Raw genomic sequence first — 112,716 nt, forward strand, 5'->3', positions numbered from 1 at the left:
ATGATGATCTTGCGGCCGGTCAGGCCGGCGTCGCCCATCGGGCCGCCGATCTCGAAGCGGCCGGTCGGGTTCACCAGCAGCCGGTAGCCCTCGGTGTCGAGCTTGATGCCGTCCTCGATGAGCTGGTTCAGGACGTGCTCGACGACGAACTCGCGGATGTCGGGAGCGAGCAGCGAGTCCAGGTCGATGTCCGAGGCGTGCTGCGAGGACACGACGACCGTGTCGAGGCGCACCGCCTTGTCACCGTCGTACTCGATGGTGACCTGGGTCTTGCCGTCGGGACGCAGGTACGGGATGGTCCCGTTCTTGCGGACCTCGGAGAGCCGCTTGGAGAGCCGGTGCGCGAGGTGGATCGGGAGCGGCATGAGCTCGGGGGTCTCGTCGCAGGCGTAGCCGAACATCAGGCCCTGGTCGCCGGCGCCCTGCTTGTCCAGCTCGTCCTCGTCGCCCTCGACCCGCTTCTCGTAGGCGGTGTCGACGCCCTGCGCGATGTCCGGGGACTGCGCGCCGATGGACACCGACACGCCGCAGGAGGCGCCGTCGAAGCCCTTCTTCGAGGAGTCGTAGCCGATCTCCAGGATCTTGTCGCGTACGAGCTGCGCGATCGGCGCGTACGCCTTCGTCGTCACCTCGCCCGCGATGTGCACGAGACCCGTGGTGATGAGGGTCTCCACGGCCACGCGCGACGTCGGGTCCTCGGTGAGGAGCGCGTCGAGGATCGTGTCGCTGATCTGGTCAGCGATCTTGTCGGGGTGGCCCTCGGTCACAGACTCCGAGGTGAACAGACGACGGGACACAACGCTCCCTGGGGTTGCAGCGGCTGCTGGCTGATCATTTGGCGGAACCACACCGGGGGCTGCGCCCGATCACGTTCCGAATGCAGTTTATCGGTCGCCACCGATTAACGGACCACCCGTCTCGCCTTATGGGAGCCGTGTGACCTGCGGCACTCCATTCTGGCGCACGGATGTGACCAGGAGAAGGGATCTTCTCAGGCGCGTCGCGCCGGAAGCCGGACCGCCACCTGGTCCCACACCAGCTCCGCCAGATCCTCCTTCGGACCATAGGGAACCTGGGTTTCTGATCCGTCTGAGGCCAGGATCACAGCCTCGTTCTCCTCCGAACCGAAGGTCTTGGCTTCCCCGACCTCGTTGACGACGAGGAGATCGCACCCCTTGCGCCGGAGCTTGGCGCGCCCGTTGGCGAGGACGTCGTCGGTCTCGGCGGCGAATCCCACGACGACCTGGCCGTCCCGGGCCCGGTCGGCCGAGATTTCGGCGAGCACGTCGGGGTTGCGCACGAGGGCGACCGGCGCCGGCTCCTGCCCGTCCTTCTTCTTGATCTTCCCGCCCGCGTACTCGGCGGGCCTGAAGTCGGCCACGGCCGCGGCCATCACCACGGCGTCGGCGTCGGCCGCGGCCTTGAGGACCGCCTCGCGCAGCTGCACGGCCGTCCCCACGCGGACGACGTCCGCCCCCGCCGGGTCGGCCAGCGCGGTGTTGGCCGCGACCAGGGTGACCCGGGCCCCGCGGGCGACGGCGGTACGGGCGAGCGCGTAGCCCTGCTTGCCCGAGGAGCGGTTGCCGAGGAAGCGGACCGGGTCCAGCGGTTCCCGCGTACCGCCCGCGCTGATCACCACGTGCCGCCCGGCGAGGTCCGGCTCGGCCACGCCGCGCGCGAGGACCCGCCGGCACACCTCGAAGACCTCCTCGGGGTCGGGCAGCCGGCCCTTGCCGGTGTCCTTGCCGGTGAGCCGGCCCACGGCGGGCTCGATGACGAGCGCTCCGCGCCGACGCAGCGTGGCCACGTTCTCCTGGGTGGCGGGGTGCTCCCACATCTCGGTGTGCATGGCGGGGGCGAAGACCACCGGACAGCGGGCGGTGAGCAGGGTGTTCGTGAGCAGGTCGTCGGCGAGGCCGTGGGCGGCCTTGGCCAGCATGTCGGCGGTGGCCGGGGCGACCACGACGAGGTCGGCGGACTGCCCGATGCGTACGTGCGGGACCTCGTGGACGGTCTCCCACACCTCGGTGGAGGCGGGATTCCCGGACAGGGCGGCCCAGGTGGCCTCACCGACGAAGTTCAGGGAAGCCGCCGTGGGCACCACCCGCACCTCGTGCCCGGACTCGGTCAGCAGGCGCAGCAGCTCGCACGCCTTGTAGGCGGCGATCCCGCCGCTGACCCCCAGCACCACCTTCGGCTTGACCACCAGGCACTCCTCTTCAGGATCCGTCTCACTGTGACACCTATGGGCCTATGACACACCACAGGCCCGGCAGATGTTCTGCCGGGCCTGCGGTGAAAGGAATTTTCGGTGCCTTACTGAGCCGGGGCCTCAATGGCCTCGGAGGTCAGCAGACCCGCGTTGATCTCGCGCAGCGCGATCGAAAGCGGCTTCTCGTGGACGTGCGTGTCCACCAGCGGGCCGACGTACTCGAGCAGGCCCTCACCGAGCTGCGAGTAGTACGCGTTGATCTGACGCGCGCGCTTGGCCGCGTAGATCACGAGGCTGTACTTCGAGTCCGTGGCCTCGAGCAGCTCGTCGATCGGCGGGTTGATGATGCCCTCGGGCGCAGTGATGGAAGAGGACACGCTCTACCTTCCGAAGAATGGGTGAAAGATCAAGCATTGACCGACATGAACATCGATCAACGATCAGACAACTTCCATCAAGGCTAGCAGCTCACGAGCCACGTCCTCGACGGAGGTGTTGACCAGGGTGGTGTCGAACTCGGACTCGGCAGCCAGTTCGATCTTGGCGGTCGCGAGCCGACGATCGATGACCTCGGCCGATTCGGTGCCGCGGCCGGTGAGCCGGCGGACCAGCTCGTCCCAGCTCGGCGGGGCCAGGAAGACCAGTTGGGCTTCGGGCATCGACTCGCGGACGAGCCGGGCGCCCTGGAGGTCGATCTCCAGCAGGACCGGTTCGCCGTTCTCCAGGCGTTCCAGTACTGCGCCGCGCGGTGTGCCGTAGCGGTTGCCCGCGAACTCGGCCCACTCCAGCAGCTCGCCGTTGGCGATCAGCTTGTCGAACTCGTCGTCGTTGACGAAGAAGTAGTGGACTCCGTGTCGCTCACCGGGCCGCGGCTTGCGGGTGGTGGCCGACACCGAGAGCCATACCTCCGGGTGGACCTTGCGCATATGCGCGACGACCGTGCTCTTGCCGACCCCCGAAGGGCCGGAGAGCACGGTCAGCCGCGGACGAACCTCTGCTGCCATAGAGCGATTATCCAGGTTCCAGAGACTGCCTGGGAACGCGGGAAGAGCTCCGGGCAACGCGTCAGCCGGCAGGGGTGCCGAACTCACGCTCCAGAGAAGCGATCTGGTTGGAACCGAGACCTCGGACACGCCGGGACTCGGAGATGCCGAGGCGCTCCATGATCTGCTTGGCGCGCACCTTGCCCACGCCAGGCAGGGACTCCAGCAGGGCGGAGACCTTCATCTTGCCGATGACGTCGTTCTCCTGGCCCGTCTTGATGACCTCTTGGAGCGAGGCGCCGGAGTGCTTGAGTCGATTCTTCACCTCGGCCCGCTCCCGGCGAGCCGCGGCGGCCTTTTCGAGCGCGGCTGCGCGCTGTTCAGGGGTAAGGGGCGGAAGAGCCACGCCTACGTCACCTCGGATGTCGAACTGTCGGATACGGACCGGTGGAGGACCCGCAGGCACCCCACCAGGCGAGCTCCCGAACAGCGGTGGAACTCGTTCGCTGCGCGTTCACTCTGCTCGGAGACTAGCGGCCATCACCGCTCCAGTCAGCGAGAACGGACGAAAAGTCCTGGTCAGCCTCCACTGAACCGTACATCACGGACAAAATACCCCTGTTTTGTCCGGGGAAAGACGTTCGAATTTCGTCAGGCAGTGCGGTGTCGCCGTCCGGCAGCCGCCGCGAACGCACCGGATCCGTGTGCGGCGAGAGCCGCACACGGACGGATCGGGCTGACGATCAGGCGGAGACGGCCTCTCGGATCTCGTCCGCGAACTGCCGCGCCGAGGCGCGCAGGGCCGCCGTGTCCGGACCGTGCTTCAGCACGCCCCGCGACACGTTGGGGACGACATTGCGCACGGCCTTGCCGAACACCGCCGGCAGGTCCGCCGCCGTCGCGCCCTGCGCGCCGATGCCGGGGGCCAGCAGCGGCCCGTTGATGTCCAGGTCGAAGGAGGACAGGTCGCCCAGCGTGGCGCCGACCACGGCCCCGAAGGAGCCCATGGGTGCCGCGCCCTCGTTCTCGGCCGCGAGGTGCGCCAGCATCGTCGCGCCGATCGTCCGGCCGTCCTCCCGGACCGCCCGCTGGACCTCCGCGCCCTCCGGGTTCGAGGTGAGCGCGAGGACGAAGAGACCGGCGCCCGACTCGCGCGCCAGGTCCACCGCCGGGCGCAGGGATCCGTAGCCGAGGTAGGGGGAGACGGTGAGCGCGTCCGAGAAGAGCGGCGAGGACGGCGAGAGGAAGGTCTCCGCGTACGCCGCCATCGTCGAGCCGATGTCGCCGCGCTTGGCGTCCATCACCACGAGGGTGCCCGCCGCCCGCGCGTCGGCCACGCTCCGCTCCAGCACCGCGATGCCGCGCGAGCCGAACCGCTCGAAGAAGGCCGCCTGCGGCTTGAAGACCGCCACTTGGTCGGCGAGCGCCTCCACCACGGTGCGCGAGAACCGCTCCAGGCCCGCGATGTCGTCGTTCAGGCCCCAGGAGGCCAGCAGGGCCGCGTGCGGGTCGATGCCCACGCACAGCGGGCCGCGGGAGTCCATCGCCTCGCGGAGACGGGTGCCGAACGGGGTCACGGGGGTTTCGGTCACTGCGCGGCCTTTCGGGTCTCGGCGCCCACCGCTTCGGCGAGCGACGCGTACGGGCTGTTGGCCAGGCGCGCGGCCAGGCCCTTGTGGATGGCGCGGGAGTAGAACGGGCCCTCGTAGATGAAGGCGCTGTAACCCTGGATCAGCGTGGCGCCGGCCAGGATCCGCTGCCAGGCGTCCTCGGCGTTCTCGATGCCCCCGACGCCGACGAGGACCAGCCGGTCCCCCACACGGGCGTACAGGCGCCTCAGGACCTCCAGCGAGCGCTCCTTGACCGGTGCGCCCGACAGCCCGCCGGTCTCCTTCACCAGGGACGCGGCGGACTTCAGGCCGAGCCCGTCGCGCGCGATGGTCGTGTTGGTCGCGATGATGCCGTCGAGGCCCAGTTCCAGGGCCAGGTCCGCGACCGCGTCCACGTCCTCGTCGGCCAGGTCCGGGGCGATCTTGACCAGCAGCGGGACCCGGCGGTCGGGGACCACCCGGTCCGCGGCCTCCCGTACGGCCGACAGCAGCGGACGCAGCGACTCCGTCGCCTGGAGGTTGCGCAGGCCCGGCGTGTTCGGCGAGGAGACGTTGACGACGAGGTAGTCGGCGTGGCGGGCGAGGCGCTCGGTCGAGGCCACGTAGTCCCCCACCGCCTCCTCCTCGGGCACGACCTTGGTCTTGCCGATGTTGACGCCGACGACCGTCCGGAAGACCGGGTTACGGGCCGCCAGGCGCGCTGCGACGGCGGCCGAGCCCTCGTTGTTGAAGCCCATGCGGTTGATCAGCGCGCGGTCCGGCACCAGCCTGAACAGCCGCTTCTTCGGGTTGCCGGGCTGCGCCTCGGCCGTCACCGTGCCGATCTCGATGTGGTCGAAGCCGAGCATCGACATGCCGTCGATGGCCACGGCGTTCTTGTCGAAGCCGGCCGCGAGGCCGAAGGGGCCGTGCATGCGCAGGCCCAGCGCCTCGGTGCGCAGCGAGGCGTGGCGCGGGGCGAGCCAGGCCGCGATGAAGGTGCGAAGCACCGGGATGCGGGCCGCGAGGCGGATCCAGCGGAAGGCCGTGTAGTGGGCCCGCTCGGGGTCCATCCGCTTGAAGACCAGGTTGAAGAAGAGTTTGTACATCGTGGAGAGGATCCCTCTGCGCTCATGGAAAGGGGGACACCCGTCGTGAAACCGGTGTCCCCCTCCCCGTGTCCGGGCTGTACGGGCTGTCAGGGCCGGCCCGGCCTGTCGGGCCGGGCTCGCGGGGGCCCTAGTCGCGGGCCGCGGTCAGCTGCTCCGCGTGCTCCTGGAGGGAGCGGACGCCCACGTCGCCGTGATTGAGCGCGTCGATGCCCTGGACGGCCGCGGCGAGCGCCTGGACCGTGGTCAGGCACGGGACGCTGCGCGCCACGGCCGCCGTGCGGATCTCGTAGCCGTCGAGGCGGCCGCCGGTGCCGTACGGGGTGTTGACGATCAGGTCGACCTGGCCGTCGTGGATCAGCTGGACGATGGTCTTCTCGCCGTTCGGGCCCTCGCCCTCGCTGAGCTTGCGCACCACGGTGGCGTTGATGCCGTTGCGGCGCAGCACCTCGGCGGTGCCGGAGGTGGCGAGGAGTTCGAAGCCGTGGGCGACGAGCTCGCGCGCCGGGAAGATCATCGAGCGCTTGTCGCGGTTGGCGACGGAGATGAAGGCGCGGCCCTTGGTGGGGAGCGGGCCGTAGGCGCCGGCCTGCGACTTGGCGTAGGCGGTGCCGAAGACGGCGTCGATGCCCATGACCTCGCCGGTGGAGCGCATCTCCGGGCCGAGGACGGTGTCCACGCCGCGGCCGTGGATGTCGCGGAAGCGCGACCACGGCATGACGGCCTCCTTGACGGAGATCGGCGCGTCGATCGGCAGGGTGCCGCCGTCGCCGGTCTTCGGCAGCAGGCCTTCGGCGCGCAGCTCGGCGATGGTGGTGCCGAGCGAGATGCGGGCGGCGGCCTTCGCGAGCGGGACGGCGGTCGCCTTCGAGGTGAAGGGGACGGTCCGGGAGGCGCGCGGGTTGGCCTCCAGGACGTAGAGGATGTCACCCGCCATCGCGAACTGGATGTTGATCAGGCCGCGGACGCCGACGCCCTTGGCGATGGCCTCGGTGGAGGCGCGCAGGCGCTTGATGTCGTAGCCGCCGAGGGTGATCGGGGGCAGGGCGCAGGCCGAGTCGCCGGAGTGGATGCCGGCTTCCTCGATGTGCTCCATGACGCCGCCGAGGTAGAGCTCGGTGCCGTCGTAGAGGGCGTCGACGTCGATCTCGATCGCGTCGTCGAGGAACCGGTCGACCAGCACGGGGCGGGTCGGGGAGATCTCGGTGGACTCGGCGATGTACGACTCCAGCCGGGCCTCGTCATAGACGATCTCCATGCCGCGGCCGCCGAGCACGTAGGACGGGCGGACGAGGACCGGGTAGCCGATCTCGTCGGCGATGCCCTTCGCACCCGTGAAGGTGGTGGCGGTGCCGTGCTTGGGGGCCGGCAGGCCGGCGTCGGCGAGGACCTGGCCGAAGGCGCCGCGGTCCTCGGCGGCGTGGATGGCCTCGGGCGAGGTGCCGACGACGGGTACGCCGTTGTCCTTGAGCGCCTGGGCGAGGCCGAGGGGGGTCTGGCCGCCGAGCTGGACGATGACGCCCGCGATGGGGCCGGCCAGCGACTCGGCGTGGACGATCTCCAGCACGTCTTCGAGCGTCAGCGGCTCGAAGTACAGGCGGTCGGAGGTGTCGTAGTCGGTGGAGACGGTCTCCGGGTTGCAGTTGACCATCACGGTCTCGTAGCCGGCGTCGCTGAGGGCGAAGGAGGCGTGGACGCAGGAGTAGTCGAACTCGATGCCCTGGCCGATGCGGTTCGGGCCGGAGCCCAGGATGATGACCGCGGGCTTCTCGCGCGGGGCGACCTCGCTCTCCTCGTCGTACGAGGAGTAGAAGTACGGGGTCTTCGCGGCGAACTCGGCGGCGCAGGTGTCGACCGTCTTGTAGACCGGGCGGACGCCCAGCGCGTGCCGGACCTCGCGGACGACGTCCTCGCGCAGGCCGCGGATCTCGGCGATCTGGGCGTCGGAGAAGCCGTGGCGCTTGGCTTCCGCGAGCAGCTCGGGGTGGAGCTTGTCGGCGGCGGCCAGGTCGTCCGCGATCTCCTTGATGAGGAAGAGCTGGTCGACGAACCAGGGGTCGATCTTCGTGGACTCGAAGACCTCTTCCTGGGTGGCGCCGGCGCGGATGGCCTGCATGACGGTGTTGATGCGGCCGTCGGTCGGGCGAACCGCGGTGGCCAGCAGCTCGTCCTTGTCGCCGGGTTCGCCGACGAAGGTGAACTGCGAGCCCTTCTTCTCCAGGGAGCGCAGGGCCTTCTGGAGGGCCTCGGTGAAGTTGCGGCCGATGGCCATGGCCTCGCCCACCGACTTCATGGTGGTGGTGAGGGTGGCGTCGGCGAGCGGGAACTTCTCGAAGGCGAAGCGCGGGGCCTTGACGACGACGTAGTCGAGGGTCGGCTCGAAGGAGGCCGGGGTCTTCTCGGTGATGTCGTTGGGGACCTCGTCGAGCGTGTAGCCGATGGCCAGCTTGGCGGCGATCTTGGCGATCGGGAAGCCGGTGGCCTTCGACGCGAGCGCCGAGGAGCGCGAGACGCGCGGGTTCATCTCGATGACGATGACGCGGCCGTCGACCGGGTCGATCGCGAACTGGATGTTGCAGCCGCCGGTGTCGACGCCGACCTCGCGGATGATCGCGATGCCGATGTCGCGCAGCCGCTGGTACTCGCGGTCGGTCAGCGTCATCGCCGGGGCGACGGTGATCGAGTCACCGGTGTGGACGCCCATCGGGTCGAAGTTCTCGATGGAGCAGACGACGACGACGTTGTCCTTGGTGTCGCGCATCAGCTCCAGCTCGTACTCCTTCCAGCCGAGGATGGACTCCTCCAGGAGCACCTCGGTGGTCGGGGAGAGCGTCAGGCCCTGGCCGGCGATGCGGCGGAGCTCCTCCTCGTCGTGGGCGAAGCCGGAGCCGGCGCCGCCCATGGTGAAGGAGGGGCGGACGACGACGGGGTAGCCGCCGAGGGTCTCGACGCCCGCCAGGACGTCGTCCATCGAGTGGCAGATGACCGAGCGGGCGGACTCGCCGTAGCCGATCTTGGCCTTGACGGCCTCGACGACGCCCTTGAAGAGGTCGCGGTCCTCGCCCTTGTTGATGGCCTCGACGTTGGCGCCGATGAGCTCGACGCCGTACTTCTCCAGCACACCCTGCTCGTGCATGGAGATGGCGGTGTTCAGCGCGGTCTGGCCGCCGAGGGTGGGGAGCAGCGCGTCGGGGCGCTCCTTGGCGATGATCTTCTCGACGAACTCGGGGGTGATCGGCTCGACGTACGTGGCGTCGGCGATCTCCGGGTCGGTCATGATCGTCGCGGGGTTGGAGTTCACCAGGATGACCCGCAGGCCCTCGGCCTTGAGGACGCGGCAGGCCTGGGTGCCGGAGTAGTCGAACTCGGCGGCCTGGCCGATGACGATCGGGCCGGAGCCGATGACCAGGACGGACTGGATATCGGAGCGCTTAGGCACGATCGGCCTCCATCAGGGAAACGAAGCGGTCGAAGAGGTACGCGGCGTCATGCGGGCCGGCAGCCGCCTCGGGGTGGTACTGGACGCTGAAGGCCGGCTGGTCGAGCAGCTGGAGGCCTTCGACGACCTGGTCGTTCAGGCAGACGTGGGAGACCTCGGCGCGGCCGAAGGGGGTCTCGGAGACCTTGTCGAGGGGCGCGTCGACGGCGAAGCCGTGGTTGTGCGCGGTGACCTCGACCTTGCCGGTGGTGCGGTCCTGGACCGGCTGGTTGATGCCGCGGTGGCCGTACTTCAGCTTGTACGTGCCGAAGCCGAGCGCGCGGCCGAGGATCTGGTTGCCGAAGCAGATGCCGAAGAGCGGGGTCCTGCGCTCCAGGACGGCCTGCATGACGGCGACGGGGCCGTCGGCGGTGGCCGGGTCGCCCGGGCCGTTGGAGAAGAACACGCCGTCCGGCTGGACCGCGTAGACGTCCTCGGCGGTGGCGGTGGCGGGCAGTACGTGCACCTCGATGCCGCGCTCGGCCATCCGGTGGGGGGTCATGCCCTTGATGCCGAGGTCCACGGCGGCGACGGTGAACTTCTTCTCACCGATGGCGGGGACGACGTACGTCTCCTTGGTGGCGACCTCGGCGGACAGGTCGGCACCGGTCATCTCGGGGGCCTGGCGCACCTTGGCGAGGAGCATGCCGTCGTCGGCGATCGCGTTGCCGGAGAAGATGCCGACGCGCATGGCGCCGCGCTCGCGCAGGTGGCGGGTGAGGGCGCGGGTGTCGATGCCGGAGATCCCGACGACGCCCTGCTCGACCAGCTCCTCGTCCAGCGAGCGCTGGGAGCGCCAGTTGGAGGGGACGCGGGCGGGGTCGCGTACGACGTAGCCGGCCACCCAGATGCGGGAGGACTCGGGGTCCTCGTCGTTGACGCCGGTGTTGCCCACGTGCGGGGCGGTCATCACGACGACCTGGCGGTGGTACGACGGGTCGGTGAGGGTCTCCTGGTAGCCGGTCATGCCGGTGGAGAACACGGCCTCACCGAAGGTCTCCCCGTGGGCGCCGTAGGCGCGGCCCCGGAAGATCCGACCGTCCTCCAGGACGAGTACGGCGGGAGTTTTGTCTGCTCCCCTGGTGGAGGTCGTCATCGTTCGGCGCCTTCCGTCGTGATGGATGAGTTCATGAGATTGACGGCTTCGACCCAGGCGGCGTGTTCGGCCGCGCGGTCGGAGCGGAATCCGGAGTCGATCAGCTTGTCGCCGTGCGCCCAGGTGACGACGAGCAGACCGCCCTCGGTGAGTACCTTGCCCGCGATTCCCTTGTCGAGGCGGGCGCCGCGCAGCTGCGCGGCCGGTACGAAGAAATCGGTGGCCCCCGGACGGACCACGTCGAGGCCCGCGTCGGTGAGCGTGAGCTCGACCCGGCTGCGGACGCCCAGACCGTGGGCGACGATCCGGTCGAGCCACTGCCCGGCGGTGGTGGACCCGTGGTAGCGGCCGGTCAGGGCGAGCCGGTGCTCGGGGAGGCCGTCGGGGGCGGCGGGCAGCTCCGGCAGGTCGTTCTGCAGGGCGCCCCGCCATTTCCAGCCCTGGCGCATCAGCCAGTACACGAACGCGATGAAGACGACCAGGCCGATCACCCATGCCATGCGGGCACCGAAGCTGGTCACCTCCGCCGACTGTCGTTCGACGGCCTCGGCGGCCAGTTGGATTACTGCAGGTGTCACGCCAGTTTCCCGTCCACGACCGTTGCCCGGCCCCGCAGGAAGGTGTGAGTGACGCGACCCGGCAGCTCACGGCCCTCGTAAGGCGTGTTGCGGCTGCGGGAGGCGAAGTGTGCGGGGTCCACGACACCACGGTACGAGGTATCGACCAAGGTCAGGTTCGCGGGTTCACCTGCCGAGACGGGGCGGCCGTGGTTCTCCAGGCTGCCGATCCGCGCGGGGGCGAAGGACATCCGCTCCGCGACGCCCGCCCAGTCGAGCAGTCCGGTCTCCACCATCGTCTGCTGGACGACGGAGAGCGCGGTCTCCAGGCCCACCATGCCCATGGCGGCGGCGGCCCACTCGCAGTCCTTGTCCTCGTGCGGGTGCGGGGCGTGGTCGGTGGCGACGATGTCGATCGTGCCGTCGGCGAGCGCCTCGCGCAGGGCCATGACGTCGCGCTCGGTGCGCAGCGGCGGGTTGACCTTGTAGACCGCGTTGTACGAGCGGACGAGTTCCTCGGTGAGGAGGAGGTGGTGCGGGGTGACCTCGGCGGTGACGTCGATGCCTCGGGCCTTGGCCCAGCGGACGATCTCGACGGAGCCGGCGGTGGAGAGGTGGCAGATGTGCACGCGGGAGCCGACGTGCTCGGCGAGGAGGACGTCGCGGGCGATGATCGACTCCTCGGCGACGGCCGGCCAGCCGCCCAGACCGAGCTCCGCGGAGACGACGCCCTCGTTCATCTGGGCGCCCTCGGTGAGGCGGGGCTCCTGGGCGTGCTGGGCGACGACGCCGCCGAAGGCCTTCACGTACTCCAGGGCGCGGCGCATGATCACGGCGTCGTCCACGCACTTGCCGTCGTCGGAGAAGACGGTGACGCGGGCGGCGGAGTCGTGCATGGCGCCCAGCTCGGAGAGCTGCTTGCCCTCCAGGCCGACGGTGACGGCGCCGATGGGCTGCACGTCGCAGTAGCCGGACTCCTTGCCCAGGCGCCAGACCTGCTCGACGACGCCGGCGGTGTCGGCGACGGGGAAGGTGTTCGCCATGGCGAAGACGGCGGTGTAGCCGCCGGAGGCGGCGGCGCGGGTGCCGGTGAGGACGGTCTCGGAGTCCTCGCGGCCGGGCTCGCGCAGGTGGGTGTGCAGGTCGACGAGGCCCGGGAGGAGGATCTGGCCCCCGGCCTCGATGACGGTCGCGCCTTCGGCCGACAGTCCGGTACCGACCTCGGCGATGGTCTCGCCGTCGATCAGGACGTCCTGCGCCTCGCCGCCGAGTACCTTCGCGCCACGGATAAGGATCTTGCTCATGGTTACTTGCTCTCCTCGGTACGGGCGGCGGTGGTGGTGACGGCGGGCTCGGATCCGCCCAGCAGGAGGTACAGGACGGCCATCCGGGTGGACACGCCGTTGGCGACCTGCTCTACGGCCGTGCAGCGGTCGGAGTCGGCGACCTCGGCGGTGATCTCCATGCCGCGGTTCATCGGGCCGGGGTGCATCACGATGGCGTGCTCGGGCATCTTCGCCATGCGGTCGCCGTCGAGCCCGTAGCGGCGGGAGTACTCGCGCTCGGTCGGGAAGAAGGCGGCGTTCATGCGTTCGCGCTGCACACGCAGCATCATCACCGCATCGGACTTCGGCAGCACCTCGTCCAGGTTGTACGAGACCTCGCACGGCCAGCTCTCGACGCCGATCGGCACCAGCGTGGGCGGGGCCACCACGGTGACCTCGGCGCCCAGGGTGTGGAGCAGCTGGACGTTGGAGCGGGCGACGCGGCTGTGCAGGACGTCGCCGACGATGGTGATCCGTCGGCCGTTCAGGTCCTTGCCGAGGCCGGCGTCGCGGCCGACCAGGCGGCGGCGCATGGTGAAGGCGTCCAGCAGGGCCTGGGTGGGGTGCTCGTGGGTGCCGTCGCCGGCGTTGACCACTGCGGAGTCGATCCACCCGGAGGTGGCCAGCCGGTAGGGGGCGCCGGAGGCGTGGTGGCGGATGACGACGGCGTCGGCGCCCATGGCCTCCAGGGTCAGCGCGGTGTCCTTCAGGGATTCGCCCTTGGAAACCGAGGAGCCCTTGGCGGAGAAGTTGATGACGTCGGCGGAGAGCCGCTTGGCGGCCGCCTCGAAGGAGATCCGGGTGCGGGTCGAGTCCTCGAAGAAGAGGTTGACGACGGTGAGGCCGCGCAGGGTGGGCAGCTTCTTGATCGGCCGGTCCGCGACGCGGGCCATCTCCTCGGCGGTGTCGAGGATCAGGACGGCGTCGTCGCGGGTGAGATCGGCGGCCGAGATGAGGTGGCGCTTCATCTGGATGGCTCCGTAGGTCGGGAGGGCAGGCAGGCGTGCTGACTGGCGGGTGCGGGCTGGGCAGGGCAGGCTGCGGCACGGACCCGTGGGGGCCCGGTCAGTCGTACGGACTACTGCCCGGCTGCCTGGGCGGTCCGCTGGCCGAGCAGCACGGCGTCACGGCCGTCCTCCTCCTGGAGCTGGACCTTGACGGTCTCCCGCAGCGACGTGGGGAGGTTCTTGCCGACGTAGTCGGCGCGGATCGGCAGTTCGCGGTGGCCGCGGTCGACGAGGACGGCGAGCTGCACGGCGCGGGGGCGGCCGAGGTCGCCGAGGGCGTCGAGGGCGGCGCGGATGGTGCGGCCGGAGAAGAGCACGTCGTCGACGAGGACGACGAGGCGGCCGTCGATGTCGTCACCGGGGATCTCGGTGCGCCCGATCGCGCGGGCGGGCTTCATGCGCAGGTCGTCGCGGTACATGGTGATGTCGAGCGAGCCGACCGGGATCTTCGTACCGGTGATCTCTTCGAGCTTGGCGGCCAGCCGGCGGGCGAGGAAAACACCGCGGGTGGGGATGCCGAGGAGCACCACGTCGTCGGCGCCCTTGGCGCGTTCGACGATCTCGTGGGCGATGCGGGTCAGGACCCGCGCGATGTCCTGCGCTTCGAGTACGGGGCGCGTGGAATCGCTGATCTGCTGGGTGTCCATGAAAAGGACCTCCTTCTCCGCCTCACGGGACGGACCTTAAAGGACGTCTGATGTACGCCTCCCACGGTACCAGGAAGCGGGCGGCGCCCCGTCACCAGGCTGGGGCGCGGGGGCCCTCACGGGGCTCCTGGGGCTGTTGCCGAGGGAGAGGGCAAGACCATTCAGCTTGACGCATCCAAGTAACGCTGCGTAACCTCACAGTGAGTTACCAGCCGCGCGGCGGAGCCGCACGTGGTCATGTCGTCACAGCGTCCGGGAGCGTTATGTCCAGCGAATACGCCAAACAGCTCGGGGCCAAGCTCCGCGCCATCCGCACCCAGCAGGGCCTTTCCCTCCACGGTGTGGAGGAGAAGTCCCAGGGCCGTTGGAAGGCCGTAGTGGTCGGGTCATACGAGCGCGGGGACCGTGCCGTGACCGTCCAGCGCCTCGCCGAGCTGGCGGACTTCTACGGGGTTCCGGTGCAGGAGCTGCTGCCGGGGACGACTCCGGGCGGAGCGGCCGAGCCGCCGCCGAAGCTGCGCCTCGACCTGGAGCGCCTGGCGGGCGTACCCGCCGAGAAGGCCGGCCCGCTCCAGCGCTACGCGGCGACGATCCAGAGCCAGCGCGGCGACTACAACGGCAAGGTGCTGTCGATCCGCCAGGATGACCTGCGCACCCTGGCCGTCATTTATGACCAGTCCCCTTCGGTCCTGACCGAGCAGCTGATCAGCTGGGGCGTGCTGGACGCGGATGCCCGTCGCGCCGTGGCGCACGAGGAGATCTAGTTTCCGGTCCCAGGACCAGCAGAAACGTTACCGGTGGGTGCCGGGAGTCCGAGAGACTCCCGGCACCCACCGTTTTGCGTCTGGCCACCATGGCCCCGGGGCCCAGTGGCCGCAGCGGCCGGAGCGGCCGGAGGCCGGGCAAAAGCGGAGGGGCCGCAGCGCACGCGCTGCGGCCCCTCCGCTCAACCCGAACCCGGACGCTAGTCGCGGCGGAGGTTCGGCTTCAGCTCCTTGAAGCGGGCCAGCAGCCCGTTGACGAACGAGGGGGACTCGTCCGTCGAGAACTCCTTGGCCAGCTGGACGGCCTCGTCGATGGCCACGGCGTCCGGGGTGTCGTCCACCCAGATCAGCTCGTAGGCACCGAGCCGCAGGATGTTCCGGTCCACGACCGGCATGCGGTCGAGGTCCCAGTCCACGGCGTAGGTGACGATCAGGTCGTCGATGCGGTTCACCTTGTCGGCGTAACCCTCGACGAGATCCATCGTGAAGGCGCTGACCGGCGGCTGCCGGTCGTCCGACCGCGCGTGGCGGATCCAGTCCGCGAGGACCTCGCGCACGGGCACGCCGCGCTGGTCGGCCTCGAACAGGATCTGGAAGGCGCGCTTGCGCGCATTGCTCCGAGCAGCCACGGGTTAGTTGCTCTTCCGGCCGAGGTAGTCGCTGGTGCGGGTGTCGACCTTGACCGTCTCGCCGGTGGTGACGAAGAGCGGGACCTGGATCTCGTAGCCGGTCTCCAGCGTGGCGGGCTTGGTGCCGCCGGTGGAGCGGTCGCCCTGGACGCCCGGGTCGGTGTGCTCGATCTTCAGCTCGACCGCGGCGGGCAGCTCGACGTAGAGCACCTCGCCCTCGTGCTGGGCGACGGAGGCGGTGAAGCCCTCGATCAGGAAGTTCGCGGCGTCGCCGACGGCCTTCTTGTCGACCATCAGCTGGTCGAAGGTAGTCATGTCCATGAAGACGAAGTACTCGCCGTCCATGTACGAGAACTGCATGTCGCGCCGGTCGATCGTGGCCGTCTCGACCTTCGTGCCGGCGTTGAAGGTCTTGTCGACGACCTTTCCGGAGAGCACGTGCTTGAGCTTGGTGCGCACGAAGGCCGGGCCCTTGCCGGGCTTGACGTGCTGGAACTCGACGACGGACCAGAGCTGGTCACCGTCGAGCTTGAGCACCATGCCGTTCTTGAGGTCGTTCGTGGAAGCCACGGTTGCGGAATCTCCTGCACTGGAAGACCACGGGTGCGCGCACAGCCCGCACAGCGGGCTAGAGCGCGAGCAGCTCCTTGGTCGTAATGGTGAGTAGCTCGGGACCGCCGTCCGCCTCGGGGCGCACGACGAGCGTGTCATCGATCCGGACACCTCCCCGGCCCGGGAGGTGAACCCCCGGTTCGACGGTGACCGGCACGCAAGCGTCCAGTTTACCCATTGCCGTAGGTGCAAGCTGCGGGTCCTCGTCGATTTCGAGACCGACGCCGTGTCCGGTCGACGGAGCGAGGGCTTCCCCATGGCCCGCGGAGTCCAGTACGGACCGTGCCGCATGATCCACATCACGGTACGCGGCCCCCGGCAGCAGGGCCTCGCGCCCGGCCCGCTGGGCGGCGAAGACCAGGTCGTACAGCTCGATCTGCCAGTCCGCCGGGGTGGTGCCGATCACGAACGTACGGCCGATCTCGCACCGGTAGCCGCGGTAGTTGGCGCCGAGGCACACGGTGAGGAAGTCCCCCTCCTCCACCCGGCGGTCGGAGGGCCGGTGCCGGGAGCGGCCGGAGTGCGGGCCGGTGCCGACGGAGGTCGGGAACGCGGGCCCGTCCGCCCCGTGGTCGACGAGGCGACGCTCCAGCTCCAGGGCGAGGTGGCGTTCGGTCCGCCCGACGAGGATGGACTCCAGCAGCTCGCCGAGGGCCTGGTCGGCGATCTCGGCGGCGATCCGCAGACAGGCGATCTCCTCCTCGTCCTTGACGAGGCGCTGCTGCTCCACCGCGGTGCCCAGGTCGGCGAGCCTCAGCCGGGGCGCGACGGACTGCAGGGCCCGGTGCCGGGCCACCGTGAGGTGGTGCTCCTCCACCGCGAGCGAGTCGGCGCGTACGGCGGCGGCCATGTCGCCCGCCGCGACGGCCGGGTCCCCGCCGGTACCCGACAGCACGGAGACCCGGAGCTGTTCGTCCAGCCGGCCCTCGTCGGCCTCGCCGGTGGGCGTACGGCCGCAGAACATCACGTCCTCCGTGGGTCCGACGAGCAGTACGGCGCCCAGCGGGGAGGCCCCGGAGAGGTAGCGGACGTTCGCCGGACACGTGATCAGTGCGGCGGCGTTCCCCGCGGCGGCGCAGCGGTCGCGAAGCGTGCCCCGGCGGGCGGCGTACACGTCTGACATGTCTTCGAGCGTACGAGCGCCTCGCACATCCGGCCTGACGAGCGCGTCCGGACGTGCGGGCCAGTGCCACCGCGCGGGCTTCTCCCCCGCCCGGCTCCTTCCGGAAACCGGGCTCTGCCCGGACCCGCGCCTCGATCGCAGACGAGGCTGAACATCAGGCCAGCGCGCGGGCCAGGGTCTCGTCGAGGGCGCGGGCCGTGCCCTCGACGTCGAGGTGGGAGTTGTCGATGATCGGCAGGCCCGAGCCGTACCAGCCCGCCATCCGGCCGTGGATCCGCGCGACCTCCTCGTCCGAGAGCCGGCGGTTGCCGGAGCGGGCCGCGTTGCGCTCCAGGACGATCTCCAGGCCCGGCAGCAGCACCACGGGCAGCAGGGCGGGGCCCACGTGGCGCTTCCAGCCGCCCAGTCCGACCACCGGCCGGTCCGGGAACACGGCGTCGTCGAGGATGCAGGAGATCCCGTTCGCCAGGTAGTTGCGGGCGGCGAACCCGCACGTGCGGCGGGCCAGGCGGTACTGGGCCTCGGAGTGCTCGTTCCAGCCCGCCTGCGGGTCCGCGAAGCCCGAGCACACCCACTCCCGGACGTCGTCCAGGCTGACGTGCGCGGTCGGCACGGGCCGGGTGCTCGCCCAGTGCCGGGCCACGGTGGTCTTCCCGGCGCCGGCCGGGCCGATCAGCAGCACCGCGAGCGTGGCCCCGCCGGTACCCGCCACCGCGGGCGGCAGCGGGATGTGCCCGGTGGCCTCCGGGACGGGCGCCACCGCAGGCGCCGGTACCGAAGGCGGCGCCACCGGCTGATGGGAGTGGGCCGGGGGCGAACCCGGCCAGCCCTGCGCCGGGGGTATCGGCGGTTGCGGGGGCGCCGCCGGGTGCGGTCCCGGCTGCCCCCAGCCCGCGCCCCCGCCTCCCACTCCTTGCTGCATCCGCTGCCACTCCGTCTCGTTCCGCCGACTGATGCGAGAACGTTATATGACCCCGGGGGCCGAAGCGTCCACCAGCCCGCCCCGGGGCTGCCGGAGCGTCAGGCGGTGATCTCGTCAGCGAGTGCGCGCAGCGCCAGCCGGTACGACCCGATGCCGAAGCCCGCCACCGTCCCGGTCGCCACGGACGCGATGACCGAGGTGTGCCGGAACTCCTCGCGCGCGTACGGGTTCGAGATGTGCACCTCGATCAGCGGCGCGGTCCGCTGCGCGGCAGCGTCCCGCATGGCGTACGAGTAGTGCGTGAAGGCCCCCGGGTTGATGACCACGGGGATCTTCCCGTCGGCGGCCTCGTGCAGCCAGCGGACCAGCTGCCCCTCGTCGTTGGTCTCGCGGACCTCGACGTCGAACCCGAGCTCCTCCCCCAGCGAGCGGCAGCTCTCCACCAGCCCCGCGTACGAGGTGGCCCCGTACACGTCGGGCTCCCGCGAACCGAGCCGCCCCAGGTTCGGGCCGTTCAGCACGAGCACCCTGTTCGAGGTCCGGCTCACGCGGCGACCTCTCCGTACGCGGCCACCAGCACGGCCGGGTCGGGGCCTTCCAGGACGGTCGGCTTCGCCAGGCCGTCGAGGACGATGAAGCGCAGCAGGTCGCCGCGGGACTTCTTGTCGACCTTCATGGTCTCCAGCAGCTTGGGCCACTGGTCGCCGCGGTAGGTCAGCGGCAGGCCCACCGAGGCGAGGACCGTCTTGTGCCGGTCGGCCGTCGCGTCGTCGAGGCGGCCCGCGAGCCGGCCGAGCTCGGCGGCGAAGACCATGCCGACGGACACTGCGGCGCCGTGCCGCCACTTGTAGCGCTCGTTCTTCTCGATGGCGTGCGCGAGGGTGTGGCCGTAGTTGAGGATCTCGCGGAGTCCCGACTCCTTGAGGTCGCTGGAGACCACGTCCGCCTTGACCTGGATGGAACGCACGATGAGCTCGGCCGTGTGCGGGCCGGCGGGCGTACGGGCCGCCTGCGGGTCCTCCTCGATCAGGTCGAGGATCCTCGGGTCGGAGATGAAGCCGGCCTTGATGATCTCGGCGAGACCGCTGACGTAGTCGTTGACGGGCAGCGAGTCCAGGGCGGCCAGGTCGCACAGCACACCGGCCGGCGGGTGGAAGGCGCCGACGAGGTTCTTGCCCTCGGCGGTGTTGATGCCGGTCTTGCCGCCGACGGCCGCGTCGACCATCGCGAGGACCGTGGTCGGTACGGCGACCCAGCGCACCCCGCGCAGCCAGGAGGCCGCGACGAAGCCCGCGAGGTCGGTGGTGGCGCCGCCGCCGACACCGACGATGGCGTCGGTGCGGGTGAAGCCGGACTGGCCGAGGGCCTTCCAGCAGTACGCCGCCACCTCGACGGTCTTGGCCTCCTCGGCGTTCGGCACCTGGATGGCGACCGCCTCGTAGCCCTGCTCCGCCAGGTCGTCGCGCAGCGCCTCACCGGTCGAGGCCAGCGCCTCGGGGTGGATCACGGCGACCCGCTTGGCCTTCGTACCGATCAGGGTGCCCAGCTCGCCGAGCAGCTGCCGGCCGACGAGCACGTCGTACGCGTCGTGTCCGGCGCTCGCGCCGACGTGGATCCGCGTCACCTGGTCTGTCATACGTCCTTCAACTCCAGAGCGTCGAGGACCGCCTGGGCGACCTCTTCGGGGGTGCGGTCGTCGGTGGCCACCACGACGCGCGCGACTTCGGTGTACAGGGGGCGCCGGGCGTCCATCAGCTCGCGCCACTGGCGGCGCGGGTTGACGGCGAGCAGCGGGCGGGCGGCGCCGAGGCCCACGCGCCGTACGGCTTCCTCGACGTCCATCGACAGATAGGCGACGGGCAGGCCCGTCAGCAGCTCGCGGGTGCCCGCGTCGAGGACGGCACCGCCGCCGAGGGCGAGGACTCCGGTGTGCTCGGCGACGGCAGCGGCGACCGCATGCCGCTCCAGCTCACGGAAGTACGGTTCGCCCTCGTCGACGAACAGGTCGGAGATCGCGCGGCCCTGGGCCGCGACGATGTCCGCGTCGGTGTCCCGGTAGGGGACGCCGAGCCGCTCGGCGAGCAGCGCGCCCACCGTGGACTTGCCGGACCCCATGGGGCCGACGAGGACGACGACCGGTCCGGCCGTCACCGGATCTGCAGGTTGTCGAGGTACGACCGGACGTTGCGCCGGGTCTCGGGGACGGAGTCCCCGCCGAACTTCTCGACCACGGCGTCCGCCAGCACGAGGGCGACCATGGCCTCGGCCACGATGCCCGCGGCCGGCACGGCGCACACGTCGGAGCGCTGGTGGTGGGCCACCGTCGCCTCACCGGTCGCGACGTCCACGGTCGCCAGCGCGCGGGGCACGGTGGCGATGGGCTTCATGGCGGCCCGTACGCGCAGCAGCTCGCCGGTGGTCAGACCGCCCTCGGTGCCGCCGGAGCGGCCCGACGTGCGCTTGAGGCCCTCGGGGGTGGAGACGATCTCGTCGTGGGCCTTCGAGCCGGGCACGCGGGCGAGTTCGAAGCCGTCGCCGACCTCGACTCCCTTGATGGCCTGGATGCCCATCAGCGCGGCGGCGAGGCGGGCGTCGAGACGGCGGTCCCAGTGGACGTGCGAGCCGAGGCCGACGGGGACTCCGTAGGCGAGGACCTCGACCACACCGCCGAGGGTGTCGCCGTCCTTGTGGGCCTGGTCGATCTCGGCGACCATCGCCTTGCTCGCGTCGGCGTCGAGGCAGCGCACCGGGTCGGCGTCGAGCTTGTCGACGTCGGCGGGGGTCGGGTAGACGCCGTACGGGGCCTTGGCCGAGGCCAGTTCCACCACGTGCGAGACGATCTCGATGCCCGCGACCTCCTTGAGGAAGGAGCGGGCGATCGCGCCGAGGGCGACGCGGGCGGCGGTCTCACGGGCGCTGGCGCGCTCCAGGATCGGCCGGGCCTCGTCGAAGCCGTACTTCTGCATGCCCGCGAGGTCGGCGTGGCCGGGCCGCGGGCGGGTGAGCGGCGCGTTACGGCCGGTGTCCTTGAGCAGCGAGGGATCCACCGGGTCGGCCGACATGACCGTTTCCCACTTGGGCCATTCGCTGTTGCCGACCATGACGGCCACCGGCGAACCCAGCGACAGACCGTGCCGGACGCCGCCCAGGAAGGTGATCTCGTCCTGCTCGAACTTCATCCGGGCACCGCGGCCGTAGCCCAGCCGGCGCCTGGCGAGGTGGTCGGCCACCAGTTCGGTGGTGACCGGAACGCCGGCGGGAAGCCCCTCCAGCGTCGCTACCAGCGCCGGTCCGTGCGACTCCCCGGCGGTCAGCCAACGCAACCTGCTCAACGATGCTCCTCATGCTCGCGCCTGGTACAGCGACGGCGCGATCGGGTGCGCGGCCCGGACCCGCCGTACCTGATCCTCCCATGTCCGGACGGGTGTACCGGGCCCCGGTCCAGCTGTCGGACGCCCTGTCCGTCAGGCGGCCCCACGGCGGCGCTCGCGGAGCCAGGTGATCGACGTCCACGCGGCGACGGAACCGACGAGTCCGATGACGATCGCCTTGACCCACCAGGGCAGGCTGCCGAAAGCCACTCTGAGCATGCCGATGAATACGAAGGGGAGGTCCCACTTCGACGCGAGTATCTGTTCGGTCCCCGCCTGGTCCATGCCGCCCCCGTGATCGAATACTGACACGGGAAGGCTAACGGGCGGCCAGCGCCCGCTCTCCGGCGGCCCGCATGGCGGCGAGCGGGGCCGGGGTGCGGCCGGTCATCTGCTCGACCTGGAGCACGGCCTGGTGGACCAGGAGGTCCAGTCCGCCGACGACCTTGCCGCCGCGACGGTCCCATGCCGCCGCGAGGGCGGTCGGCCAGGGATCGTAGAGGACGTCGAAGAGGGTGCCCGCCGTGTCCGGTACGGACGCTGCCAGGGCGTCGGTCGTACCGGCCGGGGTCGTCGCGATCACCAGCGGGGCGGCCAGCGCCTCGGCCGCCTCGGACCAGTCGGCCGTGCGGACGGCGACGCCGAGCCGCTCGCCCCACTCCCGCATCTCGTCGGCGCGGGCGTGCGAGCGGACGTACGCCGTGACCTCGCCCGCGCAGATCCGCGACAGGGCGGCGAGCGCCGAGGAGGCGGTGGCGCCGGCGCCGAGGATGGCGGCGGACGGCACCTTCTCGATGCCGCGCTCGTGGAGCGCGGAGACGATGCCCGGGATGTCGGTGTTGTCACCGAGACGCCGGCCGTCCTCGGTGAAGACGACCGTGTTGACCGCCTCGACGGAGGCGGCCGTGTCGCTGATCCCGTCGAGCAGCGGGATGACCGCCCGTTTGAGCGGCATGGTCAGCGACAGCCCGCCCCACTCGGGGCCGAGGCCGGCGACGAACTCCGGGAGCGCGGCCTCGTCGATCTCGAAGCGGTCGTACGACCAGTCGTCGAGGCCGAGCTCCTGGTAGGCGGCACGGTGCAGCACCGGCGAGAGGGAGTGCTCGATGGGCGAACCCAGCACCGCGGCCCGTATCCGTGACATGTCCTGCTACCCGCCGTTCTTCTGCTTCTGCCGTGCCTGGAACTCGTCGACGAGCTTCAGGTGCTCCTCGTAGGTCTGGGTGAACGTCGTCTTGTCGCCGTCCACCGACACGAAGAACATCCAGCCGCCGTGGTCGGGGTTGAGGGTAGCGCTCAGGGCGTCCGCGCCGGGGTTCCCGATCGGGCCCGGAGGCAGTCCCTTGACGAAGTGCGTGTTGTAGGGGTGGTCGAGCGCCCGCGCCTCCTTGATGGAGAAGTTGATGTCGCTCTTGCCCTTGATGTAGTTGTACGTCGAGTCGAATTCGAGCTTCTGGTTGGTGACGTCGTTCGTCTTCTTCAGGCGGTTGTAGACGACCTCGGACATCTTCCGGAAGTCGTCGTGGTTCTTGCCCTCGGCGTTGACGAGGCTGGCGACCGTGACCACCTGGAGCGGGTTCTCCAGCCCCAGCTCCTTGGCCTTGCCCTCGATGCCCAGCTCCGAGTACCTGTCGGTCGCGTTCTTGACCATCTGCTTGAGCAGGGACTCGGGGGTGCTGTCCTTGCTGAGGTCGTAGCGCGCCGGGTACAGGAAGCCCTCGAGCGGGTCGATGAGCTTCGGGTTGTTGCCCGCCCAGGCCGGCAGTCCGAGGTTCTTGGCATCGCGCTGGGCGATGTCCCGGGTGGTGCCGTCCGGCTTGCCCAGCTTCTTGTCGATCGCCTCGTAGACCTTGGCGTTGCGCATGCCTTCGGTGATGGTGATGACGTTCAGCTTGCTGGAGTCGGTCATCAGCGCGACGGCGGCCGCACCCGACATCTTCTTCTTCATCGAGTAGACGCCCGGCTGGATGGACTTGCCCTTGGGGTTGACGTTGGCCGCGGTGGTGAAGGCCTCCACGCTCGCAACGACGCCGTGCTTCTTGAGGATGTTGCCCATCTGGGCCAGGGAGGAGCCCTTGGGGATCTCGACGTCGATCGTCTCGCCGCTGCCCTCGCCCACGTAGTCCTCGGCCGTGGCGAACCTGTCTTTGAGGTAGGTGTAGCCGTAGTAGCCGCCACCGCCGAGCACGCCCACGATCACCAGCGTGGCGATCAGACAGGCGGCGCCGCTGCGCTTCTTGGGCTTGCCGCCCTTCGAGCGGCCGCCGCGGCGGCCGCCGCCGGGCTCGTCGCCGTCGTCGTCGCCGTCACGGCCGCCGCCGGCGAGGAGGCCGCCCTCGGGCTCCTCCTCCTGCTCCGCCGGGTCCGGGGCCAGATGACGCCGGCCCGGGGGCTGCGGCGGAGGGAAGGCTTCCGGCGTGGCGTACACGTCGGGGGCCTCGCCGGGGTAGCCGGCCGCAGGCTGCTGGGCGTACGGGTCCACGCCCGCGTAGGCATCGACCTGCGCGGCGGCCAGGTACTGGCCCTGGCCGGTGTCCCAGCCCTGGGAGTCGTACACCGGCTGCTGGGGAGCCTGGGGAGCGTAGGCCTGCTGCTCCTGGTACTGCGGGTACTGCCCCTGCTGCGGGTACTGCTGCGGCTGCTGCACGTACTGCTGCTGGTTCTGGGCGTGCTGGGGGTACTGCTCGGGGTACGGCTGCTGGTACTGCGGCTCCTGCTGGTACTGCGAGTCCTGCTGGTACTGCTGCTGCGGATCGCCGCCGTACGGCGCCTGGCCCTCCTGGGTCTGGTGCCCGGTCCACCCCTGATCCCCGTACAGGGGATCCTCAGGGTGCCACGGTTCGGAGCCACGGCCCCGGCCATACTCAGTCATCGGTCCCCTAGAGCCGCGAGACGAAGGCGACGGCTGTTCGAATGCCGTCTCATCGCGCGGAACGTTACCGTATCGCGATCAGACAACCACTTCGACGCACTCACCGGGCGGATTACCTGATACCCGTTCGGTCTCAAGAGCGTTCTGAAGGATCACCACTGCGGCTGCCTGGTCGATGACCGACCGGCCCTTCTTCGCGTTCCTTCCCGAGGCCCGCAGGCCCTGCGCCGCGGTGACCGTCGTCATCCGCTCGTCCACCAGACGGACCGTCACCGGCTTGATGCCCTTGGCCAGTTCGTTCGCGAAGGCACGCACCTTGGCCGCGGCCGGCCCCTCCCGCCCGCTGAGCGAGCGGGGCAGGCCGACCACGACTTCGAGGGGCTCGTACTCCTCGACGAGCTGCCGCAGCCGCCGGTGGGCGAAGGGGACGTCCCGGCCCGGAACGGTTTCCACCGGTGTGGCCAGGACCCCGTCGGGGTCGCACGAGGCGACCCCGATCCGGGCATCCCCGACGTCGATCGCGAGGCGGCGGCCGCGGCGCAGAGTCATCGTCAGGCCGTCTCTACGACGAGACGCTCGACGGCGCTGATGGCCTCCGGAATGGCGGCCGGGTTCTGGCCACCGCCCTGGGCGACGTCCGGCTTGCCGCCACCGCCGCCGCCGAGGGTCTTGGCGGCCGTACGGACCAGGTCGCCGGCCTTGAGACCGCGCTGGCGGGCGGCCTCGTTGGTGGCGATGACGGTCAGCGGGCGGTCATTGGCCGTGGTGAACAGGGCCACGACGGCCGGCCGGTCGCCCTGGATGCGGCCGCGGACGTCGAGGACCAGCTTGCGCAGGTCGTCCGCGCCGGTGCCGTCCGGCACCGTGCCCACGACGAGGGCGACACCGCGGATGTCCTGGGCGTTCTCGGCGAGCCCGGCGGCGGCCTGGAGGACCTTCTCCGCGCGGAACTTCTCGATCTCCTTCTCGGCGTCCTTCAGCTTGCCGAGCATGGAGGCGATCTTCTCCGGCAGCTCCTCCGGACGGCCCTTGACCAGCTCCTGGAGCTGGGCGACGACCGTGTGCTCCTTGGCGAGGAAGTTGTACGCGTCCACGCCGACGAGGGCCTCGACGCGACGCACGCCGGAGCCGATGGAGGACTCGCCGAGCAGCTTCACCAGACCCAGCTGGGCGGTGTTGCCGACGTGGGTGCCGCCGCACAGCTCCTTGGAGAAGTCGCCGATGGTGACGACGCGCACGCGCTCGCCGTACTTCTCACCGAACTCGGCGATGGCGCCCTGCTTCTTCGCCTCGTCGATGCTCATGATCTCGGCGGTGACGTCGAGCTCACGCGAGAGCACGTCGTTGATCTTCTGCTCGACATCGGTGAGGACCGTGCCGGGGACGGCGTTCGGCGAGCCGAAGTCGAAGCGGAAGCGGCCGGGCGAGTTCTCGGAACCGGCCTGGGCGGCCGTCGGGCCGAGGGCGTCGCGCAGCGCCTGGTGGGTCAGGTGCGTGGCCGAGTGGGCGCGGGCGATGGCCCGGCGGCGGTGCACGTCGATGGCGGCGTACGCGGAGGCGCCCACCGTCACCTCGCCGACCTGGACGGAGCCCTTGTGCACGGAGACACCGGGGACCGGCTGCTGCACGTCGCGGACGACGATGACGGCGCCGGAGTCGAGCTTGATGCGGCCCTGGTCGGCGAGCTGGCCGCCGCCCTCGGCGTAGAAGGGGGTGCGGTCGAGGACGACCTCGACCTCGTCGCCCTCGGAGGCGGCCGGCGCGGAGACGCCGTTGACCAGGAGGCCGACGATGGTCGACTCGCCCTGGTTGGTGGCGTAGCCGGTGAACTCGGTGGCGCCGGCCCGGTCGGCGATCTCACGGTACGAGGAGACGTCGGCGTGGCCGGTCTTCTTGGCCTTGGCGTCGGCCTTGGCCCGGTCGCGCTGCTCCTGCATCAGGCGGCGGAAGCCCTGCTCGTCCACGGAGAGGCCCTGTTCGGCGGCCATCTCCAGGGTGAGGTCGATCGGGAAGCCCCAGGTGTCGTGGAGCAGGAACGCCTTGTCGCCGGAGAGGACCGTGCCGCCGGCGGCCTTGGTCTCGGTCACGGCGGTGTCGAGGATGTTCGTGCCGCCCTTGACGGCCTTGAGGAAGGCGGCCTCTTCGGCGAGCGCGACGGTCTCGATGCGCTTGCGGTCGGTGATCAGCTCCGGGTACTGCTGCCCCATCGTGTTGATCACGACGTCGACCAGGTCCTGGACCACCGCGCCGGTGGCGCCCATGAGACGCATGTTGCGGATGGCGCGGCGCATGATGCGGCGCAGCACGTAGCCGCGGCCCTCGTTGCCGGGGGTGACGCCGTCGCCGATGAGCATGACGGAGGTGCGGATGTGGTCGGCGACCACGCGCATGGACACGTCGGTGTCCTTCGCCGCGCCGTACTGGACACCGGTCAGCTCGGTGGCCTTGTCCATGACCACGCGCAGGGTGTCGGTCTCGTACATGTTCTGCACGCCCTGCAGGATCATCGCGAGGCGTTCGAGACCGAGACCGGTGTCGATGTTCTTCGACGGCAGGTCGCCGAGGATCGGGAAGTCTTCCTTCCCGTCGCCGGCGCCGCGCTCGTACTGCATGAAGACCAGGTTCCAGATCTCCACGTAGCGCTCGTCGTTGACGGCCGGGCCGCCCTCGACGCCGAACTCCGGACCGCGGTCGTAGTTGATCTCCGAGCAGGGGCCGCAGGGTCCGGGGACGCCCATGGACCAGAAGTTGTCCTTCTTGCCCAGGCGCTGGATGCGCTCGGCGGGGACGCCGATCTTCTCGCGCCAGATCTGCTCGGCCTCGTCGTCGTCGAGGTAGACGGTGATCCAGAGCTTCTCCGGCTCAAGGCCGTAGCCACCGTCCGCCACGGAGCTGGTCAGCAGCTCCCAGGCGTACTTGATGGCGCCTTCCTTGAAGTAGTCGCCGAAGGAGAAGTTGCCGCACATCTGGAAGAACGTGCCGTGGCGGGTGGTCTTGCCGACCTCTTCGATGTCCGGCGTACGGACGCACTTCTGCACGCTGGTGGCGCGGGGGGCCGGGGGCTTGGTCTCGCCGAGGAAGTACGGCTTGAAGGGGACCATGCCCGCGTTGACCAGCAGCAGAGTCGGGTCGTCCGCGATGAGCGACGCCGAAGGGACAACGGCGTGACCGCGCTCCTCGAAGAAGCTCAGCCAGCGGCGGCGGATTTCAGCCGACTCCATCAGTGGTCCTCATTCCGGTTGTACGAAAACTTCGGTCGGTGGGTGGTCTTGTCGTTGTCGATGGCCCGCAGCCGCCGCGGCCCCGGGAGGGCGGTGACGTTGTCGGGCCGATCGGGATCCTGGGTCAGCCCCAGTGCATCGTTCAGCTCGTCCTCGCGCTGCGTCATTCCCGCTTTGACGTCGAGGGCGAAGTCCTTGAGGCGGTGGCCCGCCTCCAGCGCCTTGTCGGCGGCCCGGGCGGCAAGGCTCTCCGGCGTCAGCTTCTTCAGCTGGCGGTTGACCTTGGTGGTGGTCCACACGCCGGCGGCGGCGCCTGCGGTGAACCAGAAGGCTCGGCGGAACATCGGCGGTCTCAGCCCTTCTGCTTCCGGCGCCGGGCCGCCGGCACCGTTCGGCCGACGATCACGGTACGCCGGGTGGTCTTCTGCGGTGCTTCGTCCGTCCTGCCGAGCGCCTTGCGGACGCCGTAGCCGAAGGCCGCGACCTTGACCAGCGGTCCTCCGAAGGTGGACGCCACGGTGGAGGACAGCGCGGAGGCGTTGGAGGTGACCTCCTGGACGTCGCTCGCGATCGCGTCGACCCGGTCCAGCTGGGTGCGCGCGGAGCGGACGGTGGTGGAGGCGTCGGCCAGCAGCGGGACGGCCTGGTCGGTCACGTCGGCCACCAGCTTGGTGGTCGCCTTGAGCACCTGCGCCAGCCTCACCAGCACCACGGCGAGGAAGGAGACCAGGATGGCCCAGAAGACGGCCACGAGGATCCCGGCCACCTCTCCACCGGACACGTCACACCGCTCTCTGTCTGTACTGGGAGTCTGCACTTGAACTGCTGAAGGATTCGCCTCCGACCCTATCGCGCCGGAGATCCCCGGCCGTACCGGAATTACGGGACCGGCGGATCCGCTTTGTACGCAGCGCTTTCGGAGCAGTACTCTCCGTGTCCCGTGCGACACAGGACGTGGGACAATCTTCCCTCGGAGCCCGGCGGGTTCGTCGGGCGGGGCGCCGAACTGGCCCGGCTGGGGCGGCTCATGGACTCCTCGCGGCTGGTCACGGTGACCGGCGTCGGCGGGGTGGGCAAGTCGCGCCTGGTGCTCGCGGCGGCCAGGGAGGCGGCGGAGCGGGCGCAGGAACGCTCCTGCGCCCGGGGGCACCTCCCAGCGGTAGCCGGGGGAGTGTGGCTGGCCGAACTGGCGAACGTACGGGATCCCGCGCTGCTGGAGCTGGCCCTCTCCGAGGCGCTCGGATGACCGACCACACCACCCGGCCGCCCCGGACGGTACTGGCCGAGCACCTGGCCGGGTGGCGGCTGCTGCTGGTCCTGGACGGGTTCGAGCAGCTGGTCGACGAGGCCGCCGAGCTGGTACGGGAACTGCTGCGCCGCTCCCCCGGCCTGCGGGTGCTCGCGGCCGGCCGGCGGCCGCTGGACCTGGAGGGGGAGCTGGTCTTCCCGCTGGCCCCGCCGGGCCCGGAGGAGGCCCTGACCCTGCTGGTGGCCAGGGCCTCCGCCGCCGATCCGGCCTTCGCGTGACCGGGGCGAACCGGGCGGCGCTGACCGAGCTGTGCGCCCGTCTCGACGGGAGCCCCCTCGCCCTGGAACTGGCGGCGGGGCGGCTGCGGGCGCTGTCCCCCGCCCAGGTGCTGGCCCGGCTGGACGACCGGTTCGCGCTGCTGACGGGCGGCACGCGCGGGGCGCTCCCCTCCAGTGAGCTGGCGATGGCGATGGCCTTCCAGGGGGAGGCGGCGGGCGCGCTCGGGCTCTGCGAGGAGGTCCGCGAGGAGCGCGGGGAGCGCTGGACGAAGGCGTACGCGCTGTACGTCCTCGCATACACGGCCCTGGACGCCGGGGATACGGAGGAGGCGCGCCGGCTGCTGACGGAATGCGTGACGGTCAACCACGGCGGAGGGCCATCCGGCCGAGGCGGCGGTGCTCCAGGGCGCGGCGGAGCCGATGTGGGACGGGGTGGGGCTGCAGCTGTTCTGCTCGGACCACTTCAACGCGCCACGGCTGATGTGCCAGGAGCGGGCGGGTGCGCTGCTGGGTCCCGAGCGGTACGAGGCGTACGCGGCCGAGGGGCGCGAGCTGAGCCGGGAGGCGGTGGTCGTGCGCGCGCAGCGTGGTCCCGATAAGCGGGGCGGGGGCGCTGGGGAACGCGGAAAACCCGCCGCCCCCCGAAGGGGACGACGGGCTTCCACCAGCCTGTGAGGGCTACGCCTGCATCAGCGGGCGTAGTACTCGACGACGAGCTGCTCGTCGCAGATGACCGGGATTTCCTTGCGGTTCGGGTCGCGGTCCAGGCGGAAGGCCAGGGCCTTCAGGTTGACCTGCAGGTAGCGCGGGGTCTCGCCCTCGCCTGCGTAGCCACCCTCACGGGCAACCTGGAACGGAACCTTCTCGCGGCTGCGCTCGCGCACCGTGATGACGTCGTCCGGACGGACACGGAACGACGGCTTGTCGACCTTGCCACCGTTGACCTCGATGTGGCCGTGGACGACCATCTGGCGGGCCTGGTAGATGGTGCGGGCGATGCCCGAACGCAGAACCAGGGCGTCGAGGCGACGCTCGAGCTCGACGACAAGCGCCTCGCCCGTCTTGCCTTCGGCCTTCTTGGCGCGGTCGTACGCGCGGGCCATCTGACGCTCAGAGATGTCGTACTGAGCGCGCAGACGCTGCTTCTCCAGCAGACGAACCTTGTAGTCCGAGTTCTGCTTGCGGCCACGGCCGTGCTCGCCCGGCGGGTAGGGGCGGGCCTCGAAGTACTTGACGGCCTTCGGGGTCAGCGCAATGCCGAGGGCACGCGACTTCTTGACCTTGGGTCGCTTCTGGTTCACGTGGAACCTACCTCCATGTAAGTTAGGTGAGGCTTACCTTAGCGAGGAGGACGTAATGTCTCGACCACATGGGATCCCCCTGCCCAGTGCGCATCGCAGTTCAGATCCAAACGAAACAGGATCTGCTTTCGACGACGATAAGCAAGGTCAGCCGCGTCCCAGGGAAGGCGTTCGGCAGCTCACCGGAGCCGAACGCGTACGAACCCTCGTAGAGTCCAACGCCTCAGTATCCCTCACGATCCCGGGTGCTTACGACCAGGACGAGCTCGGGACAGGGATGCCGACCGCACGGACCGTCACCCCGGACGGGGACGTGATTCTCCTTGTTTCCGGGGAATCCGCGGCTGCCAGGGCAGCCGCTCACGCCCAGGACGACGACCTCACCGCCGTGATCGAGATCACGGACGTGGCGCCGGTGTCCGTGGCCCATCGTATCCGAGGCCGCGCGTGGCTGGCCGGGTGGCTGACGCCGGTGCGCGGCGACGACCGAGCGACCTGCGCGGCGCTGCTTGCGGAGCGCCATCCGGTGGGTGAGCTGCTGGGGCTGGCCGAGGCCCGCTGGAGGCTGCTCCGTATGGAGGTCGGCGAGATTTCGGTGGACGACCTGTGGGGCGCCGAGCACGTGGATCCGGAGGACCTGGCCGCGGCGGAGCCGGACCCGATGGTCGCCCACGAGGCGGAGCTCCTGCAGCACCTGCACTCCGCCCACGGCGACCGGATCGGCGAGCTGTGCGGGCTGCTGGGCCCGCGGGAGGCCGGCAACCTGAAGGCCGTGCCGCTCGCGCTGGACCGCATGGGCCTGCGCGTCCGCTTCACGGGCGGCGCGGCCGGCTCCTTCGACGCCCGCTTCGACTTCCCGGAGCCGGTGGGGGACATCTGCGGTCTGCGCCGGGCGATGCGCACCTTGTTCTCGGCGGCGGGCCACTAGGGCCTGCGCCACCCCGCCAGGCGGCGCCCGGCGCTCGAGGCGCCCTTCAGCCCCGTCGGCGCTTGAGGCGCGGGGTCCGGGGCGGAGCCCCGGTGACGGCGCCGCACCCTCACTCCCCGCGCAGCCGCTCCCGGACCTTCTCCACCACATCCGCGTACCGCGCCTCCGCCCCGTACCGCGTCGGCTCGTAGTACCGCTTCCCGTGCACGGAATCGGGAGCGTACTGCTGGGCAGCGATACCCCCCGGCACGTCGTGCGGGTACACGTACCCCTGCGCGTGCCCCAGCTTGGCCGCGCCCTTGTAGTGCCCGTCCCGCAGGTGCGGCGGCACCGAGCCCGCCAGCCCGCCCCGTACGTCGGCCAGCGCCGCCCCGATCGCGGTCGTGGCGGTGTTCGACTTCGGGGCCAGCGCCAGCGCGATCGTGGCGTGCGAAAGGGTCAGCGCAGCCTCCGGGAAGCCGATCATCGCCACCGCCTGGGCCGCGGCCACCGCCAGCGGCAGGGCCGTCGGATCCGCCAGGCCGATGTCCTCGCTCGCCGAGATCATCAGGCGGCGCGCGATGAACCGGGGGTCCTCCCCCGCGTCGATCATCCGGGCCAGATAGTGCAGCGCCGCGTCCACGTCCGAGCCGCGGATCGACTTGATCAGAGCGCTCGCCACGTCGTAGTGCTGGTCGCCGTCCCGGTCGTACCGGACGGCGGCCCGGTCGACCGCCTCCTCGACCGTCTGGAGGGTGATCTCGTCCTCGCCCTTGGCGATGGCCGACCCGGCCCCCGCCTCCAGAGCCGTCAGCGCCCGCCGGGCGTCGCCCCCGGCGATCCGCAGCAAGTGCGCCTCGGCGTCGGCCGGCAGGGTCACCGCCCCGCCGAGTCCCCGCTCCTCCTCCAGCGCCCGCCGCATCAGCGCGCTCAGGTCCTCGTCCGTCAGCGGCTCCAGCGTCAGCAGCAGGGAACGCGAGAGCAGCGGCGAGATGATCGAGAAGTACGGGTTCTCCGTGGTCGCGGCGATCAGCGTCACCCAGCGGTTCTCGACGGCCGGGAGCAGCGAGTCCTGCTGCGCCTTGCTGAAGCGGTGGATCTCGTCGAGGAAGAGGACGGTGTCCTTGCCGTACCCCCCGGCGGCGCGCTTCGCGCCCTCGATGACCGCCCGCACCTCTTTGACGCCCGCCGTGATGGCGGACAGCTCCACGAACCGCTTCTGCGTGGCCTGGCTCACCACATACGCGAGCGTGGTCTTCCCGGTGCCCGGCGGGCCCCAGAGGATCACCGAGGAAGCACCGGCCGGACCGCCCGCGCCCTCCCCGACCAGCCGCCGGAGCGGTGATCCGGGCTTCAGCAGGTGCTGCTGGCCGACGACCTCGTCCAGGGTGCGCGGGCGCATCCGGACGGCGAGCGGAGAGCTCGCGGGATCCTTCTCCTGGCGGTCTTCGGCAGCTGCGGTGAACAGGTCTGGTTCCACACCGAAAGCCTATGCGAGGCCACCGACACTCCTTACGAGGTCCAGAAGTCCCACCAGCGCGTCAGGATCAGCATCCCGATGATCCCGATGTGCAGCACCGGCAGCACCCAGGTGAACTCGTCGAAGAAACCCCTCAGCCAGCCCGGCGCGGGCAGCAGCCCCTGGCGCACATTGTGCGAGGTGACGTACCAGAACATCAGGATGGTGGCGACCCAGGCCAGGCAGCACCACAGGCAGAGGGCGTTGATGTTGTACAGCGACTGGTACATCAGCCAGGCGCAGAAGACGACCCCGAAGAGGGTGCCCGCGTTCAGCGTCAGCCAGTACCAGCGGCTGAACCGGGCCCCGGCGAGGATGCTCGTGCCGACGCAGATCACGATGCCGTAGGCGACCAGGCCCAGCATCGGGTTCGGGAAGCCGAAGACGGCCGCCTGGTCGCTCTTCATGATGCTGCCGCAGGAGACGATCGGGTTCAGGCTGCAGCCCGGGGTGAAGTTCGGGTCCTCCAGCAGCTTGAACTTGTCGATCGTGATCACCCAGGCGGCGAGCAGACCCGCGGCCCCGGTGATCACCAGCAGCCAGGCCAGCGCCCGGCTACCCCCGACGGTGGTCCTCGGGGCGGTGTCCGCGTCCGTAGGTCGTGTCGTCATACCGCCCACTCCACATCTGCAAGGTCAACAAGCACCGGCCATTGTGCCGTACGAGGCTGTGTATCCACCGTTCGACGGACACAAGCAGTACGGCGAGGTCGGGCCGGGCTGATCGCCGAACTCGACGCCGGCCGGGAGGAAATGGCCGGGGTCCGGGGCGGAGCCCCGGTCTTTCAGCCCCGCCGGCGTTCGAGGCGCGGGTCCGGGCAGAGCCCGGGAAACGGGGAAAGGGCGGGGAGAGCTCCGCGCAGCGGCCAACGGCTCCCCCCGCCCCGCCCCACCGGCGGTGACCGTCAGGCCAGGCGGGCCCGAACGGTGGCGACCAGGTCGCCGACCGGCACGGCCGACTGCTCCCCGGACTCCATGTCCTTCAGCTGGACGACGCCCTCGGCAAGGTCCCGCTCGCCCGCGACCACGGTCAGCGGCGCTCCGGAACGGTTGGCGTTCTTCATGTGGCTCTTGAGGCCCTTCGAGCCGTACGAGAAGTCGGCCGCGACGCCCGCCTTGCGCAGCTCGGTGACGGCCCCGAAGAGCACCTTCCGGGCCTCGTCGCTCAGTGCGATCGCGAAGACGCTGGTCGCGGCGGGGATGTCCAGCTCGACGCCCTCGGCCTCGAGCGCCAGCACCGTGCGGTCCACACCGAGCGCCCATCCCACCGACGGCAGCGCCGGTCCGCCGATCATCTCGGAGAGGCCGTCGTAGCGGCCGCCGCCGCCCACCGCGGACTGCGAGCCCAGACCGTCGTGGACGAACTCGAAGGTGGTCCGCGTGTAGTAGTCCAGCCCGCGCACCAGCTTCTCGTCGTCCTCGAAGACCACGCCCGCGGCAGTGATCAGCTCTCGGACCTCCGCGTGGTACACCTTGCACGCGTCACACAGGTAGTCACGCAGCATCGGCGCGCCGACCAGCTGCTTCTGCACGGCCTCACGCTTGTCGTCGAGCACGCGCAGCGGGTTGATCTCAGCCCTGCGCAGCGTCTCCTCGTCCAGGTCCAGGCCCCGGAGGAACTCCTGGAGCGCCTCCCGGTAGACCGGCCGGCACTCCGCGTCGCCCAGCGAGTTCAGCAGGATCCGGAAGTTGCGCAGGCCCAGAGACCGGTAGGCCTGGTCGGCCAGGATGATCAGCTCGGCGTCCAGCGCCGGGTCCTCGGCGCCGATGGCCTCCGCACCGACCTGCGAGAAGTGGCGGTAGCGGCCCTTCTGCGGGCGCTCGTAGCGGTAGTACGAGCCCGAGTACCAGAGCTTGACCGGCAGGCCGCCCGCCTTGTGCAGGTTGGCTTCCAGCGCCGCGCGCAGCACGGAGGCCGTGCCCTCCGGACGGAGCGCCAGGTTGGCGCCGCCCTTGGTCGTGAGGGTGTACATCTCCTTCGTCACGATGTCGGTGGACTCCCCGACACCTCGGGCGAAGAGGTCCACGTCCTCGAAGCCCGGCGTCTCGACATATCCGTAGCCGGACTTCCGCAGCGGGGCGGAGATGGCCTCGCGGACCGCCAGGTACTTGGCCGAGTAGGGCGGGATCAGGTCGTACGTGCCCTTGGGGGCCTTGAAGGTGCTCACGAAATTTCTCGTCACATTCCTCGTCGGGGAGCGGGCGCGCCCTCACTGGGGGCCGCTCCCAGGCCGGCGGCGACCTCCCGCAGGTACGGGTTGGTCACACGCTCGCGGCCGATGGTGGTCTGGGGACCGTGGCCGGACAGCACCACGGTCGAGTCGTCGAGCGGAAGGCACACGCGCGCCAGCGACTCGAGCATCTCGGCGTGGGAGCCACCGGGCAGGTCGGTGCGTCCGATGGAGCCGGCGAAGAGCAGGTCACCCGAGAAGAAGACCGGCGGAACGTCGGCCAGCTCGGGCATCCGGAAGGTCACCGACCCCTTGGTATGCCCCGGCGCGTGCGCCACGGAGAAGTCCATTCCGGCCAGTTTCAGGCCGGCGCCGTCGGTCAGCTCACGGACGTCGTCCGGCTCGCCCACGGTCAGCTCGCCCATGAGCGGCATCCCGATGGAGCGGCCGAGGGCCTTCTCCGGGTCGCTCATCATGTAGCGGTCCTCGGGGTGGATCCAGGCCGGTACGTCGTGTGCTCCGCACACCGGGACCACCGAGGCCACATGATCGATGTGTCCATGGGTCAGCACGACCGCGACGGGCTTGAGCCGATGCTTCTTCAGCGTCTCCTCGACACCCTGGGCGGCTTGGTGGCCCGGGTCGATGATGACGCACTCCTCACCGGCGGCGGGGGCGACCACGTAACAGTTGGTCCCCCAGGCCCCGGCGGGGAACCCGGCAATCAGCACGTTCGTCCTCAATCGTCGTCCGGCGGGAGGCTGCAGTTCGGAATGCTGCTGCTCAGAGCCTACCGGCGCCCCTCATTACACAGCGAACCCATATACGGTACGGCCTAACCCAGCCCGGACAGCAGTACCAGACACGCACAAGGAGACGACCCGGTGGTCACGAGCGATCAGCGGCGGCGACAGCTCGCCAGGGAGAAGTACGAGCGCCAGCAGAAGCGCCGGGCCGAGGCCCGGCGCAAGGCGCGCCAGCGCATGGCGATCATCGGCGCGGCGGTGGCCGTGGTCGTCGCGACCCTGGTCGGCCTCGTCGTCGGCGGCGTGTTCGACAAGGACAAGAAGGACCAGGCGGCCGACCCGGCCGCGAACCCGTCGGCCTCGCCGACGCCCAAGAAGTCCCCGTCGCCCGAGATGGCCATCGACCAGAAGGCGAAGTACACCTTCGCCCTGAAGACCAGCGCGGGCGACATCAGCTTCGCGATGGACGCGGCGAAGACCCCGCAGACCGTGAACTCCTTCAAGTCGCTCGCCGACAAGGGCTTCTTCGACAACACGAAGTGCCACCGGCTGACGAGCGGCGGGATCTTCGTGCTCCAGTGCGGCGACCCCGAGGGCACCGGCATGGGCGGCCCCGGCTACACCATCCCGGACGAGAACCTGGACTCCCTGGGCAAGGCGAACGACCAGGGCCAGGTGATCTACCCGGCCGGCACGGTCGCGATGGCCAACACCGGCCAGCCCGGCTCGGGCGGCAGCCAGTTCTTCCTGGTCTACAAGGACAGCCCGCTGGCGCCGTCGTACACCCCGTTCGGCAAGATCGACGCTGCCGGGCTGAAGGTCCTGGAGGACATCGCCAAGGCCGGTACGGCCGACGGCGGCCAGGACGGGGCCCCGAAGAACGAAGTGAAGATCGAGAAGGGCACCGTCACCCAGAGCTGACCGGAAGCGGGCTGCCCCCGGGCCCCGGCCCGCGTCCCGCGCGTACGTCGATATTCCGTCGTGCGGGATGCGGACAGCCGGCCCGGCGGTCGCCTATGTTGGCGTTGTGCAGGGCGGGCGCTGCCCGCCCCAGGAAACTGTGGACGATGCCCAGGGGGTGAACCCCTCGCAAGGCATCAGGTGGAGGAGGCGCTGTGAGCAGCGACCCGTGGGGCCGAGTCGACGAGACGGGCACCGTGTACGTGCGTACTGCCGATGGCGAGAAGGTCGTCGGCTCGTGGCAGGCGGGCACCCCTGAGGAGGCTCTGGCCTACTTCGAGCGCAAGTACGAGGGCCTGGTGGTCGAGATCGGCCTCCTCGAAAAGCGGGTGCGGACCACCGATCTGTCGGCCAAGGACGCGCAGACGGCGATCGACCACCTGCGTACGCAGGTCGACGAGCACCATGCCGTGGGCGACCTCGACGCACTGCGCGTACGGCTGGACAAGCTGGTCGCGACCGTGGAGTCGCGGCGCGAGGAGCGCAAGGCGCAGAAGGCCAAGCAGACGGACGAGGCCCGCGCGGCCAAGGACGCGCTGGTCGTCGAGGCCGAGGAGCTGGCGCAGAGCGACCAGTGGCGCAGCGCGGGCGAGCGGCTGCGGGCCCTGGTGGACATCTGGAAGGGTCTGCCGCGGCTGGACCGCAAGTCGGACGACGAGCTGTGGCACCGCTTCTCGCACGCGCGCTCCGCCTTCTCCAAGCGCCGCAAGGCGCACTTCGCCTCGCTGGACGCGCAGCGCGAGGATGCCCGCAAGGTCAAGGAGAAGCTGGTCGCGGAGGCCGAGTCGCTGTCGAAGTCGACCGACTGGGGCCCGACGGCCGCCCGCTACCGCGAGCTGATGGCGGACTGGAAGGCGGCGGGCCGGGCGCAGCGCGAGTCCGAGGACGATCTGTGGAACCGTTTCCGCGGTGCGCAGGACGTGTTCTTCGCGGCGCGCAGCGAGGTGTTCGCGGAGCGCGACGCCGAGCAGGTGGAGAACTTGAAGCTCAAGGAGGAGCTGGCCGACGAGGCCGAGAAGCTCGTCCCGGTCACGGACCTGAAGGCGGCCCGTGCCGCGTTCCGCTCCCTCAACGAGCGCTGGGAGGCCATCGGCCACGTGCCGCGGGACGCCCGGCCGAAGGTCGAGGGCCGGATGCACACCGTGGAGCGGGCCATCCAGGAGGCCGAGGAGGGCGAGTGGCGTCGTACGAACCCGGAGGCGCGGGCGCGTGCGGCCGGTCTGACGGGCCAGCTCCAGGCCGCGGTCGACAAGCTGCGTGAGCAGATCGACGCGGCGCGCGCCGCGGGCAACAACGCGAAGGCCGACAAGCTGTCCCGGGAGCTGGAGGGCCGCCAGGCCCTGCTCGACCAGGCGCTGAAGGGCCTGGAGGAGTTCGGCGGCTGAGAACCGGCCTCCTGCGGTACGGCGAGGGCCCCGGTGCGCGGATGCGTACCGGGGCCCTCGTGCGTGTGGTTACGGCCTGCGGGCCGAGGTCACGCGGTAGACGTCGTAGACGCCCTCGACGCCCCGCACGGCCTTCAGGACGTGGCCCAGGTGCTTGGGGTCGCCCATCTCGAAGGTGAACCGCGAGGTGGCCACGCGGTCGCGGGAGGTCTGCACGGCGGCCGACAGGATGTTCACGTGCTGGTCCGACAGGACCCGTGTGACGTCCGACAGCAGCCGGGACCGGTCCAGGGCCTCGACCTGGATGGCGACGAGGAAGACCGAGGACTGGGTGGGTGCCCACTCGACCTCCAGCATCCGCTCGGGCTGCTGGGAGAGGGAGTCGACGTTGACGCAGTCCGCGCGGTGAACCGATACGCCACTGCCGCGCGTGACGAACCCGATGATGGGGTCGCCGGGCACCGGGGTGCAGCAGCGGGCCAGCTTGACCCACACGTCGTCGACGCCCTTGACGACGACGCCCGGGTCGGCACTGCCGCGCCGCTTGCGGCCGCGCGCCGGCGGGATGCTCTCCTCGATGTCCTCGTTGGCCGCTTCCTCGCCGCCGAGGGCCGCCACCAGCTTCTGTACGACGCCCTGCGCGGCCACGTGGCCCTCGCCGATCGCCGCGTACAGGGAGGAGATGTCGGGGTAGCGCATCTCGTGCGCGAGGGTGACGAGCGAGTCGCCGGTCAGGATGCGCTGGATCGGCAGGTTCTGCTTGCGCATGGCCCGCGCGATGGCGTCCTTGCCGTGCTCGATGGCCTCGTCGCGGCGCTCCTTGGAGAACCACGCGCGGATCTTGTTGCGGGCCCGTGGGGACTTGACGAAGCCCAGCCAGTCGCGGGAGGGGCCGGCGCCCTCGGCCTTGGAGGTGAAGACCTCGACCAGGTCGCCGTTGTCGAGCGTGGACTCCAGCGGTACGAGGCGCCCGTTGACGCGTGCCCCTATGGTCCGGTGGCCGACCTCGGTGTGGACGGCGTACGCGAAGTCCACGGGGGTGGCCCCGGCGGGCAGCGCTATGACGTCGCCCTTGGGCGTGAAGACGAAGACCTCGTTGCGCGAGAGGTCGAAGCGCAGCGAGTCGAGGAACTCGCCCGGGTCCTCGGTCTCCTTCTGCCAGTCCAGCAGCTGGCGCAGCCAGGCCATGTCGTTGACCGTGTCCTGGCCGGCACTGCCCTTGGCGGCCTGCGGGACATCGGTGCGGACCTTCGAGGTGCCGGCGACGGTCTGCTGCTTGTACTTCCAGTGCGCGGCGATGCCGTACTCGGCGCGGCGGTGCATGTCGAAGGTGCGGATCTGGAGTTCGACCGGCTTGCCGCTGGGCCCGATGACCGTCGTGTGGAGCGACTGGTACATGTTGAACTTGGGCATCGCGATGTAGTCCTTGAACCGGCCGGGGACCGGGTTCCAGCGCGCGTGCACGGTGCCGAGGGCGGCGTAGCAGTCCCGTACCGTGTCCACCAGCACCCGGATGCCGACCAGGTCGTAGATCTCCGCGAAGTCGCGGCCGCGGACGATCATCTTCTGGTAGACGCTGTAGTAGTGCTTCGGGCGGCCCGTCACCGTGGCCTTGATCCGGGCGGCTCTGAGGTCGACCATCACCTCGTCCGTGACGACGGCGAGGTACTCGTCGCGTTTGGGCGCCCGCTCGGCGACCAGGCGGACGATCTCGTCGTACATCTTCGGGTAGAGGATCGCGAAGGCGAGGTCTTCGAGCTCCCACTTGATGGTGTTCATGCCCAGCCGGTGCGCCAGCGGGGCGTAGATCTCGAGGGTCTCGCGGGCCTTCTTCTCCTGCTTCTCCCGCTTGAGGTAGCGCATGGTGCGCATGTTGTGCAGGCGGTCGGCGAGCTTGATGACCAGGACGCGCGGGTCCTTGGCCATGGCGACGACCATCTTGCGGACGGTCTCGGCCTGCGCGGCCTCGCCGAACTTGACCCGGTCGAGCTTGGTGACGCCGTCGACGAGGAGGGCCACGGCGTCGCCGAAGTCGCGGCGCAGGTCTTCGAGGCCGTACTCGGTGTCCTCGACGGTGTCGTGGAGCAGACCGGCCATCAGGGTGGCCGGGTCCATGCCGAGCTCGGCGAGGATGGTCGTCACCGCGAGCGGGTGGGTGATGTACGGGTCGCCGCTCTTGCGCTTCTGGCCGCGGTGCCAGCGCTCGGCGACCTGGTAGGCCTGTTCGAGCTGGCGCAGCGTCGACGTCTCGATCTTCGGGTCGTTGCTGCGGACTATGCGGAGCAGGGGTTCCAGTACGGGGTTGTAGGCGGTGGAGCGCTGGACTCCGAGGCGGGCGAGCCGGGCGCGCACCCGGTTGGAGGACCCGGCCGACTTCGCCGGCGCGGGCTTGACCGGCGGGGCCGGCGGGGGCGTGGCGGCGGGCGCCGCGGCCTGCTCGGCCTGCGGGTCTGGCTGCGCGGCGGAGATTGGCTGGACCTCGTCTGGCAAGAGCGCTCCTCAGCGGATCCGGTGCCCGTGTCCGGTCCGGATAACCCATCGTAGCGAGGGTTCCGCCCCCTCGTTCCCCGAGCCTCCGCCTCAGCCGTCCCGGCGCGGGTCCGTGGCCGGGGCTCCGCAGCAGGACCCGCTCGCCTCGGACGCCGGCCGCGTCCAGCCGCGCCCGGGTTCGAGGCGCGGGGGTCCGGGGCCGGCCCCCGGCTGCCGCTCGCGGCTCGCGGTTGCGGCACACGCAAACGGCGGGCACCCGGGTGGAACCCGGATACCCGCCGCTCGGCAAGCGAAATGGTCAGACCACGATCAACGCGTCCAGCGGAGCCTCGCCCAACGCCTCGGCCAGCTTCAGGCGCCCCGGAAGGAACGACAGTTCCATCAGGACGGCCACTCCGGCGACCTCGGCCCCGGCCCGCCGGATCAGGGAGAGCGAGGCCTCGGCGGTGCCACCGGTGGCGAGGACGTCGTCGATGACCATGACCCGGTCACCGGCCGCCAGATCCTCCGCGTGGACCTCGATCTCCGCGGTCCCGTACTCCAGCTCGTAGGACTGCGCGAGCGTCGCGCCCGGCAGCTTCCCCGCCTTGCGCACCGGTACGAAGCCGACCCCGGCCTGCACGGCCACCGGAGCCGCCAGGATGAACCCGCGCGCCTCCAGCCCGACGATCTTCGTCGCGCCGTACCGCCCGGCCAGCCCCACCAGCGTCTGCGTCAGCGCGGCGAAGGCCTTCGGGTCCGCCAGCAGCGGGGTGATGTCCTTGAACATCACGCCCGGCTTCGGGTAGTCCGGTACGTCCTTGATCCGGCTGAGCAGCAGCTCGCGGACGTCCTCGGACAGGAACTCGGTCACCGGCGCCGCCCGGCCCGGCCCTGCGCCACGACCTGCGGCTCGTCGGACTCGTAGCCCTCGTCCACGGACTCGCCCTTCGCCGCCGCGGCCGCCCGCTTCGCGAGCACCCGCTTCTTCAGGGCCTTCATCGCCGGCTCGCGCTCCTTGAGGTCCACGACCAGCGGGGTCGCGATGAAGATCGAGGAGTACGCACCGGCCGCGAGGCCGACGAACAGCGACAGCGAGATGTCGTTCAGCATGCCGGCGCCCAGGAAGCCGCCACCGATGAACAGCAGGGCCCCGACCGGGAGCAGCGCCACGACCGTGGTGTTGATCGAGCGGACCAGCGTGCCGTTGATGCTCCGGTTGGCGATCTCGCTGTACGTGAAGCGGGTCTGCTTCGTGATGTCCTTCGAGCCCTCCTTCAGACCGTCGAAGACGACGACGGTGTCGTAGAGGGAGTAACCGAGGATCGTCAGCAGACCGATGACCGTACCCGGGGTGACCTCGAACCCGACCAGCGCGTACACGCCGACGGTGATCGTGAGGTCGTGGATCAGCGCGACGAGGGCCGCGACCGCCATCCGCCACTCGAACGCGATGGCGAGGTAGATCACCACGAGGACCATGAAGATGCCGAGGCCGGTCCAGGCCTTGTTCGCGATCTGCTCACCCCAGCTGGGGCCGACCAGGTCCGCGTTGATGTCCGCCTCGGTGACCTTGAGGTCGGCGGCGAGCTGCTTCTTCACGTCGGTCGCGGAGTCGGTGTCCAGACCGGAGATCTGGATCCGCATACCGCCGGTGCCGAGCTCCTGGACGATCGCGTCGTGGCCCGAGGCCTTCTCCGCGTCCTCCGTCGCCCTGGCGACCGAGACGGCCGTCTTCGGGGTGGTGAAGACGGCACCGCCCTTGAACTCGATGCCCATGTTGAGGCCCTGTACGGCCAGGGCGACGATCGCCGTGATGGTGATCAGGATGGAAACGCCGTACCAGATGAAGCGCTTGCCGACGAAGTCGTAGCCGACCTCACCGCGGTACAGCCTGGCGCCGAGATCTCCCAGCTTCGACATCTCTCACGCCTCCTTTGCGTCGACGGGGGCGGGTGCGGAACCGGTACGACGGGACCGGCGCAGCGGCGGCTTGACGCCGAGCCGCTTCGGGTCCAGCCCGGACCACGGGTGACCGCTGGCGAAGAACTTCGTGCGCGCCAGCAGCGTCATGATCGGCTTGGTGAAGAGGAACACCACGACCACGTCGAGCAGGGTGGTCAGCCCCAGCGTGAAGGCGAAGCCCTGCACCTTGCCGACGGTGACGATGAAGAGCACCGCCGCCGCCAGGAACGACACGAAGTCGGAGACCAGGATGGTGCGGCGGGCTCGCGGCCAGGCGCGCTCGACGGCCGGACGCAGGGTGCGGCCGTCGCGGATCTCGTCGCGGATGCGTTCGAAATACACGATGAACGAGTCCGCCGTGATGCCGATCGCCACGATCGCACCGCAGACGGCGGGCAGGTTCAGCGCGAAGCCGATGCCCTTTCCGAGCAGCGCCATGATCGTGTACGTGAGGATCGCGGAGACCAGGAGGCTGATGATCGCGACGAACGCCAGGCCCCGGTAGTACACCAGCAGGTAGACCACGACGAGCAGCAGGCCGATGGCACCGGCGATCAGGCCGGCCTTCAGCTGCTCACCGCCGAGCGCGGCCGTGACGGTGGTGACGCTGTCCTCGCTGAAGGAGAGCGGCAGGGCGCCGTACGAGAGCATGTTGCCCAGGTCCTGCGCGGACTGCTGGGTGAAGCCGCCGGAGATCTCCGCGTTGCCGCCGGTCAGCGCCTGGCTCACGGACGGGTCGGAGATGACCTGGCCGTCGAGCACGATCGCGAACTGGTTCTGCGGCATCTGCTTGGTGGCGAGCTCACCGGTGATCTTGGCGAACTTGTCGGCACCCTTGTCGGTGAACTGCATCGTGACGATCCAGGCACCGCGCTGGGGGTCGATGATCCCCTTGGCTTCCTTCACGTCCTGGCCGTCGACCTGGGCCGGGCCGAGGATCCACTTGCCCCAGGTGGTGCCCCGCTGGCCACAGGCGATCATCGGGTCCGTGGGCTTGACGCCCTTCCCGGCGAGCGCGCGCTGCTCCTCGTTGGTGCAGTCCAGCTTCGTGAAGTCGTCCTGCAGGCTCTTGGCGGCCTGCTCTTCGGGCGACGGCGGCGTGCTGGCCGACGGGGAGCTCGAAGGGGTCGGGGCCTTGTCATCTGCCTTCTTCGACTCGCTCGCCGAGGGCGAGGGAGAGGGGGCGTTCGGGGCCTTGAGGGCCTCACTGAGCGCACGGCCCTGGGAAGTGGCGCTGGACGACGGGGTGGCCGACGGGGAGGACTTGCCGTCCCCGGCCTTGGGAGCGCCGGATCCGCTCGCGGAGGGGCTCGGGCTCTGGGTTCCCTCGGGCTGAGCCGGGGAGCCGTCGGCGAAGGCGAGGACCGGACGGAAGTACAGCTGGGCGGTGGTACCGACCTGCTCGCGCGCCTGCTGCTCGTTCGTCCCCTTGGGGATGTTCACGATGATGTGGTCGCGGCCCTGCGTCTGGACCTCGGCCTCCGAGACGCCGAGACCGTTGACGCGGCGCTCGATGATGCCGACCGCCGTGTTCATGTTGGTCTCGTTGATCGCGTCCGGCTTGCCGGGCTCGCTCTTCGCCTTGAGCGTGATGCTCGTACCGCCGGCGAGGTCGATGCCGAGCCGGGGAGTCGTCTGCTTCGAGAGGAACATCCCCGCAGTGAGCGCCACCATCGCGATCAGGATGACCGCCAGGGCGCGCCCCGGCCTCCCCTGAGCCCCCGTGGGCCGCCGGCCCTTCTTCGGTGCTGCCACCTTGTCGTTTCTCCCTGTCCAACCGCCCCGCGCCGGGTCAGCGCGCGGACGGCCACGAAATGTGTGGTGGGGACCCCTGCCCCCCGCAGAAGTGGGTCACTGACCGGTACCGCGACGGCCGCCGATCAGGCGCCCTCGCGGTCCCCGGCCCGCGCGCTACTTTGCGCCGGCCTCGCCGTCGGTCTTTCCGTCCTTGGGCTCGTCCTCGTCCGTGGACTCGTCCTTCTTGCCCAGGTCGAGCTTGGGAGCCCCGGCCTCGTCCTCGCCCCTCGTGAGGTCCGTCTTCGGGGCCTCGGTCAGGGAGGAGGCGTCGTCGGGGACGACCGGCGCGTCGTGCGGCGCCTCGTCGCTGATGCCGTGGACGATGCGGTTGTACTCCGCGTCCTCGAGAACGGCGCCGATGGCGTTCTTCGCGAAGACCGCGTGGACGCCGGGGGCCACCTCGAGGGTGACGGTGTCGTCGCCGATCTCCTTCACCGTGGCGTACATGCCGCCGATGGTGCGGACTCCGGTGCCGGGCGTCATGTGGTCGCGCATCTGCGCGGCCGCCTGCTGCTTCTTCTTCGCGGAACGGGTCATCAGGAACATCGCCCCGATGAGCACGATGAACGGGAGGAGTGTCACGAGATTCACGGGACGGAGATCCTTCGCACGACCGCACGCGGACGGCGGCCTTTTCTACGGGGGTGGGCATACCGACCCGAAGGGTCGGCATCGGCGGAGTCTAGGCGAGTCCGCACCGATGGAACAACGCCCAGCATGGCACCGCAGTTCCTGAGGGCGCGAACCTCCGCGCCGTCAGGCCCCGAACAAGCCCTGTTGTCCGCTTGATCCGCTCCCGTGCTGCTGCGGCGGTACGAGTCCCAGGTGAGCCCAGGCGGCAGGGGTCGCCACGCGCCCCCTGGGGGTGCGCGCGAGCAGCCCCTCACGGACGAGGAAGGGCTCTGCGACCTCCTCCACGGTCTCCCGCTCCTCGCCGACGGCGACGGCGAGGGTGGACAGGCCGACGGGCCCGCCGCCGAAGAGCTTGAGCAGCGCCTCCAGGACGGCCCGGTCCAGCCGGTCGAGGCCGCGCGCGTCCACCTCGTAGACCTGGAGGGCGGTACCGGCCACCTCGCGGTTGATCACGCCGTCGGCCCGGACCTGCGCGTAGTCGCGGACGCGGCGCAGCAAGCGGTTGGCGATGCGCGGGGTGCCCCGGGAGCGGCCGGCGATCTCGGCGGCGCCGGCGGTGTCGATCTCGACGTCGAGGAGGCGGGCGGAGCGGTGGATGACGCGCTCCAGCTCCTCGGGGGCGTAGAACTCCATGTGCCCGGTGAAGCCGAAGCGGTCGCGGAGCGGTGGGGGGAGCAGACCGGCCCGTGTCGTCGCCCCGACGAGGGTGAAGGGCGGCAGCTCCAGCGGGATCGCGGTCGCGCCGGGCCCCTTCCCCACGATCACGTCGACCCGGAAGTCCTCCATGGCCATGTACAGCATCTCCTCGGCGGGCCGGGACATGCGGTGGATCTCGTCGAGGAAGAGGACCTCGCCCTCCTGGAGCGAGGACAGGATGGCCGCGAGGTCACCGGCGTGCTGGATGGCGGGGCCGGAGGTGATGCGGATGGGCGCGCCCATCTCGGCCGCGATGATCATGGACAGGGTGGTCTTGCCGAGGCCGGGGGCGCCGGAGAGCAGGACGTGGTCGGCGGTGGCGCCGCGCTGGCGGGCCGCCTTGAGGACGAGGTCCAGCTGCTGGCGGACCTTCTCCTGACCGACGAACTCCCCGAGGTCCTTGGGGCGCAGGGCCGCCTCGACGGCGGTGTCCTCGCCGTCGGCTGCGGCCGCCACCAGCCGATCGGTCTCGGCGTCGGTCTCGTCGTCCCAGTTCACGGTGTCACTCTGCCCTATCGTTCGCGTGCGGGTCCCTGCGGGGCTTCCCCCACCCCGCCCTTTCGCCGTTTCCCGGGGCTCCCGCTCCGGACCCCGCGTCTCAATCGCCGGCGAGGCTCACATTGCCCTCCGGGCAATCCAGCCGTGGGAGGCCAGCCCCACCGACCCGTGAGGCGCACCCACCCGGCCTCGCCAGGCACAGTCCAGCCCTGCCGGCGTGTGAGGCGCCGGGGGTCCCCCGGACGGAGTCTGGGGGGAGGTCCGGGGGCCCTGCCGGGGGCAGGGCCCCCGGCAGCGGCGCCGCACGGGCGTCACCGGGCTCGGTTCAGGGCCTGAAGGGCTGCGCGCAGGAGTTGCGGGACGGGGGCGGAGCCACCGGCGGCAATGGCGGCCTCGGCCTGCGGCGTCACCGCCGAGACGGCCTCGTCCGCCTCCCGGGACGCATAGCCGAGCCCGATCAGCGCGGCCGAGAGCTGCTCCGACCACGGGGCGGGCCCCGATGCCACGACCCGCTGGGCTCCCACCAGGCCACTGGACCCCAGCGGAGCCCCCAGCTTGTCCTTCAGCTCCAGCAGGAGTTTCTGCGCGCCCTTCTTTCCGATGCCCGGCACGGCCATCAGCGCCTTCTCGTCCCCCGTGGACACGGCCAGCCGCAGCGCGTCCGGCCTGTGCACCCCGAGCATCGCCTGCGCCAGCCTCGGCCCGACCCCGCTCGCGGTCTGCAGCAGTTCGAAGACCTGCCGCTCGTCGTCGTCGGCGAAGCCGTACAGCGTGAGCGAGTCCTCCCGTACGACCAGGGAGGTGGCCAGCCGGGCCTGTTCGCCGATCCGCAGGCCGGAAACGGTGTTCGGCGTGCACTGCACGGCCATGCCCACTCCCCCGACCTCGATCACGGCCAGGGTGGGGGCGAGCGCGGCGACCGGGCCGCTGACGAAGGCGATCATCGGGTACGGCCTTTCGAGGCGTGCAGGGCGACCGCCTGCTGGAGGCGGTTCTGGGCGGGGGCCCGCCAGATGTGACAGATGGCCAGGGCCAGCGCATCGGCGGCGTCGGCCGGCTTCGGCGGTGCGTCCAGCCGGAGCAGCCGCGTCACCATGGCTCCGACCTGGGTCTTGTCGGCCCGGCCGCTGCCGGTGACGGCGGCCTTGACCTCACTCGGCGTGTGCAGGGCGACGGGTATACCGCGCCGGGCGGCGCACAGCATGGCGACGGCGCTCGCCTGGGCGGTGCCCATCACGGTCCTGACGTTGTGCTGGCTGAACACCCGCTCCACCGCGACGACTTCGGGTCGGTGGGCGTCGAGCCATTCCTCGATGCCCTGCTCGATGGCGACGAGCCGGCGGCCCAACTCGGCCTCCGCGGGCGTCCGTACGACCCCCACACCGAGCATGGTCAGGGGACGCCCGGCGACACCCTCGACGACGCCGACACCGCACCGCGTCAGCCCCGGGTCCACACCGAGAACTCGCACCCTGCCCCCTGCCGTTCGACTGTATGTCCGTGCAGGCTATCCGGCCCCACTGACATCGGCGCAAAGCGACGGCGGGCCGCCGGGGTGTGTCCCCGTCGGCCCGCCGTTCGAAAGGTGAGCGGTCAGGCGCCGGTCAGGCGTCGACCTTCTCCATGACCTCGTCCGAGACGTCGAAGTTGGCGAAGACGTTCTGCACGTCGTCGCTGTCCTCCAGCGCGTCGATCAGCTTGAAGATCTTGCGCGCGCCCTCTTCGTCCAGCTCGACCTGCATCGAGGGGACGAAGCTGGCCTCGGCCGAGTCGTAGTCGATGCCGGCGTCCTGGAGCGCGGTACGGACCGCGACCAGGTCGGTGGCCTCGCTGATGATCTCGAACGTGTCGCCGTTGTCGTTGACCTCTTCGGCACCGGCCTCGAGCACAGCGCCGAGCACGTCGTCCTCGGACAGTTCACCCTTGGGCAGGATGATGACGCCCTTGCGGTTGAACAGGTACGAGACCGAGCCCGGGTCGGCCATCGAGCCGCCGTTGCGGGTCATGGCCACCCGTACGTCGGACGCGGCGCGGTTGCGGTTGTCGGTGAGGCACTCGATGAGCACCGCGACACCGTTCGGGCCGTAGCCCTCGTACATGATCGTCTCGTAGTCGGCGCCGCCGGCCTCGAGACCACCGCCGCGCTTGACCGCGGAGTCGATGTTCTTGTTCGGGACCGAGCTCTTCTTGGCCTTCTGAACGGCGTCGAAGAGCGTCGGGTTGCCGTCGATGTCGGCGCCGCCCATACGGGCCGCGACCTCGATGTTCTTGATCAGCTTCGCGAAGAGCTTGCCGCGCTTGGCATCGATCACGGCCTTCTTGTGCTTCGTCGTAGCCCATTTAGAGTGGCCGGACATCCGCCTGTCTCCTTCGCGTAACCAACAGTGTTCGTCTCCGATCCTACCGGGACCTGATTACAGCCCGGCGCGCACCATGTCGACGAAGTACGCGTGGACTCGGTCGTCGCCGGTCAGTTCGGGGTGGAACGAGGTGGCGAGGACGTTGCCCTGGCGCACGGCGACCGTGTGGCCGTCGTACGTGGCCAGCACCTCGGCGGCGCCGCCGACGGACTCGACCCACGGCGCGCGGATGAAGACGCCCTCGACGGGCCCGTCCGCGATGCCCGCGAAGTCGATCTTCGCCTCGAAAGATTCGTTCTGACGACCGAAGGCGTTACGGCGGACGATCATGTCGATGCCGCCCAGCGTCTCCTGGTCCTCACGGCCGTCCAGCAGCTTGTCGGCCAGCATGATCATGCCGGCGCAGGTGCCGTAGACGGGCATGCCGGCGCGCACGCGCTCGCGCAGCGGCTCCAGCATGCCGAACAGCACGGCGAGCTTCGACATGGTCGTGGACTCGCCGCCGGGGATCACCAGGGCGTCGACCTCGGCGAGCTCCTCGGGACGCCGGACCGGCCTGGCCACGGCGTCCGCCGCGGCCAGGGCGATCAGGTGCTCCCGTACGTCGCCCTGGAGAGCCAGGACACCGATCACGGGGGTGTTGGTCATGACCGACTACCAGCCGCGGTTGGCGTAGCGCTCGGCCTCGGGGAGGGTGTCGCAGTTGATGCCGACCATGGCCTCGCCCAGGTTGCGGGAGGCGTCCGCGATGATCTTCGGGTCGTCGTAGAAGGTGGTGGCCTTCACGATGGCGGCGGCGCGCTTGGCCGGGTCGCCGGACTTGAAGATGCCGGAGCCGACGAAGACGCCCTCGGCGCCGAGCTGGCGCATCAGGGCGGCGTCGGCCGGAGTGGCGACGCCACCGGCGGAGAACAGCACGACCGGGAGCTTGCCGAGCTCGGCGACCTCCTTGACGAGCTCGTACGGGGCGCGCAGCTCCTTGGCGGCGGCGTACAGCTCGTTGTTGTCGAAGCCGCGCAGCTTGGCGATCTCGTTCTTGATCTGGCGCAGGTGGCGGACGGCCTCGACGACGTTGCCGGTGCCGGCCTCACCCTTGGAGCGGATCATGGCCGCGCCCTCGGCGATGCGGCGCAGGGCCTCGCCCAGGTTGGTGGCGCCACAGACGAAGGGGGTGGTGAACGCCCACTTGTCGGAGTGGTTGACCTCGTCGGCCGGGGTCAGGACCTCGGACTCGTCGATGTAGTCGACGCCGAGGGACTGCAGGACCTGGGCCTCGACGAAGTGCCCGATGCGGGACTTGGCCATGACGGGGATCGAGACGGCCTCGATGATCTCTTCGATCATGTTCGGGTCGGACATGCGGGCGACCCCGCCGTCCTTGCGGATGTCGGCCGGAACCCGCTCCAGGGCCATGACGGCGACGGCGCCGGCGTCCTCGGCGATCTTCGCCTGCTCGGCGTTGACCACGTCCATGATCACGCCGCCCTTGAGCTGCTCGGCCATGCCGCGCTTGACGCGCGAGGTGCCGATGGCCGACTCAGCGGACTGGGGGGAGGTGGGAAGCGTGCTCACGGATTGACCTCACTCGAAGGGAACTCGAACGGAAGACGGGACCTACGGGACTACCTGGCCGAGGAAACCCCACCGATCAGTCCACTACAAGGGCCAATGTGGAGCCTGTGGCCTCTTCACTTGTCCCCTGCGGCCCTACCCGGTGTCTATACAGGCCGCTCCGCGAGATCCGCCGGAGGCTCGTCGTCCATTTCGAAGGCGAGCGGGAAGGGGGCGTGCCCGGCCAGCCGGAACCAGCGGACCTTGCGGTGCCTGCGCAGGGCGCGGGCGGCCCGTACGGAGTCGTTGTGGAACCGCCGCGCCATGGGCACCCGGCGCACGGCCGCCGCCAGGTCCTCGGTGGCCTCGGCCCCGCCCGGAGCAGCCTTCAGCACCTCGACCTGGTCGGCGTCGGCGAAGACCGCCCGCAGCGCCTGGCTGAGCTCGCTCTCGGCGACCTCCCGGTGCTCCTCCTCGGCCTGCCGGGCGGCGTGCGCGGCCTCGTACAGCACCAGGGAGGACGCGGGGTCGAGGACCCCGGAGGTGGCCACCTCCAGCACCACGGAGGCCCGCCGCACCAGCTGCGCGTCGAGCGCGGCCCGCGCGGCGTCCATCCGCGAGTGCAGCCGGTCCAGCCGGCCCGCGGTCCAGCTCAGGTAGACCCCGATGACACCGAGGGCCAGGGCAATCCAGACAAGTGTTTCGATCACGGGCCGCGACTTTACCGGCCTGTCAGGAGGACGGGTCCTTCGAGAAGCCGAGGCGGGTGCGCAGCGGGACGCGTTCGTCCGTGGCGACCGCCGCCGCGCCGTCCGTCACCGTCTCGTAGACCGCCAGGATGTCCGCACCGACCGTGGACCAGTCGAAGCGCCGCACGTGCGCCGCGCCGCGGGCGCTGAGCTCCGCCCGGCGGGCCGGGTCCCGCAGCAGGGCGATCGCCCCGGCCGCGAGAGCGTCCGGGTTCTCGTTCGTGAAGAGGTCGCCGGCGCCGCCCTGGTCCAGGACCTGCGCGAAGGCGTCCAGATCCGACGCCAGGACCGCCGCGCCCGCCGACAGGGCCTCGACGAGGATGATGCCGAAGCTCTCGCCGCCCGTGTTCGGGGCGACGTACACGTCGACGCTGCGCAGCAGCCGCGCCTTGTCCTCGTCGGAGACCATGCCCAGGAACTCCACCCGGGAGCGCAGCTCCGCGGGCAGCGTGGCCACGGCCTCCTCCTCGTCACCGCGGCCCGCCACGAGCAGCCGTACGTCCGGGCAGGCCTCCACGATCTTCGGGAAGGCCGCCATCAGCACCGGCAGGCCCTTGCGCGGCTCGTCGATGCGGCCGATGAAGCCGAGGGTCTGGCCGCTCCACGAGGGATTCGGCTCGGCCTTGGCGAAGAAGTCCACGTCGACACCGTTCGGGATCACGACCGCGTCCCCGCCCAGGTGCTCCACCAGCGTGCGCCGCGCGTACTCGCTCACCGCGATCCGCGCGCTGATCTTCTCCAGGGCCGGCTGGAGGATCGGGTACGCCGCGATCATCGCCCGCGACCGCGGATTGGAGGTGTGGAAGGTCGCCACGATCGGCCCCTGCGCCGCCCAGCAGGACAGCAGCCCCAGCGAGGGCGAGGCCGGCTCGTGGATGTGGATCACGTCGAAGGTGCCGTCGTGCAGCCAGCGCCGCACGCGGGCCGCCGACAGGAAGCCGAAGTTCAGCCGGGCCACCGAACCGTTGTACGGCACCGGCACCGCCCGGCCGGCCGAGACCACGTACGGCGGGAGCGGGGTCTCGTCGTCCGCCGGGGCCAGCACCGACACCTCGTGGCCGAGCCGGATCAGGTGCTCCGCCAGGTCCCGGATGTGGAACTGGACGCCGCCGGGCACGTCCCACGAGTACGGGCACACGATGCCGATCTTCACTACGGCCGCTCCTCGAGGTCGTCCAGCCACAGTCGCTGCAGCATGTGCCAGTCCTCCGGGTGCTCGGCGATGCCCCAGGCGAAGGCGTCCGCCACGGCCTGCGTCATGGCGGCGGTCTTCTCGGTCCGGGTCCCGGTCTTCGGCACCTCCACCTCGGGGTGGATCCGGCCGTACATCTTCGGCGTGGCTCCGTAGTGCAGGGTGGCCGGGAGCAGGACCGCGCCCGTCTGCTGGGCCAGCAGCGCGGGCCCGGCCGGCATGCGCGCCGTGGAGCCGAAGAAGTCCACCTCCACCCCGGAGGCCGACAGGTCCCGGTCCGCGACCAGGCAGACCAGGCCGCCGGAGCGGAGGCGGCGGGCGAGGGTGCCGAAGGCGGCGCCGCCACTGTGCGGCAGGACCTCCATGCCCAGGCTCTCCCGGTAGGCCACGAAGCGGTCGTAGAGGGACTCGGGCTTGAGCCGCTCGGCGACCGTGGTGAACGGGACTCCGATGTGGCCGATGGCCCAGGCCCCGGCGAGGTCCCAGTTGGCCAGGTGCGGCAGGGCGACGACGACACCCCGCCCCGAGGCGAGGGCCTCGCGCAGGAGGTGCTCGTCCTTGAACTCCACGTCCGTGCTGAACCGCTCCGGGTCCATGGTCGGCAGCCGGAAGGACTCCATCCAGTACCGCATGTACGAGCGCATGCCCGCCTGCGACAGCTCCCGCAGCCGTTCCGGGCCCGCGTCGGGCACCACGCGCGCCAGGTTCGACTCCAGCCGCAGCACGCTCTTGCCCCGCCGCTTCCACGCGAAGTCCGCTATCCGGCGGCCGAGGGCCACCGCGGCCGGCTCGGGCAGCTTCTTGACCCCGGCCCAGCCGAGCCCGTACAGCCCGTCGACCAGCTTGTCCTGCGCCGCGCCCATCAGCCCGCGCCGCCCTCGGCCGGGGCGGCGGAACCGGCGGCGTCGGCCTCGGCCGACTCACGACGTACGGTGACCACCCGCTGGATCAGCGTGACGAGCGAGCCCGCCGCGACGACCCACAGCCCGACCGGCAGCAGCACGCCGATCCAGGACGGCACCCCGAAGGTCTGCAGCCCGGACAGACCGGCCGCGACCAGCGAGATCACCAGCCGCTCGGCCCGCTCGATGAGCCCGTTGACGGCCACCGGGAGTCCGATCGACTCGCCGCGTGCCTTGGTGTACGACACCACCTGGCCGCTGGCCAGGCAGAAGATGGCGACGGCGCACAGCGCGTTGTCGTTGCCGGAGCCCGCGTACCAGAGCGCGAGTCCGCCGAAGATCGCCGCGTCCGCCACCCGGTCGAGGGTGGAATCGAGGAACGCGCCCCACCGGCTGGAGACGCCGGCCTGGCGGGCCATGTTCCCGTCCACGAGGTCGGAGAAGACGAAGAGGGTGATGGTGATCGTGCCCCAGAAGAATTCCCCCCGGGGGAAGAAGACCAGCGCTCCCGCCACCACTCCGGCCGTGCCGATCAGGGTGACCGCGTCCGGGCTCACCCCCCGCCGGAGCAGAAAAGCGGCGAATGGCGTGAGAACACGCGTGAAGAATGCACGCGCGTACTTGTTCAGCATGGCCTTCCCGGAGGGTCGCTGGGCCGCACGGCCACCACGGCCACCGGCTGGCCCATCGTAGCCAGCACGCCGCCCCCCGGACGCCGCGCACCCACCGGTTCGCGCCACGTAAGACGTACTTCACGTCACTGACCTCCTCCGGCACCCCCCGGGTACGACGTATGGACGCCGTGTGACACCAGTGCAAAGCTCGAAGAGCCCCGTTTCTTCCTCCGTCACCACCGGGAGGCACGAGCATCATGGGAGCCACATCACACCAAGCCGGAGCCGCCGGCAGGGCACTGACGGCCGACCGCCCCTCTTCCGTACGGAACGTCGTGCTGGTCGGCCACAGCGGATCCGGCAAGACCACGCTGGTCGAAGCCCTCGCACTGACCGCCGGAGCGGTCAACCGGGCCGGACGGGTCGAGGACGGCGCGACCGTCTCCGACTACGACGAGATCGAGCACCGGCGACAACGCTCCGTCCAGCTGTCCCTCGTCCCCGTCGAATGGGGCGGAATCAAGATCAATATCCTGGACACCCCCGGATACGCCGACTTCGTCGGAGAACTCAGGGCCGGTCTGCGCGCCGCGGACGCGGCCCTTTTCGTCGTCTCCGCCTCGGACGGGATCGACGGAGCCACCCGCATGGTCTGGGACGAGTGCGAGGCCGTCGGCATGCCCCGCGCCATCGTCGTCACGCACCTGGAGGCCGCCCGCGCCGACTATGCCCAGATGGCCGACGTCTGCGGCGAGATATTCGGCGCCGACGACCCCGACGCGGTCATCCCGCTCTACCTCCCCCTGCACGGCCCCGCCGGCCCCGACGGGCACGCCCCCGTCACCGGCCTGCTCGGCCTGCTCTCCCAGCGCGTGTACGACTACGCCTCCGGCGAGCGCACCGAACGCGACCCCGACCCCGCCGAGCTCGCCCTCATCTCCGGCGCCCGGTCCCGCCTCATCGAGGGGATCATCGCCGAGAGCGAGGACGAGAGCCTCATGGACCGCTACCTCGGCGGCGAGGACATCGACGTCAAGACCCTGGTCGACGACCTGGAGCGGGCCGTCGCCCGCGGTACCTTCCACCCCGTCCTGATGGCCGCCCCGGCCGCCGAGGGCGCCAAACAGGGCCTCGGCACCGCGGAACTCCTCGAACTGATCACCGGCGGCTTCCCCACCCCCCTGGAACGCGGCCCCGTCACGGTCACCGCCCCCGACGGCGCGGACCGCCCCGCCGTCACCTGCGACCCCGACGGCCCCCTCGTCGCCGAGGTCGTCAAGACCTCCTCCGACCCGTACGTCGGCCGCGTCTCCCTCGTGCGCGTCTTCTCCGGCACCCTCCGCCCCGAGCAGACCGTCCACGTCAGCGGGCACGGCCTCACCGACCGCGGTCACGAGGACCACGACGTCGACGAGCGGATCGGCACCCTCACCTCCCCCTTCGGCAAACAGCAGCGCGCCCTGGACCGGTGCATCGCGGGCGACCTCGCCTGCGTGGCCAGACTCAGCCGCGCCGAGACCGGCGACACCCTCTCCGCCAAGGAAGACCCGCTCCTCATGGAGCCCTGGGCCATGCCCGACCCCCTGCTCCCCCTCGCCATCGAGGCCCACAGCAAGGCCGACGAGGACAAGCTCTCCCAGGGCCTGGCCCGACTCGTCGCCGAGGACCCCACCATGCGGCTGGAGCAGAACCCGCACACCCACCAGGTCGTCCTGTGGTGCCTCGGCGAGGCCCACCAGGACGTCGCCCTGGAGCGGCTGCGCACCCGCTACGGCGTCCAGGTCGACGCCGTGCCCCACAAGGTGAGCCTGCGCGAGACCTTCGGCGCCAAGGCGGCGGGCCGTGGCCGCCACGTCAAACAGTCCGGCGGCCACGGCCAGTTCGCGATCTGCGAGATCGAGGTCGAGCCGCTCCCGCCCGGCAGCGGCATCGAGTTCGTCGACAAGGTCGTCGGCGGCGCCGTGCCCCGCCAGTTCATCCCGTCCGTGGAGAAGGGCGTACGCACGCAGGCCGCGCGCGGGGTCTCGGCCGGCTATCCCCTGGTCGACGTGCGCATCACCCTCCTCGACGGCAAGGCGCACTCGGTGGACTCCTCCGACGCCGCCTTCCAGACCGCCGGGGCACTGGCCCTGCGCGAGGCGGCCACCGAGGCCCGCATCGAGCTCCTCGAACCGGTCGCGGAACTCGCCGTCATCATCCCCGACGAGTACGTCGGCCCCGTCATGAGCGACCTGGCCGGCCGCCGCGGCCGCGTCGTCGGCACCGAACAGGCGGGCGCCGGGCGCACCCGGGTCCGCGCCGAGATCCCCGAGATCGAAATCGGCCGGTACGCCGTCGAGCTGCGCTCCGTCTCACACGGCACGGGCCGCTTCGCCCGGGCGTACGCCCGCCACGAGCCCATGCCACCGCAGGTTGCGGACAAGGTGCGTGAACAGGCTGAGAAGGGAACGTAACTGACATAGCGTCGGGAGGCGCCGCCCACCCAACCAGCTTGCGGTGGGCGGCATTTCCCTGTCCCATGACCATGGGGCGAGTTGCGTCGATAGGCTCATCGGCGCACAAAGAGCACGAACGCGCAGCGATGGGGGCAGCGGTGGCGGACGACGGATTCGACTTCAGGCCCGGAGCACAGATCCCGCTCCAGGGCGGCGGGGGGCAGACGGCGGCGACCAACGCCCTCGCCTCGGCGGCGTACCGCGACGGCGGCAAGGACACCAAGCTGGAGGCGATACTCGGCGCCAACAGCGAGAACCACCCCGCCACGGTCAAAGCCGGCAAGCTCTCCCTCTTCGAGCCCAACCTCGGCGAGGCCTTCTGCCGCGCCGTCGAGGCCCGCACCCTCGGCTCCGGCCGCAAGCCGCTCATCCAGTCCTTCGGCGCCGACCCCCAGACCGTCGTCGAGCACTGCCTGGCCGCCTCCCGCATCCGCAAGGAGCGCGACGGCAAGCTCCGCCTGATCATGCTCGTCTGCGGCGTGCTGTTCCTGCCCGGGCTGCTGCTGTGGCTGGGCCTGTTCCAGCTCCGCAAGAGCCTGGCCTCCGGCGAGAAGAAGACCGCGTCCTGGATCGGCACCGCGCTCCTGGTCGGCATCGCGCTCGTGGTGGCCGTCCTGATGTTCAAGCTGCCGTTCACGGGCTTCTTCGGCCTCTACCTGCGCGGCATGATCATCGCCCCGGCCCTGGGGTGGCTGCTCGCCCGCCGGCTGTGCGAGGCCACCGCCGCCGACATGCGCGCCCGCTGGGACGGGCTGCTGGCCGGTGACGGCATCGGCGCCAAGATTCCCGAGGCCGTGCCGGGCAACCCCGACGAGAAGGCCCGCGAGGACCTGCGCCACCAGCTCGCCAAACTGACCGCGGAGGACCGGAGCAACCACGTCTTCTACGCGGGCCCCAAGGGCATCCTCGGCATGGGCACCCGCTGGGGCAGCTGGCAGATGGCCGAGGAACTCGCGCCCAGGACCGAGGGCGCCGACATCCACCCCTTCCGCAGCTGGGACGTCATACGCGCGATCGACACCGAGCTCCGCAAGCTGGAACGCGGCCCCCTGCACACCGGCGGATTCCCGACGGCCGCCATCCAGCACTGGGTGGTCACCCCGATCGGCGAGGGCGCCGCCGAGGTGGCCCGCCCCACCGGCGAGAACACCGACAACTTCCTGATCAAGCCGCACGAGATCACCCGGATCTGCAACGAGCAGCAGTTCAGCGCCGGCAACCGGCACTACCTGGGCATCCAGTACCCGCTCTGGGACGGCCAGCTCGTCATCAACATGCTGGTCACCGTCACCGTGCTCTACAAGACGCTGCGCGTGGACGTCACCGCCCACGCCCTGGGCCCCGTACACGCACTGTTCACCACGAAGTCCGCGGCCCCGGTGGTGGAGGTGCCCAAGAGCATCCGCTTCTGGGAGACCGTGGAGCGCCGGCTGCCGCTGGTGACCGCCGAAGAGGTGGTACGCCTCGCCGTACGGGCCCCGCTGAGCTGGTTCCCGCCGATCCTCGACTTCCTCGGCGGCAAGCTGGTCCTGCCCGAGCCCTTCGGCCTGCGGCACGTGTGGGCCGGATCTATGTGGCGCCACCGCTTCATGGCGGACGACGCGCTGCGCACCGTGGCACCGGTCCTGCGGGCGGTGCACGCCGCCACCTTCAGGGTGCTGGAGGAGAACGGCGTCGACACCGACAAGTTCACCAACCGCTCCTCGATCATGAGCGGCCTGATCCAGGAGCCGGCGCCGCGCAAGGCGGACGTGTACGACGCGTAGGTAGGCTGAAGTCGGCAGGGCTGCCCGCGAGGGCCGAGGAGGGACGATGACCGAGCGCAAACCGCCTGGCGTGGACATCGAGTCCTGGGTGGACCGGCAGATCAGGGAGGCCGCCGACCGTGGCGACTTCGAGAACCTGCCGGGCTGGGGCAAGCCGCTGGCCTCGCTCGACGCCCCGTACGACGAGATGTGGTGGATCAAGCAGAAGATGCACCGCGAGGGCTTCTCCGCCCTGCCCCCGTCGCTCGCGCTGCGCAAGGAGGCCGAGGACGCGATGGAGGCGGTCCGCGCGGCCCGCTCCGAGCGCCAGGTTCGTGCCCTCCTCGCGGAGATCAACGAGAAGATCCGCGCGGCCCTGCGCATGCCGCCTCAGGGCCCGCCCCTGGGCCTCACCGAGTACGACGTCGAGGACGTGGTCAGGACGTGGCGGGAGACCCGCCCGTCCTAGGTGTGCCGTCCGGTCAGCCGTTGGGCCAGGCGTCGGCGAGCATCTGGCGGGTGTCCGCGAGGAGTTGGGGCAGCACCTTGGTGTGGCCGACGACCGGCATGAAGTTGGTGTCCCCGCCCCAGCGGGGCACGATGTGCTGGTGCAGGTGCGCGGCGATGCCGGCCCCGGCGGCCGCGCCCTGGTTCATCCCGATGTTGAAACCGTGCGCCCCGGACGCCTTGCGCAGCGCGACCATGGCCCGCTTGGTGAGATCGGCGAGCTCGGCCGTCTCGGGCCCGTCGAGCTCGGTGTAATCGGCGACGTGCCGGTACGGGACGACCATCAGGTGGCCGCCGTTGTAAGGGTAGAGGTTCAGCACGGCGTAGACGTGCTTGCCGCGGGCCACGACCAGGCCGTCCTCGTCGGACATCTCCGGAATCCCGCAGAAGGGACAGCCGTCCCCGGCCTCCGGGCCGGTCGGCTTGTTCTCCCCCTGGATGTAGGCCATCCGGTGGGGCGTCCACAGACGCTGGAACGCGTCCTGCGTGCCCACACCGATCTGCTGCTCCGGCTCAATCGTCATGGCATGCAGCATATGACCTCGTCCGCGCGGACGAGGAAGGCCCCCGGAAAGTGATCACCTTCCGGGGGCTCCCCGTGCTGCCTCGGCTCGGATCAGACCTGGACGCGGTCCGCGACGACCTTGGCCAGCTTGGCCAGCGCCTCGTCCTTCGCGATGCCGTTCTCCTGGGAACCGTCGCGGTAACGGAAGGAGACCGTGCCCGCGGCCATGTCCTCGTCACCGACGATGATCATGAAGGGAACCTTGAGCTTCTGGTGGTTGCGGATCTTCTTCTGCATCCGGTCGGAGGAGGCGTCCACCTCGACCCGCAGGCCCTTCTTCTTCGCCTCGGCGGCGAACTCCTGCAGGTACTCGACGTGCCCGTCGCCGATCGGGATGCCGACGGCCTGGACCGGGGCCAGCCACGGCGGCATGGCGCCCGCGTAGTGCTCCAGCAGCACGGCGAAGAACCGCTCGATCGAGCCGAACAGGGCGCGGTGGATCATGACCGGGCGCTGGCGCGAGCCGTCCGGGGCGGTGTACTCCAGGTTGAACCGCTCCGGCAGGTTGAAGTCCAGCTGGACGGTCGACATCTGCCAGGTACGGCCGATGGCGTCGCGCGCCTGCACGGAGATCTTCGGACCGTAGAAGGCCGCGCCGCCCGGGTCGGGGGTCAGCGGGAGGCCCTGCTTCTCGGCGACCTGCTGGAGGACCGCGGTGGCCTCCTCCCAGACCTCGTCCGAGCCGACGAACTTCTCCGGGTCCTTGGTCGACAGCTCCAGGTAGAAGTCGGTCAGACCGTAGTCGCGCAGCAGGTTCAGCACGAAGGTCAGGGTGCGGTCGAGCTCCTCCGCCATCTGCTCACGGGTGCAGTAGATGTGCGCGTCGTCCTGGGTGAAGCCCCGGGCGCGGGTCAGGCCGTGCACGACGCCGGACTTCTCGTACCGGTACACGGTGCCGAACTCGAACAGGCGCAGCGGCAGCTCGCGGTAGGAGCGCCCGCGCGCGTCGAAGATCAGGTTGTGCATCGGGCAGTTCATGGGCTTGAGGTAGTAGTCGGTACCACCGTCGAGCTGCATGGGGGGGTACATGCCCTCCGCGTACCAGTCCAGGTGGCCGCTCTTCTCGAAGAGGGCGCCCTTGGTGGCGTGCGGGGAGTAGACGAACTCGTAGCCCTCCTCCTCGTGCCGGCGGCGCGAGTAGTCCTCCATGGTCCGGCGGATGATGCCGCCGCGCGGGTGGAAGACGGCGAGGCCGGAGCCGATCTCGTCCGGGATGGAGAAGAGGTCCAGCTCGTTGCCGAGCTTGCGGTGGTCGCGCTTCTCGGCCTCGGCGAGGAAGTCGAGGTGCGCCTTCAGCTCCTCCTTCGACGGCCACGCGGTGCCGTAGATGCGCTGGAGCATCGGGTTCTTCTCGCTGCCGCGCCAGTAGGCGGCCGCGTTGCGCATGAGCTTGAAGGCCGGGATGTTGCGGGTGGTGGGCAGGTGGGGACCGCGGCAGAGGTCCTTCCAGCACAGCTCGCCGGTCTTCGCGTCGAGGTTGTCGTAAATGGTCAGCTCGCCGCCGCCCACCTCGACGTTCGCACCGTCGTCGGTGGACGCGGAACCCTTGATACCGATGAGCTCCAGCTTGTACGGCTCGTCGGCGAGCTCCTCGCGGGCCGCCTCGTCGGTGACCACGCGGCGGGCGAACTTCTGCCCGCGCTTCTGGATCTCCTGCATCTTCTTCTCGATGGCCTTGAGGTCATCGGGGGTGAAGGGCTTGGCGACGTCGAAGTCGTAGTAGAAACCGTTCTGGACCGGCGGGCCGATGCCGAGCTTGGCCTCGGGGAAGAGCTCCTGCACGGCCTGCGCCATGACGTGCGCGGTCGAGTGGCGCAGGATGTTCAGGCCGTCCTCGGAGGAGATCTCCACCGGCTCGACGGTCTCGCCGTCCTTCACCTCGTACGCGAGGTCCTTCAGCTCGCCCGCGATGCGCGCGGCGACGATGGTGCGCTCGCCGGCGAAGAGCTCGGCCGCCGTAGTGCCCGTGGCCACCACGCGCTCGTCCCGCTCGGAATCGCGTTGGATGATCACACGGACGTCTGACACCGGTCTCTCCTGACTCAGGGGGTGCGCGAGCGAACACTGCGCGCCTGAATCGTACCGAGCGGAATGGCCGCGCCGCTAAACGGTTCCCGTGGCCCGGCCCTGGTAGCAGACACCGGTAGCGTGGGCGCGGCCACCGACTCCCCCGGAGGGACCGCATGCCGAGCCCGCAGATCCGCCCGCTGGACCTGGCCGACGACGCCACCGCTGCCGCGGTGCACCGGATCGGGCGGGCCGCGTACGCGGTCGAGGCGGAGCTGATCGGCTTCCACGGCATCCCTGCACTGGGCGAGAGCCTCCCGCAGATGCGGGCGCAGGCCCTGAACTGGGTCGGCGCCGTCTCCGAGGGCGGGGAGCTCGCCGGTTTCCTCGCCTGGGAGCAGGAGACCGGCGGCGGCGTGTGCATCGACCGGCTGTGCGTGGCCCCGGCCTGGTTCCGCCGCGGCGTCGCCTCCCTGCTGCTGCGCCACGCCTTGACCGAGCTCTTCCCGGGCCGCCCGGTCGAGGTCACGACAGGCGCGGCCAACGCCCCCGCCGTGGCCTTGTACGAACGCCTGGGATTCACCCGCGGCCCGGACTTCTCCCCCGCCCCGGGCCTGCGCATGGCGTCGTTCGGCGTCCGTTCCGGCTCCGGCGCCTCCCGCTGAGGGCTGTCCCGTAATCCCCGGCGGGCGCACGACGCCGGCTACGGCACCTCGCTGCGTTGTCGGAACGCCCGAATACACCCAGTACCGGGGCGCCCCTCCGCGTTGCGATGCACCGCATCCGACGCCGTGCGCCGACCCACCGGGGATTACGGGACAGCCCTCAGTCGTCGCCCGGCAGCACGTCCTCCGGGTCGAAGGACCCGTCCAGCGACTTCATCAGGCGGTCCCGCTCCACCTCGTCCAGCGGGACCGGCGTCACCTCCGTGACGTCGGTGAGCCGGCGGAAGCCGCCACGCCGCTGCAGTCGCCCGCTGACCCGGACCGGCAGGCCGACCAGGTGCGCGTGCCCCGCCACCCGGTACGCCTCCTCGTCGAGCACGGCGCGGACGTACGGGATCTCCGCCCCGGCCAGGACGCGTACCCGGACCGTGCCCCCGCCCCCCGCCGCGGAGCGCCGCATCCGCACCACCGCCCCCGCGATCCGGACCGGCGCCGCCGGCTCGTCCCGGGTGTAGCGCGCCGCCGCCTCGCGGAGCACCGGCAGGTCCCCGGGCGAGAACTCCACCGGCTCCGGTCGCGCCGCGCACCCCGCCGGGACCCCCGCTGCGGGTGCCCAGGCCAGGGCGATCCGCGCCCCTTCCGAGCCCCGGACCAGCGCGATCAGCGCGTCGGCCAGCTCCCGGCTGACCCCGGCCTGCACCGCGGCGTCGAAGGCTTCCATACCGCCCGTGGCCCGCTGGTAGTCCACCGCCTCGCGGGCGGCGTGCAGCGCGTGGTGCAGCTGCGTCACCGTCCCCCGGCCCCCGTCCACGGGGACGTACGCGGTCAGCCGCCGCCCCCCGGGGGCGGGCCCCACCAGGATCCCGTCCAGTGCCCGTTCGGCCTGCGCCCGGTGCCGGGCCCCGTAGTACCCGGCCCTCGCGCGCGCCGCCAGGGCCCCGGCCAGCAGGAGCTGCCGGGCGGCCGAGCGCAGCCTTTCCTGGACCGTCCAGTCGGCCTCGCCCTGGATTCCGTACGCCCCCTCGGGGAACTCCCGCTCCCAGCGGACCTCGTCGCTCGGCACGCTGAGCCCGTACAGCACCTCCCGCGCCGACGGCACGGCGCTGCGGGAGAGCGCGGTCAGCGCCTCCTCCAGCAGGTCGGCGCAGTCGGGGAAGGCGCGGCTCTCGGGGACGAGCAGGCTCGTCCCGCCGCTGACGGCCGAGTGGTTGGCGGGCGGGGTCCAGCGCCCGTACCGTCCGACGGCCCCGCCGCGCCGCAGCCAGCCGTGCCGGCGCAGCAGCGCGCCGAGCACCGCCGGGTCGACCTGGGCGGGGTCGGGCGCTCCCGGGGCGAACTCCGGGGACGACAGTGGCTCGAGGTGCGGTGAGTGCCAGTTCATCAGGGTGTCCCTCCCGACCCGACCCGGGTCATGATCTCGCACAGCGCGCGGTCGTCGAAGATCCGCGTGGTCGGGATCCGTACGGTCGTCCGTCGCCGGCCGGTCACCGGGTGTCCGGCGAGATTGGTCCAGTAGCAGCAGTGCCGAAGGTCGAGCCGGTCGTGCCCGGCGGCGAGCCACTGGTCGCGCTCCCGCGGGACGAGCATCACGACGAGGATCTTGTGAACGGCGACCGGCGTGCGGGCCAGCTTCACCAGGTGCTCGTTGTCGAGGGTGAAGCCGAAGGTGGGCCCGGGCGGCCGCGGCGGTACCTGGTAGGTCGCCTTCAACTGCACCTTGATGGTGACCTCGTCGTCGACGACGTGCTCTGGGGCCCCGTGGCTGACGTGCCAGTCGATGCCGTTGTCCGGAAACGGCTGGGAGAGCGAGCAGCCGGCCGCGGCGGCGACGGCGTGCAGGTATCCCACCTGAAGGGTCTCCATGCAGGCGGTGGTGGCGAGCGTGCCGCGCAGCGGTCCGGTCCGCGCCTCGTCCGGCGTGCCGGTGCGCGGACCGATCTGCCCCGCCAGCACCCCGCCCGGTTCGGGCTGCGCGAGCGCCATGGCGGCTCCCCATGCCTTCCGGGCTCTGCCGTGGGTGGTGGGTGGGGTGACGACCGGTCATGTGTACGGCCCCCCATGGGTGTTGTCTCCGCACCCGGGTCCCCGCAAACGGCGTACGCGGCAAACAGCACGGGTATCACCGATGCGGGCGAAGGTGGCGGGTTCTTGAGGCAGCGGTGCCCGAGTGCGCCCCATCTGCCGACCGGGGACGAGGAGTTCGCCATGACACGCTGGTACGAGGGCCCGCTGGCCGCATTCGACACGGAGACCACCGGGGTGGACGTGGAGCAGGACCGGATCGTGTCCGCCGCGCTCATCGTGCAGGAATGTGCGGGCGGGCGGGTCCGCACCACACGCTGGCTGGTCAATCCCGGCATTCCGGTGCCCCCGGGTGCCACGGAAGTGCACGGCCTCACCGACGAGCACCTCCAGCGCCACGGGCGCTGGCCGGCGCCGGTGGTGGAGGAGATAGCCCGCGCGCTCGGTGAGCAGCAGGTGGCCGGCCGGCCGGTGGTGGTGATGAACGCGCCGTTCGATCTGACGCTGCTGGACCGGGAGTTGCGCCGCCACCGGGCGTCGTCGCTGGCGCGGTATCTGGACAACCGTCCGCTGACGGTGCTGGATCCGCGGGTGCTGGACAAGCATCTGGACCGGTACCGCAAGGGCCGCCGGACACTGACGGACCTGTGCGCCCACTACGGGATTGAGCTGGAGGGCGCGCATGACGCGGCGGCGGACGCGCAGGCGTCGCTGGAGCTCGTACGGGCGGTGGGGCGCCGGTTCGCGGCCCGGCTGGAGCGGCTGACGCCGGCCGAACTGCACACGCTGCAGCAGGTGTGGCACGCGGCACAGGCGCGGGGCCTGCAGGCGTGGTTCGCGCGCCAGGGGACGCCCGAGTCGGTGGATCCGCACTGGCCGCTGCGGCCGGACCTGTCGACGGCCGCGTGAATCACGGCCCTTGAATGCGGAAGGCCGGTCCGTCGTCAGACGGACCGGCCTGTCCCGGTGGGCGATACTGGGATCGAACCAGTGACCCCTTCGGTGTGAACGAAGTGCTCTCCCGCTGAGCTAATCGCCCGGGAACGCATCGAACAATACAGAAGCCTTGGGGTTGGTTCAAACCGCGTCCGGCGGGGCGGCCAGCCGGGCCGCGAGACCGCGTCGCCCGGCCCTCATCATGAGCGCGTGGTTGAGCCGGAACACGGGCCGCCCGGGCAGCGCGAAGCGCCGCATCAGGGGTCGGCGCACCTCGACCTCCTGCTCGTACAGCGCGCGGGTCCGGCCGCCGCCGGCCCCGCGGCGCGGGCGTACGGTCCACCGCGCCCAGCCGTCGAGGTCGCCGCCGAGGGACACCTCCAGGACTCCGCGGTCGGGGTCGCGCAGGAGCTCGGTGGCGGTGACGCGGAGCGCGTACGGCAGGACCGAGCGGACGGTCGCGGTGCCGGTGCGGTCGTCGACCGGTTCGACCCGGCGTATCTGGGGCCACCAGTGCGGGTACTCCCCCGGCCGTTCCAGCACGGCGAAGACGCGTGCGGGCGGGGCGTCGAGGTCCCACTCGCTCCGGAAGCGGTAACGGCTCCATCGGTCCCAGCGGCTGCGGTCCATGGATCCAGTCTGGCCCGCCGGCGGTGTGCGCACGCCTGCTTGGCGCGTACTCAGGCACATCTGAGTACGCACGCCCATGTCCTGACCGCGTGACGGGCGCCACACTCCGCACTATGAACACGCCCATACCGCCGGTCGAAGAGCTGGCGCTCATCGACCGCGAACTGGCCCGACTCGACGCACGTCGGCTGTACTTGCTGGGCCGCCGGGACTGGCTGCTGCGACTGCTGCACCAGCCCGCGACGGCTCCGGCCGACCTGGCGGCTCCCGGGCCCGCACGCCCCGGCGACGCCTCGGCGCCGAGCGCGCAGAACGTGCTGCTCACTCTGGGCGCCGTGCTGCTGGCCGTGGCCGCGCTGGCCTTCACGCTGCTGAGCTGGGGATCCCTCGGGATCGCCGGGCGTTCGGCGGTGCTGGCCGCGGTGACGGCGGCGGCCCTGGCCGCGCCCGTGCCGCTGCTGCGCCGCGGTCTGGGCTCCACGGCGGAGTCGGTGGCGGCGGTGGAGCTGCTGCTGACCGTGCTGGACGCGTACGCGCTGTACGCGGTCGGCATGCCGGGCACGGACGGCACCGCGTACACCGCGGGGGCGGCAGGGGTTCTCGCGGCGGTGTGGGCCGGGTACGGCCTGGCGCTGCCGAAGCTGCGGATCGCGCTGCCCGCGGCGGTGCTGGCGGCGCAGTTCCCGCTGCCGCTGGCCGCACTGGCCGCGCAGGGGGGTCCGCTGGAGATCGGCTGGGCGCTGCTGGCGACGGCCGCGCTGGACGGTGCCCTCGCGCTGCGGGCCCGGGCGGCGGCCGTCCCGGGGGCGCTGCTGGGGGTGGGGGCGCTGCTGACCGGTGCGGCCGCGTCCTGGTCGGCGGCTTCGGCGGCGGAGGCCGTGGGCCCGGCGGGGCTGCTGCTGGCGGGCGCTGCCCTGGGTGCGGCCGCGGCGTGGCGGGAGCCGCGCGCCCGGGCCGCCGCCCTGGCGGGCGGTCTCGCGGCCGTGGTGGCGCTCGGCGGTGTGGCGCGGCCTTCGCTGGGCCCGGCGTGGGCGGTGGTGGCGCACCTGCTGGTGGCGCTCCCGCTGCTGGCGGCGGTACGGGTCGACGCCATCCCGGCGGCGGTGCGAGGCGGGCTGGCCCGGGCCGGTGCGGTGGTGGCCGCGGCGGCCGCGGCGGCGGGCTGCTCGGCCGTGGTGCCCGCCCTGGTGGCCCGGATCCGGGTGCTGGACGGGGTGTGGGCGGTGACGAGCCCGGCCCGGGACGCGTACTGGCCGGGGTGGCCGATCCCGGTGACGTTGCTGATCACGGCAGGGGCTGCCTGGTGGCTGTCCCGGACGCTGTCGCGGCCGGAAGCGGCGGTGGCGGCCGTGGTCCTGGCCTGGGCGGGGCTGTTCACGGCCCCTGAGCTGCTGGGCCTCCCGGTGGCGGCGGTGTTCGCCGCCCAGACGGCGGTGACGGGGGCCGCGGGCGTCCTCGCCCTGACCTCCCGGGCGCGTGGTACCGGGATCGCGGCGGCCGCGTGCGCGCTGGCCGGCGCCGTGAACGTGTCCGTGGGCGCGCTGGACGGCCGGGCGGCCACCTTCGCGGTGTGGGGGCTGCTGGGCGCGGGCTGCGCGGCGGGGGCGGCGTACGGGCCCGCTCCGCGCAGGGTCCGGTCGGGGGCGGCCGTGTGCGCGGTCGGCTACGCCACGGCGGTGCTGGTGGCGGGGGCCGCGGTGGCGGACCTGGCGGTGGTCTGGTGGGCGCTCCCGGTGCTCGCGGTTCCGGCGGCGGTGGCCGCGCTCGGGCCGCGGCTGGGCTCTGTGCGGGTGCCGTCGGAGATCGCGGCGGCCGCGGCCGGTGCCTTGGCGGTGGTCCTGTCGGCCGGCCGGACGGGGACGCTGGCGCTGGTCCTGGCGCTGGCCGGGGTGGTCTGCGCGGGAGCCGCGGTCCGCGCGGACCGGCGCGCGCCGGGCGGCTGGGCGGCGGGGGCGCTGTTCGTGGCGGCGACCTGGGTCCGGCTGGCGGACTCCGGGGTCACGGCACCGGAGGCGTACACGCTGCCCGTGACGGTGCCCGCCCTCGCGGTGGGGTTCCTGCGGCGCCGTACGGACCCGCGGGCGTCCTCGTGGACGGCGTACGGCCCGGGGCTGGCCGCGACGCTGCTGCCGAGCCTGCTGGCCGTCCTGGGCGGCTTCTCGGGCGGGGTCGGGAACTGGCTGCGGCCGCTGCTGCTGGGGCTGGCCGCGCTGGCGGTGACCCTGGTGGGCGCCCAGCGGCGGCTCCAGGCGCCGCTCCTGCTCGGTGGCGCGGTCCTCGCGGTGGTGGCGCTGCACGAGCTGGCCCCGTACGTGGTGCAGGTCGTGGGGGCGCTCCCGCGCTGGGTGGCTCCGGCCCTGGCGGGCCTGCTGCTGCTGGCGGTGGGGGCGACGTACGAGAAGCGGCTGCGCGACGCCCGTCGGCTGCGGGAAGCGATCGCCCGGCTGGGATGACCGCTCGCAAGGCCCGGTCGGGATGGCCCGCGGCCCCGGCCGGGACGCCCCTGGCCACCGGTCGGGTGGCCGGGGGCCGGAAACGCCAGAGGCCCGGAGACTGTGAAAGTCTCCGGGCCTCTGGTCCGGGTGGGCGATACTGGGTTCGAACCAGTGACCCCTTCGGTGTGAACGAAGTGCTCTCCCACTGAGCTAATCGCCCGGACGCACCGCAAACATTACCGCATGTCAGCGGTGCTCCATGACCACCACCGGCCGGTCACTGGTCCTTGATGTTCCAGGGCAGGACGAGCCCGTACTTCCACAGGTAGAAGCCGATCAGCGCGCCCGCGATGACGAGGCCCGCGCTGGTCAGGATGATGTTGCGGCGGCGGACCTTCGGGTCGAGCGCCTTCTGCGCCGCCTCGGTGACCTTCCGCTTGGTCCAGCGCAGCACGAGGTGGGCCCAGGCGAACTCGGTGGCCCAGATCGCGAGGCCCGCGAAGATCGCGACCCAGCCCGGGCCGGGCAGGACGAGCATCGCGACGCCCGCGGCGATGACGGCGAGGCCGACGACGAAGACGCCGACCTGCCAGCTCAGGTGCAGGCCCTTGCGGGCCTTGATGAAGGCGGGCGCCTTCGACACGTGCGGCGTCTCCGGCGTGGCTTCCCCGCCGGAGGCGTCGGCGGTGGTTCCGTCGGCCTTGGCCGCGTCGGCTGCGGACTCGTTCGTCTCGCGGTCACTCCCCGTATCCATGGGGACGAATCTACCGGAGCCGGAAGCACACGTGAATGGTGGTTTGGATCCGCCGTCCGAGGGACCCAGAGGTCCGCAAAACGGTCAGAGGGGTTTACAACGGCACCGTAGGTGGCATGTCGATTTCGCCGACGTGCGAATCCCCGAGCGCACACTGAGCGAAAGGCCCTGGCGCTTATGAACACCACGGTCAGCTGCGAGCTGCACCTGCGCCTCGTTGTGTCGAGCGAGTCCTCACTGCCTGTTCCCGCGGGCCTGCGGTATGACACGGCCGACCCCTACGCCGTGCACGCCACCTTCCACACCGGCGCCGAGGAGACGGTCGAATGGGTATTCGCCCGCGACCTCCTCGCTGAGGGCCTCCACCGGCCCACCGGTACCGGCGACGTCCGCGTCTGGCCGTCCCGCAGCCACGGTCAGGGCGTCGTCTGCATCGCCCTGAGCTCACCGGAGGGAGAAGCGCTGCTCGAAGCACCCGCCCGAGCACTCGAGTCGTTCCTCAAGCGGACGGACGCCGCGGTCCCGCCCGGGACCGAGCACCGGCACTTCGACCTCGACAAGGAGCTCTCCCACATCCTGGCCGAAAGCTGAGCCAGGCCTACAGCCACAACCGCTCGACACCGTCCGACTCGGGGCGACGGTGCGTGTCGGACAACCACATACGGCAGTGCCGGCGCTGTTCACGCGGGAGCCACCCGCGCGGACGGCGCCGGTGTGCGTGGAGACCCTCCCTCGGAGCGACCCGCTAGAGTCGGCCACCAGCGGCGGCAGCAGCCCGTCGCCGCAGGCCCGGCCCTTGAGGGAGGCACCGTGCAGATCCCCCACGACACCCGTCGCGCGCTCGACGTCGTCGTCGCGCTGGTGAACACCACGGCCGAGGCGGACCAGCCCGACGGGCTCTCGGACGTCGGAGCGCTGCGCGGCTTCGTCCAGGAGCACGCGATCAGCGACGTCGGCGACCTCAGCTCCCGCGACCTGGCGGGCGTCCGTACGGTGCGCTCCAAGTTCGCCCAGGTCTTCGCCGCACCGGACTCCCGTGCGGCCTCCGTACTGATCAACGAGCTGGTCGCGACGGCCGGCACCACCCCGCAGCTGACCGACCACGACGGCTACGACTGGCACGTGCACTACTTCGCGCCCGGCGCCTCGGTGGGCGACCACCTGGCCGCCGACGGCGGCATGGCACTGGCCTTCATCGTGGTCTCCGGCGAGCAGGAGCGGCTGCGCCGCTGCGAGGCCCCGGACTGCCGGCGCGCCTTCGTGGACCTGTCGCGGAACCGCTCGCGCCGCTACTGCGACAGCCGGACCTGCGGGAACCGGCTGCACGTGGCGGCGTACCGGGCCCGGCGCAAGGAGGCCGACGCGGGCCCCACGGAGCGGGAACGCTCAGAGCAGGAACAGATCGTGCACGGCGGCGAGCAGCAGCAGGACGCCGATCACACCTAGGAAGATCATCAGGGGCGGCTGGGAGAGGGCGAAGAGGCAGCCTCGCGGCTCCTCGGAGACAGGGGCGGGTACCGGCGCGGGCACCGAGGGCTCACTCTGCGATGTCTCGAGCATGTCGGGCCGATGATGGCGCAGAGCACCGCCATCCGTCCCTCAACACGCCAACATCCGCGCGGTACTTCGCCCGATCTTGTGGACCGGGGGCCCGCCGGTCAGATCCCGTGCTTCTTGAGGATGGCCTCGATGTCGGAGAAGTCGTCCGCGGGAGCGGCGGCCGCCGGATCCTTCCGCGCGGCGGGCTGGGGAAGGCTGCCGGCACCGAGGGACGGGGCGGAGGCGGCCGGGGCGACGGCCTCCCGGGCCGGGCTCCCCTTGGCGGCCTTGGGCGCCTTGCCCGGCTTCTCGGACGTGCCGAGCCTGCGGCGCTCGACGGCGCGGGTGGTGACGAAGAGCAGCCAGGCCAGCCCGAGCAGCCCGAAACCGGCCCACACCGTCGGCTTGAAGACGATTCCGGACACCCACTCCACGACGCCCGTCATCACGAGGGCGACGGGCACCAGCGCGTACGCGGCGATCCGCGTGGCGGCCAGGAAGCGCCGCCGGTAGGCGGTCAGCGCGGCGATGCCCAGGCCCGCCGCGGACACCGCGGCACATATGGTCTCGGCGAGCATGCGGTCCTCCAGGTGTGGGCGGTCTGTCCCTATCCATCCTGCCCCGGGCGTGACCGTACGGGCCAGGAGAACGGACGCCGCCGCGCGGATCTCCGGGACATATCCGGGTCGCGCCTCCTCCCCGGGTGCCGGTGCCGGCGGGGCGCGGGGCGCGGAGGCTGGGAGACTGTCCTCATGACCGATTCCGTGATCCTCGACGTCTGGTGCGGCCTCCAGTGCCTCGACTGCAACAGGGCGCTGGACGACGTACGCGCCCTGCGGGCCCGCTACGGCGACCGGCTTGACATCCGGCTGCGCCACTTCCCCCTGGAGAAGCACAAGCACGCCTTCGCCGCGGCGCAGGCCGCCGAGGAGGCCGTGGAGCAGGGGCAGGGCTGGCCGTACGCGGAGGCCGTGCTGGCGCGCACCGCCGAACTCGGCGAGCGCGGCGAGCCGGTACTGCTCGACGTGGCACGTGAACTGGGCCTCGACGCCGAGGAGTTCGACACGGCTCTGATCGACGGGCGGCACATCCTGATCGTCGACGCGGACCAGGCCGAGGGCAAGGCGATCGGCGTCACGGGCACGCCGACGTACGTGATCGGCGGCGAACGCCTCGACGGCGGCAAGAGCCAGGACGGCCTGCGCGCCCGCATCGAGGAGATCGCCGACCGCCTGCTGGCCTCCTAGGCCCTGTGTTTCCGGGCGGTCCTCGCGGGCCACGGACCGCCCGGGCAGGACCTAGATCAGCTCCTTCCTGGCGTTGACCAGGGTGTCCCGGTACCCCAGCGACTCGTAGAGCCCCCGGGCCGGGGCGTTGTCCTCGTGGACGTGCAAGGCCAGTCGGCGGGCGCCCGCGGCCAGGGCGGCCCGCTCGGCCAGCAGCATGAGGGTCCGCCCGTGCCCCTGCCCCCGGTGCTCGGCGGCGACCTCGACGTCCCACACGTACGGAACGGGGCCGACGCCGGGCAGGTCGCGTTCCCCCACCCACAGGGTGCCCAGGACCGCCCCGTCCGGCGCCTCCAGGAGGAGGAAGGCCGCGCCGGGGGTGTCCCGCCCGGCCGGCAGCAGCTCGGCGTGCTCCGCGCGGGACGCGGCCAGGGCCTGCTCGGCGGTCATGCCGGGGGCGCGGAGGTGGTGGCTGTACTCCACGACGGCCCGCTCGTGCCAGGCGTCGTACTCGGCCGGGGTCATCGGGCGGCAGCCACCGCCCGCCGGGAGCGGGGGCGGTTCGGCCGGCAGCTCCTTGATCTGGACCCGGCCGGTCACCCGGTAGCCGAGCGTCTCGGCCATCCGCAGCGCCGGCGCCGCGTCGGCGGGTACCGACACCGCGATGCTCGTACAGCGCCAGGAGCGCAGCACCTCCTCGGCGGCGAGCGCGGCCACCGTGCCGCGCCCGCGCCTCCGGTCGGGTTCGTCGATCCACAGCCCCCGGATCACACCGGCCTCCGGCTGTGCGGCGGAGCGGGTGGCGAGTTCGAGGCTGCCGACGTGCCGGCTGTTGACCCGGACCGCGTACGTTCGCGAGCGGGTGCCGTCACTGTGCTGCTGGAGCGGCTGCGCGGGCCGCAGGGTGGTGGTCATCACCTCGTGTTGTACCTGCCCGGCGGCCCCGCGTCACCCGGGTTCAGGGATCGAGGTCCGCCCCGGCCTTCGCGTCGAAGATCCGCATGGCCTCGGCGGTGACCGGGCCGGGGGCCGCACCGAGCTGGCGGCCGTCGATCCGCAGGACCGCCTGGACGTCGCGCAGCGAGGACGTCAGGAAGACCTCCTCGGCCTGCTCCAGCGCCGCGAACGGCAGGTCGGTCTCCTTCGCCCCGGCCCACTCGACGACGAGGGCGCGGGTGATCCCGGCCAGGCAGCCCGAGGCCAGGGGCGGGGTGTGCAGTTCCCCGTCGAGTACGACGAAGACGTTGGACCCGGTGCCCTCGCAGAGCCGTCCCACGGTGTTGGCGAGGAGCGCCTCGGAGGCCCCGGCCCGGGCTGCGGTCGCGAGCGCGACGACGTTCTCGGCGTACGAGGTGGTCTTCAGGCCTGCCACGGCGGAACGCTCGTTGCGGACCCAGTCCACCGTGACGACGGCGGTGGTGTCCGGACGGCGGACGGACTCCGCGACGGCGGCGACCAGGGTGGGCGCGGATTCGCCGCGGTCGGAGCCGAGCGGGGAGACGCCGCCGGTGTAGGTCACGCGCAGCCGCCCGTACGGCATCGGGTTGGCTTCGAGTACGGCCGCGCAGGCCCGGCGCACTTCGTCGTGGTCGGGGTCCGGGAGGCCCAGTCCGCGGGCCGAGCGCGTCAGCCGGTCCAGGTGGCGGGTGAGCGCGAAGGCCCGTCCGCCCTCCGCCTTGAGGGTCTCGAAGACGCCGTCACCCACGGTCAGCCCGTGGTCGAAGACGGACACCTTCGCATCGTCGACGTCCCGCAGCGCTCCGTCGAGCCAGATCTTCACCGTACGGCCCCTCTCATGGTCCCGTTCTCGTGGGTTCCAGACGCTACCCGCAGCAGCCGGGCGGCCTTCAGTTCGGTCTCCGCCCACTCGCGGTCCGGGTCGGAGCCCCAGGTGATGCCCGCGCCGGTGCCGAAGAGCAGACGAGGGCCGCCGGGCGCCTCCCGGTCGATCCAGAAGGTGCGGATACCGACGGCCAGCTCGCCGGTGCCCTGGTCGGCGTCGACCCAGCCGATGCCCCCGCAGTAGGGGCCGCGCGGGGCCGTCTCCAGGGCCTCGATGATCCGCAGTGCGGAGGATTTGGGCGCCCCGGTGACGGAGCCGGGCGGGAAGGTGGCGGCGAGCAGCTCGGGCCAGCCGACGCCGTCGGCGAGTTCGCCGCTCACGGTGGAGACGAGGTGGACCAGGCCCGGGTGCTCCTCGACGGCGCACAGTTCGGGCACGGAGACGGAGCCGGTGGCGCAGACCCGGCCGAGGTCGTTGCGGACGAGGTCCACGATCATCACGTTCTCGGCGTGGTCCTTGGGGAGCAGGTCGGCGGCGGTGCGGCCGGTGCCCTTGATCGGGCCGGAGTCGACGCGGCGGCCGGTGCGGCGCAGGAACAGCTCCGGGGAGGCGGTGGCGATCTCGACGCCGTGGGCGGGGAGCCGAATCGTTCCTGCGTAGGGCGCGGGATTGCCGCGCGCGAGGAGGGCGGTGAGCGCGTCGACATCGGCAACGTCCGGGTCGGGCAGTGGCGCGGACATCACCCGGCAGAGGTTGGCCTGGTAGACCTCGCCGGCGGCGATGTGCTCGCGGATGCGGCGGACGCCGGCCACGTAGGCGGCCCGGTCGAGCGAGGAGGACCACGCGTCGGCGGCGGGACCCCGCCATGCGCCCGGTCGGGGCGCGGGAACGGGGTCGGGGCGTATGTCCCCGAAGCGCGCGCAGACGAGCCGCCCTTCGAAGTCGGCGGCCACCGCCCAGAAGCCGGTGGAGTCCAGGGCGGAGGGATCGCTGGTGACATCTCGGAGGTCGGTCGCGAGAAGGCCGCCGAAGCGGGCCAGAGGAGGCAGGTCGTGCACGGCTGCGAGTCTATGACCGGTGACGCGGCGGCGCCGGTGGGGTGACGGCCGGGTGACCGGTGGTGATCGAGCGGCAGCACGCTGCGGAAACGCGTTTTTGAGCTGGCCCCGGAATCCGCTAGAGTTCAACACGTCGCCAGGGAGCGAAGGGGAAAACCCCGGAGCGAACACGGTGACCTGCGGACGTAGCTCAGTTGGTAGAGCACCACCTTGCCAAGGTGGATGTCGCGAGTTCGAGTCTCGTCGTCCGCTCGAAGTGGGGGATTTCTTCCCGAGAACCCCCGCAGCTCCATGGTGGAGTGGCCGAGAGGCGAGGCAACGGCCTGCAAAGCCGTCTACACGGGTTCAAATCCCGTCTCCACCTCCAAGGACGATTAGCTCAGCGGGAGAGCGCTTCCCTGACACGGAAGAGGTCACTGGTTCAATCCCAGTATCGTCCACTGGTCCGCAAGGATCCCCGCGCGATTAGCTCAGCGGGAGAGCGCTTCCCTGACACGGAAGAGGTCACTGGTTCAATCCCAGTATCGCGCACGCAGCACCTCGCATTACCTGCATGACCTGCGGCTTTCGAGCCGTGGAGCCCGCGCGATTAGCTCAGCGGGAGAGCGCTTCCCTGACACGGAAGAGGTCACTGGTTCAATCCCAGTATCGCGCACCACCCGGAAGCCCCGGCCGTCTCGACGGCCGGGGCTTCTGTGTTTGGGCGTGCCGTCCGGGCTTCAGGAGGAGAAGAGCATCCGTCCGAAGCCGCCCTTGTGGTGGCCGTGGTGGCCGTGACCGTGGCCGCCGTGGTGCGGGGCGCCCCAGGCGGGAGCCGGTGCCACGTGCGGGGCCGGGTAGGCGGCGGGCGGCGCGGCGGGCGGCGGGACCTGGCCGTACTGCTGGGCGGTGTACTGGGACTCCAGGCGGGTCAGCGCCTCCAGCTCGCCGTAGTCGAGGAAGATGCCGCGGCACCCGCTGCACTGCTCGATCTGGACACCGTTGCGGTTGTAGGTGTGCATCATCGCGTGACACTTCGGACACTGCATGACCGGATCAACTCCTCGCATGGACATCGCCGTCGGATGCATGCCCGACGGCCGGAAGTTCACCCTACGGCGGAGGCTCGGACTCCAAGTCGGCCGGGAGGGCCGCAATTCGGGCACAGGCGTCCACCATCAGCCGCTCCCCCTCGTCGAGTCGGCGGCAGCCTTCCGCCGCTTTGGCCAGGGCCAGGGCCGCCGTCTGTACGGTGAGCGCCCGGGCGGCGAGGTCGAGTTCCGGCCACGGGTCACCGCCGGGCGGACCGGCCGCCGGACCGCCGGCGGCGCGGTAGGCGTCGAGGAAGCGCAGCCAGGTGGCCGTGTCGAGCAGGCCGGCGGCGTACCAGGCGGCCGGGCGGGCCAGGTCCCAGGCGGGGGCGCCGAGACCGAGGTCGTCGACGTCGATGAGGAGCCAGGCCCCGTCCCGGGCGGGATACCGCACCAACTGCCCCAGGTGCAGGTCCCCGTGGCACAGCGCCCCGTCGGCCGGGGCAGCCGCCTCCCCGCGCGCCCAGGCCGGCAGGGACCCGGCCGCGGTCCGTACGGCGCGGACGTCATCCGGATCGGGACCGGTCCCCAGCCGCTCCGCCTGCGCCAGGCGGTCCAGGGCGCGGGCGAGCTTGGCCGGGCCGCGCATCGGCGGGACCGGGCCCGGAAGCCCCTCGGGCGGTGTCCGGTGCAGGGCGGCCAGGAGCCGGCCGGCCTCTTCCCAGGGCGCGTCCGCGGGGCGCTCCGGGTCGACCGGAGCACCGTAGGGCCAGAGGGACGCGGGCCTGCCGTGGACGGATCCGCTTGCGGGGCGCAGGGGTGGCAGCAGCACCCCGGCCAGTCCCGGGTGCCCGGCGATCCGCATCCGTACGGCGAGGGCTTCCCGGTCGGCGTCCTCGGCGTGCGCCTTGGCCACGGCCGTCCCGCAGCGCACCACGGTCCCGTCCTGCCGGTCGGCGAGGACCGCGTACCCCTGGGGGCGGCCGTCCGAGGCCCAGGCCGCGAGGGCGGCGCGCAGCGCGGGACGGCTCACGCGCCGACCGCCCGGCGGGCCGTCCCGGCGCACGGGCCGCCACGAGTGTCATCCCGGGTCATCGGGCCTCCCCTTCTTCCGAGGAGGAGGGTACGGCGACTGCGGAGGGGCGTGAAAAAAAGGGTGCTGCCCGTACGACTCCCCAGTCGCACGGGCAGCACCCTTCACCTGCCGTCCGTCGCCACGCCCCCGTCCCCACGGGGTGTGACAAAGGCGGATGTCCCGGCCCGGGCCGCTCTCCCGGGCCGGGGGCGCCGCTCAGCGCCCCAGCATCGCGCCCACGGACGACGCCTGCGCCGCCACCTGTTCGAAGCCTCCGAAGAGGAAGAGCAGGAGGGCGGCCAGGGGGAGCACCATCGCCGCGGCCACCAGCGGGTGACGCGTACCGGACTCATGGCCGTTGAACGCGAATGCCTTGCGTCCCTGCCGTGCGATGTCCGCCATGGTCCTCTCCCTGTCGTTTGGCAGCGGCGGGCTTTTGACCTCGGGGGACGAGTGCGCCACCCGCCGCTTGTCTTCAACACTAGGCGCGCGCAAGCCGCCTGGCCTCATGCCCTCGTACCCATTGCCGGGCCTCCCGGAGGATGACGGGGTCACCCCCGCGTACTCCCCTGGGTGGAGACCGGTCCCCCGGTGTCGGGGTCTTCCCGGAGGGGGTCACCGGAGCGTAGTGACTTCGCTCACTTCCGTCACTCCCTGTTCATGCGTGTCCGTCGACGGGGCGCGGCGAAGATCGACTCGCGGCCGGGCGCCGTACTGGCGCGGCCGGATGGGGCGGGGAGGGCGCCGGACCCCCAACCCCCTTGCCCGAAAAGGCGTTTGGTCGGCCCGGTTCGATCCCGACCCAGGCCTGGCGATATCGCTGAGGCTCCCTCAAGTGTGCTGTGCCGCACTGACAATCGAATCCTCCGGCGAGGGCGCGGCCTCTGAGCGCACATGCCGGATGGTCCGTAAGCTGTGCCACGTCAACAGGACGACCGGTCAGCGGGGTGGACATGGCGATGATGCGGCTCCGGCGCGAGGACCCGCGCGTCGTCGGCTCGTTCAGGCTGCACCGACGGCTCGGCGCCGGCGGCATGGGCGTGGTCTACCTGGGGTCGGACCGGCGCGGCCAGCGCGTCGCGCTCAAGGTCATCCGGCCGGATCTGGCCGAGGACCAGGAGTTCCGCTCCCGGTTCGCCCGCGAGGTGTCCGCCGCCCGGCGGATCCGGGGCGGGTGCACCGCACGTCTGGTGGCGGCGGACCTGGAGGCCGAGCGGCCCTGGTTCGCGACCCAGTACGTCCCCGGGCCCTCCCTGCACGACAAGGTGGCCGAGGAAGGCCCCCTGACGGCCGCGCAGATCGCCGCGATCGGCGCCGCGCTCTCCGAGGGTCTGGTCGCCGTGCACGAGGCCGGGGTCGTTCACCGCGACCTCAAGCCCTCGAACATCCTGCTCTCCCCCAAGGGCCCGCGGATCATCGACTTCGGGATCGCCTGGGCCACCGGTGCGAGCACTCTCACCCATGTGGGAACGGCCGTCGGCTCCCCCGGTTTCCTCGCGCCCGAACAGGTGCGCGGCGCCGCCGTCACCCCGGCCACGGACGTCTTCGCCCTCGGCGCCACCCTCGCCTACGCGGCGACGGCGGACTCGCCCTTCGGGCACGGCAGTTCCGAGGTCATGCTGTACCGCGTGGTGCACGAGGAGCCCCACCTGGTCGGGGTCCCGGACGCGCTCGCGCCCCTCGTGCGGGCCTGCCTGGCCAAGGATCCCGAGGAGCGGCCCAGCACGCTCCAGCTGTCGATGCGGCTCAAGGAGATCGCGGCCCGCGAGGCGCAGGGCCTGTCCGACGGGCGCCCGCCGGCGCAGCGCGCCCGTACGGAGCAGCCGACCGGCCGGCTTCCCGAGGAGTACGCGGAGCGTGCGGAGCGCCGTACCGGCGGCAGCACCTCGCCACGGGCCCAGGGCGAGCCGCAGAGCGGACCGCAGTCGCGGCCGTCGTCCTCGCGCAACCCGCGCGGCACGGGGGGCCCGTCCTCCCGGCCGACGGCGGGGCGTACGGGCGGCCGCCCGGGGCCCCGTACGACGGGGGCGGGGCGGCGCCCTTCGCGGCCGGACCCGAAGCTGATGCGGCAGCGGCTGATCGTGTTCGTCGTCGTGACGCTGATCGTGGCCCTGGGCATCGCCGCCGCCCAGAAGCTCTGACCCGCTACGCGCTCTCGCGGCCCTGGGCCACCGCGTAGAAGGCGACGGCGGCCGCGGCGCCCACGTTCAGCGAGTCCACCCCGTGCGCCATGGGGATGCGTACCCACTCGTCGGCGGCGACCAGCGCCTGCGTGGACAGGCCGTCCCCTTCGGCGCCGAGCATCAGCGCCACCCGCTCCAGGGACTGGGGGGCGGCCACGTCGATCGGCGAGGCCTTCTGGTGCGGGGTGAGGGCGAGCAGCTTGAAGCCGGCCTCGCGGACCGAGTCCAGGCCCTTGGGCCAGGCGTCCAGGCGGGCGTAGGGGACGGAGAAGACCGCGCCCATGGAGACCTTCACGGAGCGGCGGTAGAGCGGGTCCGCGCAGTCGGGCGACAGCAGCACCGCGTCCATGCCGAGGGCGGCGGCGCTGCGGAAGATGGCCCCGATGTTGGTGTGGTCGTTGACCGCTTCCATGATGACCACGCGGCGGGTGGTGGTGAGCAGTTCCTCGGCCGTGGGCAGTGGCTTGCGCTGCATGGAGGCGAGGGCGCCGCGGTGCACGTGGTAGCCGGTGACGCGTTCGGCGAGCTCCGGGGTGACCGCGTAGACCGGGGCGGGGAGTTCGTCGATGACGTCGCGCATGACGTCGACCCACTTGGCGGAGAGCAGCATCGAGCGCATCTCGTACCCGGCGTCCTTGGCGCGTCTGATGACCTTCTCGCCCTCGGCGATGAAGAGGCCTTCCGCGGGCTCGCGCCTGCGCCGCAGTTCGACGTCGGTCAGACCCGTGTAGTCGCGCAGGCGCGGGTCGTCGGGGTCTTCGACGGTGATGAGATCAGCCACAGGGTGATACTGCCTTGTCCTGGGTGTGGTGCCAACGGCCTGTCAGGCGCTGGGGATGGGGGACGTCGCGTTGACCGTGACGACCTCGCCGATGACGATGACCGCGGGCGGGCGGACCTCCTGCGCGCGGACGGTCTCGCCGACCGTGGCGAGGGTCGCGTCCACCCGCCGCTGGGTGGCGGTGGTGCCTTCCTGGATCACCGCGACGGGAGTGTCGGCGGAGCGGCCGTGGCGCACGAGCGCCTCGGCGATGAGGCCGATCTTGTCGACGCCCATGAGGATCACCAGGGTGCCGGTGAGCTTGGCGAGCGAGGCCCAGTCCACGAGCGAGCGAGGGTCGTCGGGGCCGACGTGGCCGCTGACCACGGTGAACTCGTGTGCCACGCCCCGGTGGGTGACCGGGATGCCGACGGCGCCGGGCACCGAGATGGAGCTGGAGATGCCGGGGACGACGGTGCAGGGGATGCCGGCCTCGGCGAGGGCCTGGAGCTCCTCCATGCCGCGGCCGAAGACGTACGGGTCCCCGCCCTTGAGCCGGACCACGGCCTTGCCCGCCTTGGCGTGCTCGATCAGGGCGTTGTTGATGGCCTCCTGGGCCATGTACCGGCCGTACGGGATCTTCGCGGCGTCGATGACCTCGACGTGCGGGGGGAGCTCGTCGAGCAGGTCGCGGGGGCCGAGCCGGTCGGCGATGACGACATCGGCCTCGGCGAGGAGGCGGCGGCCGCGCACGGTGATGAGGTCGGGGTCGCCGGGGCCGCCTCCGACGAGGGCGACGCCGGGCGTGCGGGGGCGGGCAGCCGTGAGGGTACCGTCGCGCAGCCCCTCGACGACCGCATCACGGACGGCGGCGGAGCGGCGGGGGTCGTTGCCGCTCAGCACGGCGACGGTGACGCCCTCCACGCGGCCGGTGGCCGGGGTCCAGGCGGTGGCGGCCTCGGCGTCGTCGGCGCGGACGCACCAGACGCGCTCGCGCTCGCCCTCGGCGGAGGCACGGTCGTTGGCCTCGCGGTCCCGGGTGGCGATGAGGGCGTACCAGGCGCCTGCCAGGTCACCGTCCTCGTAGCGGCGGCGTTCCCAGCGGATCTCGCCGGTCTCGGCCATGGCGTCCACGGAGGGGGTGGCGGAGGGCGAGACCAGCACGATGTCGGCGCCGGCGGCGATCAGCGCGGGGAGGCGGCGCTGGGCGACCTGTCCGCCGCCGATGACGACGACGCGGCGGCCGGCCAGGCGGAGTCCTACGGGGTAGGCGGGGGTGTCGGCCATGGCGGATGCGGCTCCTGGTGCGGCGGTGGATCAGCTGGGCCGCTGCTGCGCTGGAGCGGCTGGGTTGACGTGCGGTTTCCGGTGTCCGGGTCCACGATACGACCCGCGGGGCCGGCGGTCCCGGCGGGGGCAAGGCCCTGGCGGGCCCCCGGGCTGCGCCCCAGCCCCCGCCTCAGGCGCCGGCGGGGCCGGATGCGGCTGCTGCCGTCCGCCAGGCGCGGCTGGATTGCCCGCAGGCCAATTCCAGCCCTCGCCCGGCGGCAACCCGGCCTCGCCGGCGCCTGAGGCGCCGGGATCCGGGGGCGGAGCCCCCGGCAGCGGCGCCGCTGGAACTACTTCTCGGTGACTCCGGCGGAGTCGAACGTGGCGACCTCGTGCATCGCGCGGGCCGCGCTCTGGACCAGGGGGAGGGCCAGGAGGGCGCCGGTGCCCTCGCCGAGGCGCAGGTCCAGGTCGACCAGCGGGCGCAGGCCGAGCTTGTTCAGGGCCGCCACGTGTCCCGGCTCCGCGCTGCGGTGGCCCGCGATGCAGGCCGACAGGGCTTCCGGGGCGATGGCACGGGCCACCAGGGCGGCAGCGCCCGCGCTGACGCCGTCCAGGATCACGGGGGTGCGGAGGGAGGCGCCTCCGAGGACGAGGCCGACGATCGCCGCGTGCTCCAGGCCGCCGATGGCCGCGAGGACGCCGATCGGGTCCGCCGGGTCCGGCTGGTGGAGTTCCAGGGCGCGCCGTACGACCTCGACCTTGCGGGCATGGGTCTCGTCGTTGATGCCCGTGCCGCGGCCGGTGACCTCCGCCGGGTCGACCCCGGTGAAGACGGAGATGAGGGCCGCGGAGACCGTGGTGTTCGCGATGCCCATCTCGCCGGTCAGCAGGGCCTTGTTGCCCGCCGCGACCAGGTCGCGGGCCGTCTCGATGCCGACCTCGATCGCGGCGATCGCTTCCTCGCGGGTCATCGCCGGGCCTGTGGAGAGGTCCGCCGTGCCCGGACGGACCTTGCGCGGGAGCAGGCCCGGCGTGGCCGGGAGGTCACCCGCGACACCGACGTCGATCACGCAGACCTCGGCGCCCACCTGGTTGGCGAAGGCGTTGCAGACCGCTCCCCCGCCCAGGAAGTTGGCCACCATCTGGGTGGTGACCTCCTGCGGCCAGGGGGTGACGCCCTGGGCGTGCACGCCGTGGTCACCGGCGAAGATCGCCACGGCGGCGGGCTCCGGGATCGGCGGCGGGCAGACCCGGGAGAGGCCGCTGAGCTGGGCGGAGATGATTTCGAGCATGCCCAGGGCCCCGGCGGGCTTGGTCATGCGCTTCTGCCGCTCCCACGCCTCGCCGAGCGCCTTCGCGTCGAGCGGGCGGATGCTGGCGACGGTCTCCGAGAGCAGGTCGTGCGGCTCCTCGCCGGGCAGCGCGCGGCGCCCGTACGTCTCCTCGTGGACGACCCACGCCAGCGGGCGGCGCTGGGACCAGCCGGCCTGCGCCAGTTCGGGCTCCTCCGGGAACTCGTCGACGTAGCCGACGCACAGGTACGCGACGACCTCCAGGTGCTCCGGCAGGCCGAGTTCGCGGACCATCTCGCGCTCGTCGAAGAAGCTGACCCAGCCGACGCCGAGGCCTTCGGCGCGCGCGGCGAGCCAGAGGTTCTCGACGGCGAGGGCCGAGGAGTACGGGGCCATCTGCGGCTGAGTGTGCCGGCCGAGGGTGTGGCGGCCGCCGCGGGTGGGGTCAGCGGTGACGACGATGTTCACCGGGGTGTCGAGGATGGCCTCGATCTTGAGTTCCTTGAACTGCTTCGCCCGGGCCTTGGGCAGGGAGTTCGCGTAGGCCTCGCGCTGGCGCTGGGCGAGCTCGTGCATCGTCCGGCGGGTCTCCGCGGAGCGGATGACGACGAAGTCCCAGGGCTGGGAGTGGCCGACGCTGGGCGCGGTGTGGGCCGCCTCCAGGACGCGGAGGAGCACCTCGTGCGGGATCGGGTCGGTGCGGAAGCCCTTGCGGATGTCGCGGCGTTCGCGCATGACGCGCAGGACGGCCTCGCGCTCGGCGTCGTCGTAGGCCGGAGCCGCCTCGCCGGCGGCGGACTCGGCGGGAACGGGCTCGGCGGCCCCGGCGGGAACGGGCTCGGGCTGCGGCTCCGATTCGGCGGCCACCGGGGCGGGCTCCGCCGGAACGGGCTCCGCGGGGACGGGTTCTGCCGCCGCGGGCTCCGCCGGGGCGGCCGGGGCCTCCGCGAGGGGCTTGCCGTGGGCGGGCTCGGCAGCCGGCTCCGCGGCCATCGGCGCCGGCTGGGCCGGCTGGGCCGGTGCGGGCGCGGGCTCCACGGGAACGACGGGCTCGGCGGGGACTCCTTCGGCGACGACGGACTCGACGGCGACGGCCTCGACGGCGACGGGCTGGGCCGCCTCCACGGGCGCGGGCTCGACGGGGGCCTCGGCGGGCTCCGGCGCCTGGCCCACCGGGTCCGCGGTGACGAGCACGGCCTCCGGCTCGGGCTGGGGCTGGGGCTGCGGAGCGATGGCCTCGGCCGCCACGGGGGCTGCCGGTACGGGTTCCGGCTCGGGAACGGCTTCGACGGCGGCCGGCTCGGGCTCCGGCACGACGACCGGCTCGGCGGCCACCTCGGAGGCGACCGGCACGGGGGCGGGTGCGGCCTCGGGAGCCACGGGCGCCGGGGCGGCCTCCGCCGCCTGCTCGGGGGAGAACACCGGCGCCGGCGCCTGCTCGGGCTCCGGCGTCCACGGCACGCCGGCCTGCGGCGGGATCTCGGTCAGCTGCGGCGCGGGGGCGGCGACGGCCTCCGCACGCGGGAGGTCCAGGTACTCGGGGCCCATGGTCGGCGGCCCCGCCTGGTGGACCGGGACCGGGCCTGCCGGAGCGGTCGCGGCAGGCGTCGCGGCCGGGCCGCGGTCCGCGAGGGACCGTACGACTCCGCCGTTGGCCTCGGGCATCGGCGGGCCCATGTGCAGCGGCCGCCGGACCGGAGCGGCCGGGGCGGCGGCAGGGGCCGCGGGCGGCGGTACGACGAGCCCGCCGAGGTCGAGCGCGCCGGAGTCACGGCCGCCCGTCTCGTGGGCGTCGGCGCCGTAGGACGGGAAGTCGGGGTACGCGGCGGGCTCCGGGTAGGCCGCCGGAGCCTCGGAGTACGAAGGCTCGGTGCCGTAGAGCGGGGTCTCGACCGGGAAGGCGGGGGCCGACGGGACGACCTGCGGGTCGCTCCACGCGCCCTGGCCGCTCGGCATCAGCAGCAGTTCCTCGTCCTCGGGCTCGGCCGGGTCGTCCACGAGGTCCTGGAAGGCGTAGCCGGGGGGAAGCGGCGGCGGGAGCTGGACCGGAGCGGGGATGCCCTGCTGATCCACCATGCCCGCGTTGTCCGGGTGACCCTCGCCCGGGACCTGGCCGGTGTCAGTCATGCGTACCCCTCGCCCATCGGTGTTGCCTCTTCGATCGCCCGGTCGCCCGCGAGCCCGCCGTGCGGGTCGCCGTGCGGGGTTGCCGTGCGGCACCCTTGCCTCACGTGCGCCTGCGCGACAACCACTAAGCATTGTCGCGCCCGTTAGCCACCCTGGCGGCCATAACCGTCACGGTCCACTGTGGACTGCGCCACGTCGCGCGTCGTCCGGTGTCGTGATGCCCGAATCGTCCTGGGCGGTACGACGATCGGCCAGCCTACCCCGGCCCTCGCGTCAGCGGGTCACGGGGCGTTCGGCGGACAGCAGGAAGACGACGGAACGCTCCTGTTCGGCCCAGGTGCGGGTGTCCAGGCCCACGGACTGGAGCAGCGCGCACTCCACCGCGTACCCGTGTTCGGCGAGCGTGCGGCCGATGGCCTCCGCCTCGTCGCGCGTGGAGGCGTGGCTGACGATCCGTTCGGGACGGCGGTCGGCGACGGCCGCGACGACCTGGGCACCCCCGCCGCCGACGCGTACGACGTCGGGTTCGGGCAGGTTCTCCAGTACGTGGGGTGCGCGCCCGGCGACGATCTGGATCTGTACGCCCCGCTTGCGGGCGGCGGCGGTTACGCGTTCGCAGGCGCCCGGGTCGGCGTCCACGGCGATGACGGCGGCGCCGAGCGCGGCGGCGTCCACGGCGACGCCGCCGGAGCCGGAGCCGATGTCCCAGACGAGGTCTCCGGTGCGGGGGCCGAGCCGGGCGAGCTGTGCGGCGCGCAGCTGCGCGGACTCCCCTTCTCCCGCGTCGGCCTGGGGCCTGGCCCAGCCGCGTCCGGAGGACTGGGACTGGGCCGGGCTCTGGCCGAGCAGCCAGCCCGGTTCGGCGGCCAGGGCCTGTCCGCCGCCGCCGATGACGATGACGACGTTGGGGTCGCGCCACGTGTGGTCGGCGGCCCGGTCGGAGGTGAGGATGCTCACCTGCTCCTTGTCGGTGCCGAGTTCCTCGCAGATGACGAAGGTGCGGTGGACTCCGTCGAGGAGCAGCGCGAGTTCGGCGGGGCCGGCGCCGGGCGAGGTGAGGACGGCGACCTTGCCGTGGGCGCGGATGACGTTGACTGCGCGGCGCAGGGTGCGCGGGTGGGCGACGACGACCTGGGCGTCGTCCCAGGGCATGCCGGCGCGGGCGAACGCGGCGGCGACGGAGGAGACGGCCGGGACGACCTCGACCTCCAGGCCGTGCTCGGGAGCGCGCAGGGTGCGTACGACGCCGAAGAAGCCGGGGTCGCCGTCGGCGAAGACGACGGCGGTGCCGCGGTGGCCGGCGATGCGGCGGGCGGCGAGTCCGAGGCTGCCCAACCGGATGCGTTCGGCGGTGGGCGGGACCTCGGGGAGGGCGAGGTGGTGGGCCGCGCCGGCCACGAGCGTGGCGGCGGAGAGCGCGGACCGGGCGGCCGCGGTCAGGGGCGAGCCGTCCCAGCCGATCACCGTGACCCGGTCGGCCATCGTCGTCAGTCTCCTGGGGTGGGGGCAGGCGAAGTTTCGTCGGGGGGGCGGGCACGGTGAGACTACCTGGTCATCGGGTCATTTCCAGTCGGCGCCGACGGGGTGGCCGGTCGCGTCGGCCCGCTGTCCGCAGGCGGTGTCCGCCGTGTAGGCGTCGTATCCGTCGCCGTAGTCGCCGTACCCCTCCGCGTCGTCGAGGTCCTCGGGGACCAGGCTCCAGACGATGAGGTCGGTGCGGGTGTCGGTCCAGCTGCCGTCGGCCGTCTGCGTGCGCACTATCCACGCGTTGCGCAGGACGCCCTCGCTGATGCAGCCGATCTTCTGGGCCACCTGCTGGGAGGCGGTGTTGTCGGCGGCGGTGCGCAGTTCGAGGCGTTCGAAGCCCTGCTCGCGGAAGAGCCATTGGGCGACGGCGAGGACGGACTCGCTGGCGTAGCCCTCGCCCCTGGCCCAGGGGGCGGTGACGTAGCCGACCTCGGTGGAGCGGGTGCGCCAGTTGGTGTTCCGGAGGTGGACGACACCGACGAGGCGGTGGGTGAGGAACTCGGTGACGGCGAGGACGAGGCCGCGGCCCTCGGTGCGTTCGGCGTGGGACTGCCGCGTCGCCCAGCCGTGTGCGTCGGCCTGGGTGTAGGGGTGCGGGACGGAGGTCCAGGCGGTGACGTTCTCGTCGTTCATCATCTCGGTGAGCGCGGTGACGTCCTCCTCCTCGAAGGGGCGCAGCACCAGCCGGTCCGTGCTGATGGTGACGTCCGGGAAGGTGGTAGTCATGCGCAGCTCCATGCCTGAGACCGTGGTGCGGGACCGTTTGTGCGGGTCGTAGGCCACAGCATGCAGCATCGACCGGGGGAAGTGCAGGGCCGGGTTGCCCGCGAGCGGGCAGAGCGCGGCCCCGCACGCCGACAGGGGCGTGCGGGGCCGAGATTGCTGACCGGAAGGGTTGGCCGGATCCGGCCGGTGGCTCAGGAGGCCGGGGTCTCAGGAGGCCGGGGTGCCGAAGGCCGGGACGACCGAGCCCTGGTACTTCTCCTCGATGAACTTCTTTACGTCGTCGGAGTTCAGGAGCTTGGCGAGCTTCTGGATCCGCGGGTCGTCCTGGTTGCCGTCCTTGACCGCGAGGAAGTTGGCGTACGGGTTGCCCTCGGCCTTCTCCAGGATCAGGGCGTCCTTGGCGGGCGAGAGGCCGGCTTCGAGGGCGTAGTTGCCGTTGATGACGGCGGCGTCCACGTCGTTCAGGGCGCGCGGGACCGTGGCGGCCTCCAGCTCCTTGAACTCCAGGCCCTTCTTGTCGGTGATGTCGGACAGCTTGGCGCCGGTGCCGACACCCTCCTTGAGGGTGATCACGTTGTTCGCGGCGAGCAGCTGGAGCGCGCGGCCCTCGTTGGTGGTGTCGTTGGGGACGGCGATGGTCTGGCCGGCCTTGAGGTCGCCTATTGCCTTGGCCTTCTTGGAGTAGAGGCCGAGGGGCTCCAGGTGCACGTTGACGACGGGCACGACGGTCGTCTTGTTCTTCTTGTTGAAGTCGTCGAGGTACGGCTTGTGCTGGAAGTAGTTGCCGTCGACCTGGCCCTGCTGGGTGGCGGTGTTCGGCAGGACGTAGTCCGTGAACTCCTTGACCTCCAGCTTGAGGCCCTCCTTGGCGGCGAGCTTGTCCTTGACGAAGTTCAGGATGTCGGCGTGCGGGCTCGGGGAGGCCGCGATGACCAGGGGCTTGCTCTCGTCGGTCTTGCCGCCGTCGGCCTTGGTGGAGGACGGGTCCGAGGAGCTGCCGCAGGCGGTGAGGCCGAGCGCGAGCGCGGTGGCGGTGGCGGCGAGGGCGGTGAGCTTGACGTTCTTACGCACGAAGAGTGCCTTTCTTGCATTTGCGGGGTGGTGGCCCAAGCACGACAAGTGCGGGCTTTCTGAGGGGTGAGGTCTTGTCAGCCGGTGGCTGTTCAGGCTGTCCGGCCGCGGCGGGCCAAGAGGCGGACCACACCGTCGCCGAGGAGCTGGATCACCGTGACGATGGCGATCAGGACGACGACGGTGGCGATCATGAAGCCGGTCTCGAAGCGCTGGAAGCCGTAGGTGATGGCCTTGGAACCGAGTCCTTCGCCGCCGACCGCTCCGGCCATGGCGGAGTAGCCGACCAGGGTGATGACGGTGGTGGTGACGCCGGCGACCAGCGAGGGCAGGGCCTGCGGGAGGAGCACCTTGCCGACGAGGGTGGGTATGCCGCCGCCCATGGATTCGACGGCCTCGATCAGGCCGTGGTCCACCTCGCGGACCGCGGTCTCGACGAGCCGGGCGAAGAAGGGGATGGCACCGATCGCGAGCGGGACGATCATGGCGGTGGGGCCGATGAAGGTGCCCACGACCGCGGTGGTGACCGGGATCAGGAAGATCAGCAGGATGATGAACGGGAGCGAGCGGCCCATGTTCACGATCACGCCGAGGACCTTGTTGAGCGGCCGGTTCTGCAGGAGGCCGCCCTTGTCGGTGAGGACCAGCAGGATGCCGATGGGCAGTCCGCCCAGGACGGTCACCAGGGTGGACCACAGCACCATGTAGAGGGTGTCGTAGGTGCCCTGGGTGAGCAGGGGCTGCATCTCGGACCAGGTCACTTCGCACCATCCTTGACCAGTGCGGCCAGTTCGTTGTCGATCCCGTCGGACCCGTCGCCCGCGTCGGCTCCGTCCGCCTCGACGACGTCGACCTGGAGGCCCTGCTCGCGCAGGAAGCCCACGGGGACGACGTTGTCCTCGTAGCGGCCGGGCAGTTCGATGCGCATGCGGCCGATCAGGCGGCCGGCCACGGTGTCCATCGCGGCCCCGAGGATCGAGATGTCGATGTTGTACGTCCGCGAGAGCTGCGAGATGACCGGCTGGGCGGCGGACTCACCGTGGAAGGTGACGTCGACGACGGTCCGGTCGGGGCCGGTGGCGGCGCCGGTGACGGGGAAGAGTTCGCCGGCGAGCTCGGAGCCGGGGGTGGCGAGCAGTTCGGCGACGGTGCCGGACTCGATGATCCGGCCCCGCTTCATCAGGGCGGCCGAGTCGCAGACGGACTTGACCACGTCCATCTCGTGCGTGATGAGCAGCACGGTGAGGCCGAGCTGCTGGTTGAGGTCGCGCAGCAGCTGGAGGATGGAGCGGGTGGTCTCGGGGTCCAGGGCGCTGGTGGCCTCGTCGGACAGCAGCACCTTGGGGTCGCCGGCCAGGGCGCGGGCGATGCCGACGCGCTGCTTCTGACCGCCGGAGAGCTGGGTGGGGTAGGCCTTGGCCTTGTCGGCGAGGCCTACCAGGTCGAGGAGTTCCAGTGCCTTGCGGGAGCGCTCGCGGCCGGAGACGCCGAGGATTTCCAGCGGCAGCTCGATGTTGCCCTGGACGGTGCGCGAGGACAGCAGGTTGAAGTGCTGGAAGACCATGCCGATGCGGCTGCGGGCCTCGCGGAGCTCCTTGCCGGCGCGGCGGCCGCGGCCCGCCAGCGCGGTGAGGTCGACGCCGTCGACCCGCACGGTGCCGGTGGTGGGGCGCTCCAGCAGGTTCACGCAGCGGATCAGGGAAGACTTGCCGGCGCCGCTCTGGCCGATGACTCCGTAGACCTCGCCCTCGCGGACGTGGAGGTCCACGCCGTCCAGGGCGGTGACCTCGCGGCCACGGGACTGGTAGACCTTCGTGAGGCCCGATGTGGTGATCACAGGATTTCCGTCGCTGTCGAGTGCACGGCAAAGCGGTGCCGTGCACGGGGCAAACATCTGGGGACGCGATACGGGTCGAAACCGGATGATTCAGCGGTGTCGGCGCGTGCGCGGGGCAGGAGCGGTCCGGGACAGATGGACAGGCTCGGCCGGTCTCGCTTCGGGGCGCGAGGCGTGCGGAAGGGGCCCTCAGAAGGCGCGCATTCGACACATACAACGAGCACCGGGCGTCATCGTCGCCTCGGTCGCAAGGGTGCGGCTGCTCGTCGTGGTCATGGGCCCCAGTAAACCAGACATGCCGGTTCACCGATCAACAGTGTCCGGATAGCGGACGAAAACCGGTCACATACCGGACTGGGACGGTCCGGTTCGGCCCTCCGTCCCGCTGGTCGGACCGTCCGCTCCGACCAGCGCGGACAGGGCCGGCAGGTCCCCCGCGACCACGTCCGCGTCGCGTGCGACGCCGGGGTGCGTTGTGGTCAAGGCCACGCTGCGCGCACCGGCCGCGCGGCGACCGGGAAGGGCTCCGGGTCATGTCCTGCGGCGAAGCGTGCGGCCAGGGGCGCGCGCATCGGGTCTTTCGGCCCGTAATACCCTCGCTGCATGCTCGACGCCCTGACGGTCGCCATAGGCGTGGCCGCACTCGCCCTCGCCGCCTGGTGCGGTCACGCCGCATGGCGGGACCAGCCGACCAAGGACTGGCACTTCATCGGCATGGCCGTGGTGACCGTGCTGGTCCTGGCCCAGCTGGTGATCGGTCTGGTCGAGCTGGGCCGGGGCGAGAAGCCCGACGAGGGCACGGTCATCTTCGTGGCGTACCTGGTGGGCGCCTTCGCGGCGGTACCGGCCGCCGGGATGCTCTCGCTGACCGAGCGGACCAAGTGGGGCTCGGTGACGGTGGCCGCCGGCGCGGTCGTCCTCGCCGTCCTCGAAGTACGGCTCTACGACATCTGGGGAACCACCGGTGCCTGACACGACGAGCGCCACTCCCGCCGGACGCAAGCGGCTCGTCTCCGGGCCGGGCCTGCTCCTGGTGTGGCTGTACGGGGTGATGGTGGTCGGCGCGGTCTCGCGGTCGGCCTACCAGATCTCCACCGAGTTCGACCGGGCACCGCTGGCGTACTCGCTGTCCGCGGTGGCGGCGCTGGCCTACGCGTTCATCACGTACTCACTGGTGCGCGGCGGGGAGACGGCCCGCAGGGCGGCGCTCGTCTGCTGCGCCGCCGAGCTGGCGGGCGTCCTGACGGTGGGCACCTGGACCCTGGTGCGCCCGGATGCCTTCCCCGACGCGACCGTGTGGTCGGGCTTCGGCATGGGCTACCTGTTCATCCCGGTGATCCTGCCGATCACCGGGATGCTCTGGCTGCGCAAGAAGGGTTAGGCGCTGACCGCGAAGTCGGTGTCCTTGGCTTCCTTCTCCAGGATCACCAGCCGCACGCCGTCGGAGGCCGTGCGGCCGCCGACCTGCGTGTAGCCCGCCTTGCGGTAGAGCCGCAGGTTGGACTCGCTCTTGTGCCCGGTGTGCAGGCGGAACCTCGTGGTGGCGCTGTCGCCGGCGAGGGCCTCCTCGACGGCGCGCAGCAGGCGCGCGCCGAGACCGTGGCCCTGCAGCCGCGGGTGGACGCACAGCTTGGCGATCTTCCCGGTGCCGTCCTCGTCGACGCTGCCGCGCACGGTGCCGACGACCTCGTCCCCGAGCCGGGCCACCAGTACGGTGTCCGTCGCCAGCTCGCCCTTGAGGGAGTCCAGGGACTGGGTGAGCGGCTGGATGAGGTAGTTGCCGTAGAGCTCGGCCTCACGCTGGAAGGCCAGGTACTGCAGCTTGAAGATCTGCTCAGCGTCCTCGGCAGCCGCCGCCGAAATGGTCACGCTCATGCCCATGTGCGCATGCCTCCCGCTCACCTGGTTGCCCGTCGGTCTACCGCTCCTTTCCCCACAGGCCAGGAGCCGCAACCTCTGCAGCCAGCATTCTGCGCAGACATCCCAGGCAACGGGAACGGACGGGCCCCAAACTTCCTTGTGAGATACCCAACTCTCCTGCGATTTCACGGTAAGTGAGGTCTCTGGGCGAAAGAAGTGCCTTCATGAGCTCCGGACAGCGCCCGGGCAATCGGGCGACCGCCGACCGGAGGGCCCGGTTCTCCTCGCCGTGCAGAAGCGCGTCCTCCGGTTCGCCGCCCCTGTCCGCGGGAGCCGCACCGTACGGGATCTCGCGCCGGGCACGCCGCCGCGCGAGCCGGGCTTCGGCGCGCACCGCCCGGCGCAGCCAGCGGACGCGGCCGTCGGGGTCCGGGTCGCGCGGGCCGCTCTCCAGCAGCCTGACCCAGACGGCTTGTTCCAGGTCGGCCGCGTCCACTCCGGTGCCCGGGGCCTCTGCGGCGGCCTCCGCGGAGAGCAGCGGGCCGAGCTTCTCAAAGACGTCAGCCTTCAGCAGGTCCATGCCGGGCGGGACGAGTGAGCCGTGCCCGGCGGTTTCCCCGCCGGGCACGGCCCACTCATTCGGGAAGGTGCGCTCAGCGGTTGACGGGGCGTCGGCCCGGGCGGAAGGCCTCCGCCGCGAGCAGCCCGGTGTCCGGGTTGTCCGTGAAGATGCCGTCGATGCCCTGTTCGAAGTACGTCCGGAAGGCGCCGAAGGCGTCCCCGTACGCGGCCGGATCCGTGCCCTTGCGGTACTCGGCCGGCAGGAAGCTGTTCTCGTTGCGCGCGGTGTAGGGGTGCAGGAGCAACCCGTGGGCGTGGGCGTCCTTGACCAGGGTGGTCGGGGTGCCGAGCTTGCCGGCCGCGTCGCGCGGGAGGATCAGGTCCATGGTCGGGCCGATGCCCTGGGCGAAGCCCGCGATCCACCGCAGGCCCTCGGGCTCGACCAGGTCCGCGACCGTACGCGGGTCCTTGGCCTGTTCGAAGTCCCACGGACGGGTGTTCGCCGCGGAGAGCAGGACCACGCGGGGCGCCGAGACCAGGCGGGAGAGCCGCTGCATGCTGGAGGGCTCGAAGGACTGGAGGAAGAGGGCGGCGTTGCGGCCGTCGCGCCCGTAGCGGCGCAGCAGCTTGGCGAGGGGCTCCTCCAGGCCGAGGCCCAGCGCCCGGAAGTAGCTGGGGTGCTTGGTCTCGACGTGCAGCCAGATCCGCTTGCCGCGGCGCTTGCCCTCGCGGTCGGCCCAGCGCAGCACCTCCTCGAAGGTGGGCACGGCCCACTGGCCGTCGTAGAGCGTGTTGCGCTGGCGGACGGCGGGGATACGTTCCTTCGCGCGCAGGGTCTTGAGCTCGGCGAGGGTGAAGTCCTCGGTGAACCATCCGGTGACCGAGACGCCGTCCACGGACTTGGTGGTGCGCCGGGAGGTGAACTCGGGGTGGTCGGCGACGTCGGTGGTGCCGCCGATCTCGTTCTCGTGGCGGCACACCAGGTGCCCGTCCCGGGTCGGGACCAGGTCCTGCTCGATGACATCGGCGCCCAGGTCGAGCGCGAGCTGGTAGGAGCCGAGCGTGTGCTCCGGCCGGTAGCCGCTGGCCCCGCGGTGGCCGATCACCGTCGGGTGGGGGAGGTCCCGGAAGCCTCCCTCGCCGTGGCCGGCCTCCGAGGCCGCCGCTGGGCCCGCCGCCAGTCCGGTGATTCCGGCTCCGGCCGCCAGGACCGCCGCCCCCAGGACCGTGCGCCGCGCTGCCCCACCCTGTGTCATGACTGCCACTCCCCGTTGCGAAAACGCCCGAATCTGCGTGCCGATCGTAGGCAAGGGGGGATGTCGGCAGGGCCAGCATGCGGGGAACATGGCGGAAACGTGCGTCAACACTGCGTATCCATCGTGTGAACCCGATGTGCGATCAGAGCTGACCCGCGAGTATCGTCCTCACCTGCACTACCGCTCTGTGGTGGGTGCGAGAACCGCTTTTCGATGCCGGAGGGCCCACGTTGTTCCGTACGCGCCTCATCAAAGCCACTGTCGGACCGGTCATGCGCCTGATGTTCCGCACCCGTGTGGAGGGCATCGAGAACATCCCGGGCACCGGGCCGGTGATCCTGGCGGGCAACCACCTCACCTTCATCGACTCCATGATCCTTCCGCTGGTGTGCGACCGCACGGTCCACTTCATCGGCAAGGACGAGTACGTGACGGGCAAGGGCATCAAGGGCCGCGCGATGGCCTGGTTCTTCACCGGCGCCGGCATGATCCCCGTCGACCGTGACGGGGCCAACGGCGGCGTCGCGGCCCTGATGACCGGTCGCCGGATCCTCGAAGAGGGCAAGATCTTCGGCATCTACCCGGAGGGCACCCGCTCCCCCGACGGCCGGCTCTACCGCGGCCGCACCGGCATCGCCCGCCTGACCCTGATGACCGGCGCCCCTGTGGTCCCGTTCGCGATGATCGGCACCGACAAGCTCCAGCCCGGCGGCGCGGGGATGCCGCGCCCGGGCCGGGTCACCGTCCGCTTCGGCGAGCCGATGGAGTTCTCCCGCTACGAGGGCATGGACCGCGACCGGTACGTGCTGCGCGCGGTCACCGACTCGGTGATGGCCGAGGTCATGCGGCTCTCGGGCCAGGAGTACGTGGACATGTACGCCACCAAGGCGAAGGCGGCCTGACCCCGGCTACTGCCGCTGGAGTGACCGGCTGACGCCCGCCGCGGTCGTCGTGGCGAGGACCCAGCCGGTCACGATCAGCAGGTACGACAGCCACTGGTACCAGCCGCTCGGGGCGAAGGCCCCCTCCTGGCCGAAGCCGATGATCGGCAGCATCAGGTCGATCGTGTAGAACACCGGGTTGAATTCCGGCGCCTCCCCCGTCTTGAGCTCCCTCGGCGCGTGGAAACCGTACGCGATCGTCCCCGTCAGCAGCAGCGCCAGCAGCCAGCCCGCGGCGCGCAGCGGCCGGAAACCGTAGCCGACCGTGGCGTCCTGGAGCAGCCCCCAGAGCCGGGCGTGCCGGGGCAGGGTGCGCCGGTGCCGGCGCAGTTTGGCGAGCTGGACGGTCCGGGCGCCCGCCTCGTCCCCCGCCGTACGGTAGGCCGCGGCGAGCTGCTCGTAGGCGTACGGGAGGTAGCCCGACTCCTCGCGTTCCAGGGCGGGCAGCCGCTCCTCGGCGGGCAGGTGCGGGGCGAGCGTGCGGTAGGTGAGGCCGTCGATGCGGATCTGCTCCGGCCAGGTCTCCGGAGGCATGTGCAGCAGGTCGAACTGGGAGCGGCGCAGGCTCACCACGCCCTGGATCGTCTCGCAGGAGTTCAGCCACACCTCGCCGACGACACAGCTGGAGGCGCGCAGGGCGACCCCGCCGGGATTGCCGAAGGCGGCGCGGCCGAGGTAGAGCTGGCCCGGTATGCGGGAGCCCGTGAGGTTGAACAGACCCTGGGCCTCCAGCCGGTGGCCCCTCAGATCGGTGCCGACGGTCAGGTTCTCGGCGTGCAGGGCGATACCGCCGGGGGCCAGCAGGCGGGAGTCGTTGAGGTTGACCTGACCGCCGACGGTGGTGCCGTTGATGCGGGTCTGGCCGTGGACGGTGAGTTCCATGGCGATGACGTCGGTGCCGATGTCGACGTGGTTGACCTGGAGCAGGGCCTCCGGGGTCTCCTCGGGGGCCTCCTCCGCGGTCGTCGGCGTGCCGATGACCGCCCGGCGCAGGAAGAGGCCGCCCCCTATCCGCGCCCCGGCGAGCCGGACGGGGCCGGTGATCCGGCAGCAGGACAGCTTGAGCGCGACGTCGACGCTGACGGAGTCGGCGGTCAGGCCCGGGAGCGTCGAGTCGTTGGCCACGAAGTACCGCAGCTTGGCTCCGTAGAGCAGGGGTTTGCGTTCGAACCAGCAGGCGCGCAGCCGGATCGGGTGCTCGACGACGGCGTACCTGAGGTTCAGCTTGCCGGTGATCCGGGCGCCCCTGATGTTCAGCCCGGCTACCTGTCCCCCGACATGGGGCCCGTTCAGCAGGAGGGCGGTGAGCACCTCCGCGCGTACGGTCCGCTCGGGGCCCCAGGTCTCACCCGTGGTTCCGGTCTCGTCGGCGTGTTCGCGGAAGTCGACGCCCTCACCGCGCGGGAAGGCATCCCATATGCGGCGCTCCGCCGGGGTCAGATCGTTGATCTCCATCGCCGGGATGGTGTCCCGCGGTTCGACGGACTGTCAACTCCGTTCGGGACAGCGCTTCCTGGCGGAACGTCAGTGTGCGATGCCGCCTTGGAGCCGCTGGCCCTTCAGCAGGAACCAGGCGGCCACGGCAGTGGCCAGCAGCACGGCGGCGCCGACGCCGGAGGCGAGCCGCAGCCCGTCCACGAAGGCCTCCTGGGCGGCGCCGACCATCACCTCGGCGGTGTGCGGATCCAGCGACCTGGCCGCTTCGACGGCCCCGCCGAGGGATTCGTGGGCGTCCTCGGCGACGGGTGCGGCAACGGACGCCGGGGCGGTGAAGCCCTGGTAGACGCCGGTCACGATGGAGCCGAGCAGGGCGATGCCGAGGGCGGCGCCGAGTTCGTACGCCGTCTCGGAGACCGCCGAGGCCGAACCGGCCTGCTCCTTGGGCACGCTGGAGAGGATGACGTCGGCGGTGACGGTGAAGGAGAAGCCGGCGCCGAGGCCGACGACGAGCAGGGCCGCGCCGAGCAGCGGGTAGCCGGTCTCCTTGTGGATCACGGTCAGCACGGCGAGTGCCAGGCCGATGGCGGCGAGGCCGCCGGCGACGACGGACCGTACGGAGTACCGGCGGGCGTACCGCCCGGCGACCAGGCCGGTGACCACCGCGCCGATGGCGGCGGGCAGTTCGGCCAGGCCCGCCTCCAGCGGGTCGCGGCCCTGTACGAGCTGAAGGAACTGGGAGAGGAAGAAGACCAGTCCGGAGAGGCCGAAGACGGTGAGCAGGTCGGCGAGGACCGCGCCGGAGAAGCCGCGGTGCTTGAAGAGCCGCATGTCGAGCAGCGGGGACGGCAGGGTGAACTGGCGGCGCACGAAGGCGTACAGGCACCCGGCGCCTATGACGGCGGCTGCCCAGACGCCCCAGGTCGCGCCGTGGGTGGCGACTTCCTTGACGGCGTACACGACACCGATGACACCGATGAGGGAGAGGCCGACGCTGACCAGGTCCCAGGGGCCGGCGACCGGGTTCCTGGACTCGGGCAGGAGCTTGATGCCGACGATGACCAGGGCGGCCATCACGGGCAGGTTGATGAGGAAGACCGAGCCCCACCAGAAGTGCTGGAGCAGGGCTCCGCCGACGACCGGACCCACGGCCGCGCCGGCGGAGGCGGTGGCGCCCCAGATGCCGATGGCGAGGCTGCGCTCCTCGGGATCGTGGAAGATGTTGCGGATCAGCGCGAGGGTGGATGGCATCAGGGTCGCGCCGGCCACGCCGAGCAGGGCCCGGGCGACGATCATCATCTCGGGGCTGGTCGCGTAGGCGTTCAGGACGGAGACGGCGCCGAAAGCGGTGGCACCGGCCAGGAGCAGCTTCTTGCGGCCGATGCGGTCGCCGAGGGAGCCCATGGAGACGAGCAGTCCGGCGATGACGAAGGAGTAGATGTCGCCGATCCACAGCAACTGGGTGCCGGACGGCTTGAGGTCCTCGGACAGGGACGGGGTGGCGAGACCGAGTACGGTGGCGTCCACCGCGACCAGCAGTACGGCCAGCACGAGCACGGACAGCGCCAGCCAGCGCCCGGGGCTCCTGCCTTCCGTCCCCGTCTGCCGCTCGAACTGTTCGGTCCTGCTCATCACTCCACACTCCGTCGTGCGCCACCGAGCAGCAGCTCGATGATCATGTACTGAAAGTCCTTGGCCGCGACCCGGCCGTCCATGACGGCCCAGGCGCAGGTGCCGATGAGGCCGTAGAGGGCCTCGGTGAGCCAGGCGGGGCTCAGGTCGATCCGGATGTCGCCCTCGGCCTGGCCGCGCCGGAAGAGCGCGCCGACGCGGGCGTCGAGGCGGGCCCATCCCTCGTTGATCTGGTCGCCTTCGAACAGCTGGTTCTCGGTGACGAGGAAGGCCAGCAGCTCGGCGTTGGGCTCGGTCTCGGCGACGAGCCTGCGCAGTGCGTCGACCGCGCTGCCTTCGTCCAGGCGGGCGTTGTCGAAGGCCACTTCGAACTCCCGGATGCCGAGTTCTTCGAGGGCCCGTACGAGCGCGTCGCGCCCGGCGAAGTGCCGGTGGAGGGTCGCGCGCCCGATCCCGGCGGCGCGGGCGACCTCGTCCATCGTGGCGGTCGACTTGCGGGAGAGCAGGGCGGCCGCGTCGCGGAGCACCTGGTCACGATCCATGGCCATGAGACAACCATAACCCGAATGAGACTCCAACGTCTCATTGGATCGACAAATGAGCTGCGCACGAGCAGCCTGAAGGGAATCCTGCCGAGATGAAGCCGATGAAGCCGCTGCTGTTGATCGACGTCGACGGACCGCTGAACCCTTACGCGGCCAAGGCCCAGCGTCGCCCCGAGGGCTACACGACCCACCGGATGCGGCCGACGGGCTGGACGGAGGGCAAACCCCTGCGGGTCTGGCTGAACCACGGCCACGGCGCGGAGCTGCTCGCGCTGGCGGACGTGTACGAGCTGGTCTGGGCCACGACCTGGAAGGACGAGGCCAACGACTGGATAGGCCCGCACCTGGGCCTGCCCCGGCTCCCGTTCGTCGACTGGCCGGTGATGCACGGCCGGGCGCCGCGCGGCACCTTCTGGAAGACCCAGTACATCCTGGAGTACGCGGGATCCCGGCCCTTCGCGTGGATCGACGACGACATCACGGCCATGGACCACGAGTACGTGGACCAGCTGCACCCGGCACAGGCACTGCTGCTGCGCGTCGACGAACGGATCGGGCTGACCCGGCCGGACTTCGACGCGCTGGCGGACTGGGCGGCGTAGGCGCCGGACGGGCGTTCTCGATCACCTTCGTCCACTGACACCGCCCGCATGCCGGAGGGGCGGTGCGGGCCACGCGGACCCGCTCCGCCCCTCCGGGCACTGCGGCTACTGCTTGTGGGCCGCCCAGGCGTGCTGGATGACCAGGTCCGCCTTCAGCTCGGTCAGCTGGACGGCGACCGCCGAGGGGGCGGTGCCGCCGCGGCCGTTGCGCGAGGCCAGGGCGCCCTTGACGTTCAGGACGGTCCGGACCTCGGGGGTCAGGTGCTCCGAGATCTTCGTGAACTGCTCGTCCGTCAGCTCGTCGAGCTCGATCCCGAGCACCTCGCAGACCTTGACGCACTCACCGGCCACCTCGTGCGCCACCCGGAACGGCACGCCCTGCTTGACCAGCCACTCCGCGATGTCGGTCGCGAGCGAGAAGCCCGCCGGAGCCAGCTCCTCCATCCGCTCCCGGTTGACGGTGAGGGTGGCCATCATCCCGGTGAAGGCCGGCAGCAGGACCTCGAGGGTGTCGCAGGAGTCGAAGACCGGCTCCTTGTCCTCCTGGAGGTCCCGGTTGTACGCCAGCGGCAGCGCCTTGAGGGTGGCCAGCAGGCCGGTCAGGTTGCCGATGAGGCGGCCCGACTTGCCGCGCGCCAGCTCCGCGATGTCCGGGTTCTTCTTCTGCGGCATGATCGACGACCCGGTCGAGAAGGCATCGTGCAGGGTCACGAAGGAGAACTCCTTCGTGTTCCAGATGATGATCTCCTCCGCGATCCGGGACAGGTTGATCCCGATCATCGCGGTGATGAAGGCGAACTCGGCGACGAAGTCCCGCGAGGCCGTGCCGTCGATCGAGTTGCCGACCGAGCCCCGCTCGAAGCCCAGGTCGGCGGCGACCGCCTCCGGGTCCAGACCCAGGGAGGAGCCGGCCAGCGCGCCCGAGCCGTACGGGGAGACAGCGGTCCGGGTGTCCCACTGCCGCAGCCGCTCCGCGTCCCGGGACAGGGACTGCACGTGGGCCAGTACGTGGTGGGCGAAGAGCACGGGCTGCGCGTGCTGGAGGTGGGTCCGGCCGGGCATCGCCACGTCCGCGTGGCTCTCCGCGAGGCCGACCAGCGCGTCCTGGAGGTCGGCGATCAGGCCGCCGACGATCCGGGCGTGGTCGCGCAGGTACATCCGGAAGAGGGTGGCGACCTGGTCGTTGCGGGACCGGCCGGCGCGCAGCTTGCCGCCGAGGTCGGCGCCGAGCCGCTCCAGCAGGCCCCGCTCCAGGGCGGTGTGCACGTCCTCGTCGGCGATGGTGCCGGTGAAGGAGCCGTCGGCCACATCGGCTTCGAGCTGGTCGAGGCCGGCGATCATGCGGTCCAGCTCTTCGACGGTGAGCAGCCCGGCCTTGTGCAGCACGCGGGCGTGGGCGCGGGAACCCGCGATGTCGTACGGCGCGAGGCGCCAGTCGAAGTGGACCGACGCGGACAGCTTCGCGAGGGCCTCGGCCGGGCCGTCGGCGAAGCGGCCGCCCCAGAGCCGGACGTCACCGTTGTTGCTGCTCACAGCTACTGCTCCTCAAGACTGCATGGCTTCGGGTGTGCAACGGCCTCCCCGTCGCGGAGGTAACGGGGAGGCCGTCCGTTCTACTGCGTGTCGTACTGCGCGTGGGTACCGGTGGGACGGCTCAGGCGAGGTCGCGGCGGGCCGCGATCTTCGAGGAGAGACCGAAGACCTCGATGAAGCCCTGGGCCTTGGACTGGTCGAAGGTGTCGCCCGAGTCGTAGGTCGCCAGGTTGAAGTCGTACAGCGACTCGTCGGACTTGCGGCCGGTGACGACGGCGCGGCCGCCGTGCAGGGTCATCCGGATGTCACCGGTGACGTGCTGGTTGGCCTCGTTGATGAAGCCGTCCAGCGCCCGCTTCAGCGGGGAGAACCACAAACCGTCATAGACCAGCTCGCCCCAGCGCTGCTCGACCTGCCGCTTGTAGCGGGCCAGCTCGCGCTCGACGGTGACGTTCTCCAGCTCCTGGTGGGCGGTGATCAGCGCGATCGCGCCCGGAGCCTCGTACACCTCACGGGACTTGATGCCGACGAGGCGGTCCTCGACGATGTCGATCCGGCCGATGCCCTGGGCTCCGGCGCGCTCGTTGAGCTGCTGGACGGCCTGGAGCACGGTGACGGGCTTGCCGTCGATGGCGACCGGGACGCCGGCCTTGAAGGAGATGACGACCTCGTCGGCCTCGCGCGGGACGGCCGGGTCCGCGGTGTACTCGTAGATGTCCTCGATCGGCGCGTTCCAGATGTCCTCCAGGAAGCCCGTCTCGACCGCGCGCCCGAAGACGTTCTGGTCGATGGAGTACGGGGACTTCTTGGTGGTGGCGATCGGGAGGTCCGCCTTCTCGGCGAAGGCGATCGCCTTGTCCCGGGTCATGGCGTAGTCGCGGACCGGGGCGATGCACGTGAGGTCGGGGGCGAGGGCGGCGATGCCGGCCTCGAAGCGGACCTGGTCGTTGCCCTTGCCGGTGCAACCGTGGGCGACGACCGAGGCGTCGTGCTTCCTCGCGGCGGCTACCAGGTGCTTGACGATCGCCGGCCGGGAGAGCGCCGAGACCAGCGGGTAGCGGTCCATGTAGAGGGCGTTCGCCTTGATCGCCGGAAGGCAGTACTCGTCGGCGAACTCGTCCCTGGCGTCCGCGACCTCGGCCTCGACGGCACCGCAGGCGAGCGCGCGCTTGCGGATGACGTCCAGGTCCTCGCCGCCCTGACCGACGTCCACGGCGACCGCGATGACCTCTGCGCCCGTCTCCTCGGCGATCCAGCCGATGGCGACGGAGGTGTCCAGACCGCCTGAATAGGCGAGTACGACGCGCTCGGCCACGGGTTTCTCCTTACACTGCATTCAAGAACAGGCATAACTATGCACTACTCCGTATGTTTCGTCAATCAACCCTAGCCGTGCGGCCTGACCAGCGGAAATATCGGAGGCGTGACGGCAACGCGGGTGCCTACTCTCGGGAGGACACCAGGGGGAGGTCGCATGAGCGCGAGGCGGGAACGGGCGATACGGGCGGGGCACGAAAGCGCCGAACGCCTGCTGGACGGCGGGGATCCCGGTCACACGCCGGAGCCTCTCCCCAAGGGCGTTGCGGCCACATGGATCGCCTTCGACCAGGGGGTACGCGATATCCATCGCTGGCGGTACGGGACCGCGTACGACGGCCGGCACGACGTGGTGGCGCTGTGCCACCCCGACGGCCGGGTCCGCGAGGGCGCGCTCCGGGCGCCGGATCCGGTGCCCGAACTCGTCGCGATCCGCTGCACCGACTGGGTTCCGGCCGTACGGGAACAGGCCCGGCGCGTGCTGAGCGCGGCACTGACCGCCGACCCGGCGGACACCTTGCGCCGGCTGACGCCGCTCCTCCTGCGGCTGGGCCGCCGCGAGCACGGCGCCTGGGCCCTGGCGCTGCTCCCCGAGGCGATGCGCGGCCGGCCCGTGCAGGCCGAGCTGCGTGAGAGCGCGGACCTGCCGACCCGGCGGTTCGCCGCGCGGGTGGCGCTGGAGAGCGGGGGGCTCGGCGTACGGGAACTCGCCCGGCTGGCCGCCGTCGAGCTGGATCCGCCGACGGCCCGGATGTGGGCGGACGCCGCGCTCGCCGCCATGGCAGGCGACGGGCCGGACGGCCGGGCGGTCGACTCCCTGCTCGGCGGCCACATCCCGATGGTCCGCGCCAGCGGGGTCACCGCCCTGCGCGGGGCCGGCCGGGCCGCCGAGGCCGGGGAGTACCTCACCGACCGCTCCGGGCTGGTCCGGGCCTGTGCCCGCTGGCTGGTCCGCCAGGACGGCGGCGACCCTTACGCCCGCTGCCGCGAGCTGGTCGCCGACCAGGGCCGGGTGACCCCGTACGCGGTGACCGGCTTCGCCGAGTGCGCCCGCCGCGAGGACGGGCCGCTGCTGCGCGCCCTGCTGGGGCACCCAGCCGGCGCGGTGCGGGCCTCCGCCGTCGCCGGGCTGCGCCTGTTGCACGCGGACGACGAGCAGCTGCTGCGGCCGCTGCTCGACGACCCGTGGCCGGGGGTGGCCCGCGAGGCCTCCCGGAGCCTGCGCGCCATGGCGGGGCCGCTGCCCGCCGACTGGCTGACCGCGCGCGTCGCCCCCGACCGGCCGACCCACACCCGCCGGGCCGCCTTCCACCTGCTCCGGGCCCAAGGCGGTATCGCCGCGCTGCGGGCCGCCCTCAGCCTGCTGGACGTACGGGATCCCGGTCTGCGCGAACTCGCCGAGGGCGCCGTCCGGATGTGGGACTGGCAGCGCACCCTGCGGGCGGGGCAGGCGGAGGCGGCGGAACTGGGCGCCCTGCTGGAGCGGTCCGCGTACCTCTTCGACGACCACCAACTGGACCTGCGCTTCGCCCGGCTGGGCCTCGGCAATTGAAATCGTGCGGCCCGGCCCCGCCGTCCTGGCCGATAATCGGCGTATGGGAAAGCTCTACGAACGCATAGACGGACGGCTGCGCAAGTTCATCGAGGATCAGCCGGTCTTCTTCACGGCCACCGCCCCGCTCGCGGGTGACGGCCACGTCAACCTGTCCCCCAAGGGCCGCGCGGGAACGCTCGTCGTCATCGATGAGCAGACCCTCGCCTACCTGGACTTCGGAGGCAGCGGCGCCGAGACCATCGCCCACGTCCGCGAGAACGGCCGCATCACCCTGATGTGGTGCGCGTTCTCCGGTCCGCCGAACATCGTGCGCATCCACGGCGAGGGCGAGGCGGTCTTCCGCGACGACCCCCGCTGGGGTGAGCTGATCTCGCTGTTCGGCGAGGCCGACGGGCCGTCCGCCCGGGCGGTCATCGTCGTGCGCGCCCACCGGATCGCGGATGTGTGCGGGTACGCCGTCCCCTTCATGGAGTACCAGGGCGAGCGCACGCTCCACGCGGAGTACTTCGGCCGCAAGACGGACGAGGAGTTCGCGGAGTACTGCGAGAAGAAGGACTACATCGGGACGAGCGTCGACGGCCTGCCTGCACTGCCGCTGCCCCTTCCGCCCCGTACCGTCTGACATGTGCTGCGTACCGCTCTCGTCACGGGCTCACTGATCGTCACCACCCTGCTCCCGCACGGCCCCTACGGGTCCGTGCCGCTGCCTGCCCGGCTCGCCGACACGGGCGGCGGCAGCCAGCTGATCACCGCCGTCGCACCCGCACCCGGATCCACGACGGGACGGGTGACCTGGTGGGACCGGCGGGCGGGGCACTGGTTCGAAGCCGGCAGCGCCGAGGCGCGATTCGGCGCGAACGGCCTGACCGAGGGCGCGACCCGCACCCAGGGCACCAGCACCACGCCGACGGGCCTTTACGAGCTGCCGTACGCCTTCGGAATCCGCCGCGCACCGGCCGGGACGGAGTACCGCTACCGGCGGGTGACGGACCGTTCGTGGTGGTGCCAGGACAACGCGTCCACCAGCTACAATCGCTGGGTGGAGCCGCTGTCGGCGGACTGCGCGCCGGGCGAGGCGGAGCACCTGGTGACGTATCAGAAGCAGTACGCGCACGCGCTGCTCATCGGCTTCAACTACGAGCGGCCGGTACGCGGCCGGGGGGCGGGGATCTTCCTGCATGTCAACGGCAAGGGTGCGACGGCGGGTTGCGTGTCCGTGCCGGAGCGGGCCATGCGCGCGCTCCTGCGCTGGGCCAACCCCCGCCGCAGGCCGCACATCGTGATCGGCACGGAGTCCGGGGCGCTGGCCGTCACCCGCTACTAGCCTCGGCTTCGTCGGCTTCGTCGGCTTCGTCGTCGTCCGGGCCCTCGTGCAGGCTCAGGTTTAGGCCTTCCCACAGTTCGGGGCCGGCGACGACGTCGCGTACGAGGGCCAGCCGCTCCGCGTCCAGCGCCTGGAGCGCGGGATGGGGCTCGGCCTCGCAGCGCTCCCGCAGCGGGTCGCCGCAGTCCGTGCGGGCATCGACCGTCCGGACGGCCCGTTCGGCGAACCAGATCAGCGTCAGGGCCGAGGCCGTCACCACCGCCGCGAACCATTCGCCCAGGCCGTACGGGCCGGTGCTGAAGAGCACCACGGCGGCCGGCACCGAGACCAGCAGCAGCAGTACGACGACCACGAGGACAAGGCACCCCAGCAGCGGCCGCTCCCGCTCCCTCGGCATCCGGGTCACCGGGGGCAGCAGGGCGAACCGGTCGTGCCAGAAGGCGAGGCTGCGCTCGCGGTACTCGGTGTCGTGGCGGTCGATCCAGCGGAACGACCCGGGCGTGTCCCGGTAGCGGCGCACCGCGTCGAGCAGGGCGGCGGGCAGCGGGTGCGCGGGCGTCCTGGCCCGGTCGGGGTCCGCTTCCGTCGGACGGACCAAACCGTCGGCGTCCATGCGGACGTACCCGCCCAGAAGCAGTTCGGCGGCCGCCGCCTCGGTCCCCTCCTGCCGGATCATGGCCGCGAAGTACGGGTCGAGGTCGAGCCCGGCCACCCGGGCCTCGATCTCGCGGCCCAGCCGGGCCCGGCGCCGTCGGCGCAGGCCGATGCTCGCGTACACGGCGGCGGCCACGGTGCACGCCCAAACGGCGAGGACGAGTGGGAACACGCCCCGACGCTACGTCCGGGGGCAACGTCTCCGACATCGGATTTCCGGTGCCCGTGTACCGGGGGAGCCGGAGCGGCTCAGCCCTCCTTCTGCGCCAGGCGCAGCAGGTGGTCGGCCAGGGCCTGGCCGCCCGCCGGGTCGCGGCTGATCAGCATCAGGGTGTCGTCGCCCGCGATCGTGCCCAGGATCTCCCGGAGTTCGGCCTGGTCGATCGCGGAGGCGAGGAACTGCGCCGCACCCGGCGGGGTGCGCAGGACCACGAGGTTCGCCGAGGCCTCCGCCGAGATCAGCAGTTCCCCGGAGAGGCGCCGCATGCGCTCCTCCTTCGCGGACTCGCCGAGCGGGGCCTGCGGGGTGCGGAAGCCGCCCTCGCTGGGCACCGCGTAGATCAGCTCGCCGCCGGTGTTGCGGATCTTCACCGCGCCCAGCTCGTCGAGGTCGCGGGAGAGCGTCGCCTGGGTGACGCTCAGCCCGTCGTCGGCGAGCAGCTTGGCCAGCTGGCTCTGGGAGCGGACCGGCTGCCGGTTGAGGATGTCCACGATCCGGCGGTGGCGGGCGGTGCGGGTCTGCGGGACGGCCTGGCCGCCGTGCTCGTTGTCCTGCGCCTGACTCATCGTCGTCTCATTCTCCGGATCCGTCCCCGTTGGCTGCGTCGAGGATGCCGGGCAGGTCCCGGAGGAACGCGTCCGCCTCGGCCTCGGAGAGTACGTACGGGGGCATGAGCCGTACGACGTCGGGGGCGGGCGCGTTGACCAGGTAGCCGGCGTCCTGAGCCGCCTGCTGCACCTGGGGTGCGAGGGGCTCGGTCAGCACGATACCCAGCAGAAGGCCCGCACCACGGACGTGGGAGACCAGCGGATGCCCGGACGCCTCGATTCCGGAGCGCAGCCGCTCACCGCGTGCCTTGACCTGGTCGAGCAGGCCGTCGGTGGCGATGGTGTCGATGACGGCGAGGCCGGCGGCGCAGGCGACCGGGTTCCCGCCGAAGGTGGTGCCGTGCTGACCGGGCTGGAGCAGGTCCGCGGCCGGGCCGAAGGCGGCGAGGGCGCCGATGGGCAGACCGCCGCCCAGCCCCTTGGCGAGGGTGACGAGGTCGGGCTCGACACCCTCGTGGGCCTGGTGCTCGAACCACTGGCCGCACCGGCCGATGCCGGTCTGCACCTCGTCGAGGACGAGGAGGGTGCCGGTGGCGCGGGTGATCTCGCGGGCGGCCGTCAGGTACCCGGCGGGCGGGACGACGACCCCGTTCTCGCCCTGGATCGGCTCGATGACGACGAGCGCGGTCTCCTCGGTGACGGCGGCGCGCAGGGCCTCGGCGTCGCCGTAGGGGACGTGCGTGACGTCACCGGGCAGCGGCAGGAAGGGTCCTTGCTTCTTCGGCTGGCCGGTGAGCGCGAGGGCGCCCATGGTCCGGCCGTGGAAGCCGCCCGTGGTGGCGACCATGTGGGTCCGGCCGGTCAGCCTGCCGATCTTGAAGGCGGCTTCGACGGCCTCGGCGCCGGAGTTGCAGAAGAAGACCTTGCCGGGGCGGCCGAAGAGCTGGAGCAGCCGCTCGCCGAGGGCGAGGACCGGCTCGGAGGCGTAGAGGTTGGAGACGTGGCTCAGCGTGGAGATCTGGCCGGTCACGGCCGCGACGATCGCCGGGTGGGCGTGGCCGAGGGCGTTGACCGCGATGCCGCCGACGAAGTCGGTGTACTGCTTGCCGTCCGCGTCCCAGACCTGGGCGCCCTCGCCGCGTACGAGGGCCAGCGAGGGGGTGCCGTAGTTGTTGGTCAGTGCGGCCTGCCAGCGGGCGCCGTACCCCTGGTTGCCGGTCTTCTGATCGCCGGTCACTGTGCTCCCCCTTGCTGCTCGTCGGGCACGACCATCGTGCCGATTCCTTCGTCCGTGAAGATTTCCAGCAGGATCGAGTGCTGGACCCGTCCGTCGATCACCCGGGCGGTGCTGACGCCGCCGCGGACGGCGTGCAGGCATCCCTGCATCTTGGGCACCATGCCGCTGGACAGCTCGGGCAGCAGCTTCTCCAGCTCGCTGACGGTGAGCCGGCTGATGACCTCGTCGCTGTTGGGCCAGTCCGCGTAGAGGCCCTCGACGTCGGTGAGGACCATCAGCGTCTCGGCGCCGAGCGCGGCGGCCAGCGCCGCGGCCGCCGTGTCGGCGTTCACGTTGTACACGTGGTGGTCGTCGGCACTGCGCGCGATGGAGGAGATGACCGGGATCCGGCCGTCCGCCAGCAGCGCTTCGATCGCGCCGGTGTCGATGGCGGTGATCTCACCGACCCGCCCGATGTCGACGAGCTCCCCTTCGATCTCCGGGCTGTGCTTGGTGGCGGTGATGGTGTGGGCGTCCTCGCCGGTCAGGCCGACGGCGAGCGGCCCGTGCTGGTTGAGGAGTCCGACCAGCTCGCGCTGGACCTGGCCCGCCAGGACCATCCGCACGACGTCCATGGCCTCCGGGGTCGTGACGCGCAGGCCGGCCTTGAACTCGCTGACCAGGCCCTGCTTGTCGAGCTGGGCGTTGATCTGGGGGCCGCCGCCGTGCACCACGACGGGCTTGAGGCCCGCCTGGCGCAGGAAGACGACGTCCTGGGCGAAGGCGGCCTTGAGGTCCTCGTCGATCATGGCGTTGCCGCCGAACTTGATGACGACGACCTTGCCGTTGTGCCGGGTGAGCCAGGGCAGGGCTTCGATGAGGATCTCTGCCTTCGGGAGCGCGGTGTGCTTACGGGCACTGCCGACCGCCCTGCTCATGACGAGTACGCGCTGTTCTCGTGAACGTACTCGGCGGTCAGGTCGTTGGCCCAGATGACCGCGGATTCGCTGCCGGTGGACAGGTCGGCCGTGATGCGGACCTCCCGGTCCTTCATGCTCACCAGGTCGCGGTCCTCGCCGACGGAGCCGTTCTTGCAGACCCAGACGCCGTTGATGGCGACATTGAGCCGGTCCGGGTCGAAGGCGGCCCCGGTGGTGCCGATGGCGGAGAGCACCCGGCCCCAGTTCGGGTCCTCGCCGTGGATGGCGCACTTGAGCAGGTTGTTACGGGCGATGGACCGGCCGACCTCGACCGCGTCGTCCTCGCTGGCCGCGCCGATCACCTCGATGCGGATGTCCTTGCTGGCGCCCTCGGCGTCGCCGATCAGCTGGCGGGCCAGGTCGTCGCAGACGGTCCGGACGGCCTCGGCGAACTCCTCGTAGGCGGGCACCTTGCCGCAGGCCCCGGAGGCCAGCAGCAGCACCGTGTCGTTGGTGGACATGCAGCCGTCGGAGTCGACCCGGTCGAAGGTGGTGCGGGTGGCGGAGCGCAGCGCGCGGTCGAGGGTGGCGCTGTCCAGGTCGGCGTCGGTGGTGAGGACGACGAGCATGGTGGCCAGGCCGGGGGCGAGCATGCCCGCGCCCTTGGCCATGCCGCCGACGGTCCAGCCTCCCTGGGAGACCGTGGCCGTCTTGTGCACGGTGTCGGTGGTCTTGATGGCGACGGCCGCGGCTTCGCCGCCGTCCTCGGACAGGGCGGCCGCGGCGGTCTCGATGCCGGGGAGCAGCTTGTCCATCGGGAGCGGGACGCCGATCAGGCCGGTGGACGCGACGGCGATCTCGCCGGCGCTGAAGACCTCGCCCGCACCCTGCTGGTTCAAGACGGCCGCCACCTTCTCGGCGGTGGCATGGGTGTCCTGGAAGCCCTTGGGGCCGGTGCAGGCGTTGGCACCGCCGGAGTTCAGGACGACCGCGCTGACCGCGGCGCCGCGCAGCACCTGCTCGGACCAGTGCACGGGCGCGGCCTTGACGCGGTTGGAGGTGAAGACGCCCGCGGCGGCCAGCCGCGGCCCGTTGTTGACCACGAGGGCGAGGTCCGGGTTGCCGTTCGCCTTGATCCCGGCGGCGATGCCGGCCGCGGTGAATCCCTGTGCTGCCGTGACGCTCACGGTGCCACTCCGATCGTGGAAAGCCCCAGGCTCTCGTGGAGCCCGAGGGCGATGTTCATGCTCTGGACCGCGCCGCCGGCGGTGCCCTTGGTCAGGTTGTCGATGGCGCTGATGGCGATGATCCGCTGTGCGGACTCGTCATAGGCGACCTGCAGGAGAACGGCGTTGGATCCGTGGACGGACTTGGTGGACGGCCACCGGCCCTCGGGCAGCAGGTGCACGAAGGGCTCGTCGGCGTACGCCTTCTCGTAGGCGGCGCGCAGCGACTCGGCCGTGGTGCCGGGGAGGGCCTTGGCGGAGCAGGTGGCGAGGATGCCCCGGGCCATGGGCACGAGGGTCGGTGTGAACGACACGCTGACCTTGGTGCCCGCGAGCGGGGACAGGTTCTGCACCATCTCGGGCGTGTGCCGGTGGCCGCCGCCCACTCCGTACGGGGTGACGCTGCCCATGACCTCGGCGCCGAGCAGGTGCGTCTTGAGCGCCTTGCCCGCGCCGGAGGTGCCGGTGGCGGCGACGATCACGGCCTCGGGCTCGGCGAGCTGGGCCTGGTATGCCGGGAAGAGCGCGAGGGAGACGGCGGTGGGGAAGCAGCCGGGGACGGCGATGCGCTTGGTGCCCTCCAGTGCGGCTCGCCCGCCGGGCAGCTCGGGGAGTCCGTACGGCCAGGTCCCGGCGTGCGGGGCGCCGTAGAACTCGTCCCAGTCGGCCGGGTCCTTGAGCCGGTGGTCGGCGCCCATGTCGACGACGAGGACGTCGTCGCCGAGCTGGGCGGCGACGGCGGCGGACTGCCCGTGCGGGAGCGCGAGGAACACGACGTCATGACCGGCGAGGACCTCGGGGCTGGTCTCCTCCAGGGTCCGCCCCGCGAGCGGCACGAGGTGCGGCTGCAGGGACCCGAAGAGCTGCCCGGCGTTGGAGTTGCCGGTCAGCGCACCGATCTCCACCTCGGGGTGCGAGAGCAGCAGGCGCAGGACTTCACCGCCCGCGTATCCGCTCGCTCCGGCCACCGCTACACGTACCACCATCGGACCCTCCTCCTCGATGGCATGACTATACGTAGCCACGCACGTTTATGCAAAGCTCGGAGGGTGCGGCGATCACTCCCGGTGTGACTGTGCAGCCGATCTGGCGGCTGAGCATCTGGCCTGGCGGGTCTGATCAGCTCAGATGGCGGGCAGGGTAGCGGCCCCATCTCTCCACTGTGCGGTCTTCACGTGAACCCACGCCAGAGAGGGACGGTCTGCACTGTGCTGGAGCCATGAAGCCTTCGGCCTGTGCGCCGGAAAACGAATACCGCCCGGTGTGGTCGCATAGCTGTTCCCTGCGCGATCTTGTTGCGCCGTACACCATCGATCCAGCAGCCGTGGAGAGCTTGGATGCGGGACCGGGATGGCCGCGGCGGTGGACGGCGCGGTGGAAAACGGAGAAGGCGGACGTGATCTGCCCGGTCCAGGAGCTGGCCAGCGTGCCGGCGGTCGCATCGGTGCCGGTGCGCGGATTTACCTGGCGGGCGGGGCAGCGGCATCGCCCCGGACTGCAGTACCTGCTGGCCACAGGACGGATGCACGGCTTCGAGAGTCTGGCCGAGCGCAATCTGCTGCTCGCGTTGGATTTCGTCGGTGGGTGGACCGAAGTACTGTCACAGCCGTTCAGGCTGAAGTTCACGACCAAGGATGGCCGCAGTCAGGACCACACCCCCGACTTCCTGGTGCTCTTGCACGAAACGGCTCTGTTGATCGACGTCCGGCCCACACACCTGATCAAGGACAAGGATCTGGTGAAGTTCGCCGCGACGGATCGGGCGGCCGTTGCAGTGGGATGGCGCTACCTGGTGGCGTCCGGTTGGCGCCGCCAGGTCCTGACCGGTCTTGATGCGCTGTCCGCGCGGCGGCGTCCGATGTCCGACCGGCTCGGGTTCCAAACCGAACTCCTGGAGGCGGCCCGGGAACGCCCGCGACGGTTCGGCGAGCTGGTGGAAGAGACCTCGCTTCCGGCTGTGGCCCGTGCGCATGCCGTTCACCTGCTCTGGCACGGCCGACTGGCGATGGATCTGTCTCTGCCGCTGGATGATGCCGCGTGGATCTACCCGGTGGGGAGGCCGTGATGAACGGTGGCCGGCAGCGGTCACGTGATGAAGATCTTGCAGAGCACGATCTGGTACGGGCCCAGATCCGGATGGCGCATCTGCTGGAGGTGGAAACGGGCTATCGCAGCGGCAGCCGGGCTTGGGCCCGACCTGGCGAACCCAAACCCGAGTACGACCCGGAGCGGACCACGCTGACCGAGCGCCGGCGGGCGAAGGCGGCCGAGTTGAAGGACCTCGACCGCCAGGAGGCAAAGCAGCTGGGGTTGGAGTGGATGAGTGAGCGCACGCTCGAGCGCCTGGCCGCCCAGTACGACGAGCACGGGGTGATGGGACTTGCAGACGGACGGTGGACGCCGCCTCTGCGGGGCCGCTGGACCATCAGCGAGGAGATCGCCGAGGCAATCCGCGCTGTTCACGCCGAGTCGTTGCACCGCTCGAAGGTGAGCATGAAGACGAAGGAGCGGATGATCCACCAGTACGTGCAGGAGAAGTTCAAAGCCAAGGGGAAGGTGGTGGACGTTCCGCACTACTCGACGTTGGCGAGAGTCTGGAAGGAGTGGTTCGGCACTGAGGGAGCACGGCAGCGTTATCTCCGCTCCGCTGCGGCGGTGGAGACGGGGAAGGCGAAGGTGGTGATCCTGCGGCCGGGGCAGGTGATTGTGCTCGACACCACGCCACTGCCCGTGAAGGTACTCGACGATGTCTTCGGCGAGCCGATCTCCGTCCACCTCACGCTTGCTCTGGACGCCTATTCTCATTCACTGGTCGCCTTCCGCCTCACCCCGGTGTCCGACTCGTCGGTGGAGGTGGCGATGCTGCTGCGGGATGTGCTGCTGCCGCTGCCGATGCGCCCGGACTGGGGTGAGGAGTTGGAGTGGCCCTACCCGGGTGTTCCGGCTGCGCTGGTGGCCGAGTGCGCTGGGTATCGGGTGGCGGGTCTGCCGTTCTTCGCGCCAGAGACGATGACCAGCGATCACGGCAGCGTCTACAAGAACCACCAAATCGTCCAGGTCGCACGTACGTTGAAGATCGAGCTGCTGCCGGCTCGCGCGATGCGACCGAGCGACAAGGCCGCCTGCGAACGAGCATTCGCCGGGATCCAGTCGCTGCTGCTGGAGCTCCTGCTCGGCTACCGAGGCGTCGACGTGGCCGACCGTGGGGTGGACCCGGAGGGTGACGCGGTCTGGACGCTGGCTGAGATGGAACATCTGTTGGCGACCTGGATCGTTGCGGTGTGGCAGAACCGGAAACTTGACCAGTACGCGCCCGCTTGGGATCCGGGAGGCCGGCACAGCCCGAACACGCTGTTCACGGCTGCGGCTGCCCGCGACGGAATCAGCCTGGAGATCCCCGAACCAAGTCTGTATTACGAGCTCCTGCCTGCCCATTTCGTGAAGATCGACCGGCGCAGAGGGGTGAAGATCGGCGGACTTTGGTACGGCGGCACCGACCCGGCCCTGGACCCTTACCGTGGTCAGCGCTCCGGCCGTAGTGGGCGGCACGCGGGCAAGTGGGCCATCAGCCGCGACCCCCGGGACTGTCGCCAGGTCTACTTCGAAGACCCCGAGCACCACGGCCACTGGCATGCCCTGAGCTGGAACGGCCTGCCGCCAGGAGACGACGTCCCGGCCTTCTCTGATTCGCGTGTACGCGAGGTGCTACACGACGCGGCACGGGCTGGACTCAAGCCGCGCGACGATATGGAACTCCTGCCGGTTCTCCTGAAGTTAGTGGCCGCACGCACGCCTGTTTCGGCCTGGCCGACCCAGATGACCGCCAAGCAGAAATCTGAGCGGGCCCGCGAACTCGCACGGGCCCGTGCTGCCGCCTCCGACCGACCACCGGTCCCGTTGAGCGCGCTTCCCACTCCCGCACGTCCGTCCGAGCTGGCCGCCAGCGCCCGTCGCGCTGTCACCGCGGACCGGCAACGGCGCCGGGAGGCTTCCGTCAAACAACCGCCGACGGCGCCACCCCTGCTGGGCGAGGCGATTCGGGCCCGCAGCATGTTCGTGCTGCCCGACGAGGACGTCGACGATGCCGAGCAGGCCGACGAGCCGAGTCCGGAGGCATCGTGAGCGCCTGGGGAGGCAACAGCCCGGTCCCGTTCGTCCTGCCGGGTCCTCCGCCGATGCGGGACACGGCCGAAGGCTGGGACCGCTGGCGGCGCACAAGGAAAGACTTCGTGCCCGCTCCGCGCATGAGCCTGGCCGAATGGCGGCTGCTGAGCCCGAGGAAGAAGTCGCTGCACGATCTACACCGGGCCGCCACCCACGCCAACCTGCCACTGCTTGACACCCCGATGACCAGGGCTGTCACCAAGCTCCTGCATGGACGGGTCATGGCCAATGCGCTCAAGCACAAGCCGACTACCCGGGCAGGGGTCATGCTCACGGGCGGGGGTTACCAGGGCAAGACGGAGACAGGATGCGAGATCCTGGCGACGTTCGAGGACCTGTGGCGGAAGCTGCACCACGATCTCAACCCCGATGCCGTCCCCGGGACTCGCGACCTGCACATCCCCGTCGCCTACGTGCAGACCCCCGTTACCGCGAAGCCGAAGAGTCTTTGCAAGGCCATCCTCAACTTCTACGGCGCCCAGCTGAACCCGCGCATGGAC

The 112,716-nt window shown here is 71.3% G+C and carries 108 protein-coding genes, 7 tRNA genes and 1 pseudogene (1 of these 116 only partly in view); 30 read left to right on the forward strand and 86 right to left on the reverse strand.

From position 1 onward, the window contains the following. From metK to pyrR, 13 genes are all read right to left on the reverse strand, one after another. Positions 1–797 (reverse strand): methionine adenosyltransferase (gene metK / locus AB0D48_RS17665; RefSeq protein ID WP_362397012.1); only part of this gene is annotated, 797 nt, incomplete at its 3' end. 194 nt (positions 798–991) lie between these two features. Continuing rightward, on the reverse strand, positions 992–2,206 hold the full coding sequence (coaBC, locus tag AB0D48_RS17670) for a bifunctional phosphopantothenoylcysteine decarboxylase/phosphopantothenate--cysteine ligase CoaBC (protein ID WP_362397014.1): 1,215 nt from the start codon (positions 2,204–2,206) through the stop codon (positions 992–994). A gap of 110 nt (positions 2,207–2,316) precedes the next feature. After that, complete coding sequence (gene rpoZ / locus AB0D48_RS17675) at positions 2,317–2,589, reverse strand: DNA-directed RNA polymerase subunit omega (protein ID WP_004948662.1); 273 nt, start codon at positions 2,587–2,589, stop codon at positions 2,317–2,319. A gap of 63 nt (positions 2,590–2,652) precedes the next feature. Continuing rightward, positions 2,653–3,216: a guanylate kinase gene (gmk, locus tag AB0D48_RS17680; RefSeq protein ID WP_362397017.1), complete on the reverse strand. Its 564-nt coding sequence runs from the start codon at positions 3,214–3,216 to the stop codon at positions 2,653–2,655. Between the two features lie 61 nt (positions 3,217–3,277). Then, positions 3,278–3,601 (reverse strand): integration host factor, encoded by a 324-nt coding sequence (locus AB0D48_RS17685; RefSeq protein WP_008740406.1) that lies wholly within the window; start codon positions 3,599–3,601, stop codon positions 3,278–3,280. Positions 3,602–3,938: 337 nt separating this feature from the next. After that, positions 3,939–4,787, reverse strand: a complete 849-nt coding sequence (pyrF, locus tag AB0D48_RS17690; RefSeq protein ID WP_362397020.1) for an orotidine-5'-phosphate decarboxylase — start codon at positions 4,785–4,787, stop codon at positions 3,939–3,941. Beyond that, positions 4,784–5,893, reverse strand: coding sequence for a quinone-dependent dihydroorotate dehydrogenase (locus tag AB0D48_RS17695; protein WP_362397023.1), 1,110 nt, complete (start codon positions 5,891–5,893; stop codon positions 4,784–4,786). Before AB0D48_RS17695 ends, pyrF begins: the two co-directional genes overlap by 4 nt. A gap of 130 nt (positions 5,894–6,023) precedes the next feature. After that, the gene (gene carB, locus AB0D48_RS17700; RefSeq protein ID WP_362397025.1) at positions 6,024–9,332 is read right to left on the reverse strand and encodes a carbamoyl-phosphate synthase large subunit; all 3,309 of its coding nucleotides are present in this window, start codon (positions 9,330–9,332) and stop codon (positions 6,024–6,026) included. Beyond that, entirely contained in the window at positions 9,325–10,467 is a 1,143-nt protein-coding gene (gene carA, locus AB0D48_RS17705; RefSeq protein WP_362397028.1) for a glutamine-hydrolyzing carbamoyl-phosphate synthase small subunit, read from the reverse strand. Before carA ends, carB begins: the two co-directional genes overlap by 8 nt. Beyond that, positions 10,464–11,045, reverse strand: a complete 582-nt coding sequence (locus AB0D48_RS17710; RefSeq protein ID WP_362397031.1) for a hypothetical protein — start codon at positions 11,043–11,045, stop codon at positions 10,464–10,466. The genes carA and AB0D48_RS17710 overlap by 4 nt, the downstream gene beginning before the upstream one ends. Beyond that, positions 11,042–12,328, reverse strand: coding sequence for a dihydroorotase (locus tag AB0D48_RS17715; RefSeq protein ID WP_362397034.1), 1,287 nt, complete (start codon positions 12,326–12,328; stop codon positions 11,042–11,044). Before AB0D48_RS17715 ends, AB0D48_RS17710 begins: the two co-directional genes overlap by 4 nt. A 2-nt stretch (positions 12,329–12,330) precedes the next feature. Beyond that, positions 12,331–13,317 (reverse strand): aspartate carbamoyltransferase catalytic subunit, encoded by a 987-nt coding sequence (locus AB0D48_RS17720; protein WP_243631571.1) that lies wholly within the window; start codon positions 13,315–13,317, stop codon positions 12,331–12,333. 110 nt (positions 13,318–13,427) lie between these two features. Further along, the gene (gene pyrR, locus AB0D48_RS17725; RefSeq protein ID WP_362397037.1) at positions 13,428–14,003 is read right to left on the reverse strand and encodes a bifunctional pyr operon transcriptional regulator/uracil phosphoribosyltransferase PyrR; all 576 of its coding nucleotides are present in this window, start codon (positions 14,001–14,003) and stop codon (positions 13,428–13,430) included. A gap of 263 nt (positions 14,004–14,266) precedes the next feature. Between pyrR and bldD the strand changes: the two genes are divergently transcribed. Further along, positions 14,267–14,767, forward strand: a complete 501-nt coding sequence (bldD, locus tag AB0D48_RS17730; protein ID WP_360865953.1) for a transcriptional regulator BldD — start codon at positions 14,267–14,269, stop codon at positions 14,765–14,767. Positions 14,768–14,967: 200 nt separating this feature from the next. Here bldD and nusB read toward each other — a convergent pair whose 3' ends face one another. The 15 genes from nusB to AB0D48_RS17805 form a co-directional block, all read right to left on the reverse strand. Then, complete coding sequence (gene nusB, locus AB0D48_RS17735) at positions 14,968–15,396, reverse strand: transcription antitermination factor NusB (protein WP_328924714.1); 429 nt, start codon at positions 15,394–15,396, stop codon at positions 14,968–14,970. Positions 15,397–15,399: 3 nt separating this feature from the next. Beyond that, complete coding sequence (gene efp, locus AB0D48_RS17740) at positions 15,400–15,966, reverse strand: elongation factor P (RefSeq protein ID WP_030008757.1); 567 nt, start codon at positions 15,964–15,966, stop codon at positions 15,400–15,402. A 58-nt stretch (positions 15,967–16,024) separates the two neighbouring features. Further along, a complete protein-coding gene (locus tag AB0D48_RS17745; protein ID WP_362397042.1) occupies positions 16,025–17,131 on the reverse strand; it encodes an aminopeptidase P family protein in 1,107 nt (368 codons plus the stop codon). Between the two features lie 154 nt (positions 17,132–17,285). Beyond that, positions 17,286–18,053 (reverse strand): AAA family ATPase, encoded by a 768-nt coding sequence (locus tag AB0D48_RS17750; protein ID WP_362397044.1) that lies wholly within the window; start codon positions 18,051–18,053, stop codon positions 17,286–17,288. A gap of 98 nt (positions 18,054–18,151) precedes the next feature. Further along, positions 18,152–18,601, reverse strand: a complete 450-nt coding sequence (aroQ, locus tag AB0D48_RS17755) for a type II 3-dehydroquinate dehydratase (RefSeq protein ID WP_362397047.1) — start codon at positions 18,599–18,601, stop codon at positions 18,152–18,154. Further along, positions 18,598–19,689, reverse strand: coding sequence for a 3-dehydroquinate synthase (gene aroB / locus AB0D48_RS17760; RefSeq protein WP_362397050.1), 1,092 nt, complete (start codon positions 19,687–19,689; stop codon positions 18,598–18,600). The genes aroQ and aroB overlap by 4 nt, the downstream gene beginning before the upstream one ends. Beyond that, positions 19,686–20,204 carry a shikimate kinase gene (locus AB0D48_RS17765; protein WP_362397053.1) on the reverse strand — a complete coding sequence of 173 codons (519 nt, stop codon included), beginning with the start codon at positions 20,202–20,204 and terminating at the stop codon, positions 19,686–19,688. Before AB0D48_RS17765 ends, aroB begins: the two co-directional genes overlap by 4 nt. Next, positions 20,201–21,385 (reverse strand): chorismate synthase, encoded by a 1,185-nt coding sequence (gene aroC / locus AB0D48_RS17770; RefSeq protein ID WP_362397056.1) that lies wholly within the window; start codon positions 21,383–21,385, stop codon positions 20,201–20,203. The genes AB0D48_RS17765 and aroC overlap by 4 nt, the downstream gene beginning before the upstream one ends. Positions 21,386–21,517: 132 nt before the next feature. Then, complete coding sequence (locus AB0D48_RS17775; protein ID WP_362397059.1) at positions 21,518–21,736, reverse strand: hypothetical protein; 219 nt, start codon at positions 21,734–21,736, stop codon at positions 21,518–21,520. Between the two features lie 7 nt (positions 21,737–21,743). Further along, on the reverse strand, positions 21,744–22,568 hold the full coding sequence (locus AB0D48_RS17780; RefSeq protein ID WP_362397062.1) for a shikimate dehydrogenase: 825 nt from the start codon (positions 22,566–22,568) through the stop codon (positions 21,744–21,746). Positions 22,569–22,574: 6 nt separating this feature from the next. Continuing rightward, positions 22,575–24,296, reverse strand: a complete 1,722-nt coding sequence (gene mltG / locus AB0D48_RS17785) for an endolytic transglycosylase MltG (protein WP_362397065.1) — start codon at positions 24,294–24,296, stop codon at positions 22,575–22,577. Positions 24,297–24,374: 78 nt separating this feature from the next. Further along, a complete protein-coding gene (ruvX, locus tag AB0D48_RS17790) occupies positions 24,375–24,845 on the reverse strand; it encodes a Holliday junction resolvase RuvX (protein WP_362397068.1) in 471 nt (156 codons plus the stop codon). A gap of 2 nt (positions 24,846–24,847) precedes the next feature. Beyond that, the gene (alaS, locus tag AB0D48_RS17795; protein ID WP_362397071.1) at positions 24,848–27,517 is read right to left on the reverse strand and encodes an alanine--tRNA ligase; all 2,670 of its coding nucleotides are present in this window, start codon (positions 27,515–27,517) and stop codon (positions 24,848–24,850) included. Next, positions 27,517–27,861 carry a DUF6167 family protein gene (locus AB0D48_RS17800; protein ID WP_362397074.1) on the reverse strand — a complete coding sequence of 115 codons (345 nt, stop codon included), beginning with the start codon at positions 27,859–27,861 and terminating at the stop codon, positions 27,517–27,519. The genes alaS and AB0D48_RS17800 overlap by 1 nt, the downstream gene beginning before the upstream one ends. Before the next feature lie 8 nt (positions 27,862–27,869). Next, the gene (locus tag AB0D48_RS17805) at positions 27,870–28,298 is read right to left on the reverse strand and encodes a DUF948 domain-containing protein (protein ID WP_362397076.1); all 429 of its coding nucleotides are present in this window, start codon (positions 28,296–28,298) and stop codon (positions 27,870–27,872) included. Positions 28,299–28,418: 120 nt separating this feature from the next. Between AB0D48_RS17805 and AB0D48_RS17810 the strand changes: the two are divergent. Then, a pseudogene (locus tag AB0D48_RS17810) lies at positions 28,419–29,719 on the forward strand (AAA family ATPase). Between the two features lie 14 nt (positions 29,720–29,733). On the opposite strand, the gene rpsD reads toward AB0D48_RS17810, so the two are convergent. Continuing rightward, positions 29,734–30,345 carry a 30S ribosomal protein S4 gene (gene rpsD / locus AB0D48_RS17815; protein WP_030294564.1) on the reverse strand — a complete coding sequence of 204 codons (612 nt, stop codon included), beginning with the start codon at positions 30,343–30,345 and terminating at the stop codon, positions 29,734–29,736. Positions 30,346–30,622: 277 nt separating this feature from the next. On the opposite strand from rpsD, the gene AB0D48_RS17820 reads away from it, so the two are divergent. Continuing rightward, on the forward strand, positions 30,623–31,273 hold the full coding sequence (locus tag AB0D48_RS17820; protein ID WP_362397079.1) for a DUF2470 domain-containing protein: 651 nt from the start codon (positions 30,623–30,625) through the stop codon (positions 31,271–31,273). 109 nt (positions 31,274–31,382) lie between these two features. On the opposite strand, the gene AB0D48_RS17825 is transcribed toward AB0D48_RS17820, so the two are convergent. From AB0D48_RS17825 to AB0D48_RS17840, 4 genes are all read right to left on the reverse strand, one after another. After that, positions 31,383–32,732 carry a replication-associated recombination protein A gene (locus AB0D48_RS17825; RefSeq protein ID WP_362397081.1) on the reverse strand — a complete coding sequence of 450 codons (1,350 nt, stop codon included), beginning with the start codon at positions 32,730–32,732 and terminating at the stop codon, positions 31,383–31,385. 32 nt (positions 32,733–32,764) lie between these two features. Continuing rightward, positions 32,765–33,382, reverse strand: coding sequence for a vitamin K epoxide reductase family protein (locus tag AB0D48_RS17830; protein WP_362397084.1), 618 nt, complete (start codon positions 33,380–33,382; stop codon positions 32,765–32,767). A gap of 293 nt (positions 33,383–33,675) precedes the next feature. Continuing rightward, positions 33,676–34,938 carry a histidine--tRNA ligase gene (hisS, locus tag AB0D48_RS17835; protein WP_362397087.1) on the reverse strand — a complete coding sequence of 421 codons (1,263 nt, stop codon included), beginning with the start codon at positions 34,936–34,938 and terminating at the stop codon, positions 33,676–33,678. An 11-nt stretch (positions 34,939–34,949) separates the two neighbouring features. Continuing rightward, positions 34,950–35,672 (reverse strand): MBL fold metallo-hydrolase, encoded by a 723-nt coding sequence (locus tag AB0D48_RS17840; protein ID WP_362397090.1) that lies wholly within the window; start codon positions 35,670–35,672, stop codon positions 34,950–34,952. Between the two features lie 153 nt (positions 35,673–35,825). Between AB0D48_RS17840 and AB0D48_RS17845 the strand changes: the two genes are divergently transcribed. Both AB0D48_RS17845 and AB0D48_RS17850 read left to right on the forward strand, forming a co-directional pair. After that, entirely contained in the window at positions 35,826–36,608 is a 783-nt protein-coding gene (locus AB0D48_RS17845) for a peptidylprolyl isomerase (protein ID WP_362397093.1), read from the forward strand. A gap of 194 nt (positions 36,609–36,802) precedes the next feature. Next, entirely contained in the window at positions 36,803–38,032 is a 1,230-nt protein-coding gene (locus AB0D48_RS17850; RefSeq protein WP_362397096.1) for a DUF349 domain-containing protein, read from the forward strand. A 69-nt stretch (positions 38,033–38,101) separates the two neighbouring features. On the opposite strand, the gene AB0D48_RS17855 is transcribed toward AB0D48_RS17850, so the two are convergent. The 15 genes from AB0D48_RS17855 to pgsA form a co-directional block, all read right to left on the reverse strand. Beyond that, entirely contained in the window at positions 38,102–40,522 is a 2,421-nt protein-coding gene (locus AB0D48_RS17855) for a bifunctional (p)ppGpp synthetase/guanosine-3',5'-bis(diphosphate) 3'-pyrophosphohydrolase (protein WP_362397099.1), read from the reverse strand. Between the two features lie 298 nt (positions 40,523–40,820). Next, entirely contained in the window at positions 40,821–41,363 is a 543-nt protein-coding gene (locus AB0D48_RS17860; RefSeq protein WP_362397431.1) for an adenine phosphoribosyltransferase, read from the reverse strand. An 8-nt stretch (positions 41,364–41,371) separates the two neighbouring features. Next, positions 41,372–42,424, reverse strand: coding sequence for a protein translocase subunit SecF (gene secF / locus AB0D48_RS17865; RefSeq protein ID WP_362397101.1), 1,053 nt, complete (start codon positions 42,422–42,424; stop codon positions 41,372–41,374). 3 nt (positions 42,425–42,427) lie between these two features. Next, complete coding sequence (gene secD / locus AB0D48_RS17870; protein ID WP_362397104.1) at positions 42,428–44,221, reverse strand: protein translocase subunit SecD; 1,794 nt, start codon at positions 44,219–44,221, stop codon at positions 42,428–42,430. A gap of 156 nt (positions 44,222–44,377) precedes the next feature. After that, positions 44,378–44,854 carry a preprotein translocase subunit YajC gene (gene yajC / locus AB0D48_RS17875; RefSeq protein WP_362397106.1) on the reverse strand — a complete coding sequence of 159 codons (477 nt, stop codon included), beginning with the start codon at positions 44,852–44,854 and terminating at the stop codon, positions 44,378–44,380. A gap of 165 nt (positions 44,855–45,019) precedes the next feature. Further along, complete coding sequence (gene ruvB / locus AB0D48_RS17880; protein WP_362397109.1) at positions 45,020–46,090, reverse strand: Holliday junction branch migration DNA helicase RuvB; 1,071 nt, start codon at positions 46,088–46,090, stop codon at positions 45,020–45,022. Between the two features lie 311 nt (positions 46,091–46,401). Further along, a complete protein-coding gene (ruvA, locus tag AB0D48_RS17885) occupies positions 46,402–47,034 on the reverse strand; it encodes a Holliday junction branch migration protein RuvA (protein ID WP_362397112.1) in 633 nt (210 codons plus the stop codon). Continuing rightward, positions 47,031–47,561: a crossover junction endodeoxyribonuclease RuvC gene (gene ruvC, locus AB0D48_RS17890; protein WP_362397115.1), complete on the reverse strand. Its 531-nt coding sequence runs from the start codon at positions 47,559–47,561 to the stop codon at positions 47,031–47,033. The genes ruvA and ruvC overlap by 4 nt, the downstream gene beginning before the upstream one ends. 133 nt (positions 47,562–47,694) lie before the next feature. Further along, a complete protein-coding gene (locus AB0D48_RS17895; RefSeq protein WP_328924747.1) occupies positions 47,695–48,447 on the reverse strand; it encodes a YebC/PmpR family DNA-binding transcriptional regulator in 753 nt (250 codons plus the stop codon). 57 nt (positions 48,448–48,504) lie between these two features. Beyond that, a complete protein-coding gene (gene pdxT, locus AB0D48_RS17900; protein WP_362397119.1) occupies positions 48,505–49,098 on the reverse strand; it encodes a pyridoxal 5'-phosphate synthase glutaminase subunit PdxT in 594 nt (197 codons plus the stop codon). Between the two features lie 6 nt (positions 49,099–49,104). Beyond that, positions 49,105–50,022, reverse strand: coding sequence for a pyridoxal 5'-phosphate synthase lyase subunit PdxS (pdxS, locus tag AB0D48_RS17905; RefSeq protein WP_215018835.1), 918 nt, complete (start codon positions 50,020–50,022; stop codon positions 49,105–49,107). Between the two features lie 146 nt (positions 50,023–50,168). Continuing rightward, a complete protein-coding gene (locus tag AB0D48_RS17910) occupies positions 50,169–50,711 on the reverse strand; it encodes a hypothetical protein (protein WP_362397122.1) in 543 nt (180 codons plus the stop codon). Between the two features lie 22 nt (positions 50,712–50,733). Next, entirely contained in the window at positions 50,734–51,903 is a 1,170-nt protein-coding gene (locus tag AB0D48_RS17915) for a glycosyltransferase family 4 protein (RefSeq protein WP_362397125.1), read from the reverse strand. After that, the gene (locus AB0D48_RS17920) at positions 51,903–52,805 is read right to left on the reverse strand and encodes a phosphatidylinositol mannoside acyltransferase (RefSeq protein WP_362397128.1); all 903 of its coding nucleotides are present in this window, start codon (positions 52,803–52,805) and stop codon (positions 51,903–51,905) included. The genes AB0D48_RS17915 and AB0D48_RS17920 overlap by 1 nt, the downstream gene beginning before the upstream one ends. Then, positions 52,805–53,476, reverse strand: coding sequence for a phosphatidylinositol phosphate synthase (pgsA, locus tag AB0D48_RS17925; protein ID WP_362397131.1), 672 nt, complete (start codon positions 53,474–53,476; stop codon positions 52,805–52,807). The genes AB0D48_RS17920 and pgsA overlap by 1 nt, the downstream gene beginning before the upstream one ends. Positions 53,477–53,715: 239 nt before the next feature. Between pgsA and AB0D48_RS17930 the strand changes: the two genes are divergently transcribed. The 3 genes from AB0D48_RS17930 to AB0D48_RS17940 all read left to right on the forward strand — a co-directional run bounded on the left by AB0D48_RS17930 (position 53,716) and on the right by AB0D48_RS17940 (position 58,167). Next, the gene (locus AB0D48_RS17930) at positions 53,716–55,911 is read left to right on the forward strand and encodes an elongation factor G-like protein EF-G2 (RefSeq protein WP_362397134.1); all 2,196 of its coding nucleotides are present in this window, start codon (positions 53,716–53,718) and stop codon (positions 55,909–55,911) included. A gap of 140 nt (positions 55,912–56,051) precedes the next feature. Beyond that, positions 56,052–57,719 (forward strand): hypothetical protein, encoded by a 1,668-nt coding sequence (locus tag AB0D48_RS17935; protein ID WP_362397137.1) that lies wholly within the window; start codon positions 56,052–56,054, stop codon positions 57,717–57,719. A gap of 46 nt (positions 57,720–57,765) precedes the next feature. Next, a complete protein-coding gene (locus tag AB0D48_RS17940) occupies positions 57,766–58,167 on the forward strand; it encodes a DUF1992 domain-containing protein (RefSeq protein WP_362397140.1) in 402 nt (133 codons plus the stop codon). 13 nt (positions 58,168–58,180) lie between these two features. Here AB0D48_RS17940 and AB0D48_RS17945 read toward each other — a convergent pair whose 3' ends face one another. Continuing rightward, positions 58,181–58,741 carry an HIT domain-containing protein gene (locus tag AB0D48_RS17945; protein ID WP_362397143.1) on the reverse strand — a complete coding sequence of 187 codons (561 nt, stop codon included), beginning with the start codon at positions 58,739–58,741 and terminating at the stop codon, positions 58,181–58,183. Between the two features lie 80 nt (positions 58,742–58,821). Next, a complete protein-coding gene (gene thrS, locus AB0D48_RS17950) occupies positions 58,822–60,798 on the reverse strand; it encodes a threonine--tRNA ligase (RefSeq protein WP_362397146.1) in 1,977 nt (658 codons plus the stop codon). A 155-nt stretch (positions 60,799–60,953) separates the two neighbouring features. Between thrS and AB0D48_RS17955 the strand changes: the two genes are divergently transcribed. Further along, positions 60,954–61,442 (forward strand): GNAT family N-acetyltransferase, encoded by a 489-nt coding sequence (locus AB0D48_RS17955; RefSeq protein WP_362397149.1) that lies wholly within the window; start codon positions 60,954–60,956, stop codon positions 61,440–61,442. Between the two features lie 160 nt (positions 61,443–61,602). On the opposite strand, the gene AB0D48_RS17960 is transcribed toward AB0D48_RS17955, so the two are convergent. Together AB0D48_RS17960 and AB0D48_RS17965 are read right to left on the reverse strand one after the other, a co-directional pair. After that, positions 61,603–62,823: a hypothetical protein gene (locus AB0D48_RS17960; RefSeq protein ID WP_362397152.1), complete on the reverse strand. Its 1,221-nt coding sequence runs from the start codon at positions 62,821–62,823 to the stop codon at positions 61,603–61,605. Then, the gene (locus tag AB0D48_RS17965; protein WP_362397154.1) at positions 62,823–63,425 is read right to left on the reverse strand and encodes a DUF4365 domain-containing protein; all 603 of its coding nucleotides are present in this window, start codon (positions 63,423–63,425) and stop codon (positions 62,823–62,825) included. The genes AB0D48_RS17960 and AB0D48_RS17965 overlap by 1 nt, the downstream gene beginning before the upstream one ends. Positions 63,426–63,647: 222 nt before the next feature. Between AB0D48_RS17965 and AB0D48_RS17970 the strand changes: the two genes are divergently transcribed. Beyond that, positions 63,648–64,373 carry a 3'-5' exonuclease gene (locus AB0D48_RS17970; protein ID WP_362397157.1) on the forward strand — a complete coding sequence of 242 codons (726 nt, stop codon included), beginning with the start codon at positions 63,648–63,650 and terminating at the stop codon, positions 64,371–64,373. A gap of 58 nt (positions 64,374–64,431) precedes the next feature. On the opposite strand, the gene AB0D48_RS17975 is transcribed toward AB0D48_RS17970, so the two are convergent. Then, positions 64,432–64,503: transfer RNA gene (locus AB0D48_RS17975), tRNA-Val, on the reverse strand. A 38-nt stretch (positions 64,504–64,541) separates the two neighbouring features. Further along, positions 64,542–65,030, reverse strand: a complete 489-nt coding sequence (locus AB0D48_RS17980) for an SRPBCC family protein (RefSeq protein ID WP_362397160.1) — start codon at positions 65,028–65,030, stop codon at positions 64,542–64,544. A gap of 113 nt (positions 65,031–65,143) precedes the next feature. Here AB0D48_RS17980 and AB0D48_RS17985 point away from each other — a divergent pair, with 113 nt between their 5' ends. Beyond that, positions 65,144–67,483, forward strand: a complete 2,340-nt coding sequence (locus AB0D48_RS17985) for a hypothetical protein (RefSeq protein WP_362397163.1) — start codon at positions 65,144–65,146, stop codon at positions 67,481–67,483. A gap of 130 nt (positions 67,484–67,613) precedes the next feature. On the opposite strand, the gene AB0D48_RS17990 is transcribed toward AB0D48_RS17985, so the two are convergent. Continuing rightward, positions 67,614–67,685 (reverse strand) — tRNA-Val (locus AB0D48_RS17990). A 57-nt stretch (positions 67,686–67,742) separates the two neighbouring features. Continuing rightward, the gene (locus AB0D48_RS17995; RefSeq protein WP_362397166.1) at positions 67,743–68,219 is read right to left on the reverse strand and encodes a TIGR02611 family protein; all 477 of its coding nucleotides are present in this window, start codon (positions 68,217–68,219) and stop codon (positions 67,743–67,745) included. A gap of 177 nt (positions 68,220–68,396) precedes the next feature. On the opposite strand from AB0D48_RS17995, the gene AB0D48_RS18000 reads away from it, so the two are divergent. Then, positions 68,397–68,810, forward strand: coding sequence for an SsgA family sporulation/cell division regulator (locus tag AB0D48_RS18000; protein ID WP_030011909.1), 414 nt, complete (start codon positions 68,397–68,399; stop codon positions 68,808–68,810). 219 nt (positions 68,811–69,029) lie between these two features. After that, positions 69,030–69,665, forward strand: coding sequence for a CGNR zinc finger domain-containing protein (locus AB0D48_RS18005; RefSeq protein WP_362397169.1), 636 nt, complete (start codon positions 69,030–69,032; stop codon positions 69,663–69,665). Positions 69,666–69,877: 212 nt separating this feature from the next. Here the strand turns inward: AB0D48_RS18005 and AB0D48_RS18010 are convergent, their stop codons facing one another. Beyond that, positions 69,878–70,336 carry a hypothetical protein gene (locus tag AB0D48_RS18010; RefSeq protein ID WP_362397172.1) on the reverse strand — a complete coding sequence of 153 codons (459 nt, stop codon included), beginning with the start codon at positions 70,334–70,336 and terminating at the stop codon, positions 69,878–69,880. 174 nt (positions 70,337–70,510) lie between these two features. On the opposite strand from AB0D48_RS18010, the gene AB0D48_RS18015 reads away from it, so the two are divergent. After that, positions 70,511–71,005, forward strand: a complete 495-nt coding sequence (locus AB0D48_RS18015) for a DsbA family protein (protein ID WP_362397175.1) — start codon at positions 70,511–70,513, stop codon at positions 71,003–71,005. Positions 71,006–71,056: 51 nt separating this feature from the next. On the opposite strand, the gene AB0D48_RS18020 is transcribed toward AB0D48_RS18015, so the two are convergent. The 3 genes from AB0D48_RS18020 to AB0D48_RS18030 are packed head-to-tail and all read right to left on the reverse strand — an operon-like array spanning position 71,057 to position 73,825. Further along, positions 71,057–71,899, reverse strand: coding sequence for a GNAT family N-acetyltransferase (locus tag AB0D48_RS18020; protein WP_362397178.1), 843 nt, complete (start codon positions 71,897–71,899; stop codon positions 71,057–71,059). A 43-nt stretch (positions 71,900–71,942) separates the two neighbouring features. Continuing rightward, positions 71,943–72,764: an aminodeoxychorismate lyase gene (locus AB0D48_RS18025; protein WP_362397181.1), complete on the reverse strand. Its 822-nt coding sequence runs from the start codon at positions 72,762–72,764 to the stop codon at positions 71,943–71,945. Continuing rightward, positions 72,761–73,825: a chorismate-binding protein gene (locus AB0D48_RS18030; protein ID WP_362397184.1), complete on the reverse strand. Its 1,065-nt coding sequence runs from the start codon at positions 73,823–73,825 to the stop codon at positions 72,761–72,763. The genes AB0D48_RS18025 and AB0D48_RS18030 overlap by 4 nt, the downstream gene beginning before the upstream one ends. A 179-nt stretch (positions 73,826–74,004) precedes the next feature. On the opposite strand from AB0D48_RS18030, the gene AB0D48_RS18035 reads away from it, so the two are divergent. The 5 genes from AB0D48_RS18035 to AB0D48_RS18055 all read left to right on the forward strand — a co-directional run bounded on the left by AB0D48_RS18035 (position 74,005) and on the right by AB0D48_RS18055 (position 74,483). Further along, positions 74,005–74,077, forward strand: a tRNA-Gly gene (locus AB0D48_RS18035). A gap of 41 nt (positions 74,078–74,118) precedes the next feature. Further along, positions 74,119–74,192, forward strand: a tRNA-Cys gene (locus AB0D48_RS18040). A gap of 1 nt (position 74,193) precedes the next feature. Beyond that, positions 74,194–74,265: transfer RNA gene (locus AB0D48_RS18045), tRNA-Val, on the forward strand. Between the two features lie 19 nt (positions 74,266–74,284). Next, positions 74,285–74,356 (forward strand) — tRNA-Val (locus AB0D48_RS18050). A gap of 52 nt (positions 74,357–74,408) precedes the next feature. After that, positions 74,409–74,483 (forward strand) — tRNA-Val (locus tag AB0D48_RS18055). A gap of 61 nt (positions 74,484–74,544) precedes the next feature. Here AB0D48_RS18055 and AB0D48_RS18060 read toward each other — a convergent pair. The 3 genes from AB0D48_RS18060 to AB0D48_RS18070 all read right to left on the reverse strand — a co-directional run bounded on the left by AB0D48_RS18060 (position 74,545) and on the right by AB0D48_RS18070 (position 76,312). Further along, positions 74,545–74,853: a zf-TFIIB domain-containing protein gene (locus tag AB0D48_RS18060; protein ID WP_362397187.1), complete on the reverse strand. Its 309-nt coding sequence runs from the start codon at positions 74,851–74,853 to the stop codon at positions 74,545–74,547. Between the two features lie 64 nt (positions 74,854–74,917). Then, positions 74,918–75,853, reverse strand: a complete 936-nt coding sequence (locus AB0D48_RS18065) for a phosphotransferase (protein ID WP_362397434.1) — start codon at positions 75,851–75,853, stop codon at positions 74,918–74,920. Between the two features lie 273 nt (positions 75,854–76,126). Further along, a complete protein-coding gene (locus AB0D48_RS18070; RefSeq protein WP_328924772.1) occupies positions 76,127–76,312 on the reverse strand; it encodes a hypothetical protein in 186 nt (61 codons plus the stop codon). Between the two features lie 551 nt (positions 76,313–76,863). Here AB0D48_RS18070 and AB0D48_RS18075 point away from each other — a divergent pair. Continuing rightward, on the forward strand, positions 76,864–78,051 hold the full coding sequence (locus AB0D48_RS18075) for a serine/threonine-protein kinase (RefSeq protein ID WP_362397191.1): 1,188 nt from the start codon (positions 76,864–76,866) through the stop codon (positions 78,049–78,051). Positions 78,052–78,055: 4 nt separating this feature from the next. On the opposite strand, the gene AB0D48_RS18080 is transcribed toward AB0D48_RS18075, so the two are convergent. The 9 genes from AB0D48_RS18080 to AB0D48_RS18120 form a co-directional block, all read right to left on the reverse strand. Next, on the reverse strand, positions 78,056–78,874 hold the full coding sequence (locus tag AB0D48_RS18080; protein ID WP_362397194.1) for an RNA methyltransferase: 819 nt from the start codon (positions 78,872–78,874) through the stop codon (positions 78,056–78,058). A 42-nt stretch (positions 78,875–78,916) separates the two neighbouring features. Then, complete coding sequence (cobA, locus tag AB0D48_RS18085; RefSeq protein WP_362397197.1) at positions 78,917–80,140, reverse strand: uroporphyrinogen-III C-methyltransferase; 1,224 nt, start codon at positions 80,138–80,140, stop codon at positions 78,917–78,919. 332 nt (positions 80,141–80,472) lie between these two features. Beyond that, positions 80,473–83,544, reverse strand: coding sequence for a nicotinate-nucleotide--dimethylbenzimidazole phosphoribosyltransferase (gene cobT, locus AB0D48_RS18090; protein ID WP_362397200.1), 3,072 nt, complete (start codon positions 83,542–83,544; stop codon positions 80,473–80,475). 273 nt (positions 83,545–83,817) lie between these two features. Continuing rightward, positions 83,818–85,026 carry a precorrin-6y C5,15-methyltransferase (decarboxylating) subunit CbiE gene (gene cbiE / locus AB0D48_RS18095; protein ID WP_362397203.1) on the reverse strand — a complete coding sequence of 403 codons (1,209 nt, stop codon included), beginning with the start codon at positions 85,024–85,026 and terminating at the stop codon, positions 83,818–83,820. Positions 85,027–85,104: 78 nt separating this feature from the next. Then, a complete protein-coding gene (locus tag AB0D48_RS18100; protein ID WP_362397206.1) occupies positions 85,105–85,797 on the reverse strand; it encodes a GNAT family N-acetyltransferase in 693 nt (230 codons plus the stop codon). A 207-nt stretch (positions 85,798–86,004) separates the two neighbouring features. Continuing rightward, positions 86,005–86,868: a MetQ/NlpA family ABC transporter substrate-binding protein gene (locus AB0D48_RS18105; protein ID WP_362397209.1), complete on the reverse strand. Its 864-nt coding sequence runs from the start codon at positions 86,866–86,868 to the stop codon at positions 86,005–86,007. A gap of 92 nt (positions 86,869–86,960) precedes the next feature. After that, positions 86,961–87,629 carry a methionine ABC transporter permease gene (locus AB0D48_RS18110; protein WP_362397211.1) on the reverse strand — a complete coding sequence of 223 codons (669 nt, stop codon included), beginning with the start codon at positions 87,627–87,629 and terminating at the stop codon, positions 86,961–86,963. After that, positions 87,626–88,705, reverse strand: a complete 1,080-nt coding sequence (locus AB0D48_RS18115; RefSeq protein ID WP_362397214.1) for an ATP-binding cassette domain-containing protein — start codon at positions 88,703–88,705, stop codon at positions 87,626–87,628. Before AB0D48_RS18115 ends, AB0D48_RS18110 begins: the two co-directional genes overlap by 4 nt. Positions 88,706–89,047: 342 nt before the next feature. Then, a complete protein-coding gene (locus tag AB0D48_RS18120) occupies positions 89,048–89,194 on the reverse strand; it encodes a hypothetical protein (protein ID WP_362397217.1) in 147 nt (48 codons plus the stop codon). Positions 89,195–89,308: 114 nt separating this feature from the next. Between AB0D48_RS18120 and AB0D48_RS18125 the strand changes: the two genes are divergently transcribed. Both AB0D48_RS18125 and AB0D48_RS18130 read left to right on the forward strand, forming a co-directional pair. Continuing rightward, positions 89,309–89,677, forward strand: a complete 369-nt coding sequence (locus AB0D48_RS18125; protein WP_362397219.1) for a hypothetical protein — start codon at positions 89,309–89,311, stop codon at positions 89,675–89,677. Continuing rightward, entirely contained in the window at positions 89,670–90,086 is a 417-nt protein-coding gene (locus AB0D48_RS18130; protein ID WP_362397221.1) for a hypothetical protein, read from the forward strand. The genes AB0D48_RS18125 and AB0D48_RS18130 overlap by 8 nt, the downstream gene beginning before the upstream one ends. On the opposite strand, the gene AB0D48_RS18135 is transcribed toward AB0D48_RS18130, so the two are convergent. The 3 genes from AB0D48_RS18135 to AB0D48_RS18145 form a co-directional block, all read right to left on the reverse strand. After that, the gene (locus tag AB0D48_RS18135) at positions 90,083–90,586 is read right to left on the reverse strand and encodes a GNAT family N-acetyltransferase (protein WP_362397223.1); all 504 of its coding nucleotides are present in this window, start codon (positions 90,584–90,586) and stop codon (positions 90,083–90,085) included. The two genes, AB0D48_RS18130 and AB0D48_RS18135, sit on opposite strands and share 4 nt — an antisense overlap. A gap of 37 nt (positions 90,587–90,623) precedes the next feature. Next, positions 90,624–91,145, reverse strand: coding sequence for a sigma-70 family RNA polymerase sigma factor (locus AB0D48_RS18140; protein ID WP_362397437.1), 522 nt, complete (start codon positions 91,143–91,145; stop codon positions 90,624–90,626). A gap of 73 nt (positions 91,146–91,218) precedes the next feature. Continuing rightward, positions 91,219–92,382 (reverse strand): glycerophosphodiester phosphodiesterase, encoded by a 1,164-nt coding sequence (locus AB0D48_RS18145; protein WP_362397225.1) that lies wholly within the window; start codon positions 92,380–92,382, stop codon positions 91,219–91,221. Between the two features lie 272 nt (positions 92,383–92,654). On the opposite strand from AB0D48_RS18145, the gene AB0D48_RS18150 reads away from it, so the two are divergent. Further along, positions 92,655–93,284, forward strand: coding sequence for a lysophospholipid acyltransferase family protein (locus AB0D48_RS18150; protein ID WP_112453204.1), 630 nt, complete (start codon positions 92,655–92,657; stop codon positions 93,282–93,284). A 6-nt stretch (positions 93,285–93,290) separates the two neighbouring features. Here the strand turns inward: AB0D48_RS18150 and AB0D48_RS18155 are convergent, their stop codons facing one another. From AB0D48_RS18155 to AB0D48_RS18165, 3 genes are all read right to left on the reverse strand, one after another. Continuing rightward, the gene (locus AB0D48_RS18155) at positions 93,291–94,778 is read right to left on the reverse strand and encodes a membrane-associated oxidoreductase (RefSeq protein ID WP_362397228.1); all 1,488 of its coding nucleotides are present in this window, start codon (positions 94,776–94,778) and stop codon (positions 93,291–93,293) included. 69 nt (positions 94,779–94,847) lie between these two features. Next, positions 94,848–96,392, reverse strand: a complete 1,545-nt coding sequence (locus AB0D48_RS18160) for an MFS transporter (protein ID WP_362397230.1) — start codon at positions 96,390–96,392, stop codon at positions 94,848–94,850. Continuing rightward, complete coding sequence (locus AB0D48_RS18165; protein ID WP_362397232.1) at positions 96,392–96,940, reverse strand: helix-turn-helix domain-containing protein; 549 nt, start codon at positions 96,938–96,940, stop codon at positions 96,392–96,394. The genes AB0D48_RS18160 and AB0D48_RS18165 overlap by 1 nt, the downstream gene beginning before the upstream one ends. Before the next feature lie 98 nt (positions 96,941–97,038). Between AB0D48_RS18165 and AB0D48_RS18170 the strand changes: the two genes are divergently transcribed. Next, positions 97,039–97,539 (forward strand): HAD domain-containing protein, encoded by a 501-nt coding sequence (locus AB0D48_RS18170; RefSeq protein WP_362397439.1) that lies wholly within the window; start codon positions 97,039–97,041, stop codon positions 97,537–97,539. 105 nt (positions 97,540–97,644) lie between these two features. Here AB0D48_RS18170 and argH read toward each other — a convergent pair whose 3' ends face one another. Continuing rightward, positions 97,645–99,072, reverse strand: coding sequence for an argininosuccinate lyase (argH, locus tag AB0D48_RS18175; protein WP_362397234.1), 1,428 nt, complete (start codon positions 99,070–99,072; stop codon positions 97,645–97,647). Positions 99,073–99,193: 121 nt separating this feature from the next. Next, entirely contained in the window at positions 99,194–100,387 is a 1,194-nt protein-coding gene (locus AB0D48_RS18180; protein ID WP_362397236.1) for an argininosuccinate synthase, read from the reverse strand. Between the two features lie 159 nt (positions 100,388–100,546). Here AB0D48_RS18180 and AB0D48_RS18185 point away from each other — a divergent pair, with 159 nt between their 5' ends. Genes AB0D48_RS18185 through AB0D48_RS18195 form a run of 3 tightly spaced genes read left to right on the forward strand, consistent with a single transcriptional unit; the run spans position 100,547 to position 103,268 of the window. Further along, complete coding sequence (locus AB0D48_RS18185; RefSeq protein WP_362397238.1) at positions 100,547–101,941, forward strand: HEAT repeat domain-containing protein; 1,395 nt, start codon at positions 100,547–100,549, stop codon at positions 101,939–101,941. 43 nt (positions 101,942–101,984) lie between these two features. Beyond that, positions 101,985–102,566: a pyridoxamine 5'-phosphate oxidase family protein gene (locus AB0D48_RS18190; protein WP_362397240.1), complete on the forward strand. Its 582-nt coding sequence runs from the start codon at positions 101,985–101,987 to the stop codon at positions 102,564–102,566. Positions 102,567–102,599: 33 nt separating this feature from the next. Then, positions 102,600–103,268 carry a L,D-transpeptidase family protein gene (locus AB0D48_RS18195; protein ID WP_362397442.1) on the forward strand — a complete coding sequence of 223 codons (669 nt, stop codon included), beginning with the start codon at positions 102,600–102,602 and terminating at the stop codon, positions 103,266–103,268. Here AB0D48_RS18195 and AB0D48_RS18200 read toward each other — a convergent pair. The 6 genes from AB0D48_RS18200 to argC form a co-directional block, all read right to left on the reverse strand. Further along, positions 103,255–104,094: a hypothetical protein gene (locus AB0D48_RS18200; RefSeq protein ID WP_362397242.1), complete on the reverse strand. Its 840-nt coding sequence runs from the start codon at positions 104,092–104,094 to the stop codon at positions 103,255–103,257. The genes AB0D48_RS18195 and AB0D48_RS18200 overlap by 14 nt on opposite strands. Positions 104,095–104,171: 77 nt before the next feature. After that, complete coding sequence (locus AB0D48_RS18205; RefSeq protein ID WP_030027366.1) at positions 104,172–104,708, reverse strand: arginine repressor; 537 nt, start codon at positions 104,706–104,708, stop codon at positions 104,172–104,174. 7 nt (positions 104,709–104,715) lie between these two features. Continuing rightward, positions 104,716–105,927, reverse strand: coding sequence for an acetylornithine transaminase (locus tag AB0D48_RS18210; protein WP_362397245.1), 1,212 nt, complete (start codon positions 105,925–105,927; stop codon positions 104,716–104,718). Next, a complete protein-coding gene (gene argB / locus AB0D48_RS18215; protein WP_362397248.1) occupies positions 105,924–106,844 on the reverse strand; it encodes an acetylglutamate kinase in 921 nt (306 codons plus the stop codon). The genes AB0D48_RS18210 and argB overlap by 4 nt, the downstream gene beginning before the upstream one ends. After that, positions 106,841–108,013, reverse strand: coding sequence for a bifunctional glutamate N-acetyltransferase/amino-acid acetyltransferase ArgJ (gene argJ, locus AB0D48_RS18220; protein WP_362397251.1), 1,173 nt, complete (start codon positions 108,011–108,013; stop codon positions 106,841–106,843). Before argJ ends, argB begins: the two co-directional genes overlap by 4 nt. Then, positions 108,010–109,038 (reverse strand): N-acetyl-gamma-glutamyl-phosphate reductase, encoded by a 1,029-nt coding sequence (gene argC / locus AB0D48_RS18225; protein ID WP_362397254.1) that lies wholly within the window; start codon positions 109,036–109,038, stop codon positions 108,010–108,012. Before argC ends, argJ begins: the two co-directional genes overlap by 4 nt. A gap of 233 nt (positions 109,039–109,271) precedes the next feature. Here argC and AB0D48_RS18230 point away from each other — a divergent pair, with 233 nt between their 5' ends. The 3 genes in view from AB0D48_RS18230 to AB0D48_RS18240 are tightly spaced (each overlapping or abutting the next) and all read left to right on the forward strand, a layout consistent with a single transcriptional unit that may run on beyond the window. After that, positions 109,272–110,117: a TnsA-like heteromeric transposase endonuclease subunit gene (locus AB0D48_RS18230; protein WP_362397257.1), complete on the forward strand. Its 846-nt coding sequence runs from the start codon at positions 109,272–109,274 to the stop codon at positions 110,115–110,117. Continuing rightward, positions 110,117–112,174: a transposase gene (locus AB0D48_RS18235; protein ID WP_362397260.1), complete on the forward strand. Its 2,058-nt coding sequence runs from the start codon at positions 110,117–110,119 to the stop codon at positions 112,172–112,174. The genes AB0D48_RS18230 and AB0D48_RS18235 overlap by 1 nt, the downstream gene beginning before the upstream one ends. After that, positions 112,171–112,716, forward strand: partial view of a TniB family NTP-binding protein gene (locus tag AB0D48_RS18240; protein WP_362397263.1) — the beginning only. 723 nt of this gene lie beyond the right edge of the window; the window shows 546 of its 1,269 coding nt (coding positions 1–546); the start codon lies at positions 112,171–112,173; its stop codon lies beyond the right edge, outside the window. Before AB0D48_RS18235 ends, AB0D48_RS18240 begins: the two co-directional genes overlap by 4 nt.

Origin of the sequence: Streptomyces sp. NPDC048269 (assembly GCF_040652395.1) — a bacterium.
In the GTDB taxonomy this organism is placed as follows: Bacteria; Actinomycetota; Actinomycetes; order Streptomycetales; family Streptomycetaceae; genus Streptomyces.

What these genes read in the sequence shown, in the direction of transcription:
- AB0D48_RS18230 (WP_362397257.1), top strand. Translation starts at nt 109,272, where the DNA reads ATGAAGCCTTCGGCCTGTGCGCCGGAAAACGAATACCGCCCGGTGTGG.
- argC (WP_362397254.1), bottom strand. Translation starts at nt 109,038, where the DNA reads ATGGTGGTACGTGTAGCGGTGGCCGGAGCGAGCGGATACGCGGGCGGT.
- pgsA (WP_362397131.1), bottom strand. Translation starts at nt 53,476, where the DNA reads ATGCTGAACAAGTACGCGCGTGCATTCTTCACGCGTGTTCTCACGCCA.
- cbiE (WP_362397203.1), bottom strand. Translation starts at nt 85,026, where the DNA reads ATGGCCGACCGGGTCACGGTGATCGGCTGGGACGGCTCGCCCCTGACC.
- AB0D48_RS18165 (WP_362397232.1), bottom strand. Translation starts at nt 96,940, where the DNA reads ATGGCCATGGATCGTGACCAGGTGCTCCGCGACGCGGCCGCCCTGCTC.
- AB0D48_RS18205 (WP_030027366.1), bottom strand. Translation starts at nt 104,708, where the DNA reads ATGAGTCAGGCGCAGGACAACGAGCACGGCGGCCAGGCCGTCCCGCAG.
- AB0D48_RS17940 (WP_362397140.1), top strand. Translation starts at nt 57,766, where the DNA reads ATGACCGAGCGCAAACCGCCTGGCGTGGACATCGAGTCCTGGGTGGAC.
- gmk (WP_362397017.1), bottom strand. Translation starts at nt 3,216, where the DNA reads ATGGCAGCAGAGGTTCGTCCGCGGCTGACCGTGCTCTCCGGCCCTTCG.
- AB0D48_RS18190 (WP_362397240.1), top strand. Translation starts at nt 101,985, where the DNA reads ATGGGAAAGCTCTACGAACGCATAGACGGACGGCTGCGCAAGTTCATC.
- AB0D48_RS18185 (WP_362397238.1), top strand. Translation starts at nt 100,547, where the DNA reads ATGAGCGCGAGGCGGGAACGGGCGATACGGGCGGGGCACGAAAGCGCC.
- AB0D48_RS18100 (WP_362397206.1), bottom strand. Translation starts at nt 85,797, where the DNA reads ATGACTACCACCTTCCCGGACGTCACCATCAGCACGGACCGGCTGGTG.
- AB0D48_RS18145 (WP_362397225.1), bottom strand. Translation starts at nt 92,382, where the DNA reads ATGACACAGGGTGGGGCAGCGCGGCGCACGGTCCTGGGGGCGGCGGTC.
- argB (WP_362397248.1), bottom strand. Translation starts at nt 106,844, where the DNA reads ATGAGCAGGGCGGTCGGCAGTGCCCGTAAGCACACCGCGCTCCCGAAG.
- AB0D48_RS17960 (WP_362397152.1), bottom strand. Translation starts at nt 62,823, where the DNA reads ATGAACTGGCACTCACCGCACCTCGAGCCACTGTCGTCCCCGGAGTTC.
- mltG (WP_362397065.1), bottom strand. Translation starts at nt 24,296, where the DNA reads ATGACTGAGTATGGCCGGGGCCGTGGCTCCGAACCGTGGCACCCTGAG.
- AB0D48_RS18170 (WP_362397439.1), top strand. Translation starts at nt 97,039, where the DNA reads ATGAAGCCGCTGCTGTTGATCGACGTCGACGGACCGCTGAACCCTTAC.
- aroB (WP_362397050.1), bottom strand. Translation starts at nt 19,689, where the DNA reads ATGACAGACCAGGTGACGCGGATCCACGTCGGCGCGAGCGCCGGACAC.
- AB0D48_RS17980 (WP_362397160.1), bottom strand. Translation starts at nt 65,030, where the DNA reads ATGGACCGCAGCCGCTGGGACCGATGGAGCCGTTACCGCTTCCGGAGC.
- AB0D48_RS18070 (WP_328924772.1), bottom strand. Translation starts at nt 76,312, where the DNA reads ATGGCGGACATCGCACGGCAGGGACGCAAGGCATTCGCGTTCAACGGC.
- cobT (WP_362397200.1), bottom strand. Translation starts at nt 83,544, where the DNA reads ATGACTGACACCGGCCAGGTCCCGGGCGAGGGTCACCCGGACAACGCG.
- pyrR (WP_362397037.1), bottom strand. Translation starts at nt 14,003, where the DNA reads ATGGACACCCAGCAGATCAGCGATTCCACGCGCCCCGTACTCGAAGCG.
- cobA (WP_362397197.1), bottom strand. Translation starts at nt 80,140, where the DNA reads ATGGCCGACACCCCCGCCTACCCCGTAGGACTCCGCCTGGCCGGCCGC.
- AB0D48_RS17895 (WP_328924747.1), bottom strand. Translation starts at nt 48,447, where the DNA reads ATGTCCGGCCACTCTAAATGGGCTACGACGAAGCACAAGAAGGCCGTG.
- AB0D48_RS18235 (WP_362397260.1), top strand. Translation starts at nt 110,117, where the DNA reads ATGAACGGTGGCCGGCAGCGGTCACGTGATGAAGATCTTGCAGAGCAC.
- AB0D48_RS17745 (WP_362397042.1), bottom strand. Translation starts at nt 17,131, where the DNA reads ATGTCAGACGTGTACGCCGCCCGCCGGGGCACGCTTCGCGACCGCTGC.
- ruvX (WP_362397068.1), bottom strand. Translation starts at nt 24,845, where the DNA reads ATGACTCTGCGCCGCGGCCGCCGCCTCGCGATCGACGTCGGGGATGCC.
- AB0D48_RS17930 (WP_362397134.1), top strand. Translation starts at nt 53,716, where the DNA reads ATGGGAGCCACATCACACCAAGCCGGAGCCGCCGGCAGGGCACTGACG.
- AB0D48_RS18060 (WP_362397187.1), bottom strand. Translation starts at nt 74,853, where the DNA reads ATGCAGTGTCCGAAGTGTCACGCGATGATGCACACCTACAACCGCAAC.
- AB0D48_RS18155 (WP_362397228.1), bottom strand. Translation starts at nt 94,778, where the DNA reads ATGGAGATCAACGATCTGACCCCGGCGGAGCGCCGCATATGGGATGCC.
- AB0D48_RS17970 (WP_362397157.1), top strand. Translation starts at nt 63,648, where the DNA reads ATGACACGCTGGTACGAGGGCCCGCTGGCCGCATTCGACACGGAGACC.
- AB0D48_RS17820 (WP_362397079.1), top strand. Translation starts at nt 30,623, where the DNA reads ATGCCGACCGCACGGACCGTCACCCCGGACGGGGACGTGATTCTCCTT.
- AB0D48_RS17750 (WP_362397044.1), bottom strand. Translation starts at nt 18,053, where the DNA reads ATGCAGCAAGGAGTGGGAGGCGGGGGCGCGGGCTGGGGGCAGCCGGGA.
- AB0D48_RS17955 (WP_362397149.1), top strand. Translation starts at nt 60,954, where the DNA reads ATGCCGAGCCCGCAGATCCGCCCGCTGGACCTGGCCGACGACGCCACC.
- AB0D48_RS18160 (WP_362397230.1), bottom strand. Translation starts at nt 96,392, where the DNA reads ATGAGCAGGACCGAACAGTTCGAGCGGCAGACGGGGACGGAAGGCAGG.
- pdxT (WP_362397119.1), bottom strand. Translation starts at nt 49,098, where the DNA reads ATGACCAACACCCCCGTGATCGGTGTCCTGGCTCTCCAGGGCGACGTA.
- carA (WP_362397028.1), bottom strand. Translation starts at nt 10,467, where the DNA reads ATGACGACCTCCACCAGGGGAGCAGACAAAACTCCCGCCGTACTCGTC.
- AB0D48_RS17920 (WP_362397128.1), bottom strand. Translation starts at nt 52,805, where the DNA reads ATGGGCGCGGCGCAGGACAAGCTGGTCGACGGGCTGTACGGGCTCGGC.
- AB0D48_RS17965 (WP_362397154.1), bottom strand. Translation starts at nt 63,425, where the DNA reads ATGGCGCTCGCGCAGCCCGAACCGGGCGGGGTGCTGGCGGGGCAGATC.
- alaS (WP_362397071.1), bottom strand. Translation starts at nt 27,517, where the DNA reads ATGGAGTCGGCTGAAATCCGCCGCCGCTGGCTGAGCTTCTTCGAGGAG.
- AB0D48_RS18020 (WP_362397178.1), bottom strand. Translation starts at nt 71,899, where the DNA reads ATGACCACCACCCTGCGGCCCGCGCAGCCGCTCCAGCAGCACAGTGAC.
- AB0D48_RS17945 (WP_362397143.1), bottom strand. Translation starts at nt 58,741, where the DNA reads ATGCTGCATGCCATGACGATTGAGCCGGAGCAGCAGATCGGTGTGGGC.
- AB0D48_RS18150 (WP_112453204.1), top strand. Translation starts at nt 92,655, where the DNA reads ATGCGCCTGATGTTCCGCACCCGTGTGGAGGGCATCGAGAACATCCCG.
- AB0D48_RS18000 (WP_030011909.1), top strand. Translation starts at nt 68,397, where the DNA reads ATGAACACCACGGTCAGCTGCGAGCTGCACCTGCGCCTCGTTGTGTCG.
- AB0D48_RS18015 (WP_362397175.1), top strand. Translation starts at nt 70,511, where the DNA reads ATGACCGATTCCGTGATCCTCGACGTCTGGTGCGGCCTCCAGTGCCTC.
- secF (WP_362397101.1), bottom strand. Translation starts at nt 42,424, where the DNA reads ATGTCGAAGCTGGGAGATCTCGGCGCCAGGCTGTACCGCGGTGAGGTC.
- AB0D48_RS17995 (WP_362397166.1), bottom strand. Translation starts at nt 68,219, where the DNA reads ATGGATACGGGGAGTGACCGCGAGACGAACGAGTCCGCAGCCGACGCG.
- ruvA (WP_362397112.1), bottom strand. Translation starts at nt 47,034, where the DNA reads ATGATCGCCTTCGTCAGCGGCCCGGTCGCCGCGCTCGCCCCCACCCTG.
- AB0D48_RS17800 (WP_362397074.1), bottom strand. Translation starts at nt 27,861, where the DNA reads ATGTTCCGCCGAGCCTTCTGGTTCACCGCAGGCGCCGCCGCCGGCGTG.
- AB0D48_RS17720 (WP_243631571.1), bottom strand. Translation starts at nt 13,317, where the DNA reads ATGAAGCGCCACCTCATCTCGGCCGCCGATCTCACCCGCGACGACGCC.
- AB0D48_RS17830 (WP_362397084.1), bottom strand. Translation starts at nt 33,382, where the DNA reads ATGACGACACGACCTACGGACGCGGACACCGCCCCGAGGACCACCGTC.
- AB0D48_RS18010 (WP_362397172.1), bottom strand. Translation starts at nt 70,336, where the DNA reads ATGCTCGCCGAGACCATATGTGCCGCGGTGTCCGCGGCGGGCCTGGGC.
- AB0D48_RS18140 (WP_362397437.1), bottom strand. Translation starts at nt 91,145, where the DNA reads ATGGACCTGCTGAAGGCTGACGTCTTTGAGAAGCTCGGCCCGCTGCTC.
- AB0D48_RS17715 (WP_362397034.1), bottom strand. Translation starts at nt 12,328, where the DNA reads ATGAGCAAGATCCTTATCCGTGGCGCGAAGGTACTCGGCGGCGAGGCG.
- AB0D48_RS17780 (WP_362397062.1), bottom strand. Translation starts at nt 22,568, where the DNA reads ATGTCACGGATACGGGCCGCGGTGCTGGGTTCGCCCATCGAGCACTCC.
- AB0D48_RS18075 (WP_362397191.1), top strand. Translation starts at nt 76,864, where the DNA reads ATGGCGATGATGCGGCTCCGGCGCGAGGACCCGCGCGTCGTCGGCTCG.
- AB0D48_RS17695 (WP_362397023.1), bottom strand. Translation starts at nt 5,893, where the DNA reads ATGTACAAACTCTTCTTCAACCTGGTCTTCAAGCGGATGGACCCCGAG.
- AB0D48_RS18125 (WP_362397219.1), top strand. Translation starts at nt 89,309, where the DNA reads ATGCTCGACGCCCTGACGGTCGCCATAGGCGTGGCCGCACTCGCCCTC.
- bldD (WP_360865953.1), top strand. Translation starts at nt 14,267, where the DNA reads ATGTCCAGCGAATACGCCAAACAGCTCGGGGCCAAGCTCCGCGCCATC.
- AB0D48_RS18135 (WP_362397223.1), bottom strand. Translation starts at nt 90,586, where the DNA reads ATGGGCATGAGCGTGACCATTTCGGCGGCGGCTGCCGAGGACGCTGAG.
- AB0D48_RS17985 (WP_362397163.1), top strand. Translation starts at nt 65,144, where the DNA reads ATGAACACGCCCATACCGCCGGTCGAAGAGCTGGCGCTCATCGACCGC.